Source organism: Fibrobacter intestinalis (assembly GCF_900167415.1).
In the GTDB taxonomy this organism is placed as follows: Bacteria; Fibrobacterota; Fibrobacteria; order Fibrobacterales; family Fibrobacteraceae; genus Hallerella; species Hallerella intestinalis.
In genome coordinates this window covers 1-115,343 of sequence record NZ_FUWU01000002.1, presented here as the reverse complement: position 1 = coordinate 115,343, position 115,343 = coordinate 1, and the positions used below count along the sequence as shown (strand labels likewise).

Genomic DNA, 115,343 nt, shown 5'->3' with positions numbered 1-115,343 from the left:
TGCAACGCGCGCTTTGCGCTCTTCCAAGGTCATCGTTTTGCATTTTGGCTGCGACATGGTTTGCTCCGTTTGCGATTTTTCCGTAAAATATATATAAAGCAGCTCCGAATCCGCAGGGAATATCGGAGCCTCCGGGGATTCCGTTTTGCTTTCGGCGGTTATGGGAAATCCCTTACTTCTGCCGAATCCGGTAGCCTTTCTTTTCCAAAAGCCTTAAAACATTATCCCCGGAACCGACCAGATGCGCGCAGCCGACGACGATAAAAGGCTCTTCGCCCAAAGCCGCGAGGGAATCCGCAGCATTCGCCATGCGCACATTCCGTTTGACATAAAGCTCTTCTTCATACGCCGATTCCGACGAATCCGAATCCAAAAGGCGGCGCATCTTTTCCACGTCGCCCGTTTTCCACGCCGTCGCCATATCCCGCACAAAAGAATCCGCCTCCAAAATTTCATTCAGCGTCGATTGCAGATATTCGATTCCCAAAGAATCTTCGGCGTTTGAAAAGATGCCAATCTGCTCTTCGGGGGTTTCCAACGCAAAAATTTTCTTTCCCAAATCTTCGGCTCGGGCGAGAATTTCCTGATCGATTCCAAAATCGCCGGAAAGCCCGGAACGCTCTATCGCTAAAGCCGAAAGGGAGAGGGCGACCATCCACGGGCGGAACGGGGCCATGATTTCTTTCGGGATTTTCCACGCCGCCAAAAGCGAATCCACCCGATTCAGCAAAGAATCCGGCAACACGTCTTTTAAAAACGTTCCTGCGGGAAGCGCTCCTTTTTCCGCCATCAGCATTCCCGTTTTTTGTACCGTTTCGGACTTGTTAATGTCCAGTTCCGCAGCCACCAAGGTCGAAGCATCCAACGCCGAATCCAGTATCGCGGGCAACGGATAGAAAGACGAATCCGCCAAATGAATGCTGCCCAAAAGCCACACGGTCCGCTGCCCGCTTTTTTCCGCCATCCACAAAAAATGCCGTTCAGAATTTTCCCTTTTTCCCGGCAAGCTGGCGCACGCCAAAAGCCCAAATGCACAAATCCAAACGCAAAGCAAACGCGCAGAAGTTCGATTTTTCATTTTGACCACCTCTAAAAATGAAATTGCCTTTCTATTCCTTCGCCCAAGAAAGAAGTCCTGCTTCCTGCATTTTAGGCAAAAAGCCTTCGCCGATTCCACCCTTTCCGTCCAAAGCGATGACGCGGTGCGAAAAACGAAACGCATAGTCCAAATGGTGCGTCGAAAGCAGAATGGCCGTTTGTTTTTTTTCAGCGAATTCCCGCAAAAAATGGAAGAGCGACAAAATATGAGGGACATCCAAAAAGGCGGTCGGTTCGTCCAAAAGCAAGAGCTTCGGATGGGACGCCATCGCTCGCGCCACCAAAACCCGAGAGCGTTCGCCATCCGAAAGGGCCGCCACTCGGCGATTCGCAAAATCCGTCAGCTCCGTATTCGCCAAAGCGTCATCGACAGCGAGTTCATCGCCTTCCGTTCGCTGGTCAAAGATTCCCGAAAAAGGAATACGCCCCAGGGAAATAAATTCCCGGACGGTCATGCCAAACGGCGCGCGCTCATGGGTAAAGACCGAAGCGACCAACTGCGCCCTTTTTCTCTTCGCCATTTTTTCCATCACCATCCCGCACAAACGAATCGTCCCCGAACAAGGCGTCAAAAGTCCGGCAAAGGTTTTCAAAAGCGTACTTTTCCCCGAGCCATTCGGACCGACAAGCGAGACCAATTCTCCCGCCTGCAAATCCAGAGACGCCTGGGGAAAAAGCGGCATTCCATAACCGACAGAAAGATTCTTCGCTTCTAAAACCGTTTCAGCCATATTCCCCGCCGCGGTGAGAACGCAAAAAAATCCAGAGTACGATGGGAGCACCAAAAAGGCTCGTCAGGCTCGACAGCGGAATGCCCGGAATCAAGCCAGAAACCAAAGACAGCAAAACGCCGACCAGAGCCGAAGCCGGCAAAAGCACCCGATGATTGGAAGTGCGGAAAATGCCAAAGGCGATATGCGGAGACGCCAGCCCGATAAAACCGACAGGGCCGCAATAAACCGTTGCCGAAGCCGCAAGCAAGCTCGCTCCCAACAGAGCGACCGTCCGCGAAACCCGGACATTCACGCCCAAAGACTCCGCAAACATTTCACCCACTTGCGCCGCATTCAAGTAGCGGATTTGAAAACAGCACAAAAGCAAACCGGCAAGCGCAAACGCAGCAAACGCCGGAACCTTCTCCAACGACAATCGAGAAAAAGAGCCCAGTCCCCAAGTAATAAAACCGCGCAATGCTTCCGAAGAACTCGTCGCCATCCAAAAAGAAACCAGCGCATCGACGAAATAACCGATCATCAATCCGACAATCAAAAGCGAAACCGAACGGGAAACATATCTGGCCGCCAGCAACACCAAAAGGATAACGCCAAAAGCTCCCAGCGTCGCACAAGGCACAAGCCCCCAAGACGCGCCCACACCGGCAAGCAAAACCAGAGCCACGCCCAAATTGGCCCCGGAACTCACTCCCAACACAAACGGTCCCGCCAATGGATTTTTAAAAACGCTTTGCAGAACCAGTCCCGAAACCGAAAGGGACGCTCCGGCCAAACACGCCGCTACAGCTTTGGGAAAACGAATTTGCCAGACGACATCATGGACAACAACGTCCCCGCGCCCTCCCAATGCCAAAAGCACTTCCCGAAACGAGAACGCCGAAGGCCCCCAAAAAATCGTTATGAATCCAAACAGGCAGACCAGCACAGCCAGAATGAAAAAACCGCACCGAGTCCGCCACATCAAAGGGGAGCTATTTGTCGTTGACATTCAAAACGGACTTAGGCCCGGCAGCATTTCCGTCCTTCACCCGCAGATAGACTTCCGGTTCGACCTTGTCAAAACCCTGGAGCGCATTCAGCCAGTTGTCGTTCAAGTCCCGGAATTCGATTTTGACCAGATGGTAAAGAAATTTTTCGTCTTGAATCCGGAAATGGATAAAATCCCAACGGACGACACCGCGATCCTTGAACACTTCCCGGGTGACGATGGTGGAATCGTTGTCAAAACGGTAACGCGCCCGATAGGTATATTCGCCCGTCATCTGGTAACGGCCAGAATCCGAATAGGTGCGGGTCGTTCCCAAAATGGTATCGTTGCCCAAGAAGTTGAGTTCCGCATCCCGAAAAGCGTGACCGTGGGAAAGAATCGGCGTGCGCCACGTTCCTGCCACCCGTTCCTTCATCGATTTCTGATACACCGTATCGATTTTCCAAGAATCGAAATTGCTCTTGTCATACTGGGCGCGCGGCACATAGCTGCCCGCCTGAATCGCCGAGCGAACGCTGTCCGCCTTCACCTTGGCAATGCTATCGGAATTGGACGCTTTGGCACTGGAAAGCGATGCCGAAATGGAATCCATTTTCGCTTCGATGGCCTTGCCGAAATCCCCCAGCCCACGCATCAGCGTCGCAGACGAAGAGGACGCGGCAGTGCCGGCTTTCAAGGGCAAAGCGGCAGAAGACGACGAAACGGGAGCTTTTTCCATGGGCGCAGCCAGCGCTACGCCTGTAAAGCCGATAAGAACAAGAAGATTGCGACAAATTCGATTCAAAAGAAAACCTCTCTTGGAGTGAAATCTAGTAAAAAGTAAATTTGAACCATGATCGATTATTCCCAAGTCCCCAGTCCTTGTTACGTATTAGAAGAAAGTCGCCTTATCCGCAATCTCCAAATCCTTCAACGGGTAGAACAAGAAGCCGAAGTCAAAATCATCTGCGCGCTCAAAGGGTTCAGCATGTGGAGCACATTCCCGCTCGTGGGAAAGTATCTCGCTGGAGCGACGGCATCCAGTTTAAACGAAGCAAAGCTCGCCAAAAATGAAATGGGAAAAGAAGTGCACGTCTTTGCACCGGTCTATGGAAGCGAAGAAATCGAAGAGATCCTCCGCCTCGCCGACCACATCACTTTCAACAGTTTCAGCCAATGGAAGCGTTACAAAAGCCAAACCCTGGCGGCGCACGTCAGTCCGGGAATCCGGGTCAATCCGGAATTTTCCACCGTAGAAACCGATCTTTACAATCCTTGCGGCAGATTTTCCCGCTTAGGGGTCACGCAAAAAGAATTCCGGCCCGAAGAACTCGACGGCATTGAAGGCCTGCATTTTCACGCCCTGTGCGAACAGAACGCCGACGCGCTGGAAGCCGTTCTCCAGAATTTTGAAGCGCGGTTCGGCCAGTGGATTCCCCAAATGAAATGGGTCAATTTTGGCGGCGGGCACCACATCACGCGAGAAGACTACGATGTAGAACGCCTGATCCGCATCCTCCGGGATTTCCACAAGCGCTACCCGGGAATCGAAATCGTGCTGGAACCGGGAGAAGCCGTCGGTTGGCAAACCGGAGAGCTGGTCGCCAGCGTCGAAGACATCGTACGCAACGAAAAGGAAATCGCCATTCTGAACGTCTCCGTGAGCGCGCACATGCCGGACTGCCTGGAAATGCCCTACCGTCCCACCGTTATCGGAGCCGGCAACCCCGGCGAAAAAAAATACGACTACCGTCTTGGCGGCGATACTTGTCTCGCAGGAGACGTCATCGGCGACTATTCTTTCGATTCCCCGCTGCAAGTCGGCGACCGCATCGTATTTTTCGACATGATTCACTACACGATGGTCAAAACGACATTTTTCAACGGCGTTCCGCACCCGAGCATCGGCATCTGGACGCAAGAAGGCAAATTCAAATGGGTTCACCGTTTTACCTACGAGCAATTTCGGGATAAGCTATGAAAGAATTTGCCGTTTACGAAACGCGGAAAAACCGCAGCGAAGCCGAGACTCTTGCCTGGGCGGAAAATTTTGCAAAGACCCTCGCGCAAGGATCCGTCATCGCTCTTTTCGGAACCCTCGGCGCAGGGAAAACCGTCATCAGCCGGGGAATCTGCCGAGGACTGGGGTTTACGGGCCAAGTGAACTCCCCCACTTACACGATTGTCCACGAATACCCGAACCTTTCTCTTCCCATTTATCATCTGGACTTATACAGGTTGCCGCCTCATGCGGATCTGGAAGAAATCGGCATCGACTATTACGCATCGCAAAAAGGCGTGACCCTGATCGAATGGCCGGAACGCCTGGACAGCGAAGAACTCCTGACCCACAAAATTTCGATTTCCATCGCCGACGACGAAACCCGCGTCATCGAGGTCTCCAAAAGAAAAAACGACGGGTGAATTCCCGCCGTTTCAAAACAAGCCGCCCTCTTTAACGCGAAAGCGAATCGGACGGAGACTCGGAAGTTTCAGAACGCAAAACGGCAAGCGACCCGGAAATTTCTTTCCACAGCCCAGCATCCTCTTCCGACAGAAGCAGCGGCGACGTCATTTTTTGAGCCTCTTCGATAGCCTTCGCCGAATCGCCAGCCGAAAGAGCCGCCTGCACGGTTTCCAGAACAAATTCCTGAGCCACCTTGATATCTTCAATCTCCCCCAGGCGCACGACCCGCAAGCTGTCCTTGTCCGCAGGCGCGTAGCTCAAGTCCCACGTACTTTCGTAACAATCCCGGGCAGCGACCAGATCCCCGCCGTCGTAAAGAAGCGCGCAACGGGCAAAAATTTCTTCGCTCTCCCTTTTGGTGTATTGGTAATACTGGTATCCGCCGACTATCGCCGCGATAATCACCAAAATCACCAGAGCGTCCTGCCAGCTGACAATTTGCGTCGGCTCGGGCTTTTTCTTTTCTCCATCCAAATTCTCGTCGTCTTCCGGATCGTCCAACGGATTTTTTCCGCCCATAATATTTTGAAAACTCAGCATGATGACTCCTATGAATTGCCCCGCGCGGAAAGTGCCTTGAAAACTTCCGCATACAGGTAAATTTGTTTCAAGAGGCTCGCAAAGCCGTTGGATCGCGTCGGCGAAAGCCCCTGCTGCAAACCGATTTTTTGAAAGAACTCCGGATCCGAGGCCAGAATTTCCGCCGGTGTGCGGTTATCGTAAATCTTCAGGGCGAGAGCGCCCAGCCCGCGGCTTATCAAAGGATTGTCCGCCCCGACTTCCGTATCCATGTGCAAGCGCAGCCGCCCTTCTTGGAACTCCGGAACAAGAAACATCCGGGAAGCGCAGCCTTTGACCAGAAATTTTTCTTCTTTGAGCTTCGCATCCATTCCGGGATGTTCCCTGGCCAAGCGCAGCAGATAAGACCACTTGTCGTCCGGTGACGTAAATTTCGCAAAGACGTTCCGAATATCCTGTTCCACTTCTTGAATGCTTTTCATTTCCCAGACCTAAAAAAAGAAAGAGCGCAATTTCCACAAAATCGTGGGGGACGACGAAAGAACCGTCCAAAAAATCCGGAAAAGCGTCCGTTTTTCCGCCGGAATCGAAGCCAGGCGGTGCGCAGCCCTGTCCAGCTGCCTGTCGGAAATGCGCCCGAAACCGGCCTTTCCCCGGTGAAAATTCAAGTGCGACTTGCCCTGGATTTTCATCCAGCGGGAGAGGGTGCTTTTTTCAATTTCTCGGCGTTGCTCGTCCGTATCAGCGGCAAGCCATTCCAGAGCGCACTCCGCCGCGATTTTTCCGCTTTTGAGTGCTTCCACAATTCCGGACCGACTGATGGGGTTCACCGTGCTCGCCGAATCCCCCGCCTTAAAAAGCCCGCAAGCGGCCACAGGCCGCAGGGATTGGCCACAGGGAATCGCTCCGCCGTGGTAAGAAAGGATTTTCGCATCCGGATACGCTTCTCGAATAAACGCATCCAAAGTCGCTTTCGGCGGGTGGCTCTTCACAAATTCCCGACCGTTCACAAGCCCGACATTGGCCACCTTGCCGTCGCGCGGAAAGACCCACCCGTATCCGCCAGGGAAAAAACGATGTCCAAAAAGCAGTTCAATATGCTGAACATCGTGCGGGATGCCTTCCACAAGGGCAAAAACCGCCGGTTCCACATCGAAATCGCCGGTTTCCAATTCCGCGAGTTCCGAAATTCCCCGAGTGATCTTCGCCCCGGGTCCCGTCGCATCGATAACCGTTCTCGTTTGCAGGGTTACAGAAGAATCCTTGTGGCGAACGACGACATTCCAAAGTCCATCCTCTGAACGGGAAATCTTTTCCACGACATTTTCAAAATGGCATTCCGCGCCGAGTTCCTGGGCTTTTTCCGCCATCTCCCGGTGAAAAGCGGCCCTGTCCAAAATCAGCCCGCAATCCGGCTGGCGAAATTCCACCCGCGTCATGTCCGGAGACGTAAAATACACGCCGTCCAAATGTTCCCGGACCCAATCTTCATTCGGCTTCCAGTAGCGCGAAAATATCTTGCGGGAAACCGCTTCCGCGCAGGAAACGGGCTCTTTCCACGGCGATTTTCTGTCCAGCAGCAAGACGGAAATTCGTTTTCCGGCTCTTTTTTGAAGGGTATTCGCAGCATAAAGCCCCGCAGGGCCCGCACCGCACACAATTACATCGTATTTTTCCTTCAAATAACTTGCCATGCCCCCCAAAATAGCTTTTTTATGGAAACATCTAATCTTTTTTTTATCCAAAGGGCATTTTTTAATTTATTTTAGGTCTATCAAAATTTTGACTAGACTCTTAAAAAGGGATACAGAATGAATATGCACCTCAATTTGACTTCCAAGTTCGGTGTTCTTTTGCTCGCCTCCATGGCCACTGGCGCATTTGCCCAGCAAACCGACTGGAGCAATAAGGATATCAACGTCTCTTTCCGCAGTAAGAATATTGACGGATTCAATTTTAAAAACGCAAAGGCTGTTAAGAACGTCACCGACTTCACCGGCTCCAATGCAACGCATTCTCCCGTTTCTTTCCGCGAAGCCAAATTGCAAGAAGTCCACTTCCAAAACTCTGTGATGAACGATCCGGATTTCCGCGACGCCAATCTGGACAAAGCGATTCTTTCCGGCGCAGACCTGCGCGGCGCAAACTTTAAAGGCGCTTCCCTGAAAGAAGCCAACCTTTACAGGGCGACCCTGCTGGACTCCAAATTCCCGAAATCGAATTTGGAAAACGCCCGGCTCGACGCGATGAAAGTTTCCGATCAGGCAGACTTCAGCGACGCCAACCTGAAAAACGCTTCCGTCATCGACGTGGACTTGACCCAGGCGGATTTCAGCGATGCCGACCTGACCAACACCAACTTCTCCCGTTCCCTGATGGGTGCTGCCAACTTGAGCGGAGCGACTATCGTCAAAACGGATTTCACCGCCTGCAACCTGATCAACGCCGACTTCAGCGGTGTGGAACTCAACGGCGTAAACTTCACCAAGGCCGGTCTTTCCAAGGCGGATTTCGGCGGAGCCAAGTTCATCAACGTCAATATGCAGAGTGCCGACCTTTCCTTGACGGATTTCAACGACGTGGATCTTTCCAAAGCCCAAATTCAAAAGGCTTCTTTCGCCCAGTCCAACCTGAAGAACATGGAATTCGCCAACCAGGATCTTTCCGGAGTCATCTTCGACAAGGGCGTCGTCACCAAGAGCAACTTTGAAAAGGCCAAAATGAACAAGGTCTCCTTCTTTGACGGCGAAGCGAGCAAGAGCATTTTCCGCGGAGCCATCATGCAAAAGTCCATCTTTGACGGCACTTATGTTTTCAAAGACATCTTTGACAACGCCGACTTGACCAAAGCGAATTTCTCGAACTCCACGGTCAGCCGCACGAGCTTCGACCTTGCCAACTTGACCGGCGTAAACTTCTCCGGAGCCAAGCTGGACAACGTGACATTCCTCAACGCCAATATGCAAAACGTAAAGTTCGACGCGGACACCAAAATGGAAAACGTGGACTTCAGCGGAGCGGACCTTTCCAACGCGCACATTGAAAAATTCACCGCTAAAAAGGTCATCTACGACGCCAAGACCAAATTCCCGGACGGCTTTGAACCTCGTCAATACGGATTCACCAAGCTAGGCGAAAAAGCGGCAAGCGTCACCGTAGAAAAGAAGAGCGGTTCTTCGGACCAGCCGAAAAAGAAGAAACGCCGTCGCAAGACTGCGGATCAAGCAGCCGGCATTGAAAACTAGTCTTTTCAAATTTCGACAAAAGCTGTCACTTAAATACAGTGGCAGTTTTTTATTTTAAACCCGATTTTTATGGAGTAGCCAATGAAAGCCGAAACAGAATTTGTCTGCACCGAATGTGGCGAAATCACCCCAAAATGGGCGGGAAAATGCCCGAATTGCGGAAGCTGGAGTACTCTCGTCGAAAGAGCCGCCGAAAACAAATCCACCCGGCGAGGACTTGGCCGCAATTCTTTGGACAAAGATGGAACAGCGGGAATTCCCCGCCGACTAGCCGACATCCAGACCACCGCGACCCAAAGACTCAGTTCCGCCAGCCCCGAATTTGACAGAACTCTCGGCGGCGGCTTTGCTCCCGGCTCTTTGGTGCTTATCGGCGGCGATCCGGGAATCGGCAAATCCACGCTGGTGCTGCAAACCATGGCGACTATGGCAAGCGCTGGAGTCAAAGCGCTTTATGTCAGCGGCGAAGAAAGCGCGGTCCAAGTCAAATTGCGCAGCGAACGGTTGGGAGTTTCCGGCAGCGACTTGATGCTCCTTTGCGAAACCAACTTGGATAGGATTTTGGAAAAAGCAAGAGCCATTGAACCGGAAATTATGGTAATCGACTCCATCCAGACCATTTACAACGCCGAACTGCCGGGAACGCCGGGCAGCGTTTCCCAGCTGCGAGAAAGCACTCTTTCCCTAATGGTGTTCGCCAAAAATGCAAATTGCATTACCATCCTCATCGGGCACGTGACCAAGGACGGGCAAATCGCTGGCCCCCGGATTCTAGAACACATGGTCGATACCGTCGCCTATTTTGAAGGCGACCGCAACAATCAATACCGCATATTGCGTACCATCAAAAACCGCTTCGGCGCAACGGATGAAATCGGCGTATTCGAAATGACTTCCGGCGGGCTTGTCAGCGTGACCAACCCGAGCAAGATATTTCTTGACGCCACGAACATGAACTCGCCCGGCAGCGTCGTCAGCTGCACCATCGAAGGTTCTCGCGCCATGCTTTTTGAAACGCAAGCCCTAGTAAATCAAACGAATTACGCCGTCGCGCAACGGGTCGCCGCTGGAATCGACCCCAAACGTCTGACCATCATTCTGGCGCTCCTCGACAAATTCGGCGGCATTCCCATCGGCAACTCCGACGTTTTCGCAAGCATCGCCGGCGGGCTCAAAATCAACGACACCGGGACGGATTTGGCCATTGCGCTCGCCATCGTCTGCAACCATCTGGGCATCACGCTCCCGCCCAAAACGATTGTCATCGGCGAACTCGGTCTTTCGGGGGAGATTCGCTCCGTCAGCCAGACCGACCTGCGGGTAAAAGAAGCGGAAAGGCTCGGTTTTGAACACATTCTTCTTCCGGCTTCGTCCAAAGTCTCCAAATCCTCTAAAATCGACATCCGGCGTTTTCGCAAACTGGATGAAGCGATTGAATTTGTACGGGGAGGATAGCAAAGGGCGGCGGATTTTCGACAGGCTCACTAACTACTAAAAACTAGCCACCCTACCGGACAAGCACTTGAAAAGTGCAAGAAAAATCGTCCCTTTCGCCTTTTTCACAAAATTCTTCACTCAGCATTTTCCAACCTGAACCCCAAGGCGGCATTTCCACGTCGCCGTTTATCTGCGCATGAACCCGGGTCAAATAAAGCTTTGCCACCAGCGGCATTGCCGCCCGGTAAATCTCCGCCCCGCCTATCACAAAAAGTTCCGATTCCCCGCTTTCTTTCGCAGCGGCCACCGCCGCATCCAAGCTCGTGCAAACAACGCAGCCCGGCGCTTCAAAGTTTTCATTCCGCGTCAGCACATAATTCGTGCGGTTCGGCAAGGGGCGCCCAATGTCTTCATAATTTTTGCGTCCAAGCAAAACGGAATGCCCCGAAGTTATCGCCTTGAAGCGTTTTAAATCCTGCGACAAATGCCACGGCAAATGCCCCTCCTTACCAATCACATTATTTTCCGAAACCGCAACAATCGCCGAAACAAGCATCGCCCGAAACCTCTAATTTTTCTTTGAAGAATTTTGCGCTACGCCCTTTTTATAGCCGGAAAGCCCCTGTTTCCAAAACGTCCACAGCAACAAAAGAAGCAAAACCGCATACACGACCGCCTTCAAAGAAAGCGAAGGCGAGGGGGCGAGCTGCAAATAAACATAAAACGCCACCAGGAGCGCCATCCAAAACACCTGCCCCCAAAGAAATTTCTGATAAAGCCAGAATCCCATTTTTTTCAAATAGATATTCATCCAGATGCTTTGCAAAATTTGGTAGGACATCGACGAAAGTGCCGCCCCCGCAATGCCCAGAACCGGAATCAGCAAACGGTTCATCGCCAGCGCAAAAATGAGCGAAACCACATTCATCATCAACATGAATTTGCTTTTACCTAAACCGTTGATGACCGCGCCAGAAAGTCCAAAAAAGCCGTTAATCAAATTGCCGATAATCAGAATTCCCAAAACCGCGACAGGATTTTCCTCGGTAATAAAAGACTTGCCAGCAATCAGCATCGTCTGTTCCGGAAAAAACACGATAAAGAATCCGATACCCAACTGGATAAGTGTCACCATCGAAACGCAATACGAAAAAACGGGTTTCAAATCGGTTTTCAGGCGTTCCGCAGACATCGATGCAACGACCGGCTGCAAAATCGGATTGTAGCTTTGGCGAATGGTTTTCAGTCCATTTGAAATCGTAACCATGACCGCATAAATACCAGCGGCTTCCGGACCGATAAGCGCAAGCACCATCCAAAGGTCCACGCGAAGCAAAAAAGCGGCGACAATTTCGGCAAAGCCGAGAGGCAGCGAAAAATCCAGAAGTTCCTTCGGGATTTTCTTCTTCTGCAAAAAACGAAGCTCCGGAAACTGCATTTTCATCAAAAAGAAATACACCATAACGCCCAATATATTGGCCATAAAAAAGCCGAGAGGCAGCGCAAATTTTCCCGAGATTCCCGCAAAGTAAAAAGCCAACGCTATCACCGGAGAAAGAGTCGTTACCGCAAAATCGTTAATGAAAATCTTGTATTGCGGACGACGGTTCCCCTCCGAAGCCCCGGCAAAAAGCAACAGCGCCGTATAAGGAATCACCGAAAGGACGTAGAGGGAGATTTCCGCCGACGAAAGCATGGCAAGCCCCGTCGAAAACCTTTGCAAATTGAAAAAAGAACCCATCCAAAGGAGAGAAGAAATAATCAAAGCCACAACAAGCGCAAACCGCAACGACTCGGCGATACCTTCGTATAAAATACGCCCGCACACCTTGTTCTGCGGCAAATAGCGGTGGAGTCCCTTGTCGAGCCCGAGAATCGCCACACGGCTAAGCGTCAAAACCAGAAGCTGCGTGGAAACGTAAATGCCAAAAAGTTCCTTGCCAAAAACGCGCGCAACGACAATCGTCAAAACGGCCGCGATGACTTTCAGGGCGGAACCCAAAAAAGTAAACAGCGTACTTTTCATCAAAAATTTTTGATCGGTCTGTATGGAATCCATCATCGTCCAGTCGAAATTAAAGAAACTCCTGGGAAATTTTGCAGCCACTGATTGACTTCATACTGCGCAATAATTTGCGGGTCGATTTCCCGATAGGGTTCTTTCATAAAATCTTCAACGCCATCCAAAGAATTATTTTTAATAATGTATATGTTCGACGGATGATAAAAATCCGCCTGTTCTATTTGCCAAGAATTGGTCAAAAGTTTCCGCTTTAAGAATAACGCATCAAAAGGTCGGAGCGTAAATGCCGATTGATTTTCATCAACGATATCCACAATACAAGCGGATTCCTGCGAATGGCGTACATTTTCATCCAGAGAAATCGCATCGCATTTGTCTTTCACTAAATAGAATAAGGTTCGGAATCCTCTTTTTTGCAAAGCGCGTTCCAAAAGGGATATTGTTTCTTTTCTTTTTTTCTCTTTTCCAATAAAATAAAAATCCTGCCGAATAGAAACATTCTCCGGCTCATCACATTTCCGATTGACGTTTTTGACAAGTTCCAGAGAATAGGCTTGCGCATCCTTCGCTTCAATCGTGTAAAAGTTAAAATTCTGATTTTTTAAAAAGTCCACTTGCTTTTGAATAAAATGCGGAAACGAATGCCAGCGGGATAAGGGATTCCAAAAAAACACCTTTTTTCGGCGAGCAGAATGCAAGCCCTTATTCAACACAGGATATTCCTGAAGCGAACAACAATCCCAGCAAAAAACATCTCCACAAAGAGATTTCAGTTTTTTCCGGGTCTTTCGGGAATAGCGGAAAAAAAATGCTAAAGAAAAAATATGCAAGTGCAAAAACAATCCATAAAGCGCATAGCTCAAACGGTTATTCTGAAAATGAAGAGGAATCTTTTCGACATCTGGAAGCGTAATTCCCTGAATAACAAATTCACTGGCTTTGAATTTTGAATTATAGATGACCGCCAAAGAGAGTGTTTTTTTTTCTTTCAATAATAATTCTGCCATCCGCGGAAATTGACGATAGATAAAAAACAGCGGGAAGCGCATTTTCGCATCAAGGGTTTCTGGAGCAAAAGCAAATTCCATTTTAGCATTGCAGATAATTTGCCGAGACCTTTCATCTATTTTTTCGTTGCGCTTAATAGATTCAAAAAAATCCTTTCGCATCAGGGGATGCGGTTCTCGCTTGCCATCAATTCCCGAGCCAAAAAAATGAACGATTTTCGCTTGACATAGCAATGGATAAATCGTTTTCACGCGATATAGATGATTATAAGCTTCGCGGACCTGGCAATTCCACGTTCCTGGAAGTTCCCGAATGGGAAGCCCTAAAAGATGATTCGTTTCATTCAACGAAATCTGGTCCGTATAAATGCCGCGGGAAGCACAAAAAAGATAGAGTTCATGCCATTTGTCAAAAAACGCATGGGCTTTCGGTGAATCCTTGGCATAAATCACGCCGCCATTAAAAAAAAGATCCTTTAAAGAAAGAGTAAATCCTAGCGTCTTTTTATCCGCGTTGTTTTTCTTGTGCCGGACGTGATAGGAATCGTTTTCTCGAGCGTGCAAGTCAGAAACCGCAGCAATATCGGCGTCTTCGTCAAGAGAAAGTTCCAATTTATCTGTAATCGCCGTATCTCCGTCGATATAAAGAAAATCCCCCTCCAACAAATTCCGCATATTCGTTTTCAAGCGGCGGGAGCGTTCTTTATTAGAAATTTTTTCGTCAAAAGGAACGACCTTATATTCTTGGATGAATTTTTTGATTTCAGCACGGAAGCCGAACAACGTTTTATCGGTTTTATCATCCACAAGAAGTGTAACAAAAGCTTCTGGATTGTAATGCTTCAGCGAATGGACAGAAGCCAAAGTCTGTTCATAGAAAATATCGCTATCGTTGCTGACCAAGATGTATAGGAATTTCATAGCGGGTTCCCAAATTTCCGCCTAAATATACTTTTTGCTTTGCCCTTTCCAAGGGAGGAGTTTTTAAATACCGGATATTCGGGAGTCAAAGGGGAGCAGAAATAGAAATTTTCTCGCAGACGGCGCGATACTCGGTAACCGCTTGTCAAAGCAAACCGGGTTTAGCGCGTTTGCATATAAAAATTACCCGCCGCAAAAAGTTTCGACTCGTGTGCACGTGAAAACAGCTACAAAATGTGCAGGCTGCAGTTGTCATTGCGAACCCGCCAAGGAGAAAAACAGCCATATTTGAAAGCGACTGTCATTGCGAACCCCACAGGGGTTATACGACACTTGTCAATTTATTGACTTAGTGGAGTTATCCTCTATGTGGATATACGACACTTGGTAACTTTGTTACCTTAGTGGAGTTATACTCGAAGTGTAGAAGCAATCCTTTTTTCCGCAAATAGGATTGCCACGGCGCTTTGCGCCTCGCAATGACGCGGAGCCAGCAAGGATTGTTTCGGCTTTGCATCCCTGAAACTTGGAATCTCCGATTCCGTAGTTGAAGTATCCCTGGAAGGGACAATTCGTCTAAAGGAAGCAGAGCTTCCAAGGCTCATGGGGCTTTGCACAATTCGTCTAAGGGAACAAGTTCCCAAGACTCATGGGTAAGCGAGCACCTCGCAGTCTGCGAAAAGAAATTCCCCTTGTGAAAAGGAAATTCACGCTTTGAAAAAAAATTTATTTGAGGGGATTTGAAGGAAGATTGTATATAATTTCCAATGATATTTGGCAGTCTATCCACACTTCCGGCTTGTATCAAATGATATTTTGCTCTCTATCCACATTTTCCCGTTTGTATCAAATGATATTTGGCAGTCTATCCACATTTCCGGCTTGTATCAAATGATATTTTGCTCCCTATCCACATTTTCTGGCTTGTATCAAATGATATTTGCTCCCTATCCACATTTTCTGGCTTGTATCAAATGATATTTTGCTCCCTATCCACATTTTCTGGCTTGTATCAAATGATATTTTGCTCTCTATCCACATTTTCCCGTTTGTATCAAATGATATGGGACTTATAATCTCCACCCGATTTGCTTGGTTAGGGATTGGTGAGCTTGTCAAACCATGGTTAGGGATTAGGGGTTAGCAACTAGTGATCAGTGATTAGTTGGAAGTTGGGAGTAGGAACTGATTACTGATAACCGAGTTCCCCCTTGCGAAAGAAAAAGCCCCTTGACTTGAAGTCCACTCAAAGTATTATCTTATCAAAATGAAATTTTCCTTTGCGCTGCCGATTATTTTCTTTTGGATTCTGGCAACCTCTGCTTTCGCCGCCATCGAACAGCCGGAACGCGTCCCGCTCTTCCCCACTTTGTTTCACCAGTTCGGGTGGAACGCCCTGGGCGCATTCACCTATGGCTATGGGGCGCATTGGGCGCTCGGTGCCGCCGGGACTTACGGGCTGGTGGAAAGCGGAGCCGACTGGAAATGGAACCGTTTTTGCGTTCGACACGAAGCTCTTGCTACGTGGGCGACTCTTCCCGGAGGCGTCATCGGATCGCTCGCGCCGTTCATCGTTCCCCTGTCGATGTATTGGGGAAGCGACAGCCGCGAAATCCAAATCGCCGGAATCGCGGTCGGTCAAGCCGCCATTCTCGGATTTGGCGTCACCAGCTTTGCCAAGATTTTTACGGGGCGCACGCCGCCCCACGTTGCCGACGCCGCCGATGGAGACAAAGATTACCAAAAGGACTACAGCGGGGATTTCAAATGGGGAATCTGGCGCGGGGGCATTTTTGACGGCTGGCCTTCGGGACACACGGCAACAGCGGTCGCCATGGCGACAACTCTTGCGACCCTCTACCCCGAAAATGCGGCGATTCGCATCGGAGCCATCGCCTATTCCCTGCTTATCGGGGCCAGCATGTCTTTTATGGCGCATTGGGAGAGCGATATTTTTGCGGGAGCCCTTGTCGGCTTTGCCATTGGCCGCACGGTGGGAAAAAGCTTTGCCAACCTTCGCGACGGCAAAAGCGAAGACCGCGTTTCTTTTTATTTCTACCCTAACGGTGCCGGGATTGCCGTCCGCTTCTGACGCTCGAAACGAATACTCGTTTTTCACAAAATCAAATGGCGTCTTTTTCTGGAATCCACAAACGAAAAGGGAAAATTATGATTTGAATCTGGGGACTTATCTAGCCGGAAGAATCCCTATTTTTCGAGCCATTTCTTCATTCACGACTTTTATCCAATTGGCGTCTTTTGGACTCCAGACTTTACGCCAGCTTTTTAAATTTCCATTCCTGTTAAAAGCGTTTTGTAAATCCGGGAGCCATTCCTTTCTAAAATTTTGCCCGTTCGCATTTGTTCCTAAAACCAAATAAAGTTTAAGCCGAATATTACCCCAGTTTTTCAAATTGTTCGATTCGCCGGGAAGAACTCCTAGAAATTTGCTGGCAGCAATATGGATAGAATTTATCCATTTTTCAGATATGGTGCTTATATATTCAGGCAATGCGGAATTTCCCGATTTTGCATTCGGGGCGGAAGACTTGGCTTCGATAAACCGCATCTCGTTATTTTCCCACCAAACAAACTCAACTGTTTTCAATTTAAAATCATTCTTTTGAGCATACGGTTCGATATAAAACAATTTTTCTTTCGGAAGCACGAAAGTCATTCCCGATTCTGTTATCTTCACCTCTTCTGTCATAGCCGAATTTCCTGTTCGTAAAGACGGATGGACTCGGCAATAATTTCGTTGTCTTCCGGAATTCCGTCCTTCAAGTTGTTCAATGTTAAATTTTCGCCCAAGGATAAAATGGGAATGTCTATTTCATTTTCCAAGGCAATCAAATACAGTTTCTTTACGACAAAGTAGGAGTGCGAGCTAATAAAAAATTGAATTCCCGTCTTCGACAACTGAAAAACAATATCCAAAAGTTTCGATATGGCTGCAGGATGCAGAGACGATTCTATTTCGTCAATAAAAACGACAGACTTCGGCGACAAATAGCGATTTCCGAGCAGCGTATCCAGAATGCCAATTTTCTTGATTCCATCGGACGCCAATTCTATCGGAAGCGTAATATCGTCCTTGCTAAACATCCATCTACTTTTCTTCTTGTTAAAGAAAACAATGCCGCCGGTCACCCCCTTCAATTCTTTGCGGGAATGCGCAAAGTTTTTATAATTCTTTCCCTTTGTTGTCGGAAGCGACAAAGCGGTGCACAAATCCGAATAGGTTTCATCAAATCCAAAGATTTTGTCCACATATCGAGCCTTGTTGATAATGGATTGAAGCGATATCACTTCCTTCGCCGGAATAAAGACAGAATTTACATTTCTCGGTTTTGGAGAATCTTCGCCGAAAGTCAATTTGCCTTCGGATGAAATTTTTATGGACAAATGTTCTTCGGAAGTTCGCCATTCAAATTCCGCAGGCGAATTTTGCCCGACCCGAACGATCTCGGAAAGGGAATCGAGCTGAAAAACCCATCTCAATTTTTCGGAGAAGATAGAATAGAACGAACGATCATCTTTCCCTCGTTTATACATTTCAGCAGACTTTACGCCAGAATAAAGAGCCTTTAGCAAAATCGATTTACCCACTGAATTTGGGCCGACAATCAAATTGATTTGAGCAAGAGAACCTGCCTCGGCTTTTTCTATACAACCAAAATTTTTAAGGGAAAATGAGAGAATCATGATATCAAATATATAAAAAGAAAACTCGCCAGCATTCCTATCAACCTAATCCCCATTTTAAAATGCAACATCATGACAACGTCAAATCACTAACGCCCCATTTCAACTTCTTTGAGCTCTATTCATTCTATGTCAAACAAGTCCACTCGGAGACAGAATTGCCGTCCGCTTCTGACGCTCGAAACGAATACTCGTTTTTCACAAAATCAAATGGCGTCTTTTTCTGGAATCCACAATGAGATCCAAACCCCTACAACTAAAGCCCATTTCAAAAACAAGTGATTAGAGGTGCGATGATGTTCATTGAAATAAAAGAAATGATAAAAAGAAACAGCGAAAATTCTTTTTTGTTCTGTGGAAGTTTTGCAATAAAACCCATCGGATTTCACGCTGAACCATTATACGCAGTGAAAATTCTGGCGCAATTTTAGAAAATCTAAAAAAAAACGTCAAGAATTTTTGAAAAAAATTTCCCCTGCCCAAGAGCAGAGGAAATGATGATTTTTACAAAAAACGGCAAATGTTTCAAAAAGAAAATTTACTCACCAATCGTTTGTACATTGCAAATCTGCAGGAGCATTGTCATCGACACAAAATTCCACAACAGATCCTGAACCCGGATTAGTAGTGGTCGCCTGAGTCTGCCAAGCCTCAATATTAAAATTACTAGAGTTAAATACTCCGATAAATCTTGTTGTACTCCAACTTCCTGCAGTACATCTCCAAACGCTACCTCCAGCCATTGTAATCGAATAGCACTTACCTGGGGTATAAGACTGATATGATCCATATGATGCTGTTATGTCAATCGTAGCACTTGCAGAGTATTCCACATTAAAGTTGCAACTTGCGCTTCCTTTGGAATTGGACACGTTAAATGTATAGCTTTGGGTTCCTGCAGAGCTTGCCCCCGTAAAGGAAACTGCGCCACCCGTATAGCCGCTTCCCGAAGCCCCCGCCCCATCAATTGTCCAAGAACAACCGCTAGCGCAACCGCTTAAGGATTTCGGCGTAACAGAAACCGTAGCCCCGATAGGCTTTGTCATATCGTCCGGGCAGGTGATTGTCGGAGGAGGTTCCTCTACAGACACATCCACAGAACATTCCGCATATCCCATACTTCCGTTGGTTACCTTATACACATAAGTTTGCGACCCGAGTGCCGTCGGCGTAATCGTATGGGAAGAATTGCAGGCACTTGTCGCGCCATTCCCGGAAAGTTCACAATTCCAAGCATTACCTGCATAAACTGTAGATAACGTAAAGCTTTCTCCCAAACCAATTTCCGTTTTATCCACGGAACAGGTTAACGCGGGTTTAACTTCAAAAGTCGCAGAACAAATAACATTCTCATCGTAAATCAATTTGTATTCATAACTACCCGGCGTAATCGGTGTGGTAAATCCATTATTCCAACAACCGCTCGTACCACAATTAATTTTTTGCGAATATCCCGTTGCTGTAATTTGCAAAGTGGGATCAAAATCACCAGAAGCTCCCGAAATATTCGTCACATTCCATGTATAACTCACATTCGTATAAATAGTCGAAACAGCAGCACTATTGTACATCACATTGCACGTCGCCGTTATCGCCCCCGCGCTGCTGCTCGAAGAAACGGCTTCCGAAGAGCTGCTGGAGTTACCCGTGGATTCATTTACCGAGAAAGACCCGCACTTGACCAAATCAAAAGGCCGATTCGGGTTCGTCGATTCCATAGTAATGGAGTGTTCCCCTACCACCAACGCATCCGAAATATTCGCCACATTGTACACGGTATTATAGTTTTCAAAATTGCCTGTCTGGCTATTTTCGCCAACTGAGGTTTCGCTGTCCAGCATAATTTTATAGCCACATTTGTTATCCGGGCAATTTTTAAGTGAATACGTAACCACGGGTATTCCCTTTCCCTGCTCGACAGATGTTTTTTCAATGTGGCACGAAGCGGTAATGGCTCCTGCTGTAACAGAATCGGTTAAGCAAGGCGAACCAGCAGCCTCTCCATGATTTCCTTTAGGCGTAATCTCAAATTGATAAGATTTTCCCAAATTGCTTGCATAGTCATCAAGATTTTCCAGCCAATCGTATTCGTATTTGTTTCCTGTCATCTTGCATGTATTCTGCCCGGAACAGTTGTCCGTTTTCGTTGCCTTTTCTGAACCATCGACTTTCTGCACAATTTCATAAGAAAGCGCATCTTCGGCATTTTCCATTTCTGCAGAAATGTTCCAGATTCCGCCATTATAAGCCGCAGAGCAGCTCTTGATTTTCAACACATGATCGCACGAAGACTGGACGGATTTAATCCCGATCGATTTTCCCGATTCCATATTCTTCACATAGACGCCTCGAATCTTTTCAATATCGAAGCCATCGACATTTTCCACATCCGCTAAGCGGAATGTCAATTTTCCGGAATCATTTGTCGAAAACGGCAATGAACAAATCTGATCGCCGCCATACGTGTAGGAATCTTCCGAACTTTGGCTGCACAATGAAACGTGGATTTCGGCAGCCGACTCGTTTTCCAATTCCACAACCAGCACGGCATCCCGCAAGTTGGAGGCCATTCCCGAACTTGGCACAAAATATTCCGCAGAGCCATTTGCACTTTCAAAAAGAACATCCTCATGGCAATTCGTTTGTTCGCCAACCCAGAAAGATCCGCAGGTCGCCTCTCCTGTCAGTGCTGCCATCTGCGCGCTTTCCGTTGAATAGGAACCGCAATTTGAAACTTGAGCCTTGGCCATTTTAATTTCATTGTCATTTTCCATATAGCCGTGGGCACCCGATTCGCCAAAAGAATAATCAGCATAGCATTGCACATAATCCACGCCCGAACCCCCGCAGGCATCGTTTCCCTTGTACCAGAACGTCGGAGTGCAGCTGTGCGCATCAAACCAGCTTGAAAAACCGACCCACGGTTTCGAATCCTTGTCCTTGGGCACGATTCCGCCAACATAAGCGGCTTTAAACGAGCACTTGATTGTCGGAGGTGTGTCCCAGCACTGCGAACCGTAGTCTTCGCTGCTCCAGCCGATGTCGTAAAGTTTGAAGTTCGGGTCGGAAAGGGCAAAGCCGACATACTGGTGCGAACGATCCGAGAATGCGGCGGGAGAAGACAATTCCCGCAAATTGAATACAGCGTTGGTTGTCGTATTTCCCGAATAGCCGGAAACAACGGTAAGAACCAGTTCGTCTCCCGAAGCACCCGGCTGAATTTTCGCATTCATAGAGACAATTTCCGTGGAACCAATGGAAATGGAACTGTTTCCGGACGTCAACAATTCCTTTTCCTTCAAGCAGTCTCCTCCGAGAAGACAAACTCTAGCAGCCAGGTTTCCAGAAGAATTGGCGTAAATATTCAAAAGCCAAAACGACTGACCGGTTACATCGGCTCGCAGAACAAAACCCGACTGCTTTACCGTCGCACTGGAAATATTCGAGCCGGAACCCATTCGGGGAACCATGAACTGCGCAGTCAACGTCCCATAAAGGCCAGCATCGACAGAACTCATAATGACGACAGCCGGCTTATTGGCCTCCATTTTATCCACGGCACCCTTCTTCAAAGAAATCCTGCCCTCCGAATAGTCCAAAGCTTCCAGCACATCATCGACATCCAGGTTCGAAGCTTTCGCAGCAAACCATTTTGCGTTTGCCTCTTTGCCGGACGTACTAATGCAATACTTTGCTGTTTCTAAATCCGAGATATTAGATTCGCACTTTGCGCTGCCCGTAAATTCATCAAAGAAGCAATGGGAATCTTTTTCGTTAAAGTGGGCGACAACCGAATTGTCCCCGGAAATTGCCGGGATAGAGAAGGTTTCATTTTTTAGAACGTCCGTCGGGCAATTTCCTCCTTCGCACGACCAATAGTTAAATTCTTTTTCTTCATTTTCAAAGGAAAGCCTTACCTCTTCTCCTGTATAGACCGAATAAGTGCAGCCATCGTCTTTTGCATTGTCATAGGTGCAGACTTCGCGCTCGTTCCGAGTTGAGCCCAAGATATTTACGACGATTCCTGGATTTCCAGAAATGCCCGGCCCCGAATATTTGACGGTAAATTTGGACTTTTTCGCTTTCAGGGAACCATATACAACCTGGGCGCTGTTCTCTTCAAACGGTCCCACCAGCGTAATCGCAGGAATAATCGCTTCGCACCCTACGGGAATGTTTCCGACAGCCTGCGCAGAAATATTTCCCGAAACGCCGCAAGTCCAAGAATTATTGGCGGCCAACGGTGAGCAGTCCGTTCCAGAAACCGTTATCCATGTTTTGTCCGCAGTGCAGTTAGGTCGGCTGAATTCGTCTTGATAGGAAACGCATTCCGGCTCTGTGCACTCCGAAATTTCCTTGCGGGTTACCGTAACAAAGGAAGAACCGATGACTGTTTCTGTCGGGTTCGTTCCCGGCAGGCAGCCCGAACTTTCCGTGATAAAGAACGTCAACGAACCCGTTCCCAGCGAACTGGAAACCTTGAATACGGGCGTTTCCGAATTTACGGAACTGATTTTCACTTTGCAGACATTGCCTGAACAAGTTACGCCATCCAAAGCGGAAATCGTCCAACCGTCGGCATCCGAAGGCTTCAACATGCTGACTTCGTATTCCGCCTGTGCTGTAGATGTTGGCGCAGACGTTACCAAAGAAAGCGTAACCTCCGCCCCTTTTGCCACCTTCACGCTGGGTTCCTTGAAGGATACATAAATGGACGATGCGCTGGATCCCTTGACCACGACAAAGAACGGAACCGTTGAAGAATTTCCTTCCACGCTACCCGTCACTTGACAGGTATAGTAGCCCTCCGGAATATCATTTGTCCCGTTGTATAGCACTCCCGTTGTAGAGATTCCGCCATCGCAGCTGACACTGGGCGACAGAACCTTTGCCTTTGTATTCAGCGGAATAACGCCATAGTAGTCCTCCAATCGGCCAGGAGCCTGCTGCGTCAAATAGACGACTCTCGGCAAAACGATAAAAGAAGGACTTGCCGACTCGGCGGAATTCAAATCATCAACCTTTTCGTTATTTTTGTATTGCGATTCCACCGCAACGCCCAGCTGCGGCGACGTGGCGATATAGTAACCGTCCTGTGCACCAAAGCTTTCATCCGTACTTGAAGATGCCGACGAAGCTCCCGAAGAGCTCGACCCCTTGACTCCCCCGCAATCAACCTGATTTTTATCGCATATAATTCCGGCAGAGGTCATCTCTTGAATAACGTCTGCACTGTATTCAATGGAAGAGCTTTGCAAAGCCCCAAGCCCAGCGCAGGTCGAAGCCGCCGCATAAATCGTCCCAGTCAAATTGAATTGCAGGCCGTTTTGAATGTTTCCCAAAGTAAAAATGAAATAATTTTTTACAGTGGCATCGTTCAAATTAGCCGCACCATTTTTCAAATACAGGAAAACGTAGGTATTGTTCGTCGTCGGCGGAAGTCGTGCGTATATGGGATCCTCGGCAATAATGATGAATTTTCCGTCCAAAGTTCCCGAGGGATTCGTCGAGCTGGTTCCGCCATGGACATTCACGACCAAGTAGCCATTGTAAAGATTTTCCTGCTTGTCATCCTTTATATTCTTTTTATAGCAGTCATTTAAATTTTGAACCAAACTGCTATTCCATTCGGTAATGGACGCAGCACAACCTTTATTCGCAAATTGTTCAAACTCCTTGTAGCCGGTCGTCAAAACATCGTCCACCTTATAAGACGAGCCGTCACAACCCGGTTTCTTTTCCCAAATCGAATCGCAGTTGTCTTTCACCTTTTCCGCACATTCAAATGGCGGCTCGGACGGCAGTGTTGTGAAAAGTTTTCCATTCGACTTAAACCACGGCATTACTTCGCATACCGGGCGAGCGGCATTGATATCTGAAGAGCCATTCGAAAACGAGCCGTTTTTCCGGCAATATGGAGAACTGAGAACCTCGCCATTTTCATCAAGAGCATGTTGGGTGAAAGTCCACCATTGCGAAATACCGGGAGCATCCGAATTGTAATTAAATTCATTCCAGACGTCCCACAAATTATAAAACAACGCCCCCCCCACATAATAGGATGCAATATTTTCACCCCAATAGGAGTTATACTCCGTTTTAAACTCCACATCCTTAACACCGTCTTTCATAAAATAGATGTAATACTTGTCATCTGTTAATCTATTGGATTCTTTTTCAGCATATGGGAAATAATCGCCGCCGCCCCAATTTGTCCAGTTCGTACAGGTATTCTTATTATCCCATTTTGTGCAGCAGCGACCCCAACCCCATCCACACCAACCATATTCCAAACAAACCGGCGTTGTTGTAGATTGAGAACAAATGCGATAATTGTTGCTGGATGTCTCCGTAAATTTCTTACTTTTGCGAAAAGACTCATAACCCGACGCAGGATGGGCCGTTTTAATGTAAACCCGGGAGGTATCTTGTGCGCCAAGAATAATTCTGTCATAATAGTAAAAATTGTTATAGCCTCTCAAAGCCGAATTTGATGAGCTGCCCGCGTCTCCAGCGAATACATTCAAGTTGCCCGGCATCCATACGTGTCCATTCACCGTAAACGGCTGATGAGACGCATCGTTCGCCTGCGAAAAGACCATTCCCTTTTCCGATGTGCAAAGATTTGCCCCAACAGAAAAAGCCTTATTTGCCTGTTGGACAAAGCGACCATTTAACGTCATGCTACCCGCAACCGAAGATTCCCCGCCCTCCTGCGTTCCGGCATTGCCGTCAAAGTAAACATCACCAGACATTTGAAAATTGCCGGTAGCATTGCCACCCACATACAAATCATTTCCTGTCAAGCCATTGTTCTGTATGGAAAAATCCCCCCCCACACAAGCTAATTGCCCCACTCTAACATTGTTTCCGCTTAAAGTGGCGTTTCCCGTTACCACGAAATTTTTGGTGATTTCCTGCGGGTTGCCACTCCAATTTCCGTTTACGACAGCGGAAGTCACTTTTACGTTTCCGGCTCCGCTATAGGATCCCCCGAAATACGCATAATCAAAATCGACAGAGGCGTCATTTTTCTTGCTGGGAATTTGAACCTGATACAATCCGTCCACATTCATAATCGCCAATTCGTTGTGTTTTGCCGCTCCATTGCGAGCGCGGCCTTCCGAAAGGATTTTCATCTTGTAAGTGGACTTTTCCGTATTCACGCCAATCAACCAAACGTCGTAATTTTGCCCGGCTTTCGCAAGTTCCACAAAACGATTCGTCAGTTTGATGGGCTTGTTGCCACCATCCTTGTATTGCTTAATCAAGGCTCCAACATCATTGGCATGATAAGCCATCCAGGAACGCGCCGATTCAATTCCGGCCACAGAACTTTGATACGCTTCCTCTTGAAGCATTCGAGACGCAGAAGAACGCTCCTCTGAAGTAATCCAGCGGTAGGTTGCCGTGGCAGCGATCGTCGCCACCAGCATAAAAAGAAGCACAACGATTAACGAAACACCTTTTTTGTTCTGCACCATCCATCTCCTTTCATCAGTCATCCGGTCCATTGCTGGGAGTAGGAATCACCAGCGAAATCTCCCCCGTTTCCCCGGCATCATTTGCCGTTTTGCCGCCACGCTTTATCGTAAGAAGCAATTTGAACGCCTTGACGTTCTGCTTGTCCTGCGGTTTCACTTCGATTTTGTCTTCATCAAATTCGTAATGGGAACTGGCAATCTGACTCAGTTTCAGATTTTCAATGGTAATTGTTCCATTATGCGCGTCCGGGGAATAGCTGGCAAAAGTAAAAGCCAAACAGACATTTTTCACGGAATCCTTTACAGAAAAACGCATGCGCCGCGGGACAGAACCGGACCGGATTGTCGTCGGCGGATAGAATAGGAAATCATCGATTTGAGCCGGACGGTTTCCCTCCATATCACGGAATCCTACCGCCATGTGATCGCGCCCGGGAACAAAAAGTCTCGCCTTGTCTTCGCTATTTGTGGGATAGGGAATTTCAAAATAAATTTCATATTCAAATCCCTTATAGAACGAGAAACTATTGTAATCCAAGGCACATAACGTCGCCCACGTTCCCGAATTATCCGTTTTCTGAAAAGCAAAAACCTGATTGACCTGCTTGCCATCCTCGATCGGTGTCTGCGCGCTCATGTCGTAATTGGAAGAAAACCCGCTGAGTGTTACCGCATTCGAAGCCGTATTCGTCGCCGACAAAAAATTATAATAGGATTCACCGTAACGGGAAACCATTTTAAACGCGTCCAATCCCGCCATGGGGAACATCTGTTCCGTCTGATCCGAAATTTTGGAAGCGTCGGATCGAATTGCCGGAATCGCCGGAAGCAAGCGGAATTTCCGCACATTCGTCGCCATCGTTACTGCAACAGCCTCCATATCGGAAAGACCCGCTCCAGAAGAAGCGCAGGGTTCGTCGTCTTCCCCGGCAGCTTTGGACACAATGGCACAACTCCGTTTTAAATCCTGATTGTCCAGAAACCAGCGGACTTCTTCAACCGCCGCAAACTTTCCCTCTTCCGTATAACGGATTTTTCTAAAAATCAAGCTGTCCAAATTTTCGCCCGTTGGATTGAAAACCAAACGGAACGACGACGAGTCCTCTTTTGTTTTATCGGCATTGCCAACGTCGATATAAATATCGTCCTTATGGGACTCGCTAAATTCGTCATCTGCACCGGCGATCGTCGTCTCCTTGGAACTCTTCGCTCCCATTTGCGCAATATCGTCTTTAAAAAGCATAGCGACATTTTCCGCTTCAACGGACGCCTTCAGCATATTTTGAGTTCGAACTCGGAATTTCGTGCTGTCTGAAAAGGCCTGACCGGCAACCAGAACAACAATGCCAATCATCGCCATATAAACGACAAGTTCCATCAATGTAAAGCCATTTTTATTCATCGGACAACTCCCGAAATATTGATGGACTGTACCGACCCCTTAAAAGGCCATTCCACGGTTACCAGCAAGCGTTTCGCATAGATGTGCGAAATGTTATCATACTTGGACGACGTCAAGACCTCATAATCCTTGTCCGAAAAGACATTGACGGCTACCGAATATTTTACGGTCATGTCATGCGCAACGATTCCGGGCTGGCCTTTCCAGGTTCGTGAAATTTCGGGAATGACAAAGGCCGTGTCCTTGTCCGACAGAGACTTGACACCGGCACTTTTCAACGAATCGATTACCTGCTGCGCGACCTCGATAGCGCCATCCCGACCGCGAATACGAAGAAGGGCGTCCCGATTCCCGGTCTGCAAATGATTCAACGCCGCATACAGAAAGCCGAGTACGGCGATAGAAACCAGCACTTCCACAATGCCGAATCCTTTTTTGCCGTTCTGTCCGTTTCGCAGTTTCATAAAAGCCTCTTATAAATCCGACCAGGAAGATCCGTCGTAACTCACCCGGGGAACTACGGCGTTTTTATCCTTGTATTTGACGGCAATTCCATAGAGATCATCGCTTCCGTATTGCGCCAGAAAATACCCAGCCGGGGCGGCAGAAAGCCCAAAGCGGTGAGCAAACTCCGCACCGTCAGAAAGATTGGGTACATCATAGCCGTCCATGGATCCGTCAATGATTTTTACGCCGACCACCATTTCCAAGCGGTCGATTTCATCCGTGGGGTTTTCACAGGTGCCTTTATACATGCCAAGCAGCTTGTCCGAAATTTTTTTGACGCATACGGTATCGTTCAACTGGCGCGCCTTATTCGAAGCGGTTTCCATGAATGCCGCCATATTGAACGCCGCATCCTTTATTCGGGAATTCGCAATAGCCCGCTGCAAACCGGCATAACCCGCAGCCGACAAAATGCCGATGATAATCACAACGGTCAGCACTTCTACCAGGGTAAAACCCTTTTTTGTCCAGATATTCTTTTCCACATTACAAATTTATACTTTTTAAGCCCCCTTGGTAAACAAAAAATGACCTAACGGCCTTCCCCTGCCGCCAAATTCACAATTCTTTGCAAATCAACGCGTTGCAGCGCACACTTTTCCCATGATGAGCGGATGGATTATTCCAACTTGCCATAAGTGAACAAGTCGTGGTGAGTGACCCGTTGAAAAGTGCCGAAGCTCGCTACAGGGAAAACGACTGGCGAATCTTTTCTATCGACTGGGCGTAATCCGGATTCCGGCGCATTTCCCGTTCCACCGCCTTGATGCTCGCGATGACCGTCGCATAATTGCGCCCGCCGAACTGGAAGCCGATATTCAGCAGCGATTCCTTGGTCAGCTGGCGACAAAAATACATGGCGATTTTGCGAGGCTCCGAAACCGACCGCACCCGCGTATTCGCCGTCAGAGATTCGACGGAAATCCCAGAGGCCGCCGCGACGACCTCTTTGATGGACGAAATCGTAATCGCCGCTTTTTTCCCGCTCGCCGTCGGCAAGGTCGTGTCGCACGAGCCGCAAAGTTCCTTGAACAAATCCAACGTCAATGAGATGCCCAACAAATCGTGATAGGCAAAAAGCTTGGCGACAACTCCTTCGATTTCCCGGACATTGCCTTGCTGGTGTCTCGCGACCCACTGGAAAATCTTTTCCCGTTCTTCCGCGGGGATTTGCAATGCGGCGGCTTTCCTCCGCAAAATGTTTACGCGGGTAATCAGATCGGGCACGCTTACGGCGATGCTGTTGCCGTCAAATCGGGAAAATCCTTCAAACAAGCTCGGTATTTCCGAGGGACGGCGATCGGCGCTAAAAACCGTCACCCGTTTGGAATTGACCCGCGCCTGCAACACTTGGAACAGGGCTTTTTCCGTCGCTCCATGACCGATTCCCGCCAAAATCTGGATGTCGTCCATCAGCAGCAACTGCGAATCTTCATACGTCCGACGCAATTCCGCCGAAGCTTCCGCGCGTTCCTGCCGAGAAAGATCCGGATTCTGCGTTTTCATGAAATCCTTGAGGAACTGTTCGGCTGTCCGGTAAACGACCGTCGGTGCGGTTTCATACGTCAGCGCATAGCGCCCAATGGACTGGAGCAAGTGCGTTTTGCCGACTCCCGGTCCGCCGAAAAGAAAGAACGGGTTCATGGAACATTCCTGCGGATTTTCCGCTACGGAACGGCACATGGCAAGCGCAATCCGGTTCGATTCGCCTTCGACAAACGTGTCAAAACGGTAATCCGGGTAAAAGGATGCGAGAAGCGCCTCTTTTCTTTTCGCCCGTTCCTGCTCTTTTTCCGCTCGGGAGCTTAAGACCGGAGCGACCGAGGACGATGAAAATTCCTGAACCTGGGAAGCCAGACTATCCGGAGAAACGGAAATCGTATAATCAACGACATCGGAAACCTGGCGAAACGCCGACAGGAGAGCTTCCTTGAAATGCCCATCGACCCAAGAAGCGACCAGTTCGTTGGAAGCGACCAGCCTGGCGCGCCCGTCTTCAATGGAGTCCAAAGTCAGGTTCCTGTTTCCAAACCACATTCCAAAACCATTCGCCGGAAGCAAATCACGCAAGCAAGAAAGGACATCGTCCCAAACGCTCGAACGGGCGTCCTGGAGACGGATTACATTATCTAAAGGCATTTCGACCCAATCATCTCACAAAGGTTTCAAATCAAAACTGGCGAGAATTTAATAAAAACGCGTTAAAAAGGACTGGCCAGCGCAAAAAAACTCAGAAACCGCTAAAAACCGCCAAAACCGGCGGTCGGCATTTTATTCAGAATATATAACCATTTGAATGACCACGATTTCACCAAACAGACTACATCAAAAATCACAACTTATCCACCGAAAATTTTCGTACAACCCCTTGCCAAAAATTTCATTTCATCATTCAGAAAAAAAATCGAATGCTTTTTCCCATTTTTCCCGTTTCGAGCGTTTACACCCATAGAGACAGATTCGGGCAAAAGTCCACCGACTTTCAAAGAGGAAAATATGGAAAGAGACGAAATGGAAAAGGAAATTCTGAAAGGCCTCAACAGTGATCAGAGAAATGCGGTCCTCTACGACCACGCCCAAAACGGCCCGCTGATGATCCTTGCCGCCGCCGGTTCGGGAAAAACCGCCGTGCTGACAAGGCGCATCCAATGGCGAGTCCTGCAAGGAGTCAAGCCCGAATCGATTCTGGCGCTGACTTTCACCGCCAAAGCGGCGCAGGAAATGCGGGAACGCGTGCAGAAACTGTTCCCCGATGCGGATATCCGCTTGAGCACCTTCCACTCCCTGGCTTATTCCATTTTGCGGGAAAAGTTCAATGGAAAATTCGGCTGGGAACTGGCCGGTTTTCAAAAAGTGCCGAAACCCGTTTCCGAAGAATCCGAATATTTCGCTTGCGCCCTTTCCGAAAGGCGCATCGCCGCGCGAAAGCTTTCCAGGGAGGAGCTTTTCAATCCTCGCCTTTCACATAAACTCGTCCGCAAATTAAAGCCCATTCAAGAAAGCATCCTGCAATCGGGCAATATCGTTTTTGAAGACCTGATCTACCTTTCTACAGATCTTTTGCAGAACAACGCCCAAGTCAAGCAGGAAATCCAGCAACGTTTCCAGGAAATTCTCGTGGACGAATACCAGGACATCAACCAGTCCCAATATCTTCTGGTGCGCGCCATTCTGGGAGACCGTCCGCACCTTTTTGCTGTCGGCGATGACGATCAGGCGATTTACGGGTTTCGCGGGGCGGACATCGGAAACATCCTTCGTTTCCGCAGGGACTTTCCCCATTCCCAATTGCTGCGGCTCGAATGGAATTACCGTTCCGTTCCTCAAGTGCTGTACTTGGCAAACAACATCTTCAAAGAAAAGCCGCTGCTTTTGCGAAAAACGCTCCGGGCGGGAAATCATTCCCAAAATCCGCTTTTTTTAGAAAATAGAAGGCCCGAAATATGGGAAAGCGACAACCCGCAAATAGAAATGCTCCGGATTGTCGCCAAAATCCGGGAACTGCGAACCGCCTACGACCTGGAATTTAGCCACTTTGCGATTCTCGTGCGCTACAACCGACAGCGACTCTACTACGAAGAAGCCCTTGCCGATTTTTCCATTCCCACTTTCCGGGAAGCCGAAGAGGACTCGCCAGAAATTCCGGGAGTGCACGTGGAGACCGTCCATGGCTCCAAGGGCCTTCAATACACGGTCGTCTTTTACGCCGGACTCGCCGAAAGGCTGACACCGGGAGAATGCGAGGGAACGAGAAAGCAAAGAAAACGCCAGCTGGAAGAAGAAAAACGTCTATTTTATGTGGGAGTCACCCGCGCAGAAGCGGTATTGATTTTATTATATTGTAAAAAACGTTTTTGGAAAGGCCGTCTTTCCGAATTCAAGCCGTCCCGCTTTCTCTGCTATTTGGACAGACCTGTTCTGGAGAAGTCGCCCATGCCTCTTTTTCTTTTTAAGATTCGTTGCGTTCTGCTTATCCTGTCTTACATGATTTTCGCCACTCCTCGCTTTTTATTTCGTCGATTCCTGATGAAAAAAACGGTGGACGCCTGGGTAGATTTTCACGTTCAGGATTTTGCGAAGTATTGTTTTAAAGTGCTGCGGGTACAAATCGACATTGCAAACCAGTCCGCCCTTTCCCACGTGGATTGGAACCGTCCGGTTTTTGTCGTCGGAAATCATCAGTCCTATTTCGACATTCCCATCGTCTTCCTTTCGCTCGGGCGAACCATCGGCTTTTTTGCCAAAAAGGAACTCACCTACATTCCGTTCCTCAATTTCTGGATGAAAGCTCTGCATTGCATCTTCGTCGATCGCCAAAATTCCAAAACGGGCAAAATCATCAAAGAGCGCATCGAAAATTCAAAGGAAACCGTTCACGTTTTTGTTTTCCCGGAAGGAACCCGCAGCAAAGACGGCACGGTCAAACCATTTAAAAGCGGAGCATTCCGCCTTGCCTCCGACCTCAACGCCACGATTCTCCCCATTTACATTGAAGGCTCCCGCGAGACATGGGAATCCCGGAAAAATACGGACAAAGTCATTGTCAAATCCACCATTCTGGAACCCGTCGATGTGAAGGTTCTCGCCGAAGACCACCCCATCAATCCGAAAACCGAACTCGTCCCTCTTGTTTACGAACAATTCCTTCGCGCCAAAAACGGCTAGAAAGCAAGCCCCTTTTTCCTCGGACGTCGCTAAGGCTAGCGGCGTTTTTTCTTTTCGGACAGGAAGAAGACGGCACCAAAGAGGCTTACCACCAGACTGACCAAGTAGGCAAGCAACTGCACCATCACCGCAGAAAGTCCCGGAGTTCCGATCCGTTCAAAAAGCGATTGAGCGAGAAGCTCTCTCGGTCCAAAACCGCCGATGGAAATGGGCAGCGCACTGACAACGGCGACCATCGGGATGAAGAAAAAATACCACGACACATCGATGGAAAGGCCGATGGCCAGCCCGCAAAAGAAATGCACGACAACCCGCAAGCTCTGCGTCACGGCAGAAAGAATCGTGATGTGCACCCAAAGCCTTCCGCTGCGAAATTGCTGGAAGCGCTCCTGAAAATGGAGAATGCGAATCTGGACTCGAGCCGGAAAAATCTTTCCCGAGAACCAGGCGAAAATGCGGCCCAGGCGTTTGCTGAAAAGCCCCGCAAACAAAGTGCAAAATCCCAAAAACACCCAGAACGAAGGCAAAAGGAACAGACGCTGTTCCGGATCGTGGACAAAGAAGAGGAAGCCCACGGCCAGAGCCAGAACATTCAAAAAGAAAAGCCCGAAAAGACGGTCAAAAAAAGTCGCAGTAAGCCCCCCGCCCAACGTTTTCTGGTCGCCCTGCATTCGAATATCATAAACTTTTTTTAAATCGCCACCGACATTTCCCGGCATGAAATTGTTGAAGAACAAACCGACGAAATAGAGCTTTACCAGATGTCCAAAGCCCAAGCGGACGCCCTGCTTTTCAAGCAGCAACTTCCATTGCAGGCAGCCCGTAAAATTAGAGAGGAAAAGGCAGAGCAAAGCGATGAAAAGCGGACGGATAGATGCTGCGGAAAACAGATCCCAAATGTCGCCCGTATCCCAACCCGGCGTGCCGACGATCTTATTATAGACAAAGTAACACGGGACGAGAGTGACCAGCAGCTTTACGCCAAAAATCAAAGAGGACTTTACCCGAGCATTCATCAATGCAAATTCATCCTTTGAAAATACAAACTCTTTTTCCTCGACCCGGGAGCATTAAAGCCTTTTCAGGAAAATTTTTCTTGCCATGGAAATTTATTCTTTGGGCTTTTGCGAAAGAATCCCGATAGACAGCTGCGTATAGCGCGAAAGCGCGATCCTGTCAAAGCGGTCCAAAATCCAGTTGTTCGCTTTTTGGTAAGCGGTACCAGCAAACGGATACTTCGGCAATTCCACGTTGAATTTAAAACACAATTCCCGGAAAGAACGATAAAAGAAATTCGGGCGCATCCAGTCGCCATATTCATAGCGGATTTGAAAACCCGAACTTTTCACCAGACGGCGCAATTGACCGATGGTAAATTGCGTTTCCCAACCTGCAAACCACTTTTTCATCGCAATCAGAATGTGCTTGACGACTGTATATAAGTGGAATGTCTGCGGGACATCGCAAAGGAAATAGCCGCCCGGTTTTACAATCCGGAAATTTTCCTCGATCAGCGGCTGCGGATCCACAAAATGTTCCGCCAATCCCTGATGGAACACCAAGTCAAAAGTACCGTCCGGAAACGGAGAATGGAAAGCGTCTCCGCGGATGCAATGCAGATTTTCTTCCAGATGTTCCCGAATCCGCAATGCTTCTACGGTTTTTAAGCTTTCCGCCGAAAAATCGAGAACATAGACATCTGCGCCCTGTTTTGCCAAGTCCGCGCTGTCGCGACCCGAACCGGGTCCTACTTCCAAAATTTTCATTCCCCGCACATTCGGGAAATGCTTGTAAATCGTCTTCAAAATCGTCGGCGAAGCAGGATAGACCTTAGACAGATCTTTTTTACGCGCCCAAAAGCGATCCCAGACGGATTGATCCGGTTCTTGAATTGTCATACGGCTTCAAATATAGGATTTTTGCCCTTGCATAACAAAAAACACATCGAATCGGAGATTCTTTTCCCAAAATGGACAAAATAGATTACATTTAACATCAAAACGTCATCATTTATTTACTATATTTTCAACGAATGCAAAAAGACATGCCCATCCAGACGCCAATTCACTTCAACCAGAACGGCTTTTTTTCTATGCCAGCCATAAAATTTTCCAAAATGAGTGCCCTTTTTCACAATCCTAAAAAATTTACATGATTGGCACGTTCCTTGCTCTAAAAAAAAGCGATATTATAGAAAAAAGGATAATAGATGCATATTGATTCCACAGATGTAACCCTGAAACGCTATTTGGACGATATACGTAAAACGGCACCCCTTACCCGCGAAGAAGAACAGATTCTGTTTCAAAAAGCCAAAGAAGGCGACAAAATCGCCCGTCAGAAACTCATTTCCGCAAATATGCGCTTTGTTTTGAAAGTCGCCATCCAATACCGCGGCTGCCCGATTCCCCTACCGGATCTGGTGAGCGAAGGAGCCATGGGGCTTGTGCGCGCCATCGAAAGTTTTGAACATACCCGCGGCCTGAAATTCATCAGCTACGGCGTCTGGTGGATCAAGGCTTACATCACCCGGGCGATCAACGAGCAAGGAAACCTTATCCGTCTGCCCGCAAACCAGCATTTAAGAGTCCGCAAGGCTTTGCACGAACAGTCCCGCGGCAAGGAAATCAGCGAAGACATCCGGGAACTGATTCAAATCGGGCAACGCGGCGTTTCGTTTGACAGCCCGCTCAAAGCCGATTCCAAAGCGACTTATGGCGAAGTTTTGGCCGACGGCAGGGCGTCGAATCCTGAATCCGATTCCGAAATCCAAAGCGTGGAAAACCTTTCCAAGGAATTGATGGAGCAATTGCCGGAACGGGAAGCCAAGGTCATCGAAGGCATTTTCGGCATCAATTTGGAAGCTCCGCAGACTCTCCGCGAAGTGGGCGAATCCATGAACATTTCCCACGAACGCGTACGCCAGCTTCGCGATCAGGCTCTTCGCCGCATTCGCAAATACAACAGCCGGGATTTTCTGCAAGAAAAGAAGGACGCTTTTTTGGCGGCCATCAACAAGTAAGTTCAAAGTCCCCCATTTCCTACTTTAGGGTTTCGCATCAAAAGTTTTGCTCATTTTGATGCGTTTTTGTTTTTTGCGAATCGATAAAACTCCGCGTCAAACATTTATGTCAAAGCGATTCCGAAAACACCAACCAAAACGGCGACTTCTAAGCCTTTGGGTTAGAGGCAGCCCCAACAATCGCGATTTAAGTTCCCAGTTCTCAGTCCCAACTCCCAACTCATAACTCCCAACTGGTCCCTGCCCTTCGATAAACTCAGGGACCGCCGGTTAGTGCACCTCGGCAAGCTCGGTAACTGCGAACTAGTCGAAGCACACCAACCAAGCAAATCGGGTGGAATTTTGTATATAGTCCCCCCAAAAAAGGCGCATTTGCTACATTCGAAAAAACTTTTCACGGAGTTGGATGACTTTTATCCAAAAAATGCGGTTCATTGTTTCCTGCCGGTAGAGCCGAACGGTTTTGCCGGAAAACAAAAATTTCACCGAGGAACTTGTAATGATATACGCTGTTCCCGCAAAAAAGGATTTAAACAATGAACCCCAATTTTTCATTCACCATACGACAGGAAACCCCCGCCGATTTTTTCGCTGTGGAAAACTTAACCCGAAACGCCTTCTGGAACATCTACAGGCCCGGATGCGTGGAACATTGCGTTTTGCACCGTTACCGAAGCCGTCCCGAATTTATTCCGGAATTGAGCCTTGTACTGGAAACGGCTAGCCGTGAAATCCTCGCCCACATTATGTTTTCACAAAGCGAAATTATGCTGGACGAGCCATCAACGCCTCCTCGAAAAAGTCTTCCCATCATGACCTTCGGACCTTTCAGCGTTCGCCCCGACAAGCAGCGCCAAGGCATCGGAAAGCATCTGTTGGAATACGCATTGAACCGGGCAAAGGAGATGGGCGCGGGTTGCATCGCCATCTGCGGAAATATCCAATTCTACGGGAAATGCGGATTTGAATTGGCAAAAGACCGAGGAATCCGATACGCCGATGATCCTAACGCTCCTTATTTTCTGCTAAAAGAACTCGTTCCCGGTTTTTTGGACGGGGCACGCGGAACTTACCGAGATCCGGACGGTTATTTTGTCTGCGAAAACAATGTCGAAGAATTTGACCGCCTTTTTCCTTACAAGGAGAAAAAGGTTTTGCCTGGTCAGCTTTGACTGAAAATCCTCTTCCAGACAAAAACATCCGCAAGTCAAGACTTGCGGATGTTTGATTTTCCGTTTGCAAACAGAGATTCTTATCCGCCGATTTTTTCGCGGATCCAGTTGTTGGCGTTGGAGATTGCCGCACTGATTTTTTCTGGTTCGCGGGTCCCCGCCTGCGCGCGATCCGGACGTCCGCCGCCCTTACCGCCACAAGCTTTTGCCAAGTCTCGAACCAAATCGCCGGCCTTGATGCCTTTCGCCTGAACGTTCTTTCCGACCATGACAGCGATGCTTCCGCTGCCATCGCCTTTGTTCGCCAAGACGATTACCGAGTCCGCTTCGATATTGTTCTGCACCCCGTCCAGCAAGTCCTTGAACTTGTCTTCCGGTTCCGCCATTTCGCGGACATAGAGCTTCACGCCGCAAACATTTACCGCGCCTTGCAAAAGTTCCTTTGCCGCTAAAGTGGCGAGTTCCAACCGGACGGACTGCAAGCTCTTTTCGAGGCTCTGCGTTTTTTCAAAAGTCTGGCCGATACGCGCGAGCAAATCGGCGTCTTTGCAGCGCAGGCGTTCGCGAAGGGCCGAAAGAATTTCCGTTCCCGCACGGAGAAGCGCCAAGGCTCCCCTGCCGGAAACCGCTTCGATACGGCGTACACCGGACGAAACGCTGGATTCCGAAATGATTTTCACCAGCCCGATGTTGCCCGTGTTCTGCACATGCAAGCCACCGCAAAGTTCTTTGGAAAATTCCTCGGCACCGCCCATTTTGACGACCCGAACCTTGTCCCCGTATTTTTCGCCGAAGAGCGCCATCGCGCCGCTCGCCTTCGCCGCGTCCACATCCATCACATCGGTGTGCACCGGCAAGCATTCCATCACCTTGGCGTTCACCAGGTCTTCCACTTTCTGGATTTCCTCGGCGGTCATCGCGTTGAAATGGCTAAAATCGAATCGGAGAAGTTCATTGGAAACAAAGCTGCCCTGCTGCTGTACGTGGGTTCCGAGAACCTGGCGCAAAGCGGCTTGCAACAAGTGGGTTGCAGAATGGTTCTTGCGGATGTCCGAACGGCGAGCGTCATCCACAGTTGCAAAGAAAAGCGCAGACATCGTTTCCTTGTTCGCTTCGCCTTTGATCACCTTGCCCCGGCAGATGGCGGTATCGTTCACCTTGACGGTATCGAATACGGCGATTTCCAAACCGCCCGAAACGAGAGTCCCCTTGTCGCCGACCTGACCGCCCATTTCCGCATAAAACGGAGAGTTTTCCAAGACGATGTTCAAAACCCCTTTGTCTTCCCGGAAGCGCACGATTTTTGTTTCGCAGGAACTTTGTTCGTAACCGACGAAATGCGTACTCGCATCGCTGTAGGCCGTCCAGCCTTCGGTTCCCATCGTGTTGATGCCCTGCTTCATGTTGGCACGAGCACGCGCCTTCTGTTCTTCCATACATTTCTCGTAGCCTTCTTCGTCGATTAAAAGGCCCTTTTCTTCGGCGAGAATGCCTGTCAGATCCGGCGGGAATCCATAGGTGTCATAAAGGAGGAAGACCTTGTCGCCCGAAATTTTTTCGCCTTTGGCAAGGCCTTCGGAGAGAGCGGCGAAACGTTCCAAACCGGAATCGAGGGTGCGGATAAAGCTTTCCTCTTCGCTCTGGATTACGGAAGCCACAAAATCCTGGCGTTCGCGGATTTCGGGAAAGGCTTCGCCCATCGTATCGGCAAGGACGGAGACCAGACGGCAGACAAACGGCTTATTCTGCCCTAAGAGACGCGCAAAGCGACTGGCTCGGCGCAAAATCCGACGCAGCACATACCCGCGGCCTTCGTTAGAGGGCAACGCTCCGTCCGCAATGGCGAACGACAACGCCCGCAAATGGTCGGCAATCACCCGATGCGGAGTCCCTTCGGCACCTTCGTTGTAAGGAACGCCGGAAAGTTCCGCGACCTTCTGGATAATCGGCGTGAACACGTCGGTGTCGTAGTTGCTGGTCTTCCCCTGAAGAATCGCGCAGATGCGTTCAAAGCCCATGCCCGTATCGACGTTCTTCGCTTTGAGCGGAACAAGTTCTCCACTAGACAGACGCTCGTATTGCATGAACACGTTGTTCCAAATTTCAATGTAGCGGTCGTTTTCGCCGTTCACGCCCTTGATGGGGTCCTTGAACGTTTCAGCCTGCGTAGCGAGGTCGCCACGGTCGTAGTGGATTTCGGAACAGGGACCGCACGGACCGGTATCGCCCATTTCCCAAAAGTTGCTGTGTTCGTCAAAGCGCATGATGCGGTCGTCGGGAAGTCCGGAAACCTCTTTCCAGATTTGCCAAGCTTCGTCGTCTTCTTTATAGACGGTCGCAAAAAGGCGTTCTTTCGGGAGCTTCCAAACTTCGGTCAAAAGTTCCCACGCCCAACTAATCGCTTCTTTCTTGTAATAGTCGCCAAAGCTCCAGTTGCCGAGCATTTCAAAGAATGTATGATGGTAATTGTCACGACCCACCACATCCAAATCGTTGTGCTTTCCCGAAACGCGAAGGCACTTTTGGCTGTTGCAGACGCGTTTCCAGCCCTTCGGATTGTCTCCCAAGAAAATAGCCTTGAACTGGTTCATGCCCGCATTGGTGAACATCAGCGTCGGATCGTCGTGCGGAACTACAGGCGAGCTGCGGACAAACAAGTGTCCTTTGGATTCAAAAAACTGGATAAAGGATTTGCGCACCTGCGCAGAAGTCATCGTTTCGGACATAATGATACCTTTGGATTTTTCCGCACCAAAGATAGAAAGAATCGGAAAAGGCTTGATCAAAAAACGGTTTTGGTGAAGAAAAATCAAGTAGTGGAAATAGTGGCTAGTGCAATGACGGGATAAAAAACTATCACTAGCCACCGGCCATTCTTGTGCATACGATTTTTTGAAAAGAAATTTTTAGAGATTGCCGAAAGAAAAAAGCTATTCCCCGGCAGGAACATTCTCCGGGGAACTTCGCCGTCAATTCACCGCGATACGTTTGAGTTCGAGCGTCCGCCCTTGCGCGGATAGCTTCACGATAAGCACTTGCCCAGACATTTCCCGCAAATCGATATCCGCCGAGAAATCGTCGAAGGTTTTTCGCAGAACTTCCTTCCCCGAAAGGTCGTAGGCGCGAACCATTTTCCGCCCGGAGAATCCGGATTGCACGGAAAGGGTCGTCCCGAAAAGTTTAACGGAATGTCCCATGGACTGCACTTGGACGACTGCCATCGTAGCCGAAGAACTCGAAAGGAACTCGCCCAGCGAAGACGAGCTTTCCACGAACCCGGAGCTGGAACTCGATTCCGAACTGGAACTCGAACCAGCAACAGAGCTAGAGCTCGATTCCGCGCCGGAACTAGAGCTTGTCAAGGAACTTTCATCGGGGCATGCGGTTATTGAAATGCCTTCCCGCGTCGCAAAGCAGACAATACCATCACTCTCTTCCCGGATGTTATACAAATTCACTCCCAACGAATTTCCGTCCCAAGCGGTAAATGAAAAAGCGGTCACATTCTGCGAACCCGGAAACGGGTCGTCCATCAAATTGGCCTTTGCCGTTGAATAATAAAAACCATCGCTATAGGAATTGATTTTCAGGTTTCCCGCCTCGACGACATCGACACGCTGATGCGCAGAAAAATTATTCAGAGTGTCTTGCTTCCAGGCTCTTTCATTATAGTCGATATGCCATATCAGCATCCCGTGATGCGGAAGATACGCGTCCCAACCTGTCCGTTGCCGATTTTCCAAAATGAACCATTCGTCGTCCTTGCCTTCGACAGGAATTTTGTAGGCGACATTGGTCGTATTGAAAGGAGTCAAGACGGAAACCGCAGACGAATTATCGAACGGCTTGTAGGAAATCCAGCCCATGAAAGCCTTTTCAAAAGCGCTATAACCTACCGGAGTCGCCCCCAGCGCGGGACCGTTGTACATTCCGGTTCCCATCACGTCCCAAGCGTGAGCGCCTGGAGCCTGATATACGCTGTCCGTGTAATCATCCGTATTGCATTTCGTACTATGGGCGCAGTAATGATCCTTGAGTCCCATCGTATGGCTGAATTCGTGGATAAATGGCGCAATATACATTTCTTTCCAGTAATTCTTCTGCGGCAATATAAAGTACCGGTTGAAGAACTTGCCTTTTCCCGCCGGTCGCCGACCGACTCCATCGTTCAAGCTGTTACTGTATTGCAACATATAGGCGAAGCCGCCGAGAGAACTTGCGTCCTCCTTCCGACCCGCATACATCACAGCGACAGCGTCGATTTCCCCGTCGTTATCGGCATCGTACTTTTGTGCATCAAAATTCGGAAATTTAGAAAGCAGCACGTCGATTGCCTCCTTGATGAGACGGCCCTCCTTTTTGGCATAGCTGGACAGGGAATTCTCTACCCGCACCGGATACACATCAAAAGTCGGCACAAAAAGCCCGCCCGATTGCGAAACGAAGTAATCCCTGACGGAGCCGATATGTCCTCTGTCCGAGTAGCCCGCAGCGTTGGTCAGCGCATAAAACGCCGCCGAATCGCAGTTTGCCATATCCGGGCTTTCCACGAGCAAGACGGGGAAGCGGTTCGTACCTTTCACATATCCCGAAGCGGGCGGAAGCCTCTGCGGCATCTCGGCGGAAAAGGACGTGTCCACGGTCGGAACCCAGGGGGCCCGTTCCACGCGTTCGTCGTCTGGATAAAGAATCCGATCCGGATTCCTCTCGAAATGCGCCTTTTGGACTTTGTCCTTGTCGAGTTCCTTCAAATAGGCCTTTTCCGCATCGCTACGCAAATCCGCGTTCTTCGCACGAAATTTTCCTTCTGTCCCATCCTCCGCCGCATAACGGTAAACGCCGTCCTCTCCACGGATGACGATATAGCCGTCGAGGGTATGCGTATAGCTGTAATGCTCGTCGCCGACTTCCCGAAGAGTCAGGGAATCGCCCGCATTGTCTATGGTGAAAGGCGTGGGGTCCATCGGCACAGCCCAAAGCCCCGGGGCGAGAAGGCCCGCAAAAAGCGCAGGCCGCAACTTATTCCAAAAACCATCCATATAAAACTCCTTGAAAGAAAGATATTCTCCCAAAAGCCGACTAGTCCCACGAAAGCGCAAAAAAAAACATTAAAATACTCTTCCTGTTCGATTCGCAAATACGTAAGAAGACTGTGGCTAGTTGTCAGTGCCCTGTGGGTTGCTTCACGCTTACTCTGAACATCAACACCCAACGCCCCGCTAAACACTACTCCATTTTTCTTCGCCGTAACCATTTTTAAAAGCAGCCTTATCTATATTTGTAGCGTGAGTAAATTACCTGTAGTTTGTATTGTCGGACGCCCGAATGTGGGAAAGTCCTCTTTGTTTAACCGCATTCTCGGACGCCGGGCTGCAGTCGTTTCGGACAGGGAAGGTGTCACCCGCGATCGCCATTACCAGACAGCGACGTATCATGGGCGAGAATTTACCGTAGTCGATACGGGAGGATTTCTTCCCGACGAAACTATCGATGTCCTTGCCGCCAACGTGCGCGAGCAAATTTTCACCGCCATCCAGGAATCGGATTTGGTCCTTTTTATGGTCGATGTACGGGTGGGCATTACCAAACTCGACGACCAGTTCGCCAAAATGATTCGCCGTCTCGACAAGCAGGTCCTTCTGGTCGCGAACAAGAGCGAACGCCCCGAAGACCGCAGCGAATGCTGGGAACTTCTTTCTCTCGGCATGGGCCAGCCCCGCACCATCAGCGCCCTTACGGGATACGCCTGTCTTTCTCTGCTGGACGAAGTGATTTCCCTTCTTCCGAACAAAACCGCTTCGGACAAAGAAGAAAAGCGCCCAATCCGCTTTGCCATTCTGGGCAGACCGAACGCGGGCAAATCGACTCTTCTCAACCGGCTTCTCGGCGAAGAACGCGCCGTCGTTTCGGACATTCCGGGAACGACCCGCGACTCCATCGACTGTACCTTCACCGCCAACGGGGAAAAATTCGTCGTGACGGACACCGCCGGGCTGCGTAAAAAAGCCAAGGTCGAAGACGAAGTGGAAATTTTCAGCAATATGCGCTCGCAGGAAAGCATTCGCCGCTCCGACTTGTCCCTGCTGGTCATCGACTCCACGCTGGGCATCTCCGAACAGGATTTCCGGATTATCCAGGACATTCGCCAGGCGGGAAAAGGCCTGATTCTGATTTTGAACAAGTGGGACATCCTTCCCGACAAAACGGAAAAATCCTTCGACCGCATGGTCAAGGAAATGCGGGATCGGGAACCGCTTTTTGAATACATCCCGATTCTTTCCATCAGTGCGAAAGAAGGGCTGCGGGTTCACCGCATTCTGCAAGAAATCCGTTCCGTCTATGCCAACTGCCGCCGCGTCATCGGGCGCGACCGGGTCGCCGAAGTCTTTGCCGAAGCGATTGCCAAAAATCCGCACCCCGCTCACGCCGGACGCCTTGTCAAGCTGACCCGCGCCTGCCAAATCATGGTGGAGCCGCCGGTCATCGATATCGAAACCCGACGCCCCGACGCCGTAGATGAATCCTACAAGCGTTACCTTCTCAAGACGTTTTACGAAGCGTTCCGCTTGAACGGTGCACCGCTCCGCCTGAATTTCGACAGCAAACTCACTTTAAGAAAGGACGAAGACCTTGAACAGTTTACTCTCGCTTCCGATAGCGTATCTTTTGGGAGCCATCCCGACCGCCATCTGGGTCGCCAAAATCGTAAACGGTAAAGATTACGACATCCGCGATTTCGGATCCAAAAATTCGGGACTCACGAACACGTTCCGCGTATTGGGCGTCAAACCCGCGCTTCCCGTCGTCGTCGTGGATTTGCTGAAGGGATTCTTCGCCCCGACCATCGCCATCTGGATGAACGAAGCGTCAAAGGCAAACGGCGGTTCCGACTTTTTCTGGTTGCCTCTCGTCTGCGGGATTCTTGCGATTCTCGGGCACAGTTTCACCTGTTTTGCCGGATTTCGTGGGGGCAAGGGCGTGCTGACCGCTTTCGGCGTTTTTCTCGCCATCGCTCCTGTCACCGCTCTCCTTTCCTTTGCCGTCTGGCTCGTTCTGACCCTTTCCACCAAATATGTTTCAGTCGGAAGCATCGGGGCTTGCATCGCTCTCGCGGGGCTTTCCCTTTTCGGCTATCTGGAACCCGCCCTATACCCGCATGACAAGATTCACACTGGGATTTTGGCGGTTGCCTGGCTGGTCGCGGTTTTTGTTATTTTCAAACACAAAGCCAACATCCGGCGTCTGCTGAACGGAACGGAAAACGGCTTTGGCAAAAAAAGAAAAAAAGTTTAACTTTCTGCAAGAAAAAAGGTTGGTATTATGAACGTCACTATTATCGGCACCGGCGGATGGGGACTCACCCTCGGGCAAGTCCTTTTCGACAACGGTCATCAGGTTTCCTTTTGGACTTTTTCACAAAAAGAAGTCGATTTGCTTTCGACGGAACATCAATATAAAGACAAGCTTCCCGGTGTTATTTTCCCGGAATCGTTCACCTATACCACCGACATGAAAAAATCCCTTGCCGGAGCGGAAGTCGTCTTATTCGTCGTCCCGTCACAATTCATGGGAAACGTCGCCAAGGAATTCGCCAAGTGCAAACCCGAAGGCCAGATTCCCCTTGTCGTCTGCGCGACCAAAGGCATTCTGGAAGGCACCAACCAGCGTATGAGCGAAGTCCTTTTTGAAAACGTCCCCTGGCTCTCCAGCGAACACGTCGTGACCCTCAGCGGACCGACCCACGCCGAAGAAGTTTCCCGTCGGGTTTACACGACCATCGTCGCCGCGTGCCCCCACGAAGCTTCTGCCCAAAAAGTGCAGCAGCTCATGAGCAACAATTATCTTCGCGTCTATACCTCGACGGATCAGGTGGGAGTCGAACTTTGCGGCGCGATTAAGAATGTCATCGCTATCGCAAGCGGCGTGCTTTACGGCATCGGTGCGGGCGACAATACCCGAGCGGCGCTCATCACCCGCGGCCAAGCGGAAATCTGCCGATTGGGACGCGCTCTCGGAGCCAACCCTCGGACATTCGCCGGGCTTGCCGGCATGGGCGACCTGATTGTGACCTGCCTTTCCCAGCACAGCCGGAACCGCTACGTCGGGGAATGCATTGGCAAAGGCGAGACTCTGGAGCAGATTATGGGGCACATGACCATGATCGCCGAAGGCGTTCCGACTTGCAAAAGCGCAAAAGCCCTGGCAGACAGCGTTCACGTGGAACTGCCCATTGTCAATGCGGTTTACGAAGTGCTTTTCAACAATAAAAAGCCCGCCGACATTATCGAAATGCTGATGCTGCGGGATCTCAAGTCCGAAGAAGAATAGCCTCACCGGGAACCACGGAAGGAATGCCGCCACTCAAACGCTGACGAGGTAAAATGCCCTTTCTTCCATTTTATGCTCTTCAAAGGTTGCACGCAACGGTTTCTTTCCGCAAAGGAATCGGGCTGGTCCTTTTTCTTTTCTTGAGTTCCTGCGTCGTTCAAAGCGATTTGCCCACCGTCTATTCCGAACAGCGCTGCTTTTACACTCCAGAAGGCGTTTACCGCTGCAAGGTCTGCTACGGTTCCGAATGCCGCGGGCAATCGTCGGAAACCTTCTGCTACCTCGCCGCCGACTCGACCGTTTTTTGCGAAACCTACCGTCCGCATTACGCCCCGCAAGTCGAATGGCAATTTCACTACCATCATCATTATTTGCCGCCACCGCCCAGAAGGCACCGCGGAAGGCCGGACGACTATCCTCCCCCACCGCCGCCAAGACGCTGATTTTCACAGAGGTATCGTATGAGTTGGGAATGCCGCTTTTTAAGCGAAACGCACTGCAATCGCCGGAATCAGGAATGCGACCCCGGAGCACCTGGCTGCATCCTGGAAGGAAAATTCTTCTTCCCTTTTGACGCGTCCAAGAACAAATCCTCCCCAAACAAAAAGGCGAAAGTTCCCCCCAAAAAATCGCCTTAACCTTTCCTTGTGATTGCGCTTACACGACGCTTTACAAAATTTTTACTTCATTCTATTTTTGGGGCACACATAATAAAATAGGAGACAAAGATGTTCAAGAAAATAGCTCTCGCTGTTGCGCTCGTTGCCGCATCGAGCTTTGCGACTTGGGATTATTACAAAATTCCGGAAGCCGGTAAAGGAACCGTAAAGGGTCAGTTCAAATACGACACCGACGATCCTTGGTCCGGATGGGGTATCAACGTCAGCGGTCGCTATGTTGTCATTCCGAACTTGGAATTATCCTTGCAGTCCTTTGGATTCGCCTCTCAAGATGATCCGGACGGCAGCGGCCTTACCGACTTTACCTTTGGCGCGCGTTACGCCGTTCTTCCAGAAATGGTCAACATCTTCTTGGATTTGAACATCCCGTTTGGCGACGAAGGCGAAGGCGGCTACATCGGTTCGGACGAATGGGCCATCTACTTCGGTGGACAGTTCTACAAGGAACTTATTCCGCAGCTCCTCTTGGGAGTGGAAGCCGGTCTGGACTGGGGTTTTGAACACAACGATTTTGAACGTGGACTCGTTTTTAATACAGGCGCAGAAATCGGCTACACGATTAAGGAAATCGGGCTGACCCCCTTTGCCGGAATCGAGTTCAAATACAAGCTGACTGACGACGAATGGAACGGCGCAGGCGCTTGGGAAGACAATGCCGGCGACAATCAGTTCAACCTCTGGATTGGTGCGGCATACGCCATTAACGAAGCAATGGCTGTCGATGGCAAAATCAAGATGCGCTCCGGCGATATCGACGGCGACGCGACCCATTTCGATGTAAACTTCAGCTACAACTTCTAAATTTTGTTATAAAGCAATCCGGGACCGCCGAAAAGCGGTCCTTTTTTATTGCGTAGAGAAACGTAGTTGGGAGTTATGAATTGGGAGTTTGGAGAAACGGTTGCCAGCTCGTTTTTTGTTCGGGACGGCATTCGGCAAAACGCCGAAGACCGTTTTTTGCCCGGGACAGCATTCGGCAAAACGCCGAAGACCGTTTTTTGCCCGGGACAGCATTCGGCAAAACGCCGAAGACCGTTTTTTGCCCGGGACAGCATTCGGCAAAACGCCGAAGACCGTTTTTTGCCCGGGACAGCATTCGGCAAAACGCCGAAGACCGTTTTTTGCCCGGGACGGCGAATGGCAAAATGCCAAAACGGGCTTTGGGAACATTCCAAAGCGCATGAGTTTGTGATTAGCGGCATAGCGGCGAGTGCCCTTCGATTAGTTCGGCAATCGGTCGCTTAGCTTGTCGAAGCGTGATCATAACACACGGATTTGCTCAGAACTAACGTTCTTCGCTCTTTGTGGTGAGTGCCGTTAGGCGCGAACAAATCCGTTTGTCTTATTTCCTTGCCAGCTCCTCGTACATCTTGAAGAGTTCCGCGACGATTTCGCTCTCGGTCATTGCGGGGTCGAAACCGTAGGCGGCCATCACGGCGCGGTCGTTGGCTTCGTGGGCGCGGCGCAGCTCGGGCGGCATGGTGGTCTCGTCGTAGAGGTCGGCGAGGGAACAGTCGGGGTAGAGCGCGCGGGCATCGAGGATTCCTTGGGCAGTACGGGCGATTTTTGCGCGCTGTTCCGCGCCGTCATTGCGAGCCGTAGGCGCGGCAATCTTCGGCGCATTTGCAAAAGATTGCTTCGTCGCTCCGCTCCTCGCAATGACGGACGGTTTTCTGTTTTTCGTTTCTTGGACGGTCTCCTGACCGTCCGTATTTATGCCTTTCCATTTTTGGACGGTCGGGAGACCGTCCTTCCCAGTGACTTCTCTCCCTGCGTCCTTTCCCGGCCACGGGAAGTTGTTGTACACGATGTCCTTGGAGTAGCGGTATCGCATTTCAAGCCGTCCGCAGACTGCGCGCATCCATGCCATGTGCACGCTGGAAGTGAGAATGCCGAAATGGTAGAGGGTGGCGTTGGGGATGATGAACACAAGATCACTGCTCAATATTTCTGGTTCAATATATCCGATAGGAATATAGTGACGCCTTTCGGACGAAACTTTCGGTATGACGATATAGTTTGAACACGGCATATTTTCTGTTGAAAAATGTGTAGGTATTTCAGCAAGTTTTTTGGTTGCCGCTCTTTTGCTAGATGATCGAAATTCCTTTACAGCCTGCACTCGCTTTAAACATTCGGGCATTTTGCGCAGTTCCGCCGGGGAGCATTCGCCAAGCCATAAACAGTAACGGAAATAGCGGTTGATGAATTCGTCCGAGCCAATCCACTTGCGGAAATATTTTTCGGACGCGGGTTCCTTTTTGATGAAGGCGTTCATCTCTTCTTCGGTAAAAAGATAATTTCCTCCATCTATAGGAAGATTTCCAATTCCGATTTCCGGCACATCGCATATAGATTTGCTTCGGCTTTCAATAAAAATGTTCGGCGCATCAAGCAGGTAGCCGTTGATGTTGTCGGCGAACTCTACTTTTTCGCCGTCGAAGATGCGTTTAGGAGAAGCGGCGTCCCCGCCGCTTGATGATGTTTTGAGATTAAGCGGCGAGGACGCCGCTTCCCCCAGAGCCGCTTCTCCCATGCTAAATCCCACTATCACGCAATGCACGTGCGCTTTCTGCGTGGACTCGCTGTCCCAGCGGAACGTGCGGTAGGCAAAATCAATTTTTATGCCGCTCTCCATAAGCGGCTTCCAGAGGATTGCCGGTTGTTCACCCTGCGTAATGGAGTTTGTTGAAACAAGCGCGGCTTTTGTGTTTGTGTCTTTGATTAAATCAGCAGCCTTTTTGTACCAGCATGAAACATAATCAAGGTTTCCCACGTTCTTTATGTTTCCCCAGATGCCGTTCACGTCCTTTTTCTGTTCATCGCTCATCAGCCGCGCGCCCACGAACGGCGGGTTTCCCATGATATAATCGTAGTGGTGTTCGCTGCCGTCCACGTGGGTGGTGATGCCTTTGAACAAGTCGTCTTCGGGCAGGGCGCTCTTGGGGCTTTCGGGGAGGAGCGTCGCCCAGTCTATGCGCAGCGCGTTTCCTTCCACGATGAAGGCGTTGGTGGTCAGCGGCAAAAACTGGATGTTCCGGCTCAAGATCCTTTCCGTCTCGGCGACCATCTGGCTTTCGGCTATCCACAGCGCGGTTTTCGCCACCGTCACGGCGAAGTCGTTGATTTCGATGCCGTAGAACTGGCCGACATGCACCTTGATGAAGCCGTCCAGCCCGAGCACCGCTTCGCCCTCGTTGATTTCGGAAATGATTTTGTTCTCCAGCCGACGCAGGCTCAGGAAGGCTTCGGTCAGAAAGTTGCCCGAACCGCAAGCCGGGTCGAGGAACGTGAGGCTGCCCAATTTTTCTTGAAAAGCGAGCAGGCTTTGTCGCCGTGTTTTGACGGCTTTTATTTTGAGAATGTCGGCGTATTCGGCTTCGAGCGCGTCCATGAAAAGCGGGTCGATGGCCTTATGGATGTTTTCGACGCTGGTGTAGTGCATGCCGCCGCTGCGCCGCGTCTCCGGGTTGAGCGTGCTTTCAAAGACGGCGCCGAAAATCGTCGGGGAAATTTTCGCCCAGTCGAAGGGCGCGCAATCCTTCACCAGCACGTCCACGATCTCCTGCGTAAAATTCGGGATTTCAATCCGTTCGTCCTTGAACAGCCCGCCGTTCACGTAGGGGAACGGCTTGATGGTCTCGTCGTATTTGTCGCGGTCCTCTTCCCGGGTGTCCAGCGCCTTGAAGAGGTCGATGAGCCCCTTGCGGACGTTGGGAAGGTTGAAGGAGCGCAGGTAGTCTTCGAAGGCGGTGCGGGTGGCGAAAAGTCCGGCGTCTTCGGCGTAAAGGCAGAACACGAGACGCACGCAGAGGATGTTCAGGCTTTTGTAGCTGTGTTCGTCCGGGGATTTGTATTCCTTGACAAGCGCGTCGTAGAGCTTCCCGACGAGTTCGCCCGCCTTTAATGAAATTTCCATTTCCTTGTTCAGCAGGGTTTCTTTTTCGTTCACCAAAAATAGGAGCCGATAAAACTCCTTTTCCAGGTTTTCCAGCAGAATCCGCTGCGGTTCGGCGTTCGGCTGTTCCATGTCGTAAACGAGGAACTCCGAAAAGTTGCAGGTGATTATCCATTTCGGGTGCATGCTGACGGGCAAGCCGCTGATGTATTTTTTCGCCTGCTGGTAGGGCGTGAGGAACTGTCCGTCGGATTGCTTGATGGGTTCGCGCAGATTTTTGTTCGAACCTTTTTGCTCGATCATCACTTTTGTCGAGGGGATGTAGGCGTCGATGAAATTCGTCGTGCTTTTGCTTCCGATTTTCTCTTTGACCTGTTCTTCGAAAAAGATGGACTCCGCAAAGTTTTCTATGCCGAAAACATTTTGCAGCAAGTCTATCCAGAATTTTTGGGATTCGCCCTTTTCGTAGCCGTGTCCGCTCCAACGTTCAACAAATTGCTTTGCCGCTTTTCTCTGCTGTATCTGGTTCATTTGCAATTCCTCTCGGGATGAATTTATAAAAATGATTCTTTCTTGGACGGTCGGGAGACCGTCCTTTTTCATGTCCTCCTCTTTTTGGACGGTCGGGGGACCGTCCTTCCCAGTGGTTTCACACTTCTTACTCTTCACTTCCAACTCCCAACTTCCAACTCCCAACTGCTCCCTGAGCCTGTCGAAGGGCACCAACCATGGTTCGACAAGCTCACCAACCAAGAAAATCGGGTGGAGTTTTGTCCTTAAAATTTTTGTGCGGGAATTAAATCGGGTCGATGTTTATGCGCACTTCCAAATCCTGGGGAAGTGGAGAAAGAGCCTCTCGAATTTCCGCGACGCGTTCCGCTTTGATGAGCAAGTGCATCCAGAATGTTTTTCCATCCCAAGGAATGTAGGCGTCCACAGGGCCCAAGACTTCAATCCGGGAATTTTGCGAGAGCATTTCAGCAAAGCGCTCCGCCTTTTCGTGCAAGAGCGTTTCGTTCCTGTGCCCAAGGCGAACTTCAGCGAGTTTTTTGTACGGCGGATAATGCGCATCAAAACGAGAAGCGAGTTCCTTTTCCGCAAAGCCGAGATAATCGTGCGTCGTCGCCAACTGGATAATCGGATCGTCCGGGTTGTTCGTCTGGAGGATGACCGTCCCGTTTCCTTTGGCACGACCCGCGCGACCCGAAGTCTGGCTTAAAAGTTCAAAAAGGCGTTCCCCGGAACGGAAATTCGGCACGCCGGCGCCCGCTTCGGCGCCCACGATGCCAACCAGTTGGACATCGGGAAAATCGTGGCCCTTGGCCACGATTTGCGTGCCCAGCAGCACCGAGAATTTTCTTTCCCGAAAATCGTTCAGAATCCGTTCCGCCGCCCCGACATTCGCCGTCGTGTCCCTGTCCATTCGTATGGTTCTTGCTTGCGGAATCCACTCGGCGATTTCTTCTTCCAGTTTTTCGATCGCCCCGCCCAAAAGTTCAAAATGCTTTGAACCGCAATCCGGACAGGGAACGGAGAGCGAAAAAATCCGCCCGCAATAATGGCACAAAAGCCCGTTATGCTGCTTGTGATAAATCAAGGGCACTTTGCAAACCGGGCAGCAAAACGTATTGCCGCATTCCGAGCAAACCCGCGATTTGGAATAGCCTCTACGATTCATTAGGATAATCGCCTGGTCGCCGTTTTCGACGGTTTTTGTCAAGGCTTCCCGCAATTCCGAAGAAAGCAAAAGCGAAGAATCCTGCTTTCTCCATTTCTTTTTCATATCGACGATAGAAACTTTGGGCAGTTCCACTTCCGTCGCCCGATGCGAAAGAACAAGGTAATGCAATTTTCGGGATTTTGCCGCCCAAAAAGTTTCTACCGACGGCGTTGCGCTTCCCAAAAGTACCAGCCCGCCCCACTTTGCCGCTTCATGAAAAGCGAGTGTCCGGGCGTGATAATGAGGGGCTGAATCTTCCTGCTTGTAAGAGGAATCGTGCTCTTCGTCGAGAATGACTAAATCGTATTCAAAAGGCGAAAGGATGGCGCTGCGTGTTCCTATCACGATCGTCGCCCTACCCGACAAAATGGAGAGCCAGGACTTCCGTTTTATCGGCGCGGACAATGCGGAGTGTATCAATGGCACTTCAAAACCGAGGCTCTTGGAAAACCTTTCAGCGATTTGCGGAGCAAGACCGATTTCCGGCACAAGCACGAGAATTTTTTTCCCGAGAGTCAAAGCCCGCTTGGCAAGTTCCATATAAACCCGAGTTTTACCGCTTCCCGTAACGCCATGCAGCAACGCCCCACGAAATCCCGTACCATCGAGCATTTTTGCAAGAGCTTCCAACGCCGACTGCTGTTCCAGCGTCAAAGGCGGTTCCGATTCCCTTTCTCCCGACGAAGCTTCTCCTCTTTCATTTTCCTCTTCGCTCTTCTTTTCGTTTTCCGCCTGCAACAGGGCATCCAGATAATTGCCGAAATCCTTGGGCAAAAAAACATTCAGCGATTGCATGGGCGTCGCCATATAATACCGGGAAACCCAATCGAGCTTTTCCATATAGCGTTCACCAAAAGCGTAACCCGACTCATGCGGAAAAGCCTGTTTGATTTTGGGAAAAGCGGGCTTCTCTGCCGTCACTTGGGAAACCACCGCGAGCGAGGGCTTCCGTTTTCCCAGCTGGATCCACACAACGCTCCCCCGCCGAACCTGCACGGAAGTCGGAACGGCATAGGTAAAAATCATCGGGGACTGCGGGACGTAAACTTCACAATAAGCAGAAAAATCGCCGCTGGGATATTCCTTAAAAATGGATTCCGGAGGATTTGTTTTGTGAATGCGCTTCGCCATCCTTTTAAAAATAGTTTTTGCGGTCACCTCTAAAAATCCATTTCCTCGCCATGACGTGATGCGGACGATCTTCCCGCTTTCCTCTCCGAAGTATTCAACTATCCACGGAGCCGGTTTCCAGCCTTCGACAGACTCAGGGACAGGTACCACTGCACCAAAGCCATTTTTAGAAGCAGCATCGACGTTTCAGCGGTATTTTTTCCATTTTCATTTGCATTTATCTTCGGCTTTTATTTAGATTAGAGCTAGCTAAACCGCGTAAAAAAAAACACATATCGCTTTTGGAGAACTTCTATGGGATTTTTCAATTTCTTTAAGCCTGAATGGCAACACTCAAATGCGGACGTCCGTAAAAACGCCGTAATCCGTTTGAAAGCAAACGCCGACCAAGGTGCCATTGAAAACGTTGCGCAAAACGATCAAAGCAACGAAATCCGCGGCATCGCCATTCGCAAATTGAACAGTATAGAAGTCCTGCAAAAAATCGCCAGTGCCGAAACGGACGAATCGAACAAGCGAGACGCCAAGAACCGCCTTCTCGAAAGAATCGCCGACCATCTTAAAAATTTCCGCGAAGCCGCAACCCCATTTGAACTGGGACTCGTTTCTGAAATCGCCAATACGCGCTTTGCCGACGACCTGCTGAAATCCATGCCCAATTCGGAACTGCGACTGGCGATGGTTCGGGAATCGACACGCCAGAGCGCCCTGGAATTTGTCGCGCTCAAGGACGCCAAAGAAAACGTCGCGATGGCCGCACTGGAAGGCGTGGTTCGCAGCAATATGCTCCAGAACATTTTTCAAAATTCCAGACACACCACGGTGCGCCAAAAAGCGGGAGAACTTCTCCGCAGCAAACAGAATTCTGAAAAAGATTCCGAAAAAAACGACACGGTTCTCCTTTTCCAAAAACGGGACGCCATCATCCAGCAGGCGCAGCGGCTTGCCGACGCCAAAGATTTCATGACGAACAAGCCCGCTTTTGACAAACTTCTTGAAACCGCAAAAGAACTGGGAATGGGACCTGCCGAAGCCGATTTGAACCGCGTCATCGAAAGCTACCACAAGCGCCGGGACGAAGAACAAGCCCGAATCGACAAGGCAAAGGCGGAATCCGAAGCCAAAAGCGAGAAGCAAAAGCAGCTCGAGAACACCATTTCCGAAATGGACAGGCTGATTGAAGAAAACGTCCAGGCCAATAAGGAAAAAATCGAAGCGCTCATCGCCAAATTCCAGGAATTGAACGAAAATGCCGAAAACGCCATTGCCGGGCTTTTCAAAATGTCCGTGGCGCGTTTCAAACAATTCACCGATCAAGAAGCCGAAAAAGCGGAAATATCGACAAACCGCGAAGAAATTCTCGCCCAGCTCAAACTTCTGGCTGAAGCGGACGACACATCCAAATCCGCGGAGCACAAAATAAAAGCCCTGATTCGCTCTTGGGAAGAACAGCCGGCGGCAGAAGGCGACGATCCGAATTTGCAAGCCTACAACGCCCTCCGCAGCAAACTTGCCGAAAAATTCCAAGCACAGCGGGAAGCCGACGAAAAAATTTTCAAGGAAAATTCGGAAAAGCTCCAAGCCATCATCGAAGAAATTCAGCAAATCGACGAGAACGGCAACTTCAAAGAAATTTCCCAGAAACTTCGCGACACCTATAAACGCTGGAAAGAAATCGTCGGCGAAAATAAATTCCGTTATAAAGAAAGCTGGCAAAAATATCAGGAAGCCACTTCCCGCTTCAAAGAAATGCAGGAATGGGAAGCTTGGCACAATGAACACGACCGAGAATCCATTTTAGACAGCATCGTCGCTCTCGCCAAAGAAGAACCCAGCAAAGAGATGCTTTTAAAACTTCGCCACTTCACCAACCTGTGGAGAAGCGTCGGCCCGGTTTCTTCTGCCAGACTAACCGAATTCCGCGAAAAGTTCCGCACCCTTTTTGAAGAAATCATGGCCAAGTGCGAACCCATCTTGAAAGAGCAGGAAGAAGAGCGTCAAAAGAATCTCACCGAGAAGGAAGAAATTTGTGCGCAGGTCGAAGCCCTCGCTTCCGAAGACGACGCCAATAATTGGCGCGACAAATACAAAGTCATGCAGGAATTGCAGGAAAAGTGGAAAGCCATCGGCTTGGTCCCCAAAGACAACGTCCAGCCGATTTGGGACCGTTTCCGCGCAGCGGAAAACGCCTTCTTTGCCAAGCACAAGGAATTTGTCAAACAGGAAGACGTTCTCCGTGAAGACAATTTCCAAAAGAAATCCGCCCTTTGCGAACGGGCCGAAGCCCTTTCGGAATCTTCCGACTGGAATGCCGTGTCCAAAGAATTCCGAGACCTGCAAGAAGCCTGGAAAAAAATCGGTCCGGTTCCCCGCTCCAAGTCCGAAGAAATCTGGAACCGTTTCCGTTCGGCCTGCGACCAGTTCTTTAACCGCAAGCGTTCCCACTTTGAAGAAATGGATGCCGTCAAAATCAAAAATCTGGAAGCCAAAGAAGCCCTCTGTGCAAAGCTGGAATCGCTAGACGGCAATCCCGAAAATCCAGAAACGGCAAAAGCCTTTGCCGATGCTGCCGAAGAATGGAAAGCCATCGGCATGGTTCCTAAAGACAAGGTGGAAGAAGTCCGAAACCGTTACGGGGAAATTCTGAACCGGTATGCGGCAAAGCGCGCCGAAATCGATCCGGAATTCAAAAAGGCAGTCGAAGAAGCCAAACAGAAAAAAGAATCCATGGTGACAACCATTTCTGAACTTCTCGACTCGGCCGGTTCAAATCAGAGTGCGGAAGTCGTCAAAAATCTACAGAACGAATGGAGCACTTTGCCTCGTTGCGGAGTCGAAGAACAAGAACTGTACGCCCGATTCCGCAGCGTTTGCGACGACTTTTTCAACCGCCGCCGCGACCAGCTGGATATTCAGGAACAAGCGCGCGAAAACAACCTGCAAAATAAAATCCGCCTTTGCGAAGAAGCAGAACGCCTTGTAGAAAATTTGAACGACGAAAACCGCCGGGATGCGCAAAACGAAGTCAAACAACTGCGCAAACATTGGCGGGAAATCGGAGCGGTACCGCGCAAAGATTCCGACAAAATCTGGAAGCGATTCAATAGCGCCTGCGACACCATTTTCGGAAACAGCCAAAACGAGAAGCCACAGGAAGAACCTCAAAATTCCGAAGGCTAAAATGTATCCTCCTTGGACAACTCCCGAAGCCGCCGCTCGCATTTTGCAAAACGGCGGCATTGTGGCAATCCCGACGGAAACCGTTTACGGACTTGCGGGAAACGCTTACGATGCAAAAGCCCTTGCCAAAATTTTTGAAGCCAAAAAGCGTCCGCATTTTGATCCGCTGATTGTGCATATCGCCGCGCTGGAAGAACTTTCCAACGTGGCGTCCGAAATCCCCGAGATGGCAAAAAAACTGGCAGAAGCCTATTGGCCGGGACCCTTGACCCTCGTGCTGCCCAAAACGGAGCGGATTCCGGATCTGGCGACCAGCGGACTTCCCACTGTTGCCGTACGCTTTCCCAGCCACCCCATTGCCCAGCAAATCATCCGGCTGGCAAAAGTCCCGCTCGCAGCTCCCAGCGCCAATTTATTTCAGCACGTCAGTCCCACTTCGGCAGAACACGTGGCGGAACAACTCGGCGAACTCATTGACGGCATTGTTGATGGCGGACCATGCGGAGTCGGAGTCGAAAGCACCATTGTCGCCTTTACGGAAAAAACTCCCGTCATCCTACGACCCGGCGGAATTACTCCCGAAATGATTCAGAAAGTCACCGGCAGCGTTTCGATTCGAGAATCCAAATCCAATCCGAAAGGCCCGATGCTCGCCCCCGGAATGATCGACCGCCATTACCGTCCGCAAGTTCCCCTCTTTTACGGAGAGCTTCCTCAGAATGCCAAACTTCCAAGCGGCACCGTACGCATTGCGTTCGGGCATCAAACGTCGGCAATCCCCCCGACTTTAAATCTTTCGGAATCCGGAGATGTAAAAGAAGCCGCCGCGAATCTTTATGCGTTTATGCGTCTGCTGGACAAAGCGGAAAACCGCTTGATTCTGGTGGATCCCATTCCAAACGAAGGCGTGGGAATCGCCTGCAACGACAGGCTTAAAAGGGCGGCAATTCGCCAGTTGCCCGAATCGTTTTAGAGGGGATGGCATTGAAATGCCACCACTCGGAAGGCAGCGGGATGAATCCCGCTTTTTTCATTATCCGGCGTAAAATTTTGCGGTTTTCCACCTGCGCCGCCGTCAAAGTTCCCTTTTGGAGTGCCGCAGCCTCCCCTCGTTCTCCCGCCCGATCTTCAAAGGAATCAAAATCCGTTCCCATATCCAAAAGGGTTCCGCTCGAATCGGCAAGGGTCAAATCCAACGCCAGACCAAAATTATGGACGCTTCCCCGCACCGGATTGGAAACATAGTCGGAGAATGGCGTTCCCGCAACAACTTTTCGAAGCTGCGCCTGCGCATAAACCGGACGTGCGGCATCGAAAATGACAAACCGCAATTCGGGATGTTCTTTTTGCAACAGGCCAATGGCCTTGCGAAGTTTTTCTGCAGCCATCGACTTTAAATACGCCCGTTCCGCCCCGCAATACAAATCATGCCCGGAGATATTGTGAAATGTCGCATAGCGCAAATCCAAACGAACCGGAAATGCGGACAAGTCCACATAGGAGGAGTCCCCTTTCACATAGTTTTCCCATTTCGCATATTCCCCACAAAAGCGGAGCGGTTTTTCCGGGCGGCGCGGTTCAAACACTTTTTCTTTTGCCGAAGAAACGGCAAACAAAGAAAGCAGCAAGAGCCAGAGCGAACGGCTAAATGGCAAAGTTCGCCTCGACTCCGAATTGCAAATAAAGCCCCATTCCTTTCGCCATAAAGGGAATCACATCGTAGCCGTTTGAAGTTCTGCCATCCTTATCCCGTGTGACCTGCGAACGCTCCCGGTAATTGTCGGAACCCAGAAATTTAAACGAGCCCGAATCCAACGCCGAAAACACATTGTCCGCTTCCACATAAAAACGGACTTTTCGGAAAAAGAAAATGTGTCCGGGCAAATCCAGATTGACCCGAACGTCCGTCCGGAACAAATCCGCAAATTCATTGTAGTCGTGGATTTCCCGAGTGCCTAGGGTCTGGGTCGCGGAATTTGAAGGCTTTACCTTATAATAATACAGCGGACGATGCCAGCCGACATGATGAGTGAGAATGACCGAAATCAAAGAATCCTTGCGTGGATAGTAGCGAACCGAAGTCGCCATGTCTAAACGGGAATTCGCTTCCCAAGGAAGGGATCGTCCGTCGTCCAAAGCGTATTCACCGTAAACCGTCGTCGCATTCAGCCCCAGCGCAAAATGGTGCAATGTGCGCGCTTCCAACTTGGCGGCAGCTCCCAGCACCCAAGCGTAGTCCGCTTCGGAAAGTTCCCGGTAGTGCGCATACGCCAAAGGCACCGGCAACTCCGGATTCAAGTAGTAACGACCAAATCCATGAGCGCTTAGGCTAATGCGTTTTTGCGAAAAGCCCACCCCCAATTTTGCCGAAGAACCGGTTACAATGCCGCTTTCAAGTTCTCCGTCGTTCCATTTTTCACGCCAGTCTCCACGCCAAGCGGCATTTCCAAAAATCCGGAATCCTTCTCCCGCAGCGATTCCCGGCGTTCCCGCAGAGAGATTTCTGTCGAAATCCAAAGAAACCATCGGAGAGCCGTTACCGTCAAAATCGGCGACCGCGCCAAAAGCAAAAATCGTTTTTTGGGCATTGGTCGTCCACGTCATCCGGCTGGTTCCCGAAAGGACATTCGCCTGGACTTCCGTTTTCTGCGTCTTGGAAAAATCGGGCCATTTCCGCGTCACAATGTGGTGCTCGTAAAGCAACGCCCCAGAAAGTTTCGCCCCCCAAAGGCTGCCGGGAAAAGGCTTGTCCGCGCCCAAAGTGAAAGTCGTCTTGTCCTGTTCATAACCGTCGATAAACGCAGCGTTTTCCGCCAGAGCATCTTTCCGAAATCCGGTCGTATCCCGGAGTGTGTCGGACGCCTCTTCCCGCACGACACCCGCATGGAAGCTGGTGCCAAAACGCGACTGGTATTCCAGTCCCAGAACGCCGTAAGTGCGCTGTCCACGGACAATATCCACGCTGTTTGAAGTTTCCAAAGCCGTCGTCGTATCTTGCCGAACCACATATTCGTCGCGGCTGTAAATGCTATTCACCATCCAGCGATTTTCCAGCGAATCGTGCCCGGCCAGCTGGGCAAACAGATCGAAAGAAGTCAAGTCGAAAGAATCCGAACCTTCTGTGGAGCATTCATCGCAGTTTGAATCCCGCTTCCGAAATTCCGTGAAAAACTTTTCGCCCATGTTCTTGAGCATTTCCCCGTCCAGCCAGCGGAAACTGAAACGGAACGAATCCCAAAAAAGGAACGGCCCGCCCACGGTGATTTCGCGCATGGTCGTCCCCGCCGAAACGCCAAAGACAAAATCTTCGCCTGAAAGGGTCTCCGGAATATAATCGACGGAAGTGGCAAGGCCTTGCCCCACAGGTCCTTCTCCGTAATTATCGTAAACGGCAATGGAACTGAGCAGATGCGGGTTGATGACCGAAAGATTCCCCGGAAAACCGATATCCAGATGGCGCATATTGGGAATACGCAAACGCCCCAGGTGATAGCCGACTTCATCCGCCCGGGAGCCGTCGTAAAAGAAATCGCTCGAAAAATCCTTTTGCCCGGAAATACCCTCGACAGAGCCCAGAAGTTCCGCAATGTCAAAACGCATTCCCGAAACATCTTCGAGCTGCTCCACCGAAATATGCGAAGGCTCCTGCCACTCCGCCTTGGTGCCGCCGCCAATAACCGTGCTTTCCCCCAAATTCCGCACATTGGTGTGCATCACGACAACAATATCCAGCAAATCGGCAAAATCGTCCAGCGAAACGTGCAACGTGTCAAAGCCGTCCTTGGCAAAAATCAGCTTGGCATGACGAGAATCCGCCGTCAATTCAAAGCGTCCTCTCCCATCGGTTTCCCCCAAAGAACGCCCCGATTCATACAAAATAGAGACCGAGGACAAGGGATGATCCGTTTCAGATTCCAAAACCGTTCCAATTATCTGCGTCGGGGCAGCAAAAACCCCAGCGGACAGGAGCAAAACAAAAAAGGGTAAAATTCGTTTCAGCATAGCGTATTGCCCAAAATATAAAATTTCTACCTTAAGAAAAATGGCAACCGCATACCTCATCCAAATGCAACCCGACAGAAACGGCAAACAGCGAACTTTTGAACACGCCCGTTCCCTGATTTCAAAAGAAGCTCCCCGACCGGGAAGCCTTCTCGTCTTTCCGGAAATGTTCGCCACGGGCTTTTTGACTCGTCCCTCCCAAGAACTAGCGGAAAACGTCTCGCCCGAATTTCCGACTTTTCGCTTTTTACAGGACTTGGCAAAAGAAACACAATGTACCGTGTTAGGCGGGGGAATCGAGAATTTTTCGCAAAGCGATTTCCGTTTTCGAAATTGGACTGCCGCCTTTGCAGCCACGGGAGAAAATCCGCTCGCCATTTACCGTAAGCACCATCCTTTTGCTGACGAAGCCACTCTTTTTGCGCCGGGAACAGAAAGCGATTCCTTTTTTTGGGAAGGATTTTGCGCATTCCCCTTTATCTGCTTTGACCTGCGATTTCCAGAAGATTTTCGGAAAGCCCGCAAAGCGGGCGCCTCTCTTTTCATTGTCCAAGCGGAATGGCCGCAGAGCCGCGACACGCATTTCAAAACGCTGTTACGGGCAAGAGCTATTGAAAACCAATGCTTTGTTCTCGCTTGCGCTAGAGCCGGGAGCGCATTCGCGAGCAGCTGCGCTTTTGATCCGAACGGCAACGAACTTCTCGTCGCCAACCACGAAGAAAAAATTTTTTCCGTGGAACTCTCGGCAAACGACGTCCTCTGCGCTCGCCAAGCATTTCCGCTGCCCCTTCCCGAAATTTAAAACCACCACCCGATATTTTATGGAACTGATTTTACAAATTCCGCCACAGGCTGCGACAAACAATATCCCTCGCCAGATGACCCTCGTTCGAATGGGCTACCCCGACGTCGCCATCGCCGAAGCCCGCGACAGCATTCTCCCGGCAGAAATCCATTTCTCGGAACGAGACGCTTTTCCTTGGGGAGATTTTTTACAGAAGCTCGCCATTCTTTGGCAGCTTTCCCGCAATGATTCCATTCCCAAAGAATTTCAACTGAAAAAGCCCTTGCCGCCAAAAATCGTCGAGCTGATTCCGCAGATTCCATCGAACAAAGCTTTGGAAGTCTTGAAAAAATTGGGAAGCAACGGATTCTTTTCGGCTTTTTCTAAATTTAATCCGCCCGCATTTTAAGGCAGGAGACGATCGATGCCCAAAGAAACTTCTAAAGAAATTTCCAAAGAAATCTTTTCCGCCCTGGTAAAAGAAGCGCTTGCGCTTTCCTCCTCGGAACCGCTGCTCAAATCCGTTCTCGACGAGCAGATCGTTTTTCGCAGCTCATTTTCGGAAATCCTCGCCGTCGGTCTTTCGCGTAAACTCGCCAGCTCTTTCCTCAGCCGCTCCCAACTGGAAATTCTCTTTATTCGCGCCTACCAGGAAAATCCTTCCCTCGCCGAAGATTCCGCAGCCGATTTGCAAGCCACTCTCAATCGAGATCCCGCTTGCAAGTCCATGCTGGAGCCACTCCTTTTTTTCAAAGGATACCAAGCGTTGCAAGCCTATCGCATTGCACACGTCTTTTGGAAAAACAACCGCTTCTTTTTGGCGGAAATGTTGCAAAGCCTGATTAGCCAGAAATTCGCCGTCGATATTCATCCGGCAGCAAAAATCGGACGGGGCATTCTTTTGGACCACGCCACCAATCTGGTTATCGGTGAAACCGCCCGCATCGGAAACGACGTCTCCATTTTACACGGCGTCACTCTGGGCGGAACCGGAAAGGACTCCGGAAACAGGCACCCGAAAGTGAGCGATGGCGTGATGATTGGAGCCCATGCGCAGCTTCTTGGCAATATCCATATCGGTAAAGGCGCAAAAATCGGAGCCGGTGCCGTCGTCCTCAACGATGTGCCTCCCCATGTAACCGTTGCCGGAGTTCCCGCCATTAAAATAGGACATCCGGATTGCGCACTGCCCAGCCTCGAAATGAAGCAGGACTTTACCCGCGATTTTTCCAGCAAACAAACCGCCGCCAAATGACTCGAAAGGAACGCGCCAAATTCATCGGAAACATCTTGGATGAGCTCTATCCCGAGCCTGCCATCCCCTTGAACTTTTCCAACACATTTACTTTTCTGATCGCTGTTCTTTTGAGCGCGCAATGCACCGATAAAAAAGTCAATGCGATTTCGCCGACCTTGTTCGCTCTGGCAGACACCCCTCAAAAAATGGCGCAAATCCCGACAGAAAAAATCGAAGAAATCATCCGCCCTTGCGGACTTGCTCCTGCAAAAAGCAAACACATCAAAGCGTTGTCACAAATGCTTCTGGAGCGTTTTGACGGCGAAGTCCCCCGCACTTTTGAAGATTTAGAAAGCCTTCCCGGAGTCGGCCATAAAACGGCCAGCGTCATCATGAGCCAAGCATTCGGCGTTCCCGCCTTTCCCGTAGATACCCACATCCATCGACTCGCCAACCGCTGGAAACTTTCTGACGGTTCATCCGTCCAAAAAACAGAAGCCGATTTGAAAAAACTTTTTCCCAAAGATGAATGGAACCGGCGGCATCTGCAAATGATTTATTTCGGCAGATCCTATTGCCCCGCCCGGGGGCACATTCCTGAAAAATGCCCGATTTGCAGCCGAATCGAATACCGCAAAGACTAGTGGTTAGGAATCATTTTCAGTTATCAGTTCTTAGTTCTTAATTCTCAGTTCCAACTCCCAACTCTCAACTCTTAACTGGTCCCTGCCCTTCGATAAACTCAGGAACCGCCTGTCGAAGCACACCAACCAAGTAAATCGGGTGGAGTTTTGTATATAAGTTCCCAACTTTTCACTAGCCCCAAGCCGCTTGCCTACTACGATTTTTGAAAATACATTTTTAGAAACCGCTTTGATTATTTATTTTAGGAATATGTTTCTGGATCGGCTCATATTTCTTTTTCTGTTCTGCGGGATTCTATTTGCGTGTTTAGAAGTCCCGGACTCGCCGGTCTTATCGATGGAATCGCCCACCCTTTCCGCTTGCCTCATTCAAAACAGTTCCCCTTGCAAAACCACATTACAGGCTTCGCCGAACGATTCCTTCTCCGTCATAGCCAAAATCTCCCCCGCCTACTTGGAAGACAGTCTGCACTTTTCTTGGAAAGCGAACGGGAAAATCCTCGCCAGCAACGCTCAATTCAAAACGGATACGAGCCGCGTTCCCGACACCCTTGTCGCTCAGGATTCTTACGGGAACTCGCTTTCATTTCCCCTTTCCTTTGTTTTTGACACCGCTCCCCAAATCAGCACGAAGACAATTCCCGCAAACGGCGACACTCTCCGCGGAAACGTGACAACTGCTTTTCTTTTTGCCTATTCCGCAACCGATCCCGACCAAAACGATTCTCTCTTTTTCACTCTTGAATTGGACTCCGCCCGTTTTTCTGTCGGCACGCTGACCCGAATATACCAATCCGGATTTTCTGCGGGCAGCCATACTTTCCGCGTCTTTGTTCAAGATGGCTACGGCCTTCGGGATTCCTCGGAAACCATCCGCTTTTTTGTCGTGGAGGAAGAATGAAATTCATCGTTTTTTTTCTTGCGGCCCTCTTCCTTGCCGCCTGCTCCGAAGACAGCGTTTATTTTGAACCGACCGATGCCGAAACGGTTTCTGTCCAAGCCTACTTGACGCATCTCGGGGATTCTTCCAAAAACCGGCTGAAAACGGACACCCTGCTTCCCTCCGACAGCGTTATCTTTTTGGCCATTATCGAGCCTTCCCGTTCCATTCGCATCCATCAATTTTACTGGCAAATCGATTCCGGAGAAATCCGGTCTGAATTTTCCTACCGCACAAACATTCCAGAGCCCGGAAAACATATCGCCCGTTTCCTGCTCTTGGATCGATTCTCCGACACGCTGACCGACAGCGTCATCTTTTGGACAGCTCCTGAGCCCGTTCTGCACGCCACAAGAATCGTCCCGCAAAACAACAGCCAAAATCTTCCTTTTGATTCCGCCATTTCCTTTGCCTGGAATTTCACCAACGAAAATTCTTTAGCGACAACCTATTATTCTTTTCGTTTAGAATGCGGAAATCAATTGTTCGCCGACACTCTTTTGAAGTCCGCCCAATTCATTTGGCAAAAAAAATTGCCGCCGCTGGAGCGTTGTGTTTGGCAAGTTTCCGCTCGTGACGATTTTGGCATGGATGCAAACGATACGATTCGAGCGGCCTTTTGGACAGCCGACTCCGTCAACTCCCAAACCGGAAGCGCATTCTTTTCTCTGATCCTCCCTTTACCCGAAATCGGCGACTCCATTTCCTTTACTCTTTGGGATTCCACGCATTCGGAAATTTCAAATTTCACCGTTCAAAAAAACCAGAACCAATTCAGCCTACAAAATCTCGAGCCCGGTCCCTATCGCATTTTTTTCAAAAATCAAACCTATGCCGATTACACGAGCGACACCATTCCCTTTTCTATTCAAGCCCAAAAAATCACCCAGATAGACAACATTTCCATTCGGGATACCGTCTCGCCCATTCTGCTCTGCGAAAAATGTATGAACGATTCATTGCCTTTTGCAGACACTCTCCTATTCTTCTTTGTAGAATCGGGTTTTCACATTCCTTCTGAAAATATCGATGTTGTTATCGACGGAACGCCTTACGAAACGTGGGAATTGAAAAACGACACGCTTCGTCTTTTTACCGCAGAACTTTCGCCTTCCTTTATCTGGCACCCTCTCACGATTTCCGCCAAAGATCGCGCCGGCAATTTTTCCCAGAACGACCTTTATATTTCTCCAGATAGATCCTGCGTTCAAAGCCTTGGCGATACGCTGATAGAAAAAGATTCTTCCATCGTCATTCCTATTGCCAATCGCTGTCCCCACCTTCAACCCAAACGTTTTTTCTGGGACATTGACGAAGACGGTTCTTGGGACGGGGAAGCTTCTGCCGAATCCGATTTTGCACAGAAAAAATTCTCTGGGACTTTATTCAAAAAGCCCGCCAATAGAATCCGAGTCGTCATTCTCTACGAAAGCGGTGCCCGTTTTGAAAATGCATTCACCCTTTATGTCAATGGAATTTCCGGATGAAAAAAATTTGCGGATTCTTGATTTTACTCTGCTGCTGGAGCTGTGAAAACGCGCCCCGCGTCGATGAAGACAACATTCCAAAACTCATTTCGTCCATCTGTTTTGTTCCTTCTTCCTATTACGGCAGCTCCTATCAGGATTTTGCGAACCTCCGAGAAATAGAAACACTCCAAGGCACTTCCGGGCGTTTCATCGCCGAGATTCAAATCAACGGTTCCCGCGTACCCAACGACTACACTTCGGACTATGTCAAAAATTTCATCTGGCGAATCGAAGACAAATCCTATATCACATCGTCTCTTTCTTATGCATTTCCCGACACGGGCGTCTTTCCTGTGATTCTCCAAACAATTGATTATTTTGACGATACCCTTTCCGATACGCTGACTTTGTATGTAACCACTCCGATTTCGGTTTCTCCGATATCCCCGGTCAACGGGTTTAACCAATTCAACGCTCTGGATTCCAGCGGAATGATTTTTGAAGTAAAAACCGACGGCGTTGCCTCTTGGCAAAATGTACAATGTTCCCTCTATTTGTCCATGGAAAAAAATGCGCTTTGGGATTTTCCTTACGACAGCATTCCCTGCAACGGAACTTACCAAATCAAAGGCCCATTTTTTGTAGGCGATTCCAATTACCTCGCAGACACGTCCTTCGCTTTTTTCTGGGGAGTCGTCGCTAAAGTTCCCGATTCGGATTACACTTTCGATGCCGACACTTCTGAAATCCAGACCTTTTACACCGCTCTTGTCGGAACCGAATTTTCTCACATTCTTGTTCCCGTTCGTTACCGCTCTTTGTCCCCGGGACAATCTCCCGCAGGCAAAGCCATTTTGCAAAAAGAAAACGGCGACACGATTGCGATTCACACATTTTCTCAAAATCCCTCCACGATTCAATTTTCAGATATTTCCATTGAAGGGAATTTGCAAATTACGGTTTTCGATTCCCTGCTTTGGGAATACTCTCCCGTTCAAAAATCTTTTGCGATTTCCCCATCTACATACAACATTCTGGATACGCTGACTCTGCTCGATACCATTCCGCCCATCTGCGCTCCCATCCTCAGACGCATTGCCAAATCGGATTCCCTCGTCTTTTCCCTTTTTGACGCTGGCTCCGGAGTTTCTTCTAAATCCATTCTGGTTCAGCTTTCCGGCGACACCCTCAGCCGCACCATCCGAAAGGATGTCCTTCAAATTTTCCCCACGTGTGACAACGAGTGCGACCTTTTCATTTCTCTTCGCGATTATGCGGGCAATCTTTCCGTGCCGATTCTCTGGAAAATCGAATCCCTTGGCGACTCCCTGTTCCTTTCGGGTCCCTTCAATCCGGAGGAATTGTGAAAGTCCTTTTGATTTCTTTCATTCTTTTATGCGTGCCGATTTTTGGAGAAGCCCCTCAAAAATCCTTGCGCATTTCCACATGGCCCGCAGGTGCCGAAGTCTATACCGGCAAACGCCCCGATTCATTTGTATCCAAAGCACAAGCCGTTACTCCGGATTCGCTGAACCTTTCCGCCGAAGATTCCATTGTGCAAGTCACCTTTTTTAAGCCAGGCTATGCAGACACCACCATTGACATTCATCTCCGCTATCCCGGTAAAAATTTTGTCTGGATAGAGCTTCAAGAAGAATCGGATTTAGACAAGCTGGAATGGCAGAACGCCATCATCGCCAAAAGGGAAAACAGGCGCATTGGAAAAGTCCTTTTCTATTCGGGATTTGTTCCGCTCGCCCTGTCGGGAGCTTTTGCCGGAATTGCCGAAATGAAATTTCGAGAGGCGGAAGACGCGAGGGACAAAATGGAAAAAAGCATTATCCATGAAAGCGAAAATTTCAAAAATTTCCAGCGGGATTTTCATAACGAGAAACAAAGCGGAAAGCATTTTCGGACAGCTTCTTTTGTTTCTCTAGGCATCAGCGCAGTCCTTTTTGCGGCAGCAGCCGTGTTTTATTTTTAGGAGCAGACGATGAAGAAGACTTTCATCATTCTTTCCCTAGCATTTTCCGTTCTTTTCGCCGAAGCTTCCCAGCGAGGCATTCCCGTTTCCATCAAACTCGTTTCTGGCGCCACCCAAAATGCAGAGCTCCTCCAAATTTCCAGCGATACGGTTTTCTTTGGCGGATTCATCGCCGACACCTTCACCGTGGTCAAAATTTTAAAAAACCGAATAGAAAGTCTGCTCGATTCCAATGGAAATCCTTTGCCCGATTCCCTGCTGGAAAACCTTTCGCAGTCCGTTCTGGATTCCGCCACGGGCAATTTGCCAGAAACCGAACCGCAGCCGCAAACGGACTTCACCGGGAAAGCCCTCGTTTTTCCTGCCATCCGCCGCCCGATTGATTCCCTCCTGGCCATTCGCCTGCAAGATTTAGAAATGCAAACCCTGCGCGAACTCGGCGAACATCCCATCTGCGTCACCGCACAGGATTTCCCCCATTGCCACGACTCGCCGTGCATTATCCAAGAAGCCCCAAACGCCCACTCCATCTGGAGTCTTGAAGTGCTGCCTTCAAAACACCAGGACAGTCTGGACCTTCTTTTGCACCGCTTTCATTTTGCCACTCAATCGCAGAAAACAGAAAAGCTGACCATTTCCGCCAAAAAAGCAACTACCGAATTGCTTTCGGACAACCGCTTTATGCATTGGATTCAAAAGGCGAATGGCAACTACCAAGAACCCGAAAGGGAAAAATCCACCAAGAGCTTTATCCAAGTCGTTACGGATCCCGAGGGGGCCAACCTGTCCCGTAAAGGCGAAGAAGTCATCTGTCAAACTCCGTGTTCCTTCGCCACATTGGACACGGGAAAAATCGAATTGGAAGCCTACTGGGAAATGGAACACGCCCTTTGGGCCAACAAGGCGACCATCCGTCCGATTCCCGGCGATACGGCCAAGGTCAATTTGCAGTTGAAGCGCGTCCAGCCCGAAGTCGAAATTCGCACGATTCCCGCCGGTGCGCAGATTTTTGAAGCAGACGATCTGACTCCCCACAGCCGTCCTATCGGGAAAAGCCCAAAAATCCTGACAACGCAGACGCCGGGGCCCGCAAGTCTCCATTTATGGAAAGAGGGCTTTCGCGATTCCATCGTCCAGTTCCGGGTAAACGCCACCAGCAGAACCGTTGTCGAAGTCCGCCTGGATTCCCTGCAATCGCCGCAGGATGTTGAAAACCAACGGGTCTTTCAGCAAATTCAAAAGCGCATTTTCTGGGGAAAAGTCTCCTTGGGCGTTTCCTTGGCTCCAGCTGTCGCCGGGGGAATTTTGCTCTACCTTTCCCACAAGGACAGGGACAAGGCCCGCGACATCAAAGACGAACTTTCCCTGCCGAGTTCCGGGCAGGGCGAGAATTTTCAAAAGCTTGTCCGCGAAAACCACCGCTATGCGGACCGTTCCAAAAAAGAGCGCTATCTGGGAACCGGCTTCCTCATCGCGGCGGGCGGACTTTTGGCGACGGGCATCCTTCTCACTTTCTAAAAAAGCGGATGCGGGAAAAAATACTCGGGCATGACGCTCCCAATAAGCACTTTTTTTCGCTCCTTTTCCTTTTTTCCGAAAAACGATTGCGCTCCAAGAAAGTAAATTATAGTCGATGCGTAAAATTTTACTCCCCCTCCTTGCTGCAAGCCTTGCCTTTGGCGCTGACTTCGAACGTTCGAATTGGCATACCCAGACATTTTTCCAGGTTGAACCTTATACACCCATCAGCTTCGAAGGCGAAGGGCAATACCTCACCGAAAAAATCGACGAAGAAGTGTACACCGTTCCGATGTCCGTCGGATTCCTTTTCAACCCGATTTTCACTCCGCTCTTTAAAGCCGACGTTCCTTTTACCATCTGGCTGGGTGCCCAATTCGGGGAGTTCCAGTTCGGCAGCATTTCTTCGGGAGCCGACTACGAGTACAACGACGCCGAACAATCCGGCAGCGGAAACGAGCTTTCTTTCATGTCGTTCAATCCGGCGGGACTTGCGGGATTTTCCGTCAATCTGGTCGGCAATCTCGACCTGCGCATTTTAGGGGGAATCGGGCTCCAGTACATCCGTTTTGAAGACAAGCAGACCGCGACGACCAAGACGCATTCCGAAACGGCACTGAGCTACTTTGTGGAAGGCGGGCTGGAATACCGTCTGGTCGAAATTTTCAAGGACGGCGACCTCAAGATTGGGTTGCACGCTAAAAAAGCGTTCAGCACTTTGGAAGACATCAAAGCGACTCCGGATTTCAAAAGCTCTTCCGAAGACCTGTCCATTCCCGGTGCCTATTCCGGCGTGACCTTCTCAAAAATCGAAACGAAGCTCCCCGTGCGCATCGCCTTGGAAATTTCCCTGGAATTTGGCAGGGAAAGCCGGCGGGATCGCAAAATGCGCTTTGCCCTCCGCGACCGGGACGCCCAGCTCCGCAATAATTCCGAAGTCAAGGACACCCTTTCCGACTGGGACTGCATGGCGATTGAACGCGACTACCGATTCTTCCTCGAAGACGGCCAGTTGCCGGACATGAGCGAAAAATACACCAAGGCGCAATTCAACGACGTTCTGGAAAGCTACTTGGCCTTCTGCCACCCGGAAGACCTCGCCACCAAGGAACAGCTTTACAGCACGCTGGATTCCAACAAGGTTCAACTTAAAGAATACCAAGTCTCTCAAGAAGATTCCCGTTTCAAGCAGGTCATGGCATCCAACGATCCCGAAATGATGGAGATGTTCCTGCAATACTATCCCAACTCCGCCTACCGAAAAGAAGTCGAAGCCAAATTGCAAATCATCGGCGACTACCAGATTTTCAAAAAGGCGCAGGAGGCCAACAACTTCAAGGCTTATCTGGACTATCTCGCCAACTTCCCCCAGGGACAATTCCGCAACGAAGCGGAAGAGTGCATCTTCCGGCTGGTTCAAGAAAGCAACAGCGTCAAAGACTACCAGATTTACCTGAAGCGTTTCCCGGACGGTCGATTTGTCCAAGAAGCGAATCGCGCCCTGCAAGAACTTCAGCAGCCCTCTGTAACCGAACCGGAAGAACCGGCTCAAGTTCAAGAAGAGAAGCCGCCTGCACCCAAGGTTTCCAAATCCAAAAAATCCAAATCTTCCAAGTCCAAAAAGAAAAATTCCAAGAAAAGAAAAAAATGATTTGATGAAGCTTTCGCCATACGAAAGCTTTTCTTTTTAACGATATGTTTCAATCTATTGAAATCCACCACAAATCCATTTTCGAAAAATACCTAAAAGCTGCCAACAAGCAATGCTGCGATTACGCTTTCGCCAACCTTTACGCGTGGGCAAAATTCTACAAAACCGTCTGGTGCGAAGAAAGCGGATTTCTCGTCATCCGATTTCACATCGCCGGTTCCGAAAAATGGGCGTATCTGGAGCCACTTGGAAACGGAAATCGACAAGAAGTCCTTGCATTCATCTTTCAAGACGCCGCTCAAGAAAATCAACCCGTCCGATTCTTCTCGCTCTCCGAAAGCTTTGTCCAAGCAATTCAAGACTTTCCCGAATCCCGCGCCCTCTACTTTTACAAAGACCGCAGCTTTGGCAACTATCTGTATAGCCGCGAAAAGCTCGCCTTTCTCCGCGGGAGAAAACTGCATTCCAAACGAAACCACATCACGCAATTCGACAAGCAGCACCCGAACGCCACCTGGCACATTATCGATACAGCAAAAGACAGAGAGTCTTTATACGCCCTTTTAAATCGATGGATAGAATCCCAGGAAAAAATCACGACGACCATCCTGCAAGAAAAGGAAATGATTCGGCTTTCCATCGAGCATTACGATGCACTCCAACTCTTCGGAGTTATTTTAAAAGAAAACGACAATCCCATCGCTTTCTCCTACGGTTCCCAAATCAACGGCAACACTTTTTGTGTACACGCCGAAAAAGCGGATGCCCGTTACGAAGGTGCCTACGCCAAAATCAACCAGCTTACCGCACAAAACCTTCCCGAAGAAATCCAATACATCAATCGTGAAGAAGACATGGGGCTTCCTTCACTGCGTAAGTCCAAACTTTCCTATTACCCCGACAAAATTTCCGAAGAGTTTTTTGCCTTTTCCAAAGATTCCGAAGAAGCCAAAATCTGGCGGCTCTGGCAAACGGCGTTTCCCGAAGATTCCAACGAATTTCTGGCGACTTTCATTTATCCGTACTCCAATCCTTCATCGCGAAAGACTTTGTATGAAGGGAATTCGCTCGCCTCGATGCTGCATTTATTGGAATTTCAAAGTTCGTGGGGAAAAGTAGGCTACATCTACGGACTGGCGACGAACATGGAATTTCAAAAGCGAGGATTCGCCAAAAAGCTGATTCTTTCGGCTCTGGAAAGCGCCCGCAACAACGGCTGTCTGGCAGTCTGGACCATCCAAGACAACAAAGACTTCAAAGCATGGCAAACCGATTTCGGTTTCAGCGAAAATCAGCCAACGCCCTTGACATTTATGACCGAAGACGGTTTTGATTTCGGCAGCGAAGACGCCAACTTCGGCATCTGCCGCATTCTCGACGTTCCTGCCTACCTGCAAAAATTCGCCGAGCAACATCGAGAATTTTCGGGAAGAATTTGCCCCAAAGACGAAATCTTCCCTGAAAACCAAGGCATTTTTGAAATCAAGAACGCAGCCGTGACCCGCATCTCGGATATTCCAGCTGAAAACGGCTGCCATTCCAGCGATCTCCTGAAAAAATTTCCTCTTTCCCATGAAAACATCCTTCATTTTCCCGTTGTTTCTAGACAACACTAAAAGTGCGCAAAAGCGGCTTCCATCTTTTGATTTATCTACATTCTGAACATGGCAGAGAAAAAAACAGAACGCAAAATTTTTGAATACCTGGACTACAGGGAATTTTTGCGCGACTATTACCAGTCGAAAAAAAACAACAATCCCGCTTTTTCTCTGCGCGCATTCTCCGACAAAATCGGGTTCAAGGCCAAAGATTTCATCAGTCGGGTGATGCAGGGTAGCAAAAACCTTTCCGCACAGAGCATTCAGAAAATTTCCTCCGGGCTTCATTTTGGAAAACGGGAATCCGCCTTTTTTGAAGCGCTCGTCTGGTTCAATCAAGCAGAAACCATGGATGAAAAAAATCAATGGTTTCAGAAAATGCAAGCCGAATTAAAAATCGTCCGATTTACAGCCGGCCAGCATCAGCTAGCCTTTTATCAATTTCAGGTCTATTCGCACTGGCGTCACCTAGTCGTCCGTTCTCTTATCGGCATGTTTGGATTCCATGGGAATTTCGCCGAACTGGCCAAGTCCGTCCATCCGGCGATTTCCGTAGAAGAAGCAAAAGAATCCGTTCAACTTTTGGAAAAATGCGACCTGATTGAAAAAAAAGCGGACGGTTCCTACGCGCTCGTCAATAAAGACATCACCACAGGCGACCGCACGTCTCGACTCGCCCTTCGCGGATTTCACCAACGCTGTCTGGCTCTTGGCGCAGAATCCATCGACAGGGATCCGCCCAACACCCGAAACTGCTCCAGCCTCACTCTCGGCATTTCCCAAAGCGGGTACGAAAAAATTGTCGAACGGATGAGCGCTTTCCGCAAAGAAATCGCCCAAATCGCTGACGAAGACGAAAACGCCGACAAAGTTTACCAGTTGCAACTGCTGCTCTTTCCCATTGGCGGGAAATGCTGACTCTTTAATCCAAAACCACAAAAATCCCGGACATCCTGTCCGGGATTTTTCGTTTAGCAAAACGGCAATTCAAAGCCGCCCTTCAGCCGTCTTCCTCTTGACGAGAAGCGTCTATCCTCGCCATCATTTGCAAGAAAATCCTTGCAATTCCAGCCCCGCTTTCATCTCTCCGTAAGTGGAAGTGCGTTTCATGTCCATCGCTTTCATAAAACGGCTGTCGTTTCCCGTGTGCATTTGAAAACCCGTCAACGTCGGCGACACGTCCCCTTTTCCGCTGGCGCGAATTTTCGCCATCATTTCTTCGCGATGCGATTCCAACTCGGGCGGCACAAAAACATCCGTCACAATATCCACGTTTTCAATTTCCTCTTTGCCAAATACAAACGAAATCGTCACGTGATTTTTCAAACCGTTAAACTGTCCATTCACCGAGCACGAAAGATTTCTCTTTTTCGACGATTTTTTCTTCGCCTGTTTCTTTTTGGCTTCTTTTTTCGGCGTGTATTGCAGAGCCGCGAGCATTTCCTCTTCCTTGATGGCACCGATAGCCCGATGGACAATCTGCCCGTTTTTAATAAAGTAAAATGTGGGAAAAGCCTGAATAGGGAACGTGTTCTTGATTTTTTCAATGCCAGGTTCGTCGATTCCCACAGACGCCACCTTGATATCCGGATAATTCTTGGCGATGCTTATCAGCGTGGGAATCATGATGAGGCAAGGCGGGCAACTGGTCGAAGAAAATTCCAAAATCGTCGGCTTGTCGGATTGCAAAATCTCCTGTTCAAAATTGCTGTCATTGACTTTTACAATCCGAATATCTTCGTCGTCATTGGGAGCCGAAAAAGCTCCGGAGACAAGCGCAAGTACGCAGAAAATCGCGGGAAAACATTTCCAATTTTTCATTTTCAATCTCTTTTTTCTTTTAAAGTAGAAAATCTGCACCCAATGGCCGCACAGATTCCCCATTTCGGATTCAAAGTCGTTTCCTGTTGTCAGCAAAAATCAATTCCACGAGAAATCGTCGAGATTTTCGTGGTCGGCCAGATTGGCGATAGCCCGCGCCAAGGCATCAACGATTACATTCAACTATACAAGCCAAGACTATTGCGTCAAGAACGGGGATTCCTATTCGATAGACAAAATACAAATTTCTCCGGACATATTCAAATATCGTTTTTTCGGCGACACTCTGATCTTCTTTGAATATGACGAAGAGGACGACGAAATTTCTTTGGAAGGCTATCCGGTTCTCGTCGGAGGCAAAGCCGGTTCGCTTTACGGTACTTGGCAATCGATAAATTGCTCCTATGACGGCTATGATGGAGAAATGGATTGCGACGACGAAGATGACTATCTTATCCAGGACATGACTCTCCGTATTTCGAAAAGCTCTGCGACCATCCAATCCAATTTCCGCTATAGCGACAATATCCCGCAGGCCAAAGGCGATTTTATAAAAACACCGGCCATGCTCCAGCTTTTAGAATGCTTAGACGGTAATTACACCTGCATTCAAGGATATGAGGAAGATTATTTTTTAGATGTTTCGGAAGAAATAGAAGCCGCTGTCCAAGGACTCGAAATCCAGAAAAACTCCTGGAAGAAAAATGCGGCGAATTTCGTGCTGAACGGGAAAACCGTGGATATCGTTGTCAATAAATTTGAAAGATCCTATTACACTCACGATATTGCGCTAACCGTGTCTATAAACGGCACTAGTTGCGAATTTTACGATGTGGATTTTGAAGATGATGCTGTTGTTCCTTATTGCCGTGCAGAAAATGAAGATTATTTTGACTACACCACCGTCACGAATGCCAAAGGAAACACAGTTGAATTGGTTTATGAGTATGAAAAGTATAATGGCAACGATTTCACTCAATGTGTCCATAGTGCAATAGAAAATTCGCCCTCCGACGAATCCGTTTTCTATAAAAAATCGGCAGAGGATTCCCGGCGGCAAAAAATGCGGGATGCGAAATGGAAATTCTGGAACGCGGTTTCAAGGATTTCCGAGTAACTTTTCGTTTTGAATACGAGTGCCCGCCCCAAGGCGGGCATTTTTTGTGTTTCGCGCTTGTCAAGTCGGCTTCCATAGCGAATGCAGCAGCCATTGACCATTAAATTCCTTGTCACACTTCCCTTTTTATTCTACTTTTTTCGCCAAGTTTCAAATACAAAAAGGAGGAACTATGAAAATTTCTTTTGTCAAAATGGGTCTGGCGGCTGCCGCCCTTTCGCTTTCATTCACCGCCTGCTCCGACGACTCTTCGAGCACTTCGCCGTCTTTGAGCGACGGGATAAATCTGGAAACGAAGCTCATCATCAATGAAGAGGATTCAACCATTTTGTTTGACGAGGACATGAATTCTTACTGTGCAAAAGACGAGGATTCTTACTCGATACAAAAAATAAAACCTTTTAACCTCATCAAGTATCGCTTTTTCGGAGACACCCTAGTTTTCTTTAATTACGACAATTGGGACGAAGAGTTCTCTTACGAAAGCAGTCTGATTTTTGTCGGAGGCAAAGCCGGCGTTATCGAAGGCGATTGGCAAGAAGCGAATTGCTATTACAGTTATGAAGGAGAAATGAAGTGTGACGATGATAAATACGAATCCTTTCTTTTAGTGAATAGAACCCTTCATATATCCAAGGACAATTCCGTATTCAAGTTCAGCGTCCGCCTTAACAGCCAATACCCCCAAGCCGATGGCGATTTCACTAAAACGAAAACGATGGTTCAACTTTTGGAATGTTTGAATGACACTGATGACCAATGCAATATAGGATATAGCTCGAAAAACTACCTTTTAGACGTTTCTGCAAAAGTTGAAAGCACCGTTCAAGAGCTGGGCATTCAAAAAAACTCCTGGAAGAAAAATTCAGCAAATTTTGTACTGAACGGGAAAACTGTGGATATCTCTGTCAAAAACTGGGAAGTTGATTTGTATAGGACAAATGTCTCCATGGATGTAACCATCGACGGAACCACTTGTGAATTTTACGACATCGATTACGATAGCAATTTTGACAATGATTTGATTGAACCCTATTGTAGTGCAGAAAATGAAGATTATTTTGGATTCAATTTAGGCTATAACGATCAGGGTGATAAAATTAAATACGTCAGTTTCATCTATATAAACAGTACGAATTATGCCAATCCATTTTCCCAATGCGTCCACAACGCGATGGGATATGCACCCTCCGACGAATCCGTTTTCTATAAAAAATCGGCAGAAGATGCCCGGCGGCAAAAAATGCGGGAGGCGAAACGGAAATTCTGGAATGCGGTTTCAAAAATTTCCGAGTAGCCTTTCGTTATGAATACGAGTGCCCGCCCCAAGGCGGGCATTTTTTGTACGTCAAGCCTTCTTCCCCGCCATACAAAACGCCCCGCCATCAGGCGGGGCGAATATCGAATCCTTTTAACGATCAGTCCTTTCCGTAAACCTTTTCGGCATACGAAACGGTCGCTCCGAGATATTCGCGGTTCATCTTGGCGATGTAATCCACGGTAATACCCTTCGGGCAGGCCGCCTGGCATTCGTAAAGGTTCGTGCAGTTGCCAAAGCCTTCCTTGTCCATCTGGGCGACCATGGCGAGAACGCGTTTTTTCGCTTCGACCTTGCCCTGCGGCAAGTAGGAAAGATGGCTGACCTTTGCTGCGACAAAGAGCATTGCCGAAGAGTTTTTGCAAGCGGCAACGCAAGCTCCGCAGCCAATGCAGGCAGCCGCATCAAATGCGCGATCCGCCTTATCCTTGGGAACCGGGAGAGACGCCGCTTCCGGAGCCGCACCGGTATTCACGCTGACATAACCGCCAGCCTGAATAATGCGGTCAAAAGCGGAACGGTTCACGACACAGTCCTTGATGACCGGGAATGCCGAAGCGCGCCACGGTTCGATGACGATCGTATCGCCATCCTTGAACTTGCGCATATGAAGCTGGCAAGTTGTAATGGCATGATCGGGACCGTGCGGCATACCGTTGATGACCAGGGAGCACATTCCGCAAATACCTTCACGGCAATCGTGGTCAAAAGCAAAGCCTTCCTTGCCCTGTTTCATTTCCCGGTCGTTTACGATGTCAAGCATTTCAAGGAAAGACATATCCGGAGAAATGCCGTCAATTTTTACCGTTTCAAATTGACCTTTTGTATTGGCGTTCTTCTGACGCCAGATTTTGAGAGTCAGATGCATATTATCGCTCATTACTTATAACTCCGCGTCACGAGGTGAACATTATCAAATGTGAGTGGTTCCTTGGAAAGTTCCGGAATCTGGCCATCGCCCTTGTATTCCCAGGCGCCGACATAGCAGAAGTTTTCGTCGTCGCGCATGGCTTCGCCTTCTGCGGTCTGGTGTTCTTCACGGAAGTGTCCGCCGCAGGATTCTTCACGGTGCAAAGCATCGCGAGCGAGAAGTTCGGCAAATTCCAGGAAGTCCGCGACATGGTTGGCATTTTCCAGATTCTGGTTGAAATCGCCTTCGGCACCGAGCACGTTGGCATTTTCCCAGAATTCCGCCCGGATTTCCGGAATGCGTTCCAGCGCTTTTTCCAAGCCTTCCTTGTTACGGCCCATCCCGACATAATCCCACATGACCTGACCCAATTCGCGATGGATTTCGGAAACGTTCTTCTTTCCATGAATGTTCAGAATCTTGTTCAGGCGTTCCATCGCATTCTTTTCCGCTTCCTTGAAAGCCGGATCAGAAGCGCTGACCTTGTCGAGCTTGGTTCCCGCAAAGTAACCGCCGATGGTATAAGGAATGACAAAGTAGCCATCGGAAAGTCCCTGCATCAAAGCGGATGCGCCCAAGCGGTTCGCACCGTGGTCCGAGAAGTTCGCTTCGCCCAAGACAAAGCAGCCCGGAATCGTACTCATCAGGTTGTAGTCCACCCAGAGGCCGCCCATCGTATAATGGGAAGCCGGATAGATGCGCATCGGAACCTTGTACGGATCTTCGTCGGTGATTTTTTCATACATCTGGAACAGGTTGCCGTATTTGGCGGAAACGCCTGCGACACCCATACGCTTGATGGCATCGGCAAAGTCCAGATAAACGGCACGTTTCGTCGCACCGACACCCATGCCCTTGTCGCAGACCATCTTCGCATTGCGGGAAGCCACATCACGCGGGACCAGGTTTCCAAAAGACGGATAGCGTTCTTCCAAATAGTAATAGCGCTCGCTTTCCGGAATTTCATTTGCCGGACGGGTATCGCCGACTTTTTTCGGCACCCAGATACGTCCATCATTACGGAGGGATTCGCTCATCAAAGTCAGCTTGGACTGGTGATCGCCCGTCACCGGAATGCAAGTCGGGTGAATCTGTGTGTAGCAGGGATTCGCAAAGAGCGCACCTTTCTTATAAGCCTGCCAAGCCGGGCTGACATTGCAGCCCTTCGCATTCGTCGAAAGATAGAACACGTTGCCGTAGCCGCCAGTCGCCAAGCAGACCGCATCCGCTTCGTAGCTTTCCAAAGCTCCCGTCACCAGATTGCGAACCACGATCCCGCGAGCCTTGCCGTCGATGACGACCAGGTCCTGCATATCGCGACGAGGGAAAATCTTGACAGAACCCTTCGCCACCTGACGCATCAGAGCTTGATAAGCGCCGAGAAGAAGCTGCTGTCCGGTCTGTCCACGAGCATAGAACGTGCGGGAAACCTGGGTTCCGCCAAAAGAACGGTTAGCCAGAAGTCCACCGTAGTCACGTCCAAAAGGAACGCCCTGCGCCACGCACTGGTCGATAATCAAATTGGAGTTTTCGGCAAGGCGGTGCACGTTCGCTTCACGAGCACGGAAATCGCCGCCTTTTACCGTATCATAGAACAGACGGTAAACGGAGTCGCCATCGTTCGTGTAATTCTTCGCCGCATTGATACCGCCCTGAGCGGCAATCGAGTGGGCACGACGCGGAGAATCCTGATAGCAGAAAGCCAGAACATTGTAGCCGAGTTCTCCGAGAGAAGCGGCAGCGCTTGCGCCGGCAAGACCGGTTCCCACCACAATCACCTTGAATTTACGCTTGTTCGTGGGGTTCACCAGTTTAAGTTCAAATTTATGGCGAGTCCACTTTTCGGAGATATTTCCACCAGGAATATGAGCATCCAGTTTCATCTTAGCGATCTCCTTCTACGATGTAAGAAACTTGAAATTCATCAGCGGAAACAGCAAAGGAGACCTTCTTGGCCTTCGCCGCTTCTTCCTGAGCCTGTTTTTTCTGTTCCAGAACATTTTGATTCTGGTGGGCCGCATTGCGGAGTGCTTCCGTCCCCGGCTGGTGGGCAATGTAGCAGCTGAAGCCGGCTTCAAAAGCAAATCCCAAAGCCACGACGACACTGTAAACCATTCCGATAAAATCGATAATCGGCGTCCACTTCTGGTGAGCGATGCCCAAAGTCTGGAACGCCGAAGAAATCGCATGGAACAAATGCATGCCGATAACAAACATGGCAACCAGATAGAAAACCGTCCAAAGAGGATTGGCGAACATATCGATAGTGGTGAGCCACATATCGCGAATCACGAGCCCGGCTTCATTTTCATACAGATAATGCGCTCCGAACTTGAGAGTCATCAAATGCTGAATGGCAAAGCCGAGAATGATAAGACCCGACCAAATCATGGTAAAGCTCGCAAAAGTCTTCTTGCCCTTGCGCGCATTCACTTCATAGGATTCGGGACCGCGAGCCTTGCGGTTTTCCATTTTAAGTTTGATAGCAAGGAAAATATGGATGAAGAAAATCGCGATGAGCCCGATTTCTACAAAGTAGATGATAGGCTTCATTCCCGTGAGAAGCTGCGTGTAGGCATTGTAATGCGCCTGCGCCGCCGCCTGATCTAAATTGATCAGTTGCAAGTTACCGATCATGTGCCCTAAAACGAAGAGCGCAATCGCAGCACCCGAGCAACCCATAATCTGCTTCTTACCAATGGAGGAAGTCAGATATTTGATTATCCATTGCATGAGGTTTTTGTCTCCTTAATTGTGTTTAACGAAAACTTAACCGAGAACCTTGCAAGCCTTTTGAGAGGCTGCGGCGTAATCATAAAGTTCTTCTTTTTTGAACCAGAAAGCCACTTCGCGTTCCGCACTGGCCGGGCTGTCGGAACTGTGAACGACGTTTTCCGTCATCGACGGAGCAAAATCGTAACGCAGGGTTCCCGGTTCGGCTTTTTCCGGATTTGTAGCTCCATTAATCGCCCGTACGGCGGCAATCGCATTTTCACCGGCAAGGGCAATCATCACCGAAGGTCCCTTTGTCATGTATTCTTCGAGTTCCGGGAAAAACGTTTTGTTCACGTGTTCCGCATAAAAGCCCCGCGCCTCTTCCGAAGTCATCTGGTGCAATTTGAGCCCCACAACCGCCAGACGCGCTCCGGTATAGCGATCCAAAATTCGACCGATAAGCCCCGACTTGACGCCGTTGGGTTTGATCATAGCAAATGTCATTTCCATAGAATTACCGCCTTGAAATAGTGATGCAAATATATAAAATCTATTCTTCCTGTTCGGAAATCTTCTGCAAAAGTTCCTCGCCAAGCTTTCCGCCGCTCTGAATATCCTTGACAAGCCAATTCACGGATTCAATCATCTCGCTTTTCGGGTATTTTTGCTGGAACTGCAAAAAGAGCGGAAGAGCCAGAGAGTCGTTTTTGAGATATTCGTGCAACAGGAACGCCCGGCTGAACAGGGATTTTTCCGCCAAAGCCGATTGCGGCCAAAGCCGCAGATATGCGGCAAATTCCGCATCCGCTTCCTTGTATTTTTCCCGTTCCAAATCCAGTTCCGCAAGCTCGTAAGCCGCACGAGCGAACAGGGAATCGTCCGACGACGAGAGCGACATGATGCGTTTCCACGTAATATAAGCGCCGACCAGATTTTGATTCTGGTACATGGAATCCGCAATCAGCATCAAATTCTGCGTAGAGAAAAGATCCGCCCGCGGCAAATATGCCGGGTCTTCAATTTGGACCGGATATTTTTTATAGAGATCCCGGCGATAGTTTTCAAACCAGTTCCTGGAAAAAATGGTCGTTTTCTGAGGAAACACCGCCAACTTGATGGAGTCCAGATCCGTCACTTCCGAATTCGGATAGAGCAGATAGTATTCATACAGGAACTCCCGGTCATGGGTTTGCGCAAAAATACCCAGCTCGCCGCGAATCGATGCGAAATCCCGGTTCGGATACAGCCGCGTCCCAATCCGTTCATAAATAGAACGCATCGTCGCTTCCGAAGCGAAAAAGCCCAATTCCGCAAGCCTTCCCGCAAACGCATTGCGGTAAAAAGAACGTCGCACAGACTCGCGAATCCGCCGAACCAAACCGTCATTATCCAATCCCTGTTCCTTAGCTGCCAGCGCTTTCATTTTCCAACCGGCAAGCATCATTACGCAACGACGGCGAGGATACTGGATACGGAATCTCTCGGGCATTTCCAGTTTCAACTTTTGGATATCCTTTTCCAAAACCAGCGGTTTTCCTCCAACAGTCGCTAAAACATAATCCGAATCCAGCTCGACTTCGGCATTTTTGAACAGCGTATTTTCAATCTGCCGGGCAACGCTGTCGATGGGAGAGTCGCCAAAAGAATCCTTGTGTACTTCATAGTATTTGCGAATTTCCGAAGTAATGATTGGCTCGTAACGGAGACGATACTTGCTTTCGAGAACGCTGTCATTTTTGCTCACCAGAAACGCAGCCCAGTCCGAAGCAAAATTTGCCTGCAAAATGGAATCCTGTTTATCTTCGGGAAGATCGCGCGGTGCGCGGCGCAACAGCACTTTGAACGCGACAAAACTCTGGGGACCGCGCACAAAACGGATTTCCCCGACAGCCAGCGAATCCTTGCCGAAAAGCAAATGGTAAACCGAATCAATGGCCAAAATGCCTCGGGGAGCTTTAGACAAAAATTCTTCGCGCTTTAATCCCGGAATCTGCTCCAGAGAAATTTTTTGGGCACGCAAATCCTCTTCCGCTTTACGAACTGAAGACGAATCCGACGCTTCCACATAAGCCAGTTCCACTTTGGCAGATTGAGCATCCAAAAGCTGTTTCTTCACATACCGTTTTAAAGAATCCGCGTTTTCCGAAATCAAAAGAGCCTTGGCGACTCGTTCCCGACAATTGTCCACGGATTTACAGGAATCCGCCAAGAAGATTTTTCGATTTTTTTGAAAAAAATCCTGCAAACGTTCATCAGAAAATCCCAAATTTTGTGTGAGGAAAAAATCGCCGTAAGCCTGCGCCCAAAAACGGTCTTCCAAATCGCGAATCCGATTTTCAATGACGGAGTCTTCACCGATTAGCTGCTTGGTCTCCTGAAAAATCACCAAGGATTCGATGATATTTTCCAAGGCCGCTTTTTCTTGTCCCGGAGTCGCATAGGGCTTTGGCTGGATCCTCTTTAAAAAATCCACATCGGAAGCATAAATATTTTCCGCGCCCACTTTGGCAACGAGCTTGTCTTCTCCCTGTTTATCCAAACAGCCCCAAAAAACGCCAAGAAGAACGATTATCGGGAAAGCTACAATTTTTTTCATTTCGGTTTTCCTTGCAAATAAAATCCTAATTCAACGTCCGCAATGCGTCTTCTAAAGAAGCATAGATTTCGAGCAGTTGGTCGGCACCGATGATTTCAATGATTTCCAAAACGTTTTCATTTCCATTCGCCACTTTAAAAACGCCGCCGATTTCTTTTACCTTCTTATTGACAAAAAGGAGGGCACCAAGTCCCGTACTGTTGATATAGCGCAACTTGGCAAAATCGGCGACCAGCGTTTTCACATTATCGTTCAGCAGGGCGAGAATCCGATTCGATGTTGCCTCGGCATTGGTGGAATCCAAGTCGCCGACAAATCGCAAAAGACGAGCCGCCGGATAATTTTCAATCTGTTCGATGGTTAAAATTTCTGGATTTTCGTTCATTTTTCCTCTCGCATTCTAACAACCGCAACTTCAACCCGCTGCGGTTTTACAGAATAAGACATCTGGTTCGATAATTTTTTGACAAGGACGATTCCTCGACCGCGCAAAGATCCCGGAGTCATTTTCGGATGTTCATATTTTTCAACCAGCTCCCGCTGCGCTTCGTCGGAAAGAGGCGCGCAATCGTTGGCAACCTTCAATTCCATTTTTTTCTTGTCAAACTTTAAATGCATCTGAAATATGCCGTTGGGCGGTTTCCCATGTTCTATAGCATTATTTGCCAGTTCATCGGCAAGGGATTCCATCACAAAAACGTCCTTTTCCCCGTAGCCCTTGCTCAACAAAAGCCCGCCGATAAAGCGGCGCATCGGAGGCACCATGCAGGCTTTCGCCGGCAATGTCAAATCGACAAATTTTGACGCCCCGCGATATTCCCAGCGAAAATATTCCAAAAAACTATGCCAATCTTTAAACGCCGGAATTGCCAAATCGACGCCCATCAAATTCAGTTTTTCTTTCAACTCCGCATGGGCGGAAAAAAGCGAAACGCTGCCCTGCTGACGAATAACCCGGGAACGAAGGCCCATAATCGCCCCAACAGCCGGCGAACCCAAAAAAGACACATCCGAAAGATCCACCGCCCAATGTAAAGCTCCCGCTGCAAAATGGCGATCCATGGCGGCGGTCATCTGCGGAACCAAGTCCAACCCAATATCGCCCTGCAACTTCAGCACGAATACTTCGGGTTCTTCATCGAGATTTTGGATTTGAATCGGACTCATACGGAGAAAACACCTGTCCGCCCTTTTTCGTCAAAGCAGAAGTTCAACTGCACGCTTTCCCGGTCTGCATTCTTTTTGAAAAGCCGATAACAATCTTCTTTCATGCGCGCCAAAGACGGTTCGCCTAAATCCAGCGAGCTCGCAAAATCAGCAACGGAATTTTCCAAAACGGGAGCAAAATCCTCGTCCGCAGAAATTTCCAAACGGATGGAACGAATTTCAACCATGCCTCCAATATATATAGATTTCTAGCTATATTGCAACCTGTGAGACGGTTAAAACCCGCTGTTGCCATCGGTATCTTCGCCGTGTTCGTAGGCTGCCTTGTGGCTTTAGTCTGGTTGGGTTATCGTTTTTTGAACAATTACCTGAATACCTCCCACACATACGGGAGTGTCGAAGTGCATTTTCAGGGGCATTCGTCACAAGGATTTCTTTCGCACCGCTGGGATTCCATCGCAGTCAAAGGAGCAGGGTTTGACGTCGTTCTCCAAAATCCCGATTTAAATGCGCACCTGCTGCTCTCTCCCGGCGAGGACTTTATCCGGATCCAAACCGATACGGTCCGCATGGAAATCGATCCGGAAAAGCTCCCCCAAAGCGACTCTTCAAAAATGACGGTGCAGATTCCGGATTTTCGCATTCCACTGAACGTCCAAACCCGCATATCCCACTTGCAGGTTTCGGTAAAAAATATGGGAAACTGGTCCGCCGACTCCTTTGAAATCCAATCCCTGAACGAAAAAGAAGCCCGTCTTTCCTTTCAAAACGCCCAAGGGAAATTCATCGAAAGAAAAACATCGGGAACATTGGACGCCTCCTGGCAAGGGGATTTTCTTTCGGCAAATGTCAAAATCCAGACAGAGGACAACGACACTTTGTCTTTGGCACTCCACTGTCCAAGAAATGCGCCTACGCGTATTTCCGGAACTGCGGACGCTCAAATCCAAAATCCCGCATTGCTGGTTCCAAACAGAATTCCCAAGCAAATTTCCATCAAAAATATTCGGCTCCATACCGCATACAATGCGGACATCGAAAAAAAGAAATTTTCTTACAACGCCCGAATCCAAACGAATCTTGGTGCGCTTTGGCCATTGCCCGCCTTGGCTCTCGACCTGAACCTCCAGAGCAACGAAAAAATGGTTTTTCAAATCAACGGGAAATTGAGCGGGAAGAAACCGGGGCAAATCATCGCCCTGCAAGGAAAAGTCGATAAGAATCTGATGGGATCCGCCGACATCAAAATTTCCGGCATCGAGTCCCGATTCGGCCCCCGATTCCAGCCGCTGAACTGTACCGTCCACGCGACCAAGTCTTCTGCCAACTCTTTAAAAGCGGTCGTCAAAACAGAATCCGGTTCCGAAGTGAAAGCCGACATTTCCGGACTCGCCAAAAACAAAAAATTCAACATCGATTTTACCGGAGACATTTCCCCAAACGAGGCTTGGGCGACAAGATGGAGCGGCAAGCATTTGCGATTGGGTTCCCGTCCCCAAGTAAAAGGAAATTTTCAGAACGGCACCATGCGCGCAGACGTTTCTATCGCTCCGGTCGAATACGCCTACAATATGACTGCGGATTCCCTGTTTACAACTCTTGTTCTAAACAAAAACGGCATCGACTTTGTAAACGGCCATATAAGAACGCCAAAGGAAAAATTCTCTTTTACGGGAGATGTCAAATGGCACGATTCCATTCCGCATACCTCGTGGGAAGTGCACCAATCCGACAGCGGATTCGCCAAAGCGTTTATCGATTTTGATTTAGACTTGAAGAGCGAAGCGCACCGGGTTCGCCTTTCGACCATTCCTTTTGCCGATTCTTCCCTCTTGCGCGGATTCGACGGCATTGTGACAGCGACATTCGCCCAAAATTTTTCGGATTGGAACGGAAACCTTGACGCCGAAGTGGAAACGGAAATCCTCCAGATTCCATTGCGCGGGCACTTTAAAATCCACAATACAATAGATTCGCTTTCGCTGGATTCCGCCATCATTTCAACCAAAACCAACTCCATTTTAATGGAAGGACTTTCCCTGCTGCATTTCGACAGCACTGCCAATTTTTTTGACGACATGCAGATCATAGAAGCATGGGCTTCTACGGAAAAATTCGATATTCCGCTTTTGCTGGAAGCCTACAAAGGTTCCCCGCTTTCTACAGGGGTCTTTAGCGGAAACGTTTCTTTTAGAAAAGGTTCTGGAATCCAAGGTTCGCTCGCCTTCAGCGACCTCGCCCTCAAAGATGTCGATCCCGAATTTTTTTCCATTTCCAAATTGAACGTCTTTGCCGAAAAAGAAAAAATGCAGATTTCGGGAAAAGTCAAAGCGGGCAATCAAGCGTGGAACGGAGATCTGCAAATCGACATCAATGGGCTTTTGGAACCCCATCGCCATCTGTTCGCTTATTTTATGACTCCCGTTGGCGGGACCGCTTGGCTGGACGGAACTCTCGACTCCACCTATCGTTGGAAAGGAAATGCGCAGGTTTCCGGCTCCTGGTTCTTGCCGCAAGGAATGGGGGAAATTGTCTATACCGACTTCAAGGCCGACGCTTCGGGAGACCTTCATTCCTTTATCGACAGCCTGCGTCTCTCCTTTCATTCGGACTCCACCGCCATCGATACCAAACGCGGATTTCCCATTTTGCCGGTTTCATTTTCCGGAACGTTTGAAAACGGCGTATTCCACATTCCAACGGCGAAACTCACCAACAACAAAGGGGAATTTATCCAGGCGGAAGCCTCCTATGATTTAAAAAACAAAAAGCTGCAAAACGTCCAATTGGGAACCGATAAATTTTCCATCCTGTGGAATCAAATTCACCGGATTCAACTCAACAGCGTCCGCGGCACTCTAGAAGACGACGACAGGGAATTTAAATTGGCTCTTCAACTGGACAGCGTTACATATAAATTAAATAAGCCCGAATGGGGAGAAGCCGATGCCCTAGCTCACGGGAACGCCACTCTCCATTTGCCCCATGCGGAAAACGGGAGCTTTGCAAACCCGACTTTGGAGGGTAATATCCGTTTGAACAGAGCCGTTTACAAGAATACTTTTTCGGTGGATCTGGGTTTCGGCAGTATCAGCAAAATTTCGGCGACCCTGTCCAGCTTTTTTACCAAAATCCGAAGAACAAAGCCTCCCGTCAAAAAAACGGCAGCAAAATCCAGACCTCTCAACATTTCCGTTCACATCAGCGATTCGCAGCGAGATACCGTCGCCATCTTGACCAACCTGGCTTCATTTCCCCTTACCGTCGATCTTTGGATCCTCGGCAATTCAGACCATCCGCTTTTCCGCGGAGACATCAACAATTCCGGAAACGGCTCCATCGGTCTTAAAGACCTTTTCCGATTCAATTTGGAATCTTTCGCCATCTCTTTTCAGGACGTTCCCTGGAAGCGCGGAACGATTAACATTTCCAGCGTTCAAGAGTTGCCTTATTGCCAAACCAGCAACAACCGCGACGACAACGAAACTTGCCCTGTCCACTTGGACATTCTCGGCACCCTGATTGCGCCCAAGCCGATGCCCAGCGCCAACTGCAACACCGACGACTCTCCTGCTTCCCTTTACTACAGCGTTCTTTTGGGCTGCATTTCCGAAGGCGAAAACTCTTCCATTGACAAGAACAAAGTGGCGGGAAAACTGATCGGCAGCGTTCTCTCTTCGACAGCAAACAAAACCCTCGGCGGAGAATACGTTGGCGATATCGACATGAAATTGAAATTCTTCGATGACGAAGCCCTTTCGGAAAAAGATTCCAGCTACTTGACGATTCCCATTTCCCTAGATCGCTGGGTCAAGGACTTGAGCCTGATTTTTGGATACAAGCAGGATCAGAGCGAAACGCCGACTTACGATCGCGCTTTGGAAGCCGGCATCACATACATCATTCCCGCCTTTTCCGAAGCCGACAAAACAAACAATCCGGAGCACTACAATCCGCAACTGGACTTTGGCGCTAGCCTTGTCCAAAAGAATTACATCACGACGACCACCGAAGACGAAAGCCGTTTGGAAAAAAACATCGGTTTTAATTACAGCTACACATTCTGGTCTCCCTGCTTCTTTGGGCTGGGGAAATGCGCAGAAAACAAGGAAAAGAAATGATGTTGCAAAAACTGTTTCTCGCTCTTGTTTTTTTGACCGGAATGGTTTTAGCAAAAGAGATTCCTGCGGATTCCTCCGTTCAGAATCCTCCTAAAAATGCGTGGAAAGTTTCCTTTATCGGCAACGAGCTTTATGCCGACGAGCAACTCGCCGTGGAACTGGATATTCCCGAAGAGTTTGGCATTGTCGATACGATTCGCCAGGACTTTTTGATGCAGGTGGCAAGAACCAATTTGGAACTCCTGTATTTTTCCGCCGGCTACTTTAGTTTTACAACCAAATTGGAAGTCTTGCGAAATCAAACCGACGAGCAGGATTCCGTTCCTTACACCCTGTACCGTTTTCTCATTCAAGAAGGCGAACGCTACACATTTAATGAAATCAAAATCGACCGAGATTCCTTTGCGGATAGCGTTGCGCTGAAAGGTTTGAAATTCCGGACTGGCGCCCATTACGACCCTTCTGTTGTTGCCGATGACGTCTTGCAAATCCAAGTTCTTTATCGCGAAAACGGTTATCTTCATGTCCGGGCGGACTATCTGGAATTTTTGGACACTCTTCATCACCAGGTAAACGTGGAAATCTATGTGGAACCCGGCACAAAAGTCCGCATGGGAGATTTTACCAGCAGCACACAAAAACCCGCCCGCATTGCAAACCTGGATACCACCGACAGGCAGGGACTTTCCGACACGGCTTGGCTCAACCGGCTTTGGCGCATTCCCAAAGGCGAAGTCATCAACGGGAAAACCTACACTTCGTTCCGAAACAAATTACTATCCACGCAGATTTTTTCCCAAATCCATTTAGAGGACGCCCCCCGCAGCGACAGCCTTTCCGACATTCGATTCAGCGCAGTCGAAAGGATTCCCGGAGAAGCACGTTACTCGGTGTTCTTTGAAGAGGTTTACGGATTCGGGGCCTCCGCCATGGTAAAGCACAAAAATCTGGGCGGGCATTTTCACGAAGGATCCGCCAGCATTCTTGTTGCCCAGAACAAGCAGGAACTGACATTGGGCTACGCCAATCCACTTTTATTCGGCACCCGTTTCAGCTTTATTCCGACCGCCATCCGTTTTGACGACCATATCAGTTTCAACCACGAAAAAACATCACCGCCAGCATATCCGGACAGCCTAGAAGAACGCTACGAAATCATCAACCGGGGAGACCTGACTTTTGGACTCGCCCGAAGCATCCGATTCCGAGCGACTTTGGACACGCGATTTGTTCAAAAAAACGATCTTCGACTTTTCAAAATCAAAGGCGAAACAGCACTCTCTTTCGATTTCACCGACGATTACTTCAACCCGACAAAAGGCGTACGCGCTTTGCCAAAACTCGGCATGGGGGCAAACTTTACGGGGAACATCCGCGACCCCAAAATGGAAGGGAACCCTTATACATACGGAGAAATCACAGGAATCGGTTACTTGCCTCTATTCGGTCCGTTTCTTTCGGCATTCAGCGTCAGCTACGGCAAATTCTTCGACAAAGCGATGGAAGACGACGCCCGCATTTTTTATCAAGGCGGATCGCGAACCGTCCGCGGCTACCGTTTTCGCAGCATTTATCCCAGCTACACCAGCATCGATGAAGAAGGCGAAGAAATCATCAACACGGGTCTGACTCCACAATACGTTCGCGCCAATGCGGAACTTCGCATCAATTCCCCATTCGAGTGGTCCAAAAACTGGCAGCTCGTCGAATTTTACGATTGGGCTTACGTCAGCGACAAGGAATCCGGCGTTTACAAAGGAAGATCTCAAGCGGCATTCGGCACGGGCATTCGCTACAAATGGCAATTCCTGACCATCCGTCTGGATTATACGTTCAAAAAAGATTTCAACGACTGGAACCCGGAATCCTTCGCTTTCCAACGAATCAATTTCGACCTTTCTCAGGCATTTTAATAGCCGGCGACAAAAACCGAAAATTCAAAAATTCGGGTTGTCGAAATCAGCCGTCCGCAGAAAATATATTTGCTTCCAGAGGACGCAAATGCGATTTTTTGGCATCGCCGTAATTGGAAAAAAGAAGCGTTGCATCGCCCAGCAAGCTTTTGTCGTAAAAAGCGTCCGCTTCCGAAAAATTCACCAGTATCGTTAGCGATTTCCCCCGGAAAGTGCGTTTGTATGCAAAAATCCGTTCGTCATCCGCAAGGAGAATTTGAAAATCGCCATTCAAAAGCACTTCGCTTTTCTCTCGAAATTTGGACAACCTGCGGAACCAGGCCAAAACCGATTCGGGATCCCCTTCTTCTTTTTGCACATTGATCTGCGGATAATTTTCATTCAAAGCCAACCAAGGCTTTCCACAAGTAAAACCGGCATTTGCTGAAGAGTTCCACTGCATGGGCGTTCTGGCATTGTCACGACTAAACGCCTGCACAAAACGGATAGCCTCGTCTGCACCAAAACCTTCTCGGCGCGCCAGTTCATACTGGCTGCGGGAATTCAATTCATTATACGCATCGATGGAATCCCAATTCACATTTGTCATGCCGATTTCTTCGCCCTGATAGACAAATGGCGTTCCACGCAAAGTCAACAAAAGAGTCAAAAGCGCTTTCCCCGCCAGCACGGGATCTGCCGCATTCGAAAAGTTCGCGCTGATGGATCTCGGTTTATCGTGATTTTCCCAAAAAATCGGATACCAGCCGTTTTCTGCCGTTGCCATCTGGCTGCGAACAATTGCCATTTTGATATCCAGCATTGAAAGTTTCTTCGCTTTAAACCAAATATCGCCGCCTTGCAAATGATTAAATTCAAACAGCATGTCAAAAACGCCGTTCTCGCCAACCCAATTTTTCAACTCTTCCGGGCGAATCCCATTCGCTTCCGCAACCGTAAACACGTTTTTATTTTTCCAGACATTCGTTTTAAATTCCCGCAAAAAGTCCAGAATGCCGTCCGTATTTGCTGTCATGTCGTGAATCAGCACCATGCCGTCCGAAGCATCGGGCTTGCCATCCGCAAAATCCTTCGGCTTTTTGATGTAAACGATGGCGTCAATCCGAAAAGCTCCCACTCCCTTCCCAATCCAAAAATTGGCGATATCGTAAAGAGCCTTTCGCACTTCCGGATTTTCCCAGTTCAAATCGGGCTGAAAGTCGCCAAAGGTATGCAAATAATATTGCCCGCGTGGGGCATTCCAAGTCCACGCCGAGCCGCCGAAAATTCCGCGCCAATTATTGGGAGGCGAACCATCCGGCTTGGGATCTTTCCAAATAAACCAGTCGCTTTTGGAATTGTCCCTGCTTTTTTGGGATTCCAAAAACCAAGGATGCTCTTTGGAAACGTGATTGAACACCAAGTCCATCATCACGACGATATGATGCTCCCGCGCTTTCGCCAAGAGTTCATCCATATCTTCCATCGTTCCATACTGCGGGTTGATTTTATAAAAATCCGAAACGTCATAGCCGTTGTCCCGCATGGGAGACGCATAGACAGGCGTCATCCAAATGCAGCCGACGCCCAGCGATTCCAGATAATCCAGACGGTTCGCAATTCCTTTCAAATCGCCAAAGCCGTCTCCGTTTGCATCCTGAAAACTGCTCGGGTAAATTTCATAGCAGACGATTTTTTTCCAATATTCCAGTGCTTCGGATTTTTGCATAAAAATTTTGTTCCTGTAAACAAACGGGCGCTCGACAATTGCCAAGCAGCCCGTGACTGTTTTGAACTTTTCGCCGTTTAAAAAATTATTCCCGCGTCAAGGTCTTGTATTTGAACCGCTTCGGCGTGTCGGCATCGTCGCCCATCCGCTTTCTGTAATCCGCTTCGTATTCGCTCCAGTTGCCTTCAAACCAGACGACCTTTGAATCGCCTTCGTAAGCGAGAATGTGCGTCGCCACACGATCCAAAAACCAGCGGTCGTGCGAAATGATAACGGCACAGCCCGCAAAGCGCAGAATCGCCTGTTCCAAAGCCTGCAAGGTTTCGATGTCCAAATCATTGGTCGGTTCATCGAGGAAAAGCAGATTGCCTGGACGTTGCAAATTTTTCGCCATCAGCACCCGATTCCTTTCGCCACCAGAAAGGACGGAGAGTTTTTTCTGCTGATCCGAACCGGTAAAATTGAAAAGTCCGCAGTAGGCGCGCGCATTCATTTTGCGTTCGCCCAACAAAATTTCTTCCTTGCCGCCGGAAATCGTTTCAAAAACCGTTTTCGAATCATCCAGACTTTCCCGTCCCTGTTCCATCGTAATCATTTCGACCGTATCGCCGATTTTAATCGTTCCCGCATCGGGAGTTTCCTGACCCGTAATCATTTTGAAAAGAGTCGTTTTACCGGCACCGTTCGGCCCGATAATTCCCACAATTCCAGAACGCGGCAACGTGAACGACAGATTGTCGAACAAAAGTTTATCGTTATAGGCCTTGCGCAAATTCTCCGCCTGAATAACGACATTGCCCAAACGCTTGCCATTCGGAATGTAAATCTGCGCCACCTTGATTTGCTCCTGGGAATCTTCCGCCAGCAAATCTTCATAAGCTTTCAAACGGGCCTTGTTCTTCGCCTGACGCGCTTTCGGGCTTTGCTTTACCCATTCCTGTTCACGCGCAAGGCGTTTCTGCCTATCCGATTCGCCCTTTTCTTCGTTCTTCATCCGTTCCAGCTTTTGATCCAGCCATTCCGCATAATTTCCCTGCCAAGGAATGCCACGCCCGCGATCCAGCTCCAGAATCCAGCCGGTCACATTGTCAAGGAAGTAACGGTCGTGAGTCACCAGAATCACCGAGCCTTTGTATTCACGCAAATGCCGTTCCAGCCAGGCGACGGATTCCGCATCCAAGTGGTTCGTCGGTTCGTCGAGCAAAAGCAAGTCGGGCTCTTCCAAAAGCAAGCGACAAAGAGCGACCCGGCGTTTTTCCCCGCCGCTCAAATTGGCGACGCCCCAGTCCCCCGGCGGGCAGTTCAGCGCATCCATCGCGATTTCAATTTTCCGCTCCAGATTCCACAAGTCTTCCGCATCGATGACGTCCTGCAGTTTGCCCTGCTCTTCCATCAATTTATTCATCTCGTCGTCGTCCATCGGTTCGGCGAACTTCATCGAGATTTCATTGTAACGGTCCAAAATCGCATGTTTCTTGGCAACAGCCTGCATCACGTTTTCTTTAACCGTCAAATTCGCATCCAGCTGCGGTTCCTGCGGCAAATAGCCCGCCGTGCGCCCCGGTTCAATCCAAGCTTCTCCTTGGAACTCTTTGTCGATTCCCGCCATAATGCGAAGCAAGGTCGATTTACCGCTGCCATTCGTTCCGATAATTCCGATTTTTGCACCATAGTAAAAACTGAGCGAAATATCCTTGAGAATCGTTTTGCCCGGCGCATACGTTTTGGTCATGCGGTTCATGTAGAATACAAATTTTTCAGCCATGCGTTATCCTTGAAAAAATGAATGACAAATTGAAATTTTATTTCGGCAAAGTTTCGTCTTTCTTTTGACGACGACCCTTGATCAAGACCGTCAAATTCATAGCGATGGCAATCGCCAAAAGAAAGGAAATGCAATACGCTCCGACAGCGGGTTCCAGCGTCAAATGCTGCCTTTGCAAAGACAGTCCTAAATTATAAATGAAAACCCACAGGGAAACAAAAGAAGCCAAAGCCATCGCCAACGAACCCGCAGGCGTAAAGAAAGCGAAGATCGCCCCTAATGCCACGGCAAAAATAATCGGAAGAACTGCCGGAGTCGTTTGAACATCCTGAAACAAAAATTCTTTCAATTGGGCATTGTTCTTCATATCCGCCATATTTTCGGCCACGTCCTTTTCTAAAAGGGATTCCATATTGTTGGGAAAAGCCAATTCATAGACATTGGGGGACGCGAGAACTTCGGGCATGATGGCTTTTTCGGAACAGGAGACATTCACCAGCGGAAACAGAAAAGCCACAAAAATCAGCAAAAAGGGAAAGGAACAGAGTTTTTGAAAGAGTTTCAGATCGCGTTTCATTTTTTCTCCTCGAAAGGAAATACGCACCGGAATCCCAGCGCATTGGACCAATATCTAGGATCTTCGTCGTCCCGATCCGTCAAATCCAGCTCATCGTCGGAACGACTTTTCCAGGAACCGCCTTTGAAAACGCGGGAGTCGCCAAAGAAAGAACCCGTCGGATTCTCGCTTTCTACATAAAACGAAAACCAGGAATAGGAATCCAGCGTCCACTCCGCCACATTGCCGGAAACATCGTAGAGTCCCCAGGCATTGGGCTTGGCGGAAGCGACCCGCTTCGGAGCATCCGCTCGGTAAACCGCGTATTCAAAAGGCAGTGCGCCATTTCGATTGCGCCAGATATACCCCTCGTTCGTTCCCGCACGGGCGGCAAATTCCCATTGGGATTCGGTCGGCAAATCGCCGCCAACAGCCAAGCAGAATTTCCGGGCATTGTCCCAATTTACATTGTGCGCAGGCATCAGGCTATCTGCAAACGTGAATTTCGTCGTCGAATCCTTCATGACTTGCCGATATTCGCCCACCGTTACTTCCGTTTTTCGAATGCGGAAAGGACTCATGCGAACAATTTTGTTCTTATAGCGGAAAGTCCCGGAATCGATATAGGCGACCGCTCGACTCACATTTTCTTCCAACGAATCGCGGATGGCGGCAGAGGTATCGTCCGAAGCCTCAGGAACTGGAGGAATCAGCGTATCTTTGGGCAACGGATGCAGCCATTCCTGCACTTCCGGCTCCCTTTGAATATCCTGCGGCAAAATAAATTCGCCCGAACCTGTATAGACTCTGCCTCGATAGGAAACATTCAACTGCGTAAAGCGATAATGATGCCGAGTCTTGACTTTGGAACCCTCGTATTTCCACAGCGGCTTATTTTGCAGAGTCAGCGTAAAAAGGGCGCGCCCCGGTTCCTGCGCTTCTGCGGCAAAAACGCTTGCCGGAACATCCATTTCCGGCTGTAGCTTTCCTGTGAAAGCCACATCAATTCGACCTGTAGAATCCCCAAGGCGAAACGTAAAAGCGGAATCATTCCAGTCGATGGATTTTAAGTCGGCATTCAAACGGAGCGTATCCTTTTGAAAAAAATCCAAACGAGCCAGCAAAGCGTTATTGATTTGCAAGATCGACGACAATCTGCCCGAAAGCCACTGCGCCTGAGCACGCGAACGAACGCCTTGATACGTCTTTAGATAGGCAATATATTGCACATTCGCCGAATCCATTCCAGGAGGCGGTCTCTTTGCCCTTGGGTAAATCGAATCAAACGGAGCAACGCCCCTGTCGATTTTCGCCGCTTCCAAATCGGCAATAAAACGATCGTAAAGAGCTTCCGTCTCTTCCAAATTTTGCGCAAACTGGATGCGTTCCAGCGTCACTTCGGATTCAATGCGATAGACAAGAGTGTCCAAGGGAATCAAGGCGGTTTTCAAATGCGAAGTCTTTCCGCTAGACACCCGCAAACCCGCCGTATAGGGATAGTAACCGGGAACAAAAACCGTCGTATAAAACAAGCCCGTATCCACCGGAGCAATCGTCAACGGCGTCTTCCATTTTTCCGAATCCATCAAAATAAAAGATCCTTCGGGCAAGGAATCTACAACGACGACTCCCGTCAGAGCGGCCGGTATCAACTTTTGCCATTTCCCGTTTTTCATAAAATAAAGATTGGGAACGCGGGAAGAATACAGATACTTTTTGTCAAAGTAAATTTCCGATTCATCTTGGAATGGACGGCTCGACATGGAAGAATAAAAGCGCAAATGCACCGCTTCCAAAGCAGTCAAATGATTTTCCTGCAGATTGAAGGCGTGCAATTTTTTATAGCACTCCGATTTAATGCCCCCCGAATACCAGCCGTATTGATTTCCTTTCGCTTTGGAGCGCAGATAAAATTTGCCTTTGTTCAGGGGAAACCGGAATTTTTCCGCATAGATGTGCGAAGAATCTTTTTCCGACTCCACACACATGTTTTCGGCATTGAGGATTTTCACATTCGTTTGAAACTGTTCGTTAGGAACCGAAAACCGATAATCGTGAAGTCCGCCGCCATAAGACAGAGTTGCAAAAACAAAAGCCGCCAGCCAAATTTTTAAGTGCATAGATTCTCCAATAGACCTGATGCTTAATTTAAGTAAATTCAAATCAAAAGGAGAACATCATTCAGGTTTTGTCCGCCGAACTCCCCATATAAGTCACAAAGCCGCCGTCTTTGCCGCCCGAAGGTCCCAGTTCCACGACCCAATCCGAAAGGCGAATGATATCCGGATGGTGTTCGATGACGACTATCGTATTTCCTCGAGCCGAAAGACGCCGCAGCAAATTCCACAGAATCTGGATATCCTTCAAATGCAAGCCCGTCGTGGGTTCGTCCAAAAGATAGAGCACACCTTTTTTTCCATTGCCGCGGGAAAGTTCCGCCGCCAATTTCATCCGTTGCGCTTCGCCGCCCGAAAGAGTCGTCACCGATTGCCCCAATCGCAAATACCCGAGACCAACATCCAAAAGGACTTGCAACTTCTTGACTATCTTCGGAACATCCTTGAAAAATTCGCAGGCTTCATCGATTCGCATATCCAGCACGTCGGCGATATTCTTGCCTTTGAATTCCACAGCCAGGGTTTCTTGATTATAGCGCTTGCCGTGGCAGACATCGCAAACTTCCCAGACATCCGACAAGAAGTGCATTTCCACCGAAATCAGCCCTCGACCTTCACACGCTTCGCATCGACCGGCACCGCAATTGTAACTGAAACGGTTCGACTTGAACCCTTTCATCTTGGACATTTCCATTTTCGCAAACAGGTCGCGAATCGGGTTCAGCACATCCGTAAAGCTCGCCGGCGTCGAACGGGGCGTTCCCGAAATCGGGCTCTGATCCACCGCCAGCACCTCTTTAATGGAATCCGGAAAACTCGCCCGACTGCGCGCTGCACGACGGCGTTCACCTCGACCGAACGCAGCCTGCATAAGCGGCAAGACCTCGTCTAGGACAAGGGAACTTTTTCCCGATCCTGAAACCCCGCAGACCACGGAAATCCGATTTTCGGGGAAACGCACCGAGATATTTTTGAGGTTGTGAGCTTGCAAATTCCGAAATTCCAAAAAAGCGGCATCTGCGGACAACGGTGAAAGCGGCGGATTGGACATTGGCACTTTTCCGCTCAGATACTTGACCGTTTCGCTTTGCGGAAATTTTTTGAGCGCACTTTTTTTCGAAAGTTCTTTTGGAGAACCTTCGGCGACCACTTCACCGCCAAATTCACCCGCCTGCGGCCCCATATCAATCAAGTGATCCGCCCCGCGAATCATTTCCAAATCATGTTCGACAACAATCAGCGTATTTCCCAGATCCCGTAATTTATACAACGAATCCAAAAGTTTTTTCGTGTCGCTCTGATGCAAACCGACAGTCGGTTCGTCCAGCACATACATGACGCCTTCCAAGCCGCTGCCAATCTGACTCGCCAAGCGAATCCGCTGCGATTCACCGCCAGAAAGAGTGTCTCCCGCCCGATTCAAGTTCAAGTAGCCAAGTCCCACATTTTCCAAAAAGGCAAGCCGGCCCAGAATTTCTCGCAGCAGCGGACGCGCGACTTTTTCACGATTTTTGTCCAACCGGAGTTTAGCAAACCATTCCCGCGCTTCATGAATACCCAGCGCTGAAGCCTGGCTGATATTTTTTTCGCCGACAGTCACCGCCAGAATTTCGGGTTTCAAGCGTTCTCCATGGCAATCCGGGCAAACTTTCCCCGAAGAAAGAACGCCAAGTCCGGAGCAGGTCTCGCAAGCACCCCAATGCGTATTGAAACTGAACTGCTTCGGATCAAACTCCTGTTTCAAATAATAATGGCAATGCGGGCAGCCGGGAAAAAGGGATTTCAAAACGAGCTTTCCCGAATCGATCCGGAATCCCAAAACATTCATGCCATCGTGATACGCCCGTTCCAATGCCTCGTTTAATCTCGGGGCGTTCGCTTCCGAAACAGGAACCCGATCCACAATCGCATAAACCTCGCGTACTTTTGAAGGCAATGCTTTTAACGGCAAATCCTTTTCCTTCCCATCTATCCAAAGCTTGCGATAACCGAGTTCCTGCAATCTGCTCGACAACAGGGGCACTTTTTGCGCATCCGAGGCCATCCATTCGCCACGGGAACCCGCGATAAAAATCGGAGCAAAAATCGTTACCGTTTTCTTTTTGGCCTTGGAAAAAAACTCTTCCATGATTGCAGACACCGGAGAAAATTCCAAAGCGCGTCCGCAATGCGGGCAGTGGGAGTCGCCAATTCTTGCCCAAAGAATGCGAAAATAATCGTAGATTTCCGTCAGCGTGGCAACGGTGCTCCTTGGACTTTTGGAAGCGCATCCCTGATCGATGGCAATCGCCGGAGAAAGCCCTTGAATGTAATCCACGCTCCCTCTGTCCAAACGCCCCAAAAAGCGCCGGGCATAAGTGCTCAAGGTTTCCACAAAGCGCCGCTGGCCTTCGGCGAAAAGAGTGTGGAAAGCCAAGCTCGATTTTCCCGAACCCGAAACTCCCGAAATAACGGTGAGCTGGTGTCGCGGAATGGTCACGGAAAAATTTTTCAAATTATGTTTTCGGGCACCGGCAATCCGAATATCCAAATTTTGCGAATCTTCTTTTTGACGAGTGACAGCCTTTGCCGTTTCCGTTTTCTGGAAAAGGACTTTCGCCAAAAACTTTCCCGTTATCGAATCCGTATTTTTCGCCACGTCTTCCGGCGTGCCCACAGCGACAATTTGACCGCCACGCTCGCCCGCATCCGGGCCTAAATCGATGAGCCAATCCGCACACTTAATGACATCCATGTTGTGCTCGATAATCAGCATGCTGTTGCCCAGCTTCCGTAAACGTTTCAGGCAATCCAGCAATCGGCGGATATCTTCAAAATGCAAACCCGTCGTCGGTTCATCCAAAAGATACAGCGTTTTTCCTGTTCCCGGCCTGCGCAATTCCGTTGCGATTTTCACCCGCTGCGCCTCGCCGCCAGAAAGAGTCGTCGAAGGCTGTCCCAGTTTCAAATAGCCAAGCCCGACCTCCTGAAGAACTTTAATCGGTTCCGCAATCTTCGGCAAGTCCGCGAAAAATTCGCAAGCCTCGTCCACCGACATTTCCAACACATCGGTAATCGTCTTTCCTTTATAGTGCACTTCCAAAGTCGATTCGTTAAAACGCTTGCCACCGCACACGTCGCATGGGACGGCGACATCGGGAAGAATCTGCATCTGAACGATTTTGACTCCCGCCCCTTCGCAACATTCGCAACGCCCGCCAGAGACATTAAAACTAAAACGGCTTTTGGTATAACCCCGCACTTTGCTTTCGGGAAGCTTCGCAAATAAATCGCGGATGTCATCAAAAATTCCCGTATAAGTCGCCGGGTTCGATCGGGGCGTCCTGCCAATCGGCGTCTGGTCGATTTCAATCACCTTATCGATAAATTCCGTCCCAGCGATGCTTTCAAACTTTCCAGGGGCATCCGTCGCTCCGTAAAAAATCCGCGCCAATTCCTTTTTCAAAATCGAATCGACCAAGGAACTTTTTCCCGAGCCCGAAACCCCCGTTACAACCGTAAACGTGCCATCCAGAGGAATACGCACATCGACGTGTTTCAAATTATTTTCCGCCGCGCCAAAAATTTCCAAAAAGTGCGTTCGCTCCGTAACCGGTTTGCGTTCCTGAGGAATTTCTATTTGGCATTTTCCCGAAAGATATTTGCCCGTCAGAGACTCTGGATTCCGTTCCAAATCTTCTACGGTGCCCGCCGCGACGACCCGTCCACCGTTTACTCCGGCTTCGGGACCTACATCGATTACATAGTCCGCATAACGCATCGTCTCTTCGTCATGTTCCACGACCAGCAGGCTATTTCCCTGCGAACGCAAGCGTTCCAAAATGCCCAGGAGCATTTCATTGTCCCGAGCGTGCAAACCGATGCTCGGTTCATCCAAAACATAAAGCACGCCCTGCAATCCCGCGCCCACGGCACTCGCCAGCCGGATTCGCTGCGCCTCGCCGCCAGAAAGAGTCCTTGCCCCACGTGCCAGCGTCAAGTAGCCTAGCCCGACGCTCACCAAAAAATTCAGCCGATTGCGAATTTCCTTGAAAAGCTCGTGACCAATCCGCTCTTCCTTGGGCGAAAGTTTTAACTCCCGGAAAAACGCTTCCAATTTTTCAACGGGCATTTGACACATCTGATCGATAGACAAATCCCGAAAAGTCACCGCATTCGCCACCGGAGAAAGCCTCGTCCCGTGACAGACAGGGCAATCGCTTTCGTGCATGAACTTGCGAAAATGGGCAATATGCCAGCGTTCCCAAAGCGCCTGCATCTGCGGGACAATTCCTTCCAGCCCAGCCTTTTCGCTACCATAAAACACGGCATTCTTCGCCCGTGCGGGCAAATCCTTCCACGGCGTATCCAACGAAAAGCCTTCCGCTTTGGCAAGCTTTCCCAATTCCCGCCAACCGAAATCCGTAAAGATGATTTTTCCATCGGATTTTTGGCATTTCAATGCACCGCCATGAATGGAAAGCGACTCGTCGGGAACCATCAATTCCGGCGCAAAAACATAATCCCGTCCAAGTCCCTTGCAGTGCGGGCATTGCCCGTGGGTATCGTTAAAAGAAAACAGACGCGGTTCCTGCTCTGGAATCGAAATGCCGCAATCCACGCACGCGAGTTCCGTTCCCTGCAAGCGATATTCCCCGTCCTCGAAAAGGAATGCGACCCGCTTGCCTTCCGTCAAACGCAGCGCGGTTTCCAAATCTTCCCGAATCCGGGACACATTCCGATTTTCAATGGCCAGCCTATCGACGACCACTTCAATCGTGTGCTTTTCGTAACGCACCAAAAGCGGGACTTCATTTGTGCGAAAAATTTCGCCATCCACGCGAACTCTGCCGAATCCTTTTTCCGCCAAATCCGCAAGCTCCTTGCGATACTCGCCTTTGCGTTCCTGCACAATCGGCCCTAAAATCGTCATCTGGCGGCCTGCGCATTCCGCATACAATCCGTCCACAATTTGATCCACCGTTTGGGCCTGAATCATTTTCCCGCAACGCGGACAGTGCGGCACACCGAGCCGAGCAAAAAGCAAACGCAAAAAATCCAAAATCTCGACCGTCGTCCCCACCGTCGAACGCGGATTGCGATTCACCGTTTTCTGGTCAATCGAAATCGTCGGAGAAATCCCCGTCACCGACTGCACATCAGGCCGCTTCATCACGCCGATAAATTGCCGCGCATACGCCGACAGCGAATCCACATAACGCCGCTGGCCTTCTTCAAAAACCGTATCAAAAGCCAGACTCGACTTGCCCGACCCGGAAACCCCCGTCACCACGACAATCGCGTCCCGGGGAATCGTCACATCAACATGCCTTAAATTATGCTCGCAAGCATCTCGAACAACAATAGAACGTGTCATGCACCAAATATAGTAAACGTTTGTGCAGTTTTCAAAAAACGCAAGTCCTCATTTTCCTCAAGTGCCAAAAATTCTATAAACAACTGGGCATGCCCCGCCTTCGGCGGGCCGGGCTGTATTGCTCTAGGCGGCAAGCGCAACAAGAACGCAGAGCTACAGCCGCCAAGAGCAACGGAGCCGCGCTCGCGCGTCTCCGCCCGTCCGGGTCACCATCCCTCATGCAAGGAACGCATTGCGTTCCTGCCCAAACGGGGTTTTAGGGGGACACCCCTAGGCGAAGGGGTAGTGAGCAGCGTAGCGCGAGCGAGGGGAAGGCCTTCCCCACCCAGCTAAGCGCTTTTATTCAATACTTTCGATATCGGACGGCACTTCAGGGCGCATGACCATCAGCACGGCGTTTTGCGAAATGATGACGTAGTGTTCTCCGTCAATTTCGATTTCATGGCTGTTGGCGTGCAGGTAAAGAGCTTCATCGCCTTCTTTGACTTGAAGCGGCACGTAATTCACATCGCTGGAATCGCTGCGGAAAAGCTCATCGACGTCATGGCTCGCCGGAATCGGATAGCCCGGCCCTACCCGCACGACAAGCCCCGTATGAACGCTGTCGTGTTCCTTGACGCTGGGAGGCAGGTAAAGCCCGCTTCCCGTCTTATTGGACGATTCGATGGGTTTGATAAGGATTCGGTCGCCGATGACCACGACATTCTTTAATGGATTAAGCATGGGCAAATCTTTCGCGAAAGGCTATTCCCAGCCTTCTTCCGACGAGTTTTCATTTTCCGCAGAGTCTTCGCCAGAAACAGCATCCGCTTCCGCAGAAGAATCCGCCGAAGCCTTCTCGACAGCCTTGGGCTGCGCTTTCTGAACAACCGGAGCATTCGCCTTTTCCGCTTCAACAGCTGGAACCACTTTGGTTTTGGGCGGTTCTGAAAGCGGGAATTTGCCGACATGATTATGGACAATCCGTGGCGTTACAAAAATGACAAGGTCGTTCTTGGTCACTTTCTTCTGCGTGTATTTGAAAAGGTTGCCAAGAACCGGAATGTCCATCAAGAACGGAATCCCGGATTCGGTTTCCTGATGTTCGTTCCGAGTAAGGCCGCCGATAACCACAGTTTCCCCGTCGCCGACGACCACCTTGGTTTCCGCTTCCTGCTTACTGATTACGACCTGTCCCATATCATCGTAACGATAAGAGTTGTTCTGCGGATGCAAATCGAGCATAATCCGATTGTCCCCCGACACGTGCGGAGTGACGACCAGCTTGATGCCGGTTTCCACCATTTTGGTCGAAGATTCGCCGTCATCGTCAATCACCCGAATCGAAATCTCGTCGCCCATAAAAATCTGCGCTTCTACATTATCCAGTGTCGAAATCTGCGGGGTTGCAAGCACTTCGGTCGAAGCATCCGAAAGGATATTCGCAATGGCGACTTGTACATTGTTATCTAGCACACTCGCCGAAATAGCGGTCGTAGCATTGGAAACGCTCGGCGAGATACCGTTTTTGGGGAAAGAATTGACAGCCATACTCGTGCGAGAAGCTCCCGCCACGTTTCCTGTCGGCGTTCCGGCAGTTCCCGGAGTCAAAGCGGTCGTTCCCATTTTCGCGGTCCAGTCCACGCCGAGTTCTCGCGCCAAATCGCTGGACACGACCACCAATTTAGCCGTAATCATGATTTGCAGGGTTTCCACATCCAATTCTTCCAAAGCGTTTTCCATTTGCGAAATGCTTTTTTCCGTGTCGTAAACAATAATCGAATTCGTGCGTTCCACGGTTGTAATTTTTCCGCGATTCGTTTTCATCGTTTCCAAGACTTTCACCAGTTCGTCGGCTTTGGCGTGCTCAATCTGGAAATTTTTACGTACCAGCGGCGCATTGTTTTCTTCGGCAAGCAATTTGTCCGCAATTTTCTTCTGCTTTTCTTGATAGGCTGAGGAACGCTGCACGTAGATGTAGTTGTCTTCGATTGTCCATGTCAAATCATACGTGTCGCAAATCAATTTCAGCACGTCTTGCCAAGACTTCTTTGTGACTTGAAGGCGAGTGATTTTTCCGGAAACATCGGGAGCGAGCACAATGTCTATTCCCGAAGTCGCCGAAATGGAATGGAACGCCGTCGCAAAATTCATATCGACGAATTTGAAATCGTATAGCTTGTTGTTTGGCGCGGATTCCTGCGCAAAGGCGGAAACAAGGCTGAACACCAACAAGGCAATCAGTGAAAAACGAGCGATCTTATTCATTTGGCATTACTCCCATATTGATCGGGCAGGCTCATGGAATATCTACGACTTACCCCAAATTCTTGCAATAAAAACAGCACATCGGTCTGCGTGATTTTCAAAACCTTGCCGTTCAAAATGCGGTCTCCTTCTTTGACCGTGTAAGAGACATTCGGATTTTTGGCATCCACAAGAATCGCCATCGGAATATCCGATTCCCAGATGATGCCGACAAGCTCCACCTGATCGATGTTGATGCCCTCTTCCATCAGGCCTTTGATTTCCACAAAAGGATCCCGGCGGCCAAACGAACTATAAGAAACCCGTTCTTCAATAGGATGGTCAAAACGCACCGAGTTGGAATCCAGCGTTCCGCCCTGCTCCATCGCCATCTGCTTCAAACGCTCGGACTGGACTGCGGAAAGTTCATCTGGGAAAGAAACCGCCCGACGATTGATGTAGCCGACCTTAGAACCGAGGCGCACCTTATGATAGAGTCCATTCAATTCGATATCTTCCAAGCGGGCACCAAACTCCAGCGTTTCCAGAATCTGGGCATTTTCTTCGGGAGTCGCGAGGAAGGGAGCCGATTCGGCAACGACAATCAAATTGCGAGAAACGGGACGAAGTCCAAACGATTGAGCGACGCTGACAATTTTCTTTTTCTCCGTGTCCATCTCTTTGGAAAATTCCGCAAAAGATTCCGTTTTTTGAGAAGGATTTACCCATTTACGAACATAGACGCCTTCCGGTTTTGCCTGGTAGCACACAAAGCCGGCGAGTTTGCTGGCGCTGGAAATTTGGAAAATCAAAGAACCCTTGTAAACGAGAATCATCGGATGCACATTTTTTTGCAACTGGATGCGAAGCCCCGATGAAACCCAAGTGACCGACTTGACGATATTGCTCGCCGTCACATTGAATAGCGGCGTTTTTTTAGGGCCAGGAACAGAAACATAGACAATCGAAAATTTATCCGGTCCTTTGACCATCGAAAGCTGGATTTCTTCCTGCGTGGTGATGCGGAACTGTTCAATTCCTTCGCCTTGGATGCCGGTCATTTCCCGGACGCCTTCAATCAATGCGGAAACCACCTTTTTATTTGCCAATTCCTTGACTTCCTGAATACTATCCAAACGAGCTTGCTTGATGCTGTCGGCTTTGGCCTTTTTCGCTGCAGCAAGGCTGTCCTGCTTCGCCTTTTGCGCTTTCAATGCCGCTTCTTTCGCCTGCTTCGCGCTGTCGGCTTTGGCCTTTTTCGCTGCAGCAAGGCTGTCCTGCTTCGCCTTTTGCGCTTTCAATGCCGCTTCTTTCGCCTGCTTCGCGCTGTCGGCTTTGGCCTTTTTCGCTGCAGCAAGGCTGTCCTGCTTCGCCTTTTGTGCTTTCAATGCCGCTTCTTTCGCCTGCTTCACGCTGTCGGCTTTGGCCTTTTTCGCGGCGGCGACGCTGTCCGATTTAACTTGCTTCAGACTATCAGCTTTCTGCTTTTTGTCTTTTTCCGATAATTTTGCCTTTTCCGCATTCAAGTTCACGGAATCCTTTTTAGCCTGAGCCGCCAATTTTTTCAACGACCAGGAAGCTTCCTTTGTTTTGGGAAGAGAAATGACAAAAATTTTTCCCTTGGACAAACTGACCGGGTTTTTATCGCTGCGAATCGCCGAACCGACGGCAAATTCAAATTGCAACAGAGGCACTTTAAAAGAATTGTCGGTAAACACGCGGACGCTGCGAATCCCTTCTGCCGAAGTGCTCACGGGAAGCGAAACTTCGCCCGAAAACACCCTGGTGTCCGAAAATCCAACAACAAGAGTTTGTTTTTTGGCATCGTACTTTTGGAAAAAATCCGGCAGGTTTTTCGCCGAAGCAAACTGGAAAGAAAGCGAACAATCCTTTGCGCCGCAAGAATAGTCCACGCTCTTGATTTCTGCCGCAAACGCAGAAACCGTCAAAAACGAGAGAAGGAGCATCAACATTTTCATTGGGCAACCTTCTTAGATGTATAGGTGGTCAAATTGAATGAAACCGAAATGGTAATCGGAGTCCAGCCGTGCGATTCCGCCTTTTCAATTTCTTGCTTGATTCCAGAGTAACGGCTGATTTTCAAATCGTTAATCGCCGTCGGGTAATTGAAATTGGCAATTTCCGCAAACAGATAACCCAGCATATGATAACCCGAATTGACTGTTACCGAATAGCGATGTTCTACGAAAAATTCCTTTTCAGTTTTCCCACTCGGGCTGAACTTTTGAATCTGGACGCCGGCGCTGCGCAAAACCGCATAGAGGTCCTGCAAGCGCAGTGGTACTTTTTCATCTTCCGGGAACATTTCCTTTAATCGGACAAATTCATTTTCTGCGGCCACCAAATCGGCTTCCAATTTGGCAACACGTCCGCGCTGCACATTGATTTTTGAAAGTTCCGCTTCCGCCTTTTTGAGTTCGCCTTCCAGACGCTGCTGTTCCAGGGTAAACGGTTCCCACATATAAGTGTAAACAAAATAACCGCAGGCAAGAATCATCAGCGCAACGACCACCGCATATATTGTCTTTTTGTCTTTCCAATTGATGGATTGCATTATTTTGCCCCTCCCTCTAAACCGAGGTCGGCCTTAATTTCGGCTTTGATGACAAAGCTATAGGCTTCTTCTCCATCGATTTTCGTTGTCGCAATATCGACAAGAGTTACGGAATTGATGCTCACTTGCTTTTCCAATTTCACCATATATTCCGCGACTTCCGAAAAGTCATACGTCATTCCCCGAAGTTCCATATCCAGCGGGGAAATCTGATTCAGCGAAACCAGCCACATATTGGGCGGCATCATGGAAGAAATGTTTTCAAACAAAATCACCCAGCGTTTTTTGCTGACCTGAATGGATTTCAATCCATTGTTTTTTTGCGCAATCACTTGAAGTTTAGAATCCAGAGCGGTGATCTTATCCAAAATCGGACGTTGCTTTTCCACTTCCGCGCGGGTAGAGTCCAATTGGCTCTGCAAAGATTGCGTCGTTTCCGCAATATACGTCTGGAACATAAACACGCTGACCAGCGCCACCAACAACGCTATTGTCGGCCATACGACACGCCTATCAACTATCCACGAAAGATCCACCTTCATTTTCCGGTCTTCAACCGGCAGAAGGTTAATTTCTACGCAAAGCCGTTTCTGTTTTCCCTTGGCAGCCATTAAAACTTCCTCAATGCAAGTCCCAACGCGGGAGTATAGATACTGGCCAAAGCGACAGACAATCCCGATTCCCCCACAGCGGCCGGATCAAATTCCATATTCATGAACGGATTCAATATGCAGCAGTCCAAAGACAATTTTTGTTTCAAGAACTCGCAAATGCCGGGTAAATTGGCTCCGCCGCCGCACAGCAAAAGCCGGACAGGCTTTTCACCCGATTCGCTGCTGGAAAAATAGCGGATTCCAAACTCTACAGAATTGACCAATTCTTCAAACGCTAACTGGAGCGCGGATTCCACTTCTGCGACAGAGCGGTCTTTGACCATTGTTAAATCGTTCTTTTCGAACATTTCATGGCACGTTGCAGCATCGATTCCCAAATGACGGGAAAGCGTTGCGACGACTGAATTTACCGATCCGGCGGTCAAGGTTCGGACAGAGTGGAATTCCCCTTTGTGGAGAAATGTCAACGTGGATTTTTTCTCGCCGATATCCAGCAAGGCGACTGTTTCTGCCAGACGATCTTCTGGAGTCGTCGCTACATAGGCATTCGCAATGCAAAAAACATCCACGTCGATAGCCGTCAACTTATAGCCAGCCGACGAAAACAGCTTGGAATAATCCGCCAGAATTTTATTCTTCGCCGCAACGACCAGCGATTTGATTTCCCCTTTCTCCCCCCGTTCCATCACCTGATAATCCAGCATGATGTCCTGATCATCAAAAGGCGGTTTGGCCTGGGCAGTTTGCACGACAATCGCATCTTCGTTTCCATTCTTGGGCACTTTCGCAACACTCTTGTCCGCAAGAACCCCAGCGGTCCAACCAATGGAAGCGACCAAATCGTCTTTGGACATTTCCGGGAAGTTCCGAGTCATCAAACGAATTAACGCTTCCCGAATTTTCGCTTCATCCTGAATTTCATTATCCACAAAAGCGCCTTCCGGCGTCGGTTCCATGTCCATCGCCAAGACGCAATAATTCTTGCGCTTGTGATGAACACAGACGGTTTTGATACTGTAGTGGCCGATGTCAACGCCTATCGTTTGACGTTCGCCACGGATTTTAGCGATAAGATCTAATGCCAAAGTAAAACCTCTACCCAAAAATGGGGTCTATACAATTCTACTTTTCCAAATCTAGAATGTCAATAGAAATTTTCATAACTGCTTGAAAAAACAACGACTTAGAGGCATCTTTTTCAAAAGGCCACCTCTAAAAGTGACTTTGGTGAAATGGATCGACAAGCGGTTGCTGAGCCAGTCGAAGCACACCAACCATAGTTCAGCAACCGGTCCCTGAGCCAGCCGAAGGGCGATCCTTGAGTTTTGGTTAGTGAGCTTGCCGAACTAATCGAAGGGAGCCAGGAACGATTTTTTGAAAATGAATTTTTAGAGGCGGTTAAAAATCAACCCCGATTTTGAGTTCTTCTGACCTTAAAAATATACTGCAAAACCCGTTCCTGCGTTTCTCCAAATTCACCGATAAACGAAGCACTATGGTCCACGCGTCCGTTTTTTTCGTTGGGAATCCCGTTATGAAGCTGACGCAATATCCGGATTTGAAGATTCTCTTCCCCAAAACCCGGCAAAGCAAAACGGATACGCACCAGGGCCTTTTCCGGAATGGCTACGGGAAGTGACAAAAGAATACCGCCCGCCGAAAGATCGACTAAAAAGCCCTCCTGCGTCGCCCCGTCATATTCCACGTGAACTGGGAAAAAAACCGACTGTCGAATCCAGCGACGGAGCTGCTCTTTGTGCAAATAGATGGAATGCTCCAAAAGAAGTGAATCTCGATTTACGCCGAGCACCCGCACTTTGGTCTGGTAAACCGCCTCTCCAGGAATATTCAGCCGAACGACAATTTTTTTGCCCACGGGAATTTCCGAAGAGACATCGGCTGCGCGAACGCCCCAATAGACTTCATTCAAACAATTGATTTGCGTATGCACAGAATGCTCCCGGCCGTTTTCCAACAGAACCAGAGAAACATCTTTACCTACGGCAAATTGCCGCGTCGAAGTGTAGGAATACTTTCCCGCAGAATCCAAATGTCCCAACTTGGAACGCAGCTTCGAAATCAAGTCTCTATCGCCAGGCGAGATGTTTTCCGCCCCTCGGTTTAATTTATATACGAAATCGACGGCCTCTTCAAAAAGAATGGGCGAATTGAGAACGGCGTCCTTGTTCGAAAAATCGGATTGCCGAACCAGACGTTCCAGCATCATCCGCTCTTCGCTATTCAAACCCAACAAGTCGGATTTTTTTTCAAAAGCTTCGGTGGCAAACATTTTGCCAACTTCCCGGCGGTGATTGCTGCGGCTGATTTCTACCAGAACGACCAAGATTAAAAACAAGGTCGCCACCAGAAAAATCCATCCGAGAATTTCCATCGGGACAAACGGCAAAGCCTACCCCCAGAGACCCGCAATATAGGAACCGATAATTTTTCCCGAAAGTTTTTGCCCGAGGAACGGAGAATTTTCTACGCCACCCGCAAAAGTTTTCGAAGAAACTTCCGTTTCGCCCGACGGATCGAACAAAACCGCGTCAGCCCGCTTTCCCGGAGCAAGTTCCACTTTGGATGCACAAGCGATTTCTGCGGGCTTTTGCGAAAGCAGCTCTACGGCACGAGCTTTGCCCACGCGCTCCGACAAGAGCTTCCAAATAGCGGGGAGAGCCACTTCCAAAGAAACCGCTCCGGGAATCGCCGCTTCAAAATTGACTTCCTTGTCTTCCCTGTGTACAGGAAAGTGATTGATGCTGATGGCCGAGATGGAACCGTCGGCAAGCCCACTCCATAAGGCGTCTCGGTCAGCGGACGAACGCACCGGCGGATGCAGGTTCAAACTCGTCTGGAGCGAAAGCAAATCCTCGTCGCAAAACAGAAGATGCAGAAGATTCACATCGCAAGTAACGTCCACACCCAAATCTCGATAGCGCCGAATCAAATCGAGCGCAGAACGGGACGTCACCTGTTTAATATGCAACGGAACGCCCAGCCAGCGGGACATTTCCAAGAGGGAAAACAGCGGAATGGTCTCCGCCTGCTCGGGAACGCCTTTCATCCCGATCATATCCGAGAAATTGCCTTCATTCACAAAACCGCCGTGCGCAAGCGAATAGTCGTAAGGCAAAAAGAAAAAGCGTTTTCCCGTCATCGCGCCGTATTCCAAGCAAAGGCGCAAGAAACGCATCGTTCCAAAAGCCCTGTTGCCATCGCCAAATCCCACAACGCCACCATCGGCAAGTTCCCGCATTTCGGCAAGGGCTTTCGCTTCATATCCCTGGCTTATCGCACCGAGGATGCGCATGTCAAATCCGGAGCCGTCCAGAGCCGCTTTTTCGGCGACCAGACGCTGGATTCCGTCAATCGGATTCGCCGCGCTTTCGTAAAGCCCACCATAAAAACCGCCGCGGCGCATCGCCCGAAAACCGTCCCGATAAGTGTAAATATCATCACGGGCAGGTTCCTGAAAATCCAATCCCAGAGCGAATAACGCCGGAAGCAGAAGCGCGCCGTTGCCTTCGATTTCGGGAGTGCCTTCGGGAGCGGAATCCGCCCACACGCCATTCACCAAGCAAACCGTTGTAACATCGGCAAAGGCTCCGTCCACAAAGGGACGCACGTTTTTCAAAATCACATTATTCATTAGCATGGCCTCCCGACAGGAGATAAAGTGCCGACATCCGAACGGCAACGCCGTTTGTCACCTGTTCCAAAATTACAGAGTGCTCTCCATCCGCAACTTCGGAATCCAATTCCACCCCCCGATTGATAGGTCCGGGATGCATGATAAGCGCAGAGGATTTCGCTTGTTCCAAAACTTCTTCTGTAACGCCGAAATAATTGCGATATTCCCGCATACTGGGAAGAAGGGAATCTTCCATCCGTTCCTTTTGCAAACGCAAAGCGATAATGGCGTCGGCTCCGGCAACGGCTTTTTTTACATCGGTTTCCCAATTCACTTGCGGGAAATCCGCCCGATACCGAGGAAGAAGAGTGCTGGGTCCGCAAAGAGTGACCGAAGCTCCCAACGTCGTCATGCCCCAGGAATCCGACCGGGCAACGCGGCTGTGACGAATATCGCCAACGATCGCAATGCGTTTTCCCTTGAGCGTTCCCAACTTCTGCTCCACCGTAAACATATCCAGAAGAGCCTGAGTCGGGTGTTCATGAGCGCCATCGCCAGCATTCAGCACAATCGCTTTCGTGTGATCCGCCAAAAATTTGGGAACTCCCGTACCCTTGTGCCGAACGACAACGACATCGATTTTCATGGATTCGATATTTTTGAGGGTGTCCAGCAACGTCTCGCCTTTTTTGACGCTGGAATTGGAACTCGAAAAATTCACGATGTCCGCAGAAAGGCGTTTTTCCGCCAGTTCAAAGCTTGTCCGCGTCCGAGTACTGTTTTCAAAAAACAGATTCACGATGGTCACGCCCCGAAGAGAGGGCACTTTTTTTACCGGACGTTCCAGCAGTTGCCGAAATTCGACGGCGGTATCCAAAATCGCGCGAATGTCTTTTTCGCTGACGCCTTGAAGCCCTAAAAGATGACGGATAGAAAGAGAAGAGGTCATACATTCTCCACTTGAACTAAGTACACCGCCGTTTCCGAATCCAGCGGTTCGACACAAACCCGAACTTCTTCATTCGCCAGAGTTTTCACCGAAACTCCGATGACGTCGGCTGCAATCGGCAACTCCCTATGCCCGCGATCGACAAGCACGCAAAAACGGATGGATGCCGGACGTCCCATATCGAGAATCGCCTGAATGGCAGCCCGAGCCGAGCGTCCTGTATAAAGGACATCATCGACCAGAATCACCGTTTTGCCCTCTACGGATGACGGCATCTCCGTAATGCGCATTTCCGTAACAGCCAGCGGCTTGCGATAATGAAAATCATCCCGATAAAAGGTGGCGTCCAAACTGCCGCAGGGAATTTCCACTTTATAACGCTCCGAAAGGCGCTTTGCCAATTTTTTTGCCAAGGGAATTCCTCGACTCGCCATACCAAGAACCAGGACATTGTCTTTAGCGGGAATCATTTCCGAAACGGACGAAGCCATTCGGTCCAAAGCCGTTTCCATCGACTGGGCATCCAGGAGCTGGCGGATCCGTTTGCAAGTATCTTTCACTACGGTCTCCTTTTTGATGTTCTTTCCAAAAAGAAAATGTAGTTTTTATCCCAAGACAAAACTCAATTGGAGATTCCAAATATGTTCAATCAGCTAGACCTGCCACAAAGCGGCGAAACCATCGCCATCATCCAGACAAACCAGGGAGAAATGCGCGCACGGCTGTTCCCGGAAATCGTCGGCGAAAGCGCCACCAACTTTGTGGAACTCGCCAAGCAGGGCAAATACGACGGAGCACCGTTCCATCGCATCATCAAAGGATTTATGATTCAAGGCGGTGATTTCAACCGCAAGAACGGCACAGGCGGCCATGCGGCCAAAGGTCCAGGATCAACCATCGGCGACAAATACGATTCCAGACTTTCCCACGTCCGCGGCGCATTGAGCTGGGCCAAAACGATGATGCCCCATTCCATCGGTAGCCAGTTCTTTATCGTCCACCCGGCAGAAGGAACCCATTTTTTGGATCACCCGGCAAACGGCGGCCCCGCAGAAGGCTATTCCGTATTCGGACAGCTTTTTGAAGGTTTCGACGTTCTGGACAAGATCGCCGAAGCGCGCACCGACAGAAACGACCGCCCCTACGAAGACGTGATTATTGAAAAAGTGACGATTGAAACCGCTCCCTAATCACATTTTCAAAAAATAATCGACTTCCCCCTTGACAGGGGGAGTTTTTTTTTCTCAATTTGGGACACTTGAACGGGGTTATAGCTCAGTTTGGTAGAGCACAACGCTGGCAGCGTTGGGGTCAGGAGTTCGAATCTCCTTAGCTCCATAAAAGACCGGTTTATCCGGTCTTTTTTTTTACATTTCAAGGAGATGAGAACTCCTGACATGGGATTTTGGAGTTCGACGGAACGCGCGACCTAGGGAAGCGCGTGACGAGCGCAACGCAAAGTGTTGCGTCCCGAAGGGAGGCGCGAAGAGCGCACCATCGCATTAGCTCCATAAAAGACCGGTTTATCCGGTCTTTTTTTTTTACATCTCAAGGAGATGAGAACTCCTGACATGGGATTTTGGAGTTCGACGGAACGCGCGACCTAGGGAAGCGCGTGACGAGCGCAACGCAAAGTGTTGCGTCCCGAAGGGAGGCGCGGATAGCGCACCATCCCTTAGCTCCATAAAAGACCGGTTTTATCCGGTCTTTTTTTGCTTTTCAAGGAGATGAGAACTCCTGACATGGGATTTTGGAGTTCGACGGAACGCGCGACCTAGGGGAACGCGTGACGAGCGCAACGCAAAGTGTTGCGTCCCGAAGGGAGGCGCGAATAGCGCACCATCCCTTAGCTCCATAAAAGACCGGTTTATCCGGTCTTTTTTTGCTTAAAAAGCTCCGAAATAGAAGATCCTGTTCTGCAAATTCATTTTCTTTCAACTAAAAAACGCCGACAATTGCCGACGTTTTGTTTCTGAAAAGTCAAAAAAACTACGCTTCTTTTTTGCAGCAAGCACCTTCTTTGCAGCAACACTTGTTGCAATTGAGGAACTTATAAATCAGACCACCGAGAACGCCGCCGAGAATCGGAGCAACCCAGAAGAGCCAAAGCTGCTTGATGGCAACGCCGCCAACAAAAACCGCAACCGCCGTCGAACGAGCCGGGTTCACAGAAGTGTTCGTCACCGGGATGCTAATAAGGTGAATCAACGTCAAGCAAAGCCCGATAGCAATCGGGGCGAATCCTGCCGGCGCGCGACTGTCGGTCGCACCCATGATGACAAACAGGAAAATCGCCGTCATAACGACTTCCGTCGCAAAAGCCGTTCCCATTCCAAAAGCCTTTCCGCCAAAGGCATTCAGACCTTGAGCGTTCAAAGCGTCGGACCAGCCGTTTGTCGCAAACGCTCCAATGCCCGCGCTCACATCCGGACAGGCAATGCCGAAAAGAATCGCCGCAGCGACAATGCCACCGATGACCTGCGCCACAATATAAGCCGGAGCCTCTTTACCGGGGAAACGTCCGCCAGCAACAAGTCCGAGAGTCACCGCCGGATTCAAGTGGCAACCGGAGATGTGTCCAATGGCAAATGCCATCGTGAGAACGGTAAGACCAAACGCCAGCGAAACGCCGACATAGCCGATTCCCGTATTCGGAACGCCACAAGCAAGAACGGCCGCACCGCAACCGCCAAGAACAAGCCAAAGAGTGCCAATCGCTTCAGCGATAGATCTTTTCATTAAAGACATAATGATTCCTTGTTAAAGTTAGTGCCTCATATATAGTTTATATTGCGCCCGAGCAAAACCCCAAAATGTTTTGTGATGTGATAAAGATAACATTACAAATGTCCAATTCAAGCGACGCATTCCCTCAAAACTAGCCTGCAAAAAAATCCTGTCGGGAAACAGGATTTTCTAAATCAAAATAGCATGTAAGGGACTCGAACCCTTGTTACCGGCGTGAGAGGCCAGCGTCCTGGACCACTAGACGAACATGCCAAAAAAGCAGAAACAATTTAGCAAAATTCTTTGAAGCTGTAAATGTTCGCTCAAGAAAAAAGCAAAAAGAAAATCCGAACCGAATAGGTCCGGATAGCATTCTTGATTTTTAGGAGTCTTTAAAGAATCGTTCCAGAATCTTTGCAAGTACCATACTTTCCAATCCGATAAATCTGGATGGAATTGGAATAGGAATTATAAATCGAACCGCATTCGCTCGGTGTATAATATTGATAACTGCAGTTCACTTTTGTTTCGTCATTCGTGTACTTGATGTGCATCGCCGTAACTTTCGTTAATGCGCTAGATCTAGTCAAAGATGTTGTCGCATACTTGGAACGGGTTAAGCTAGAGAAAGGAATATCGATGGTCTTAGGAGTAGAACTAGAAACAGCGGGATAATAGTACGCAAAATCTCCGTCACCAATCGCAGGGAAGGCTATTTCAAAAGACTTGCTGGATTGATAAGTAATACAAATCCCGGTCCAGTCCGAAAGATCCACGCTCGCACCTTCTCCATCGGGCGACCAATTAAATCCAAAACCAGCGTAAGGATACGGATCCGGAGCGTTATAATAATACTCTCCATCATATTCGAGATGCCAGCCGGTATATTTCAGCGTAATGGACAAATCCAAATTGGAGGAAGAGAAAACGCCGATTGCGGTAGATGCGCCGCCATCCCCGGAATCCAAATACTTGAACCACCAACCGGAACTATCTCCGGTCACTTTATTGCTATCCAAGAAATTGTATTCATCTACCGTATTGAAAAACGTCCGAACCCGAGATGCATAAGAAGGTTCCCAAATAATGCCATCTTTAAAAGTCACCACCTTTTCCGTGGAAGCCGAAGAGGAGGCAAGAGAAGAACTTGAAGAAACGACAATTCCAGAATTTGCAGAAGAAGAGATGCCTGATTCAGAATTTATAGAGGAACTCGAAGAAACTCCGGCACCAGAATTTACAGAGGACGAAGAAACTTTGCCATTGTCGGTTTCTGCAACACCGCTGATTTTCCAAACATATTCTGCACTGCTAAAATCATACGGATCCTTAATATCCAACACGCAACCATAAATTGAATTATCTTTTTCCGCATAATAAGACGACTTTTCCCCAGATAATATCAATTCTTCGGTACATTTTGGAGCATTTTTAATATCGTCAATTACCGGATACCAAGTGGTATAAGTCCCGCTCGTAGCTTTATAGGATGCACAAATATAGTCCAAATTTTCAGTTGTAACAAAAATCCGATACCCAAGAATATTATTATCGCAATCAATCTCCTTCAAATCAGAAAGCTTGGCAACATCCGTCGGCAAAGAAGAGCTGCTGCTTTCTATAGGGGAATCGCCAACGGAACTGCTGGACAATTTGACTCCCTCGTTCTCCGCATCACAAATGGCATTCTGCGCCTCATAAATGCTTTCCAAAGAACCGGCCAGACCAATCGTTTGGACCACCGTGCATTCCCCACCTTCATAGCTCGCTTCAAAACCTTCCACGGAACCGTTGGCGTCGCAGACCGCCTTCGCAGTCACATCATCGTTCATAGCAGAAAAATCATTAACAGTCGTGATGGATACCATATTGCCATTGGCGTCAAACATATAAATCGTTGTGGAAGAGGCTCCATTGACAAATGTTTTAACCGTGACCGAATTTGCCGTCTTGGAAACGGAGCAAACGTCTTCTTGAGGCGAGGTCGCGGAGCTACTACTAGAATCTCCTCCGCAACCAAACACGGCAAAACACGCCGCGCAAGCAAAAAAAGTTCTTGATAAAGGATTTAATACATTGTACATATTCAACATATTGTTTTTCTCCATCATTGTTTCATGCGACACATGATATTCATTTTGATAAAAAAATAATGGGAATTATATACGATCTTCCACCAAATACTCTCAATTAAAAATTTTTTCAAAGTGTGAACATCTTTTTCGCAAAGTGGAACTCTTTTTTTTCAATACAGGAATTTCTTTTTCACAAGGAAAATTTCTTCTCGCAGACTGCGAGG

84 protein-coding genes, 2 tRNA genes and 2 pseudogenes (1 of these 88 running past the window's edge) are annotated in these 115,343 nt (G+C 49.2%); 34 read left to right on the top strand and 54 right to left on the bottom strand.

Annotated features, from left to right (window positions below):
• The 5 genes from B5D40_RS01115 to B5D40_RS01095 form a co-directional block, all read right to left on the bottom strand.
• Positions 1-57: the 5' end (the start) of an Eco57I restriction-modification methylase domain-containing protein gene (locus B5D40_RS01115; protein ID WP_078775406.1), read on the bottom strand. It extends 3,039 nt beyond the left edge of the window; 57 of the gene's 3,096 nt are visible here — the first part of the coding sequence; its start codon is at positions 55-57; the stop codon falls past the left edge of the window.
• Between the two features lie 115 nt (positions 58-172).
• Positions 173-1,078: a TraB/GumN family protein gene (locus tag B5D40_RS01110; protein WP_158222126.1), complete on the bottom strand. Its 906-nt coding sequence runs from the start codon at positions 1,076-1,078 to the stop codon at positions 173-175.
• 31 nt (positions 1,079-1,109) lie between these two features.
• Complete coding sequence (locus tag B5D40_RS01105; protein WP_078775404.1) at positions 1,110-1,829, bottom strand: ABC transporter ATP-binding protein; 720 nt, start codon at positions 1,827-1,829, stop codon at positions 1,110-1,112.
• Positions 1,822-2,793 (bottom strand): iron ABC transporter permease, encoded by a 972-nt coding sequence (locus B5D40_RS01100; RefSeq protein ID WP_078775403.1) that lies wholly within the window; start codon positions 2,791-2,793, stop codon positions 1,822-1,824. The genes B5D40_RS01105 and B5D40_RS01100 overlap by 8 nt, the downstream gene beginning before the upstream one ends.
• Positions 2,794-2,803: 10 nt before the next feature.
• Positions 2,804-3,604 (bottom strand): hypothetical protein, encoded by an 801-nt coding sequence (locus B5D40_RS01095; protein WP_078775402.1) that lies wholly within the window; start codon positions 3,602-3,604, stop codon positions 2,804-2,806.
• A gap of 48 nt (positions 3,605-3,652) precedes the next feature.
• Here B5D40_RS01095 and nspC point away from each other — a divergent pair, with 48 nt between their 5' ends.
• Both nspC and tsaE read left to right on the top strand, forming a co-directional pair.
• Positions 3,653-4,780 (top strand): carboxynorspermidine decarboxylase, encoded by a 1,128-nt coding sequence (gene nspC / locus B5D40_RS01090; protein WP_078775401.1) that lies wholly within the window; start codon positions 3,653-3,655, stop codon positions 4,778-4,780.
• The gene (gene tsaE, locus B5D40_RS01085; RefSeq protein WP_078775400.1) at positions 4,777-5,223 is read left to right on the top strand and encodes a tRNA (adenosine(37)-N6)-threonylcarbamoyltransferase complex ATPase subunit type 1 TsaE; all 447 of its coding nucleotides are present in this window, start codon (positions 4,777-4,779) and stop codon (positions 5,221-5,223) included. Before nspC ends, tsaE begins: the two co-directional genes overlap by 4 nt.
• Before the next feature lie 31 nt (positions 5,224-5,254).
• On the opposite strand, the gene B5D40_RS01080 is transcribed toward tsaE, so the two are convergent.
• From B5D40_RS01080 to B5D40_RS01070, 3 genes are read right to left on the bottom strand one after another with little or no spacing between them, the layout of a single operon-like run.
• Complete coding sequence (locus B5D40_RS01080) at positions 5,255-5,806, bottom strand: hypothetical protein (RefSeq protein ID WP_078775399.1); 552 nt, start codon at positions 5,804-5,806, stop codon at positions 5,255-5,257.
• A gap of 8 nt (positions 5,807-5,814) precedes the next feature.
• Positions 5,815-6,267, bottom strand: coding sequence for a SufE family protein (locus tag B5D40_RS01075; protein ID WP_078775398.1), 453 nt, complete (start codon positions 6,265-6,267; stop codon positions 5,815-5,817).
• 9 nt (positions 6,268-6,276) lie between these two features.
• The gene (locus B5D40_RS01070; protein ID WP_078775420.1) at positions 6,277-7,479 is read right to left on the bottom strand and encodes a geranylgeranyl reductase family protein; all 1,203 of its coding nucleotides are present in this window, start codon (positions 7,477-7,479) and stop codon (positions 6,277-6,279) included.
• A 117-nt stretch (positions 7,480-7,596) separates the two neighbouring features.
• On the opposite strand from B5D40_RS01070, the gene B5D40_RS01065 reads away from it, so the two are divergent.
• Entirely contained in the window at positions 7,597-9,030 is a 1,434-nt protein-coding gene (locus B5D40_RS01065) for a pentapeptide repeat-containing protein (protein ID WP_233134267.1), read from the top strand.
• 81 nt (positions 9,031-9,111) lie between these two features.
• Complete coding sequence (gene radA, locus B5D40_RS01060) at positions 9,112-10,485, top strand: DNA repair protein RadA (protein ID WP_078775397.1); 1,374 nt, start codon at positions 9,112-9,114, stop codon at positions 10,483-10,485.
• A 52-nt stretch (positions 10,486-10,537) separates the two neighbouring features.
• Here radA and B5D40_RS01055 read toward each other — a convergent pair whose 3' ends face one another.
• The 3 genes from B5D40_RS01055 to B5D40_RS01045 are packed head-to-tail and all read right to left on the bottom strand — an operon-like array spanning position 10,538 to position 14,418.
• Positions 10,538-11,023: a dihydrofolate reductase gene (locus B5D40_RS01055; RefSeq protein ID WP_078775396.1), complete on the bottom strand. Its 486-nt coding sequence runs from the start codon at positions 11,021-11,023 to the stop codon at positions 10,538-10,540.
• A gap of 12 nt (positions 11,024-11,035) precedes the next feature.
• Complete coding sequence (locus B5D40_RS01050; RefSeq protein WP_078775395.1) at positions 11,036-12,529, bottom strand: oligosaccharide flippase family protein; 1,494 nt, start codon at positions 12,527-12,529, stop codon at positions 11,036-11,038.
• Positions 12,526-14,418 carry a WaaS/CpsH family glycosyltransferase gene (locus tag B5D40_RS01045; protein ID WP_078775394.1) on the bottom strand — a complete coding sequence of 631 codons (1,893 nt, stop codon included), beginning with the start codon at positions 14,416-14,418 and terminating at the stop codon, positions 12,526-12,528. The genes B5D40_RS01050 and B5D40_RS01045 overlap by 4 nt, the downstream gene beginning before the upstream one ends.
• Positions 14,419-15,685: 1,267 nt before the next feature.
• On the opposite strand from B5D40_RS01045, the gene B5D40_RS01040 reads away from it, so the two are divergent.
• On the top strand, positions 15,686-16,510 hold the full coding sequence (locus B5D40_RS01040) for a phosphatase PAP2 family protein (RefSeq protein WP_078775393.1): 825 nt from the start codon (positions 15,686-15,688) through the stop codon (positions 16,508-16,510).
• A gap of 96 nt (positions 16,511-16,606) precedes the next feature.
• Here the strand turns inward: B5D40_RS01040 and B5D40_RS01035 are convergent, their stop codons facing one another.
• From B5D40_RS01035 to B5D40_RS01005, 7 genes are all read right to left on the bottom strand, one after another.
• A complete protein-coding gene (locus tag B5D40_RS01035) occupies positions 16,607-17,128 on the bottom strand; it encodes a hypothetical protein (RefSeq protein ID WP_078775392.1) in 522 nt (173 codons plus the stop codon).
• Positions 17,125-18,123, bottom strand: a complete 999-nt coding sequence (locus tag B5D40_RS01030; protein ID WP_078775391.1) for an AAA family ATPase — start codon at positions 18,121-18,123, stop codon at positions 17,125-17,127. The genes B5D40_RS01035 and B5D40_RS01030 overlap by 4 nt, the downstream gene beginning before the upstream one ends.
• A 542-nt stretch (positions 18,124-18,665) precedes the next feature.
• A complete protein-coding gene (locus B5D40_RS01025; protein ID WP_143394415.1) occupies positions 18,666-25,607 on the bottom strand; it encodes a pilus assembly PilX family protein in 6,942 nt (2,313 codons plus the stop codon).
• Between the two features lie 13 nt (positions 25,608-25,620).
• A complete protein-coding gene (locus tag B5D40_RS01020) occupies positions 25,621-27,009 on the bottom strand; it encodes a PulJ/GspJ family protein (protein ID WP_078775389.1) in 1,389 nt (462 codons plus the stop codon).
• Positions 27,006-27,473: a type IV pilus modification PilV family protein gene (locus B5D40_RS01015; protein ID WP_078775388.1), complete on the bottom strand. Its 468-nt coding sequence runs from the start codon at positions 27,471-27,473 to the stop codon at positions 27,006-27,008. Before B5D40_RS01015 ends, B5D40_RS01020 begins: the two co-directional genes overlap by 4 nt.
• Before the next feature lie 9 nt (positions 27,474-27,482).
• Positions 27,483-28,001 carry a pilus assembly FimT family protein gene (locus tag B5D40_RS01010; protein WP_158222127.1) on the bottom strand — a complete coding sequence of 173 codons (519 nt, stop codon included), beginning with the start codon at positions 27,999-28,001 and terminating at the stop codon, positions 27,483-27,485.
• A 199-nt stretch (positions 28,002-28,200) separates the two neighbouring features.
• The gene (locus B5D40_RS01005; RefSeq protein ID WP_078775386.1) at positions 28,201-29,655 is read right to left on the bottom strand and encodes a DnaA ATPase domain-containing protein; all 1,455 of its coding nucleotides are present in this window, start codon (positions 29,653-29,655) and stop codon (positions 28,201-28,203) included.
• A 357-nt stretch (positions 29,656-30,012) separates the two neighbouring features.
• Between B5D40_RS01005 and B5D40_RS01000 the strand changes: the two genes are divergently transcribed.
• Positions 30,013-32,181, top strand: coding sequence for a UvrD-helicase domain-containing protein (locus tag B5D40_RS01000; protein WP_095849530.1), 2,169 nt, complete (start codon positions 30,013-30,015; stop codon positions 32,179-32,181).
• A gap of 35 nt (positions 32,182-32,216) precedes the next feature.
• On the opposite strand, the gene B5D40_RS00995 is transcribed toward B5D40_RS01000, so the two are convergent.
• On the bottom strand, positions 32,217-33,197 hold the full coding sequence (locus B5D40_RS00995; protein ID WP_078775385.1) for a lysylphosphatidylglycerol synthase transmembrane domain-containing protein: 981 nt from the start codon (positions 33,195-33,197) through the stop codon (positions 32,217-32,219).
• A 93-nt stretch (positions 33,198-33,290) separates the two neighbouring features.
• Positions 33,291-34,079, bottom strand: coding sequence for a class I SAM-dependent methyltransferase (locus tag B5D40_RS00990; protein ID WP_073302902.1), 789 nt, complete (start codon positions 34,077-34,079; stop codon positions 33,291-33,293).
• 311 nt (positions 34,080-34,390) lie between these two features.
• Here B5D40_RS00990 and B5D40_RS00985 point away from each other — a divergent pair, with 311 nt between their 5' ends.
• Entirely contained in the window at positions 34,391-35,203 is an 813-nt protein-coding gene (locus tag B5D40_RS00985; RefSeq protein WP_073302901.1) for a sigma-70 family RNA polymerase sigma factor, read from the top strand.
• 593 nt (positions 35,204-35,796) lie between these two features.
• Positions 35,797-36,375 (top strand): GNAT family N-acetyltransferase, encoded by a 579-nt coding sequence (locus B5D40_RS00980; protein ID WP_233134269.1) that lies wholly within the window; start codon positions 35,797-35,799, stop codon positions 36,373-36,375.
• Between the two features lie 80 nt (positions 36,376-36,455).
• On the opposite strand, the gene alaS is transcribed toward B5D40_RS00980, so the two are convergent.
• Both alaS and B5D40_RS00970 read right to left on the bottom strand, forming a co-directional pair.
• Positions 36,456-39,101 (bottom strand): alanine--tRNA ligase, encoded by a 2,646-nt coding sequence (gene alaS / locus B5D40_RS00975; protein WP_078775417.1) that lies wholly within the window; start codon positions 39,099-39,101, stop codon positions 36,456-36,458.
• Between the two features lie 243 nt (positions 39,102-39,344).
• Positions 39,345-41,414: a M6 family metalloprotease domain-containing protein gene (locus tag B5D40_RS00970; protein ID WP_143394416.1), complete on the bottom strand. Its 2,070-nt coding sequence runs from the start codon at positions 41,412-41,414 to the stop codon at positions 39,345-39,347.
• A gap of 246 nt (positions 41,415-41,660) precedes the next feature.
• Here B5D40_RS00970 and der point away from each other — a divergent pair, with 246 nt between their 5' ends.
• The 6 genes from der (at position 41,661) to B5D40_RS00940 (ending at position 46,628) form a co-directional block, all read left to right on the top strand.
• Positions 41,661-43,091 carry a ribosome biogenesis GTPase Der gene (gene der, locus B5D40_RS00965; protein WP_078775382.1) on the top strand — a complete coding sequence of 477 codons (1,431 nt, stop codon included), beginning with the start codon at positions 41,661-41,663 and terminating at the stop codon, positions 43,089-43,091.
• Entirely contained in the window at positions 43,006-43,668 is a 663-nt protein-coding gene (gene plsY / locus B5D40_RS00960) for a glycerol-3-phosphate 1-O-acyltransferase PlsY (RefSeq protein WP_078775381.1), read from the top strand. Before der ends, plsY begins: the two co-directional genes overlap by 86 nt.
• 27 nt (positions 43,669-43,695) lie before the next feature.
• Positions 43,696-44,703, top strand: coding sequence for an NAD(P)H-dependent glycerol-3-phosphate dehydrogenase (locus B5D40_RS00955; RefSeq protein WP_073302896.1), 1,008 nt, complete (start codon positions 43,696-43,698; stop codon positions 44,701-44,703).
• Positions 44,704-44,756: 53 nt separating this feature from the next.
• Positions 44,757-45,146 carry a hypothetical protein gene (locus B5D40_RS00950; RefSeq protein WP_143159323.1) on the top strand — a complete coding sequence of 130 codons (390 nt, stop codon included), beginning with the start codon at positions 44,757-44,759 and terminating at the stop codon, positions 45,144-45,146.
• A gap of 285 nt (positions 45,147-45,431) precedes the next feature.
• Positions 45,432-46,184, top strand: coding sequence for a transporter (locus tag B5D40_RS00945; protein ID WP_078775380.1), 753 nt, complete (start codon positions 45,432-45,434; stop codon positions 46,182-46,184).
• A gap of 75 nt (positions 46,185-46,259) precedes the next feature.
• Complete coding sequence (locus tag B5D40_RS00940) at positions 46,260-46,628, top strand: hypothetical protein (protein ID WP_078775379.1); 369 nt, start codon at positions 46,260-46,262, stop codon at positions 46,626-46,628.
• 97 nt (positions 46,629-46,725) lie between these two features.
• On the opposite strand, the pseudogene B5D40_RS00935 reads toward B5D40_RS00940, so the two are convergent.
• From B5D40_RS00935 to priA, 3 genes and pseudogenes are all read right to left on the bottom strand, one after another.
• A pseudogene (locus B5D40_RS00935) lies at positions 46,726-49,281 on the bottom strand (class I SAM-dependent DNA methyltransferase); the annotation flags it as partial.
• Positions 49,255-49,812 (bottom strand): annotated as a pseudogene (locus tag B5D40_RS16630) (type IIL restriction-modification enzyme MmeI); the annotation flags it as partial. The pseudogenes B5D40_RS00935 and B5D40_RS16630, both read right to left, overlap by 27 nt.
• A 265-nt stretch (positions 49,813-50,077) precedes the next feature.
• Entirely contained in the window at positions 50,078-52,282 is a 2,205-nt protein-coding gene (gene priA, locus B5D40_RS00930) for a replication restart helicase PriA (RefSeq protein ID WP_234978149.1), read from the bottom strand.
• Positions 52,283-52,426: 144 nt separating this feature from the next.
• On the opposite strand from priA, the gene B5D40_RS00925 reads away from it, so the two are divergent.
• A complete protein-coding gene (locus B5D40_RS00925) occupies positions 52,427-55,312 on the top strand; it encodes a DUF349 domain-containing protein (protein ID WP_078775376.1) in 2,886 nt (961 codons plus the stop codon).
• A gap of 1 nt (position 55,313) precedes the next feature.
• Positions 55,314-56,285 (top strand): L-threonylcarbamoyladenylate synthase, encoded by a 972-nt coding sequence (locus tag B5D40_RS00920; RefSeq protein ID WP_078775375.1) that lies wholly within the window; start codon positions 55,314-55,316, stop codon positions 56,283-56,285.
• Here B5D40_RS00920 and B5D40_RS00915 read toward each other — a convergent pair.
• Complete coding sequence (locus B5D40_RS00915) at positions 56,245-56,967, bottom strand: M15 family metallopeptidase (protein WP_233126400.1); 723 nt, start codon at positions 56,965-56,967, stop codon at positions 56,245-56,247. The two genes, B5D40_RS00920 and B5D40_RS00915, sit on opposite strands and share 41 nt — an antisense overlap.
• Positions 56,957-59,314, bottom strand: coding sequence for a peptidase associated/transthyretin-like domain-containing protein (locus tag B5D40_RS00910; RefSeq protein ID WP_078775374.1), 2,358 nt, complete (start codon positions 59,312-59,314; stop codon positions 56,957-56,959). Before B5D40_RS00910 ends, B5D40_RS00915 begins: the two co-directional genes overlap by 11 nt.
• Positions 59,315-59,354: 40 nt before the next feature.
• Here B5D40_RS00910 and B5D40_RS00905 point away from each other — a divergent pair, with 40 nt between their 5' ends.
• The 12 genes from B5D40_RS00905 to B5D40_RS00850 all read left to right on the top strand — a co-directional run bounded on the left by B5D40_RS00905 (position 59,355) and on the right by B5D40_RS00850 (position 72,057).
• Positions 59,355-60,116, top strand: a complete 762-nt coding sequence (locus B5D40_RS00905; RefSeq protein WP_078775373.1) for a nitrilase-related carbon-nitrogen hydrolase — start codon at positions 59,355-59,357, stop codon at positions 60,114-60,116.
• Positions 60,117-60,135: 19 nt separating this feature from the next.
• Positions 60,136-60,507: a hypothetical protein gene (locus B5D40_RS00900; protein ID WP_073302883.1), complete on the top strand. Its 372-nt coding sequence runs from the start codon at positions 60,136-60,138 to the stop codon at positions 60,505-60,507.
• Between the two features lie 15 nt (positions 60,508-60,522).
• The gene (gene cysE / locus B5D40_RS16280; protein WP_078775372.1) at positions 60,523-61,353 is read left to right on the top strand and encodes a serine O-acetyltransferase; all 831 of its coding nucleotides are present in this window, start codon (positions 60,523-60,525) and stop codon (positions 61,351-61,353) included.
• Positions 61,350-61,979, top strand: a complete 630-nt coding sequence (gene nth, locus B5D40_RS00890; protein ID WP_078775371.1) for an endonuclease III — start codon at positions 61,350-61,352, stop codon at positions 61,977-61,979. The genes cysE and nth overlap by 4 nt, the downstream gene beginning before the upstream one ends.
• Before the next feature lie 250 nt (positions 61,980-62,229).
• Positions 62,230-62,880, top strand: a complete 651-nt coding sequence (locus B5D40_RS00885) for a hypothetical protein (protein WP_078775370.1) — start codon at positions 62,230-62,232, stop codon at positions 62,878-62,880.
• Positions 62,877-64,406, top strand: coding sequence for a hypothetical protein (locus B5D40_RS00880; protein WP_078775369.1), 1,530 nt, complete (start codon positions 62,877-62,879; stop codon positions 64,404-64,406). The genes B5D40_RS00885 and B5D40_RS00880 overlap by 4 nt, the downstream gene beginning before the upstream one ends.
• Positions 64,403-65,755 carry a hypothetical protein gene (locus B5D40_RS00875; RefSeq protein WP_078775368.1) on the top strand — a complete coding sequence of 451 codons (1,353 nt, stop codon included), beginning with the start codon at positions 64,403-64,405 and terminating at the stop codon, positions 65,753-65,755. The genes B5D40_RS00880 and B5D40_RS00875 overlap by 4 nt, the downstream gene beginning before the upstream one ends.
• Positions 65,752-66,372 (top strand): hypothetical protein, encoded by a 621-nt coding sequence (locus B5D40_RS00870; RefSeq protein WP_078775367.1) that lies wholly within the window; start codon positions 65,752-65,754, stop codon positions 66,370-66,372. Before B5D40_RS00875 ends, B5D40_RS00870 begins: the two co-directional genes overlap by 4 nt.
• 9 nt (positions 66,373-66,381) lie before the next feature.
• The gene (locus tag B5D40_RS00865) at positions 66,382-67,890 is read left to right on the top strand and encodes a hypothetical protein (RefSeq protein WP_078775366.1); all 1,509 of its coding nucleotides are present in this window, start codon (positions 66,382-66,384) and stop codon (positions 67,888-67,890) included.
• Between the two features lie 115 nt (positions 67,891-68,005).
• Positions 68,006-69,541 carry a hypothetical protein gene (locus B5D40_RS00860; RefSeq protein WP_078775365.1) on the top strand — a complete coding sequence of 512 codons (1,536 nt, stop codon included), beginning with the start codon at positions 68,006-68,008 and terminating at the stop codon, positions 69,539-69,541.
• 44 nt (positions 69,542-69,585) lie between these two features.
• Positions 69,586-71,157 (top strand): GNAT family N-acetyltransferase, encoded by a 1,572-nt coding sequence (locus tag B5D40_RS00855; RefSeq protein WP_078775364.1) that lies wholly within the window; start codon positions 69,586-69,588, stop codon positions 71,155-71,157.
• Positions 71,158-71,205: 48 nt separating this feature from the next.
• Entirely contained in the window at positions 71,206-72,057 is an 852-nt protein-coding gene (locus B5D40_RS00850; RefSeq protein ID WP_073302870.1) for a TIGR02147 family protein, read from the top strand.
• 123 nt (positions 72,058-72,180) lie between these two features.
• Here the strand turns inward: B5D40_RS00850 and B5D40_RS00845 are convergent, their stop codons facing one another.
• Positions 72,181-72,960: a thioredoxin family protein gene (locus B5D40_RS00845; RefSeq protein ID WP_158222128.1), complete on the bottom strand. Its 780-nt coding sequence runs from the start codon at positions 72,958-72,960 to the stop codon at positions 72,181-72,183.
• A 142-nt stretch (positions 72,961-73,102) separates the two neighbouring features.
• Between B5D40_RS00845 and B5D40_RS00840 the strand changes: the two genes are divergently transcribed.
• Together B5D40_RS00840 and B5D40_RS00835 are read left to right on the top strand one after the other, a co-directional pair.
• Entirely contained in the window at positions 73,103-74,077 is a 975-nt protein-coding gene (locus tag B5D40_RS00840) for a hypothetical protein (protein ID WP_078775362.1), read from the top strand.
• 172 nt (positions 74,078-74,249) lie between these two features.
• Complete coding sequence (locus B5D40_RS00835; protein WP_078775361.1) at positions 74,250-75,374, top strand: hypothetical protein; 1,125 nt, start codon at positions 74,250-74,252, stop codon at positions 75,372-75,374.
• A gap of 121 nt (positions 75,375-75,495) precedes the next feature.
• On the opposite strand, the gene B5D40_RS00830 is transcribed toward B5D40_RS00835, so the two are convergent.
• From B5D40_RS00830 to B5D40_RS00795, 8 genes are read right to left on the bottom strand one after another with little or no spacing between them, the layout of a single operon-like run.
• The gene (locus B5D40_RS00830) at positions 75,496-76,275 is read right to left on the bottom strand and encodes a succinate dehydrogenase/fumarate reductase iron-sulfur subunit (RefSeq protein WP_078775360.1); all 780 of its coding nucleotides are present in this window, start codon (positions 76,273-76,275) and stop codon (positions 75,496-75,498) included.
• Positions 76,275-78,188: a fumarate reductase/succinate dehydrogenase flavoprotein subunit gene (locus B5D40_RS00825; protein ID WP_073303889.1), complete on the bottom strand. Its 1,914-nt coding sequence runs from the start codon at positions 78,186-78,188 to the stop codon at positions 76,275-76,277. Before B5D40_RS00825 ends, B5D40_RS00830 begins: the two co-directional genes overlap by 1 nt.
• Position 78,189: 1 nt before the next feature.
• Positions 78,190-79,038 carry a succinate dehydrogenase cytochrome b subunit gene (locus B5D40_RS00820; RefSeq protein WP_078775359.1) on the bottom strand — a complete coding sequence of 283 codons (849 nt, stop codon included), beginning with the start codon at positions 79,036-79,038 and terminating at the stop codon, positions 78,190-78,192.
• Positions 79,039-79,074: 36 nt separating this feature from the next.
• Positions 79,075-79,530, bottom strand: coding sequence for a nucleoside-diphosphate kinase (gene ndk / locus B5D40_RS00815; RefSeq protein WP_078775358.1), 456 nt, complete (start codon positions 79,528-79,530; stop codon positions 79,075-79,077).
• A 40-nt stretch (positions 79,531-79,570) separates the two neighbouring features.
• Positions 79,571-81,616, bottom strand: a complete 2,046-nt coding sequence (locus B5D40_RS00810) for a tetratricopeptide repeat protein (protein WP_078775357.1) — start codon at positions 81,614-81,616, stop codon at positions 79,571-79,573.
• A 25-nt stretch (positions 81,617-81,641) separates the two neighbouring features.
• The gene (locus B5D40_RS00805; RefSeq protein ID WP_073303877.1) at positions 81,642-82,001 is read right to left on the bottom strand and encodes an STAS domain-containing protein; all 360 of its coding nucleotides are present in this window, start codon (positions 81,999-82,001) and stop codon (positions 81,642-81,644) included.
• The gene (locus tag B5D40_RS00800; RefSeq protein ID WP_078775356.1) at positions 81,998-82,783 is read right to left on the bottom strand and encodes an ATP-binding protein; all 786 of its coding nucleotides are present in this window, start codon (positions 82,781-82,783) and stop codon (positions 81,998-82,000) included. Before B5D40_RS00800 ends, B5D40_RS00805 begins: the two co-directional genes overlap by 4 nt.
• Positions 82,780-83,010, bottom strand: a complete 231-nt coding sequence (locus B5D40_RS00795) for a hypothetical protein (RefSeq protein ID WP_078775355.1) — start codon at positions 83,008-83,010, stop codon at positions 82,780-82,782. Before B5D40_RS00795 ends, B5D40_RS00800 begins: the two co-directional genes overlap by 4 nt.
• Positions 83,011-83,049: 39 nt before the next feature.
• Here B5D40_RS00795 and B5D40_RS00790 point away from each other — a divergent pair, with 39 nt between their 5' ends.
• Positions 83,050-86,904, top strand: a complete 3,855-nt coding sequence (locus tag B5D40_RS00790) for a translocation/assembly module TamB domain-containing protein (RefSeq protein ID WP_143394419.1) — start codon at positions 83,050-83,052, stop codon at positions 86,902-86,904.
• Entirely contained in the window at positions 86,901-88,817 is a 1,917-nt protein-coding gene (locus B5D40_RS00785; protein WP_078775415.1) for a BamA/TamA family outer membrane protein, read from the top strand. The genes B5D40_RS00790 and B5D40_RS00785 overlap by 4 nt, the downstream gene beginning before the upstream one ends.
• 46 nt (positions 88,818-88,863) lie before the next feature.
• On the opposite strand, the gene B5D40_RS00780 is transcribed toward B5D40_RS00785, so the two are convergent.
• The 15 genes from B5D40_RS00780 to pyrR form a co-directional block, all read right to left on the bottom strand.
• Complete coding sequence (locus B5D40_RS00780; RefSeq protein ID WP_078775353.1) at positions 88,864-90,525, bottom strand: glycoside hydrolase family 13 protein; 1,662 nt, start codon at positions 90,523-90,525, stop codon at positions 88,864-88,866.
• A gap of 85 nt (positions 90,526-90,610) precedes the next feature.
• Positions 90,611-92,290, bottom strand: coding sequence for an energy-dependent translational throttle protein EttA (gene ettA / locus B5D40_RS00775; RefSeq protein WP_078775352.1), 1,680 nt, complete (start codon positions 92,288-92,290; stop codon positions 90,611-90,613).
• A 37-nt stretch (positions 92,291-92,327) separates the two neighbouring features.
• Entirely contained in the window at positions 92,328-92,867 is a 540-nt protein-coding gene (locus tag B5D40_RS00770; RefSeq protein ID WP_073303860.1) for a hypothetical protein, read from the bottom strand.
• The gene (locus B5D40_RS00765) at positions 92,864-94,966 is read right to left on the bottom strand and encodes an SUMF1/EgtB/PvdO family nonheme iron enzyme (protein ID WP_078775351.1); all 2,103 of its coding nucleotides are present in this window, start codon (positions 94,964-94,966) and stop codon (positions 92,864-92,866) included. The genes B5D40_RS00770 and B5D40_RS00765 overlap by 4 nt, the downstream gene beginning before the upstream one ends.
• Positions 94,967-95,027: 61 nt before the next feature.
• Positions 95,028-100,319 carry an excinuclease ABC subunit UvrA gene (gene uvrA / locus B5D40_RS00760; RefSeq protein ID WP_078775350.1) on the bottom strand — a complete coding sequence of 1,764 codons (5,292 nt, stop codon included), beginning with the start codon at positions 100,317-100,319 and terminating at the stop codon, positions 95,028-95,030.
• A 339-nt stretch (positions 100,320-100,658) separates the two neighbouring features.
• The gene (locus B5D40_RS00755) at positions 100,659-101,042 is read right to left on the bottom strand and encodes a co-chaperone GroES (RefSeq protein ID WP_078775349.1); all 384 of its coding nucleotides are present in this window, start codon (positions 101,040-101,042) and stop codon (positions 100,659-100,661) included.
• A gap of 21 nt (positions 101,043-101,063) precedes the next feature.
• Complete coding sequence (locus B5D40_RS00750) at positions 101,064-102,566, bottom strand: secretin N-terminal domain-containing protein (RefSeq protein WP_078775348.1); 1,503 nt, start codon at positions 102,564-102,566, stop codon at positions 101,064-101,066.
• On the bottom strand, positions 102,563-104,524 hold the full coding sequence (locus B5D40_RS00745) for a hypothetical protein (protein ID WP_078775347.1): 1,962 nt from the start codon (positions 104,522-104,524) through the stop codon (positions 102,563-102,565). Before B5D40_RS00745 ends, B5D40_RS00750 begins: the two co-directional genes overlap by 4 nt.
• Entirely contained in the window at positions 104,521-105,120 is a 600-nt protein-coding gene (locus tag B5D40_RS00740; RefSeq protein WP_073303844.1) for a type IV pilus inner membrane component PilO, read from the bottom strand. The genes B5D40_RS00745 and B5D40_RS00740 overlap by 4 nt, the downstream gene beginning before the upstream one ends.
• Positions 105,120-105,731 carry a PilN domain-containing protein gene (locus B5D40_RS00735; protein WP_078775346.1) on the bottom strand — a complete coding sequence of 204 codons (612 nt, stop codon included), beginning with the start codon at positions 105,729-105,731 and terminating at the stop codon, positions 105,120-105,122. Before B5D40_RS00735 ends, B5D40_RS00740 begins: the two co-directional genes overlap by 1 nt.
• Positions 105,731-106,819 carry a type IV pilus assembly protein PilM gene (gene pilM / locus B5D40_RS00730; protein WP_158222129.1) on the bottom strand — a complete coding sequence of 363 codons (1,089 nt, stop codon included), beginning with the start codon at positions 106,817-106,819 and terminating at the stop codon, positions 105,731-105,733. The genes B5D40_RS00735 and pilM overlap by 1 nt, the downstream gene beginning before the upstream one ends.
• Before the next feature lie 320 nt (positions 106,820-107,139).
• Positions 107,140-108,126, bottom strand: a complete 987-nt coding sequence (locus B5D40_RS00725; RefSeq protein WP_095849535.1) for a PilZ domain-containing protein — start codon at positions 108,124-108,126, stop codon at positions 107,140-107,142.
• Positions 108,127-108,144: 18 nt separating this feature from the next.
• Positions 108,145-109,386 (bottom strand): amidohydrolase family protein, encoded by a 1,242-nt coding sequence (locus B5D40_RS00720; RefSeq protein WP_233134270.1) that lies wholly within the window; start codon positions 109,384-109,386, stop codon positions 108,145-108,147.
• Positions 109,379-110,317, bottom strand: a complete 939-nt coding sequence (locus B5D40_RS00715) for an aspartate carbamoyltransferase catalytic subunit (RefSeq protein WP_073303916.1) — start codon at positions 110,315-110,317, stop codon at positions 109,379-109,381. The genes B5D40_RS00720 and B5D40_RS00715 overlap by 8 nt, the downstream gene beginning before the upstream one ends.
• Positions 110,314-110,877, bottom strand: coding sequence for a bifunctional pyr operon transcriptional regulator/uracil phosphoribosyltransferase PyrR (gene pyrR, locus B5D40_RS00710; protein ID WP_073303831.1), 564 nt, complete (start codon positions 110,875-110,877; stop codon positions 110,314-110,316). The genes B5D40_RS00715 and pyrR overlap by 4 nt, the downstream gene beginning before the upstream one ends.
• Positions 110,878-110,958: 81 nt before the next feature.
• Here pyrR and B5D40_RS00705 point away from each other — a divergent pair, with 81 nt between their 5' ends.
• Entirely contained in the window at positions 110,959-111,507 is a 549-nt protein-coding gene (locus tag B5D40_RS00705) for a peptidylprolyl isomerase (RefSeq protein ID WP_078775342.1), read from the top strand.
• 74 nt (positions 111,508-111,581) lie between these two features.
• Positions 111,582-111,655: transfer RNA gene (locus B5D40_RS00700), tRNA-Ala, on the top strand.
• Positions 111,656-112,306: 651 nt separating this feature from the next.
• Here B5D40_RS00700 and aqpZ read toward each other — a convergent pair.
• The 3 genes from aqpZ to B5D40_RS00685 form a co-directional block, all read right to left on the bottom strand.
• A complete protein-coding gene (gene aqpZ, locus B5D40_RS00695; RefSeq protein WP_073303824.1) occupies positions 112,307-113,065 on the bottom strand; it encodes an aquaporin Z in 759 nt (252 codons plus the stop codon).
• Between the two features lie 179 nt (positions 113,066-113,244).
• Positions 113,245-113,317: transfer RNA gene (locus tag B5D40_RS00690), tRNA-Glu, on the bottom strand.
• A 119-nt stretch (positions 113,318-113,436) separates the two neighbouring features.
• Positions 113,437-115,155, bottom strand: coding sequence for a CIA30 family protein (locus B5D40_RS00685; RefSeq protein ID WP_078775341.1), 1,719 nt, complete (start codon positions 115,153-115,155; stop codon positions 113,437-113,439).
• Positions 115,156-115,343 lie beyond the last annotated feature (188 nt).

Bases quoted from the DNA above. Each gene is read 5' to 3' on its own strand.
- B5D40_RS01110 (WP_158222126.1), bottom strand. From the start codon at position 1,078: ATGAAAAATCGAACTTCTGCGCGTTTGCTTTGCGTTTGGATTTGTGCA.
- B5D40_RS01105 (WP_078775404.1), bottom strand. From the start codon at position 1,829: ATGGCTGAAACGGTTTTAGAAGCGAAGAATCTTTCTGTCGGTTATGGA.
- B5D40_RS01100 (WP_078775403.1), bottom strand. From the start codon at position 2,793: ATGTGGCGGACTCGGTGCGGTTTTTTCATTCTGGCTGTGCTGGTCTGC.
- nspC (WP_078775401.1), top strand. From the start codon at position 3,653: ATGATCGATTATTCCCAAGTCCCCAGTCCTTGTTACGTATTAGAAGAA.
- tsaE (WP_078775400.1), top strand. From the start codon at position 4,777: ATGAAAGAATTTGCCGTTTACGAAACGCGGAAAAACCGCAGCGAAGCC.
- B5D40_RS01080 (WP_078775399.1), bottom strand. From the start codon at position 5,806: ATGCTGAGTTTTCAAAATATTATGGGCGGAAAAAATCCGTTGGACGAT.
- B5D40_RS01075 (WP_078775398.1), bottom strand. From the start codon at position 6,267: ATGAAAAGCATTCAAGAAGTGGAACAGGATATTCGGAACGTCTTTGCG.
- B5D40_RS01070 (WP_078775420.1), bottom strand. From the start codon at position 7,479: ATGGCAAGTTATTTGAAGGAAAAATACGATGTAATTGTGTGCGGTGCG.
- B5D40_RS01065 (WP_233134267.1), top strand. From the start codon at position 7,597: ATGAATATGCACCTCAATTTGACTTCCAAGTTCGGTGTTCTTTTGCTC.
- radA (WP_078775397.1), top strand. From the start codon at position 9,112: ATGAAAGCCGAAACAGAATTTGTCTGCACCGAATGTGGCGAAATCACC.
- B5D40_RS01055 (WP_078775396.1), bottom strand. From the start codon at position 11,023: ATGCTTGTTTCGGCGATTGTTGCGGTTTCGGAAAATAATGTGATTGGT.
- B5D40_RS01050 (WP_078775395.1), bottom strand. From the start codon at position 12,529: ATGATGGATTCCATACAGACCGATCAAAAATTTTTGATGAAAAGTACG.
- B5D40_RS01045 (WP_078775394.1), bottom strand. From the start codon at position 14,418: ATGAAATTCCTATACATCTTGGTCAGCAACGATAGCGATATTTTCTAT.
- B5D40_RS01040 (WP_078775393.1), top strand. From the start codon at position 15,686: ATGAAATTTTCCTTTGCGCTGCCGATTATTTTCTTTTGGATTCTGGCA.
- B5D40_RS01035 (WP_078775392.1), bottom strand. From the start codon at position 17,128: ATGACAGAAGAGGTGAAGATAACAGAATCGGGAATGACTTTCGTGCTT.
- B5D40_RS01030 (WP_078775391.1), bottom strand. From the start codon at position 18,123: ATGATTCTCTCATTTTCCCTTAAAAATTTTGGTTGTATAGAAAAAGCC.
- B5D40_RS01025 (WP_143394415.1), bottom strand. From the start codon at position 25,607: ATGGTGCAGAACAAAAAAGGTGTTTCGTTAATCGTTGTGCTTCTTTTT.
- B5D40_RS01020 (WP_078775389.1), bottom strand. From the start codon at position 27,009: ATGAATAAAAATGGCTTTACATTGATGGAACTTGTCGTTTATATGGCG.
- B5D40_RS01015 (WP_078775388.1), bottom strand. From the start codon at position 27,473: ATGAAACTGCGAAACGGACAGAACGGCAAAAAAGGATTCGGCATTGTG.
- B5D40_RS01005 (WP_078775386.1), bottom strand. From the start codon at position 29,655: ATGCCTTTAGATAATGTAATCCGTCTCCAGGACGCCCGTTCGAGCGTT.
- B5D40_RS01000 (WP_095849530.1), top strand. From the start codon at position 30,013: ATGGAAAGAGACGAAATGGAAAAGGAAATTCTGAAAGGCCTCAACAGT.
- B5D40_RS00995 (WP_078775385.1), bottom strand. From the start codon at position 33,197: ATGAATGCTCGGGTAAAGTCCTCTTTGATTTTTGGCGTAAAGCTGCTG.
- B5D40_RS00990 (WP_073302902.1), bottom strand. From the start codon at position 34,079: ATGACAATTCAAGAACCGGATCAATCCGTCTGGGATCGCTTTTGGGCG.
- B5D40_RS00985 (WP_073302901.1), top strand. From the start codon at position 34,391: ATGCATATTGATTCCACAGATGTAACCCTGAAACGCTATTTGGACGAT.
- alaS (WP_078775417.1), bottom strand. From the start codon at position 39,101: ATGTCCGAAACGATGACTTCTGCGCAGGTGCGCAAATCCTTTATCCAG.
- B5D40_RS00970 (WP_143394416.1), bottom strand. From the start codon at position 41,414: ATGGATGGTTTTTGGAATAAGTTGCGGCCTGCGCTTTTTGCGGGCCTT.
- B5D40_RS00955 (WP_073302896.1), top strand. From the start codon at position 43,696: ATGAACGTCACTATTATCGGCACCGGCGGATGGGGACTCACCCTCGGG.
- B5D40_RS00950 (WP_143159323.1), top strand. From the start codon at position 44,757: ATGCCCTTTCTTCCATTTTATGCTCTTCAAAGGTTGCACGCAACGGTT.
- B5D40_RS00945 (WP_078775380.1), top strand. From the start codon at position 45,432: ATGTTCAAGAAAATAGCTCTCGCTGTTGCGCTCGTTGCCGCATCGAGC.
- B5D40_RS00940 (WP_078775379.1), top strand. From the start codon at position 46,260: ATGAATTGGGAGTTTGGAGAAACGGTTGCCAGCTCGTTTTTTGTTCGG.
- B5D40_RS00925 (WP_078775376.1), top strand. From the start codon at position 52,427: ATGGGATTTTTCAATTTCTTTAAGCCTGAATGGCAACACTCAAATGCG.
- B5D40_RS00920 (WP_078775375.1), top strand. From the start codon at position 55,314: ATGTATCCTCCTTGGACAACTCCCGAAGCCGCCGCTCGCATTTTGCAA.
- B5D40_RS00910 (WP_078775374.1), bottom strand. From the start codon at position 59,314: ATGCTGAAACGAATTTTACCCTTTTTTGTTTTGCTCCTGTCCGCTGGG.
- B5D40_RS00905 (WP_078775373.1), top strand. From the start codon at position 59,355: ATGGCAACCGCATACCTCATCCAAATGCAACCCGACAGAAACGGCAAA.
- B5D40_RS00900 (WP_073302883.1), top strand. From the start codon at position 60,136: ATGGAACTGATTTTACAAATTCCGCCACAGGCTGCGACAAACAATATC.
- cysE (WP_078775372.1), top strand. From the start codon at position 60,523: ATGCCCAAAGAAACTTCTAAAGAAATTTCCAAAGAAATCTTTTCCGCC.
- nth (WP_078775371.1), top strand. From the start codon at position 61,350: ATGACTCGAAAGGAACGCGCCAAATTCATCGGAAACATCTTGGATGAG.
- B5D40_RS00885 (WP_078775370.1), top strand. From the start codon at position 62,230: ATGTTTCTGGATCGGCTCATATTTCTTTTTCTGTTCTGCGGGATTCTA.
- B5D40_RS00880 (WP_078775369.1), top strand. From the start codon at position 62,877: ATGAAATTCATCGTTTTTTTTCTTGCGGCCCTCTTCCTTGCCGCCTGC.
- B5D40_RS00875 (WP_078775368.1), top strand. From the start codon at position 64,403: ATGAAAAAAATTTGCGGATTCTTGATTTTACTCTGCTGCTGGAGCTGT.
- B5D40_RS00865 (WP_078775366.1), top strand. From the start codon at position 66,382: ATGAAGAAGACTTTCATCATTCTTTCCCTAGCATTTTCCGTTCTTTTC.
- B5D40_RS00860 (WP_078775365.1), top strand. From the start codon at position 68,006: ATGCGTAAAATTTTACTCCCCCTCCTTGCTGCAAGCCTTGCCTTTGGC.
- B5D40_RS00855 (WP_078775364.1), top strand. From the start codon at position 69,586: ATGTTTCAATCTATTGAAATCCACCACAAATCCATTTTCGAAAAATAC.
- B5D40_RS00850 (WP_073302870.1), top strand. From the start codon at position 71,206: ATGGCAGAGAAAAAAACAGAACGCAAAATTTTTGAATACCTGGACTAC.
- B5D40_RS00845 (WP_158222128.1), bottom strand. From the start codon at position 72,960: ATGAAAAATTGGAAATGTTTTCCCGCGATTTTCTGCGTACTTGCGCTT.
- B5D40_RS00835 (WP_078775361.1), top strand. From the start codon at position 74,250: ATGAAAATTTCTTTTGTCAAAATGGGTCTGGCGGCTGCCGCCCTTTCG.
- B5D40_RS00830 (WP_078775360.1), bottom strand. From the start codon at position 76,275: ATGAGCGATAATATGCATCTGACTCTCAAAATCTGGCGTCAGAAGAAC.
- B5D40_RS00825 (WP_073303889.1), bottom strand. From the start codon at position 78,188: ATGAAACTGGATGCTCATATTCCTGGTGGAAATATCTCCGAAAAGTGG.
- B5D40_RS00820 (WP_078775359.1), bottom strand. From the start codon at position 79,038: ATGCAATGGATAATCAAATATCTGACTTCCTCCATTGGTAAGAAGCAG.
- ndk (WP_078775358.1), bottom strand. From the start codon at position 79,530: ATGGAAATGACATTTGCTATGATCAAACCCAACGGCGTCAAGTCGGGG.
- B5D40_RS00810 (WP_078775357.1), bottom strand. From the start codon at position 81,616: ATGAAAAAAATTGTAGCTTTCCCGATAATCGTTCTTCTTGGCGTTTTT.
- B5D40_RS00805 (WP_073303877.1), bottom strand. From the start codon at position 82,001: ATGAACGAAAATCCAGAAATTTTAACCATCGAACAGATTGAAAATTAT.
- B5D40_RS00800 (WP_078775356.1), bottom strand. From the start codon at position 82,783: ATGAGTCCGATTCAAATCCAAAATCTCGATGAAGAACCCGAAGTATTC.
- B5D40_RS00795 (WP_078775355.1), bottom strand. From the start codon at position 83,010: ATGGTTGAAATTCGTTCCATCCGTTTGGAAATTTCTGCGGACGAGGAT.
- B5D40_RS00785 (WP_078775415.1), top strand. From the start codon at position 86,901: ATGATGTTGCAAAAACTGTTTCTCGCTCTTGTTTTTTTGACCGGAATG.
- B5D40_RS00780 (WP_078775353.1), bottom strand. From the start codon at position 90,525: ATGCAAAAATCCGAAGCACTGGAATATTGGAAAAAAATCGTCTGCTAT.
- ettA (WP_078775352.1), bottom strand. From the start codon at position 92,290: ATGGCTGAAAAATTTGTATTCTACATGAACCGCATGACCAAAACGTAT.
- B5D40_RS00770 (WP_073303860.1), bottom strand. From the start codon at position 92,867: ATGAAACGCGATCTGAAACTCTTTCAAAAACTCTGTTCCTTTCCCTTT.
- B5D40_RS00765 (WP_078775351.1), bottom strand. From the start codon at position 94,966: ATGCACTTAAAAATTTGGCTGGCGGCTTTTGTTTTTGCAACTCTGTCT.
- uvrA (WP_078775350.1), bottom strand. From the start codon at position 100,319: ATGACACGTTCTATTGTTGTTCGAGATGCTTGCGAGCATAATTTAAGG.
- B5D40_RS00755 (WP_078775349.1), bottom strand. From the start codon at position 101,042: ATGCTTAATCCATTAAAGAATGTCGTGGTCATCGGCGACCGAATCCTT.
- B5D40_RS00750 (WP_078775348.1), bottom strand. From the start codon at position 102,566: ATGAATAAGATCGCTCGTTTTTCACTGATTGCCTTGTTGGTGTTCAGC.
- B5D40_RS00745 (WP_078775347.1), bottom strand. From the start codon at position 104,524: ATGAAAATGTTGATGCTCCTTCTCTCGTTTTTGACGGTTTCTGCGTTT.
- B5D40_RS00740 (WP_073303844.1), bottom strand. From the start codon at position 105,120: ATGCAATCCATCAATTGGAAAGACAAAAAGACAATATATGCGGTGGTC.
- B5D40_RS00735 (WP_078775346.1), bottom strand. From the start codon at position 105,731: ATGGCTGCCAAGGGAAAACAGAAACGGCTTTGCGTAGAAATTAACCTT.
- B5D40_RS00725 (WP_095849535.1), bottom strand. From the start codon at position 108,126: ATGGAAATTCTCGGATGGATTTTTCTGGTGGCGACCTTGTTTTTAATC.
- B5D40_RS00720 (WP_233134270.1), bottom strand. From the start codon at position 109,386: ATGAATAATGTGATTTTGAAAAACGTGCGTCCCTTTGTGGACGGAGCC.
- B5D40_RS00715 (WP_073303916.1), bottom strand. From the start codon at position 110,317: ATGACCTCTTCTCTTTCTATCCGTCATCTTTTAGGGCTTCAAGGCGTC.
- B5D40_RS00705 (WP_078775342.1), top strand. From the start codon at position 110,959: ATGTTCAATCAGCTAGACCTGCCACAAAGCGGCGAAACCATCGCCATC.
- aqpZ (WP_073303824.1), bottom strand. From the start codon at position 113,065: ATGTCTTTAATGAAAAGATCTATCGCTGAAGCGATTGGCACTCTTTGG.
- B5D40_RS00685 (WP_078775341.1), bottom strand. From the start codon at position 115,155: ATGATGGAGAAAAACAATATGTTGAATATGTACAATGTATTAAATCCT.